The 115,343-nt window shown below is 66.3% G+C and carries 98 protein-coding genes and 1 pseudogene (2 of these 99 only partly in view); 48 read left to right on the forward strand and 51 right to left on the reverse strand.

Features of this window, described 5'->3' with window-relative positions:
- Positions 1-423, forward strand: the 3' portion of a protein-coding gene (gene dnaG, locus BUB09_RS03330; protein WP_072894222.1) for a DNA primase. 1,350 nt of this gene lie to the left of the window's left edge; only the last 423 of its 1,773 coding nucleotides appear in the window; the start codon falls outside the window, past its left edge; it ends in the stop codon at positions 421-423.
- 95 nt (positions 424-518) lie between these two features.
- Complete coding sequence (gene rpoD / locus BUB09_RS03335; RefSeq protein ID WP_072894225.1) at positions 519-2,366, forward strand: RNA polymerase sigma factor RpoD; 1,848 nt, start codon at positions 519-521, stop codon at positions 2,364-2,366.
- Positions 2,367-2,435: 69 nt separating this feature from the next.
- Here the strand turns inward: rpoD and BUB09_RS03340 are convergent, their stop codons facing one another.
- Positions 2,436-3,140, reverse strand: a complete 705-nt coding sequence (locus BUB09_RS03340; RefSeq protein WP_072894228.1) for an outer membrane beta-barrel protein — start codon at positions 3,138-3,140, stop codon at positions 2,436-2,438.
- A gap of 173 nt (positions 3,141-3,313) precedes the next feature.
- Positions 3,314-3,925: an outer membrane protein gene (locus BUB09_RS03345; protein ID WP_072894230.1), complete on the reverse strand. Its 612-nt coding sequence runs from the start codon at positions 3,923-3,925 to the stop codon at positions 3,314-3,316.
- A gap of 134 nt (positions 3,926-4,059) precedes the next feature.
- On the opposite strand from BUB09_RS03345, the pseudogene BUB09_RS17615 reads away from it, so the two are divergent.
- Positions 4,060-4,521: pseudogene (locus tag BUB09_RS17615) on the forward strand (DegV family protein); the annotation flags it as partial.
- Between the two features lie 117 nt (positions 4,522-4,638).
- A complete protein-coding gene (locus BUB09_RS17445) occupies positions 4,639-4,974 on the forward strand; it encodes a hypothetical protein (RefSeq protein WP_245793102.1) in 336 nt (111 codons plus the stop codon).
- A gap of 32 nt (positions 4,975-5,006) precedes the next feature.
- Here BUB09_RS17445 and BUB09_RS03355 read toward each other — a convergent pair whose 3' ends face one another.
- The 5 genes from BUB09_RS03355 to BUB09_RS03375 all read right to left on the reverse strand — a co-directional run bounded on the left by BUB09_RS03355 (position 5,007) and on the right by BUB09_RS03375 (position 11,648).
- Entirely contained in the window at positions 5,007-6,116 is a 1,110-nt protein-coding gene (locus BUB09_RS03355) for a 5-(carboxyamino)imidazole ribonucleotide synthase (RefSeq protein ID WP_072894235.1), read from the reverse strand.
- Complete coding sequence (gene purE / locus BUB09_RS03360; protein WP_072894238.1) at positions 6,113-6,634, reverse strand: 5-(carboxyamino)imidazole ribonucleotide mutase; 522 nt, start codon at positions 6,632-6,634, stop codon at positions 6,113-6,115. Before purE ends, BUB09_RS03355 begins: the two co-directional genes overlap by 4 nt.
- A 96-nt stretch (positions 6,635-6,730) precedes the next feature.
- A complete protein-coding gene (locus tag BUB09_RS03365; RefSeq protein WP_072894241.1) occupies positions 6,731-7,465 on the reverse strand; it encodes an SIMPL domain-containing protein in 735 nt (244 codons plus the stop codon).
- Positions 7,462-8,556: an efflux RND transporter periplasmic adaptor subunit gene (locus tag BUB09_RS03370; protein ID WP_072894243.1), complete on the reverse strand. Its 1,095-nt coding sequence runs from the start codon at positions 8,554-8,556 to the stop codon at positions 7,462-7,464. The genes BUB09_RS03365 and BUB09_RS03370 overlap by 4 nt, the downstream gene beginning before the upstream one ends.
- Positions 8,553-11,648 carry an efflux RND transporter permease subunit gene (locus BUB09_RS03375; protein WP_072894246.1) on the reverse strand — a complete coding sequence of 1,032 codons (3,096 nt, stop codon included), beginning with the start codon at positions 11,646-11,648 and terminating at the stop codon, positions 8,553-8,555. The genes BUB09_RS03370 and BUB09_RS03375 overlap by 4 nt, the downstream gene beginning before the upstream one ends.
- Positions 11,649-11,784: 136 nt before the next feature.
- On the opposite strand from BUB09_RS03375, the gene sufT reads away from it, so the two are divergent.
- Genes sufT through BUB09_RS03395 form a run of 4 tightly spaced genes read left to right on the forward strand, consistent with a single transcriptional unit; the run spans position 11,785 to position 15,910 of the window.
- Positions 11,785-12,345: a putative Fe-S cluster assembly protein SufT gene (gene sufT, locus BUB09_RS03380; protein ID WP_072894249.1), complete on the forward strand. Its 561-nt coding sequence runs from the start codon at positions 11,785-11,787 to the stop codon at positions 12,343-12,345.
- Positions 12,345-12,728, forward strand: coding sequence for a Co2+/Mg2+ efflux facilitator ApaG/CorD (gene apaG, locus BUB09_RS03385; protein WP_072894251.1), 384 nt, complete (start codon positions 12,345-12,347; stop codon positions 12,726-12,728). Before sufT ends, apaG begins: the two co-directional genes overlap by 1 nt.
- A gap of 50 nt (positions 12,729-12,778) precedes the next feature.
- On the forward strand, positions 12,779-15,070 hold the full coding sequence (gene uvrD / locus BUB09_RS03390) for a DNA helicase II (protein WP_072894253.1): 2,292 nt from the start codon (positions 12,779-12,781) through the stop codon (positions 15,068-15,070).
- A 3-nt stretch (positions 15,071-15,073) separates the two neighbouring features.
- Positions 15,074-15,910, forward strand: coding sequence for a M90 family metallopeptidase (locus BUB09_RS03395; RefSeq protein WP_072894254.1), 837 nt, complete (start codon positions 15,074-15,076; stop codon positions 15,908-15,910).
- A gap of 30 nt (positions 15,911-15,940) precedes the next feature.
- Here the strand turns inward: BUB09_RS03395 and BUB09_RS03400 are convergent, their stop codons facing one another.
- From BUB09_RS03400 to argS, 3 genes are all read right to left on the reverse strand, one after another.
- A complete protein-coding gene (locus BUB09_RS03400; RefSeq protein WP_072894256.1) occupies positions 15,941-16,339 on the reverse strand; it encodes a DUF3192 domain-containing protein in 399 nt (132 codons plus the stop codon).
- Between the two features lie 173 nt (positions 16,340-16,512).
- Positions 16,513-17,325, reverse strand: coding sequence for an SPOR domain-containing protein (locus BUB09_RS03405; RefSeq protein WP_072894258.1), 813 nt, complete (start codon positions 17,323-17,325; stop codon positions 16,513-16,515).
- Positions 17,326-19,014 carry an arginine--tRNA ligase gene (gene argS, locus BUB09_RS03410; protein WP_072894261.1) on the reverse strand — a complete coding sequence of 563 codons (1,689 nt, stop codon included), beginning with the start codon at positions 19,012-19,014 and terminating at the stop codon, positions 17,326-17,328.
- 90 nt (positions 19,015-19,104) lie between these two features.
- Between argS and BUB09_RS03415 the strand changes: the two genes are divergently transcribed.
- The 5 genes from BUB09_RS03415 (at position 19,105) to BUB09_RS03435 (ending at position 23,537) form a co-directional block, all read left to right on the forward strand.
- Positions 19,105-19,983 (forward strand): SDR family oxidoreductase, encoded by an 879-nt coding sequence (locus tag BUB09_RS03415; protein WP_072894263.1) that lies wholly within the window; start codon positions 19,105-19,107, stop codon positions 19,981-19,983.
- 63 nt (positions 19,984-20,046) lie between these two features.
- Entirely contained in the window at positions 20,047-20,463 is a 417-nt protein-coding gene (gene mscL, locus BUB09_RS03420; RefSeq protein ID WP_072894266.1) for a large-conductance mechanosensitive channel protein MscL, read from the forward strand.
- A gap of 203 nt (positions 20,464-20,666) precedes the next feature.
- Positions 20,667-21,791 (forward strand): NAD(P) transhydrogenase subunit alpha, encoded by a 1,125-nt coding sequence (locus BUB09_RS03425; RefSeq protein ID WP_072894269.1) that lies wholly within the window; start codon positions 20,667-20,669, stop codon positions 21,789-21,791.
- 15 nt (positions 21,792-21,806) lie between these two features.
- Complete coding sequence (locus tag BUB09_RS03430; RefSeq protein WP_072894270.1) at positions 21,807-22,094, forward strand: NAD(P) transhydrogenase subunit alpha part 2; 288 nt, start codon at positions 21,807-21,809, stop codon at positions 22,092-22,094.
- Between the two features lie 15 nt (positions 22,095-22,109).
- Positions 22,110-23,537 (forward strand): NAD(P)(+) transhydrogenase (Re/Si-specific) subunit beta, encoded by a 1,428-nt coding sequence (locus BUB09_RS03435; RefSeq protein WP_072894271.1) that lies wholly within the window; start codon positions 22,110-22,112, stop codon positions 23,535-23,537.
- A 161-nt stretch (positions 23,538-23,698) separates the two neighbouring features.
- Here BUB09_RS03435 and BUB09_RS03440 read toward each other — a convergent pair whose 3' ends face one another.
- From BUB09_RS03440 to BUB09_RS03455, 4 genes are all read right to left on the reverse strand, one after another.
- A complete protein-coding gene (locus BUB09_RS03440) occupies positions 23,699-24,349 on the reverse strand; it encodes a DUF2799 domain-containing protein (RefSeq protein ID WP_072894272.1) in 651 nt (216 codons plus the stop codon).
- Between the two features lie 93 nt (positions 24,350-24,442).
- Positions 24,443-25,066, reverse strand: coding sequence for a glycoside hydrolase family 19 protein (locus tag BUB09_RS03445; RefSeq protein WP_139250105.1), 624 nt, complete (start codon positions 25,064-25,066; stop codon positions 24,443-24,445).
- Positions 25,063-26,121 carry a hypothetical protein gene (locus tag BUB09_RS03450; protein ID WP_139250106.1) on the reverse strand — a complete coding sequence of 353 codons (1,059 nt, stop codon included), beginning with the start codon at positions 26,119-26,121 and terminating at the stop codon, positions 25,063-25,065. The genes BUB09_RS03445 and BUB09_RS03450 overlap by 4 nt, the downstream gene beginning before the upstream one ends.
- Positions 26,118-27,341: a hypothetical protein gene (locus BUB09_RS03455; protein ID WP_072894278.1), complete on the reverse strand. Its 1,224-nt coding sequence runs from the start codon at positions 27,339-27,341 to the stop codon at positions 26,118-26,120. The genes BUB09_RS03450 and BUB09_RS03455 overlap by 4 nt, the downstream gene beginning before the upstream one ends.
- Before the next feature lie 229 nt (positions 27,342-27,570).
- Here BUB09_RS03455 and BUB09_RS03460 point away from each other — a divergent pair, with 229 nt between their 5' ends.
- Positions 27,571-28,293 carry a queuosine precursor transporter gene (locus tag BUB09_RS03460; protein WP_072894280.1) on the forward strand — a complete coding sequence of 241 codons (723 nt, stop codon included), beginning with the start codon at positions 27,571-27,573 and terminating at the stop codon, positions 28,291-28,293.
- 27 nt (positions 28,294-28,320) lie between these two features.
- Here the strand turns inward: BUB09_RS03460 and pyrF are convergent, their stop codons facing one another.
- The 4 genes from pyrF to hrpA form a co-directional block, all read right to left on the reverse strand.
- The gene (gene pyrF, locus BUB09_RS03465) at positions 28,321-29,034 is read right to left on the reverse strand and encodes an orotidine-5'-phosphate decarboxylase (protein ID WP_072894282.1); all 714 of its coding nucleotides are present in this window, start codon (positions 29,032-29,034) and stop codon (positions 28,321-28,323) included.
- Positions 28,937-30,184 carry a class I SAM-dependent methyltransferase gene (locus BUB09_RS03470; RefSeq protein ID WP_175550101.1) on the reverse strand — a complete coding sequence of 416 codons (1,248 nt, stop codon included), beginning with the start codon at positions 30,182-30,184 and terminating at the stop codon, positions 28,937-28,939. Before BUB09_RS03470 ends, pyrF begins: the two co-directional genes overlap by 98 nt.
- 301 nt (positions 30,185-30,485) lie before the next feature.
- Positions 30,486-32,795, reverse strand: a complete 2,310-nt coding sequence (locus BUB09_RS03475; protein ID WP_072894288.1) for a DEAD/DEAH box helicase — start codon at positions 32,793-32,795, stop codon at positions 30,486-30,488.
- Positions 32,792-37,861, reverse strand: coding sequence for an ATP-dependent RNA helicase HrpA (hrpA, locus tag BUB09_RS17295; protein WP_072894292.1), 5,070 nt, complete (start codon positions 37,859-37,861; stop codon positions 32,792-32,794). Before hrpA ends, BUB09_RS03475 begins: the two co-directional genes overlap by 4 nt.
- 146 nt (positions 37,862-38,007) lie before the next feature.
- On the opposite strand from hrpA, the gene BUB09_RS03485 reads away from it, so the two are divergent.
- Positions 38,008-38,838 carry a DUF6279 family lipoprotein gene (locus BUB09_RS03485; RefSeq protein WP_072894294.1) on the forward strand — a complete coding sequence of 277 codons (831 nt, stop codon included), beginning with the start codon at positions 38,008-38,010 and terminating at the stop codon, positions 38,836-38,838.
- Between the two features lie 19 nt (positions 38,839-38,857).
- Here BUB09_RS03485 and BUB09_RS03490 read toward each other — a convergent pair whose 3' ends face one another.
- On the reverse strand, positions 38,858-39,502 hold the full coding sequence (locus tag BUB09_RS03490; protein ID WP_072894297.1) for a YceH family protein: 645 nt from the start codon (positions 39,500-39,502) through the stop codon (positions 38,858-38,860).
- Positions 39,503-39,628: 126 nt separating this feature from the next.
- Between BUB09_RS03490 and BUB09_RS03495 the strand changes: the two genes are divergently transcribed.
- Genes BUB09_RS03495 through BUB09_RS03515 form a run of 5 tightly spaced genes read left to right on the forward strand, consistent with a single transcriptional unit; the run spans position 39,629 to position 43,852 of the window.
- Entirely contained in the window at positions 39,629-40,084 is a 456-nt protein-coding gene (locus BUB09_RS03495) for a type IV pilin protein (RefSeq protein WP_072894300.1), read from the forward strand.
- A complete protein-coding gene (locus tag BUB09_RS03500) occupies positions 40,078-40,569 on the forward strand; it encodes a pilus assembly FimT family protein (protein WP_072894303.1) in 492 nt (163 codons plus the stop codon). Before BUB09_RS03495 ends, BUB09_RS03500 begins: the two co-directional genes overlap by 7 nt.
- The gene (locus BUB09_RS03505) at positions 40,553-40,975 is read left to right on the forward strand and encodes a PulJ/GspJ family protein (protein ID WP_084083138.1); all 423 of its coding nucleotides are present in this window, start codon (positions 40,553-40,555) and stop codon (positions 40,973-40,975) included. The genes BUB09_RS03500 and BUB09_RS03505 overlap by 17 nt, the downstream gene beginning before the upstream one ends.
- Before the next feature lie 3 nt (positions 40,976-40,978).
- Positions 40,979-41,656, forward strand: coding sequence for a hypothetical protein (locus BUB09_RS03510; RefSeq protein ID WP_072894309.1), 678 nt, complete (start codon positions 40,979-40,981; stop codon positions 41,654-41,656).
- A gap of 3 nt (positions 41,657-41,659) precedes the next feature.
- On the forward strand, positions 41,660-43,852 hold the full coding sequence (locus BUB09_RS03515) for a beta strand repeat-containing protein (protein ID WP_072894312.1): 2,193 nt from the start codon (positions 41,660-41,662) through the stop codon (positions 43,850-43,852).
- Between the two features lie 49 nt (positions 43,853-43,901).
- Here BUB09_RS03515 and BUB09_RS03520 read toward each other — a convergent pair whose 3' ends face one another.
- Both BUB09_RS03520 and gltB read right to left on the reverse strand, forming a co-directional pair.
- Positions 43,902-45,350 (reverse strand): FAD-dependent oxidoreductase, encoded by a 1,449-nt coding sequence (locus tag BUB09_RS03520; RefSeq protein ID WP_072894315.1) that lies wholly within the window; start codon positions 45,348-45,350, stop codon positions 43,902-43,904.
- Between the two features lie 967 nt (positions 45,351-46,317).
- Positions 46,318-50,808, reverse strand: coding sequence for a glutamate synthase large subunit (gene gltB / locus BUB09_RS03525; RefSeq protein ID WP_072894318.1), 4,491 nt, complete (start codon positions 50,806-50,808; stop codon positions 46,318-46,320).
- A 216-nt stretch (positions 50,809-51,024) separates the two neighbouring features.
- On the opposite strand from gltB, the gene BUB09_RS03530 reads away from it, so the two are divergent.
- Positions 51,025-51,279, forward strand: a complete 255-nt coding sequence (locus tag BUB09_RS03530; protein WP_072894321.1) for a type II toxin-antitoxin system Phd/YefM family antitoxin — start codon at positions 51,025-51,027, stop codon at positions 51,277-51,279.
- A 3-nt stretch (positions 51,280-51,282) separates the two neighbouring features.
- Positions 51,283-51,708 (forward strand): PIN domain-containing protein, encoded by a 426-nt coding sequence (locus tag BUB09_RS03535; RefSeq protein WP_072894324.1) that lies wholly within the window; start codon positions 51,283-51,285, stop codon positions 51,706-51,708.
- Positions 51,709-51,727: 19 nt separating this feature from the next.
- Here the strand turns inward: BUB09_RS03535 and BUB09_RS03540 are convergent, their stop codons facing one another.
- The 10 genes from BUB09_RS03540 to BUB09_RS03585 all read right to left on the reverse strand — a co-directional run bounded on the left by BUB09_RS03540 (position 51,728) and on the right by BUB09_RS03585 (position 62,254).
- Positions 51,728-52,039 carry an Mpo1-like protein gene (locus BUB09_RS03540; RefSeq protein WP_072894327.1) on the reverse strand — a complete coding sequence of 104 codons (312 nt, stop codon included), beginning with the start codon at positions 52,037-52,039 and terminating at the stop codon, positions 51,728-51,730.
- Positions 52,040-52,116: 77 nt separating this feature from the next.
- Positions 52,117-53,265, reverse strand: coding sequence for a deoxyguanosinetriphosphate triphosphohydrolase (locus tag BUB09_RS03545; RefSeq protein WP_072894329.1), 1,149 nt, complete (start codon positions 53,263-53,265; stop codon positions 52,117-52,119).
- Positions 53,266-53,319: 54 nt separating this feature from the next.
- On the reverse strand, positions 53,320-54,474 hold the full coding sequence (gene aroB, locus BUB09_RS03550; protein WP_084083139.1) for a 3-dehydroquinate synthase: 1,155 nt from the start codon (positions 54,472-54,474) through the stop codon (positions 53,320-53,322).
- Between the two features lie 25 nt (positions 54,475-54,499).
- The gene (aroK, locus tag BUB09_RS03555; protein ID WP_072894332.1) at positions 54,500-55,033 is read right to left on the reverse strand and encodes a shikimate kinase AroK; all 534 of its coding nucleotides are present in this window, start codon (positions 55,031-55,033) and stop codon (positions 54,500-54,502) included.
- On the reverse strand, positions 55,030-57,030 hold the full coding sequence (locus BUB09_RS03560) for a hypothetical protein (protein ID WP_072894335.1): 2,001 nt from the start codon (positions 57,028-57,030) through the stop codon (positions 55,030-55,032). Before BUB09_RS03560 ends, aroK begins: the two co-directional genes overlap by 4 nt.
- A gap of 128 nt (positions 57,031-57,158) precedes the next feature.
- Positions 57,159-59,435 carry a type IV pilus secretin PilQ gene (locus BUB09_RS03565; RefSeq protein ID WP_245793107.1) on the reverse strand — a complete coding sequence of 759 codons (2,277 nt, stop codon included), beginning with the start codon at positions 59,433-59,435 and terminating at the stop codon, positions 57,159-57,161.
- A 13-nt stretch (positions 59,436-59,448) separates the two neighbouring features.
- Positions 59,449-59,973 carry a pilus assembly protein PilP gene (locus tag BUB09_RS03570; protein WP_072894338.1) on the reverse strand — a complete coding sequence of 175 codons (525 nt, stop codon included), beginning with the start codon at positions 59,971-59,973 and terminating at the stop codon, positions 59,449-59,451.
- Positions 59,970-60,605, reverse strand: a complete 636-nt coding sequence (locus tag BUB09_RS03575; protein WP_072894341.1) for a type IV pilus inner membrane component PilO — start codon at positions 60,603-60,605, stop codon at positions 59,970-59,972. The genes BUB09_RS03570 and BUB09_RS03575 overlap by 4 nt, the downstream gene beginning before the upstream one ends.
- Positions 60,602-61,180 carry a PilN domain-containing protein gene (locus tag BUB09_RS03580; protein ID WP_072894344.1) on the reverse strand — a complete coding sequence of 193 codons (579 nt, stop codon included), beginning with the start codon at positions 61,178-61,180 and terminating at the stop codon, positions 60,602-60,604. Before BUB09_RS03580 ends, BUB09_RS03575 begins: the two co-directional genes overlap by 4 nt.
- Before the next feature lie 6 nt (positions 61,181-61,186).
- Positions 61,187-62,254, reverse strand: coding sequence for a pilus assembly protein PilM (locus tag BUB09_RS03585; protein WP_072895384.1), 1,068 nt, complete (start codon positions 62,252-62,254; stop codon positions 61,187-61,189).
- 255 nt (positions 62,255-62,509) lie between these two features.
- Here BUB09_RS03585 and BUB09_RS03590 point away from each other — a divergent pair, with 255 nt between their 5' ends.
- Both BUB09_RS03590 and BUB09_RS03595 read left to right on the forward strand, forming a co-directional pair.
- On the forward strand, positions 62,510-64,927 hold the full coding sequence (locus BUB09_RS03590) for a penicillin-binding protein 1A (protein WP_245793109.1): 2,418 nt from the start codon (positions 62,510-62,512) through the stop codon (positions 64,925-64,927).
- 115 nt (positions 64,928-65,042) lie between these two features.
- On the forward strand, positions 65,043-65,657 hold the full coding sequence (locus tag BUB09_RS03595) for a hypothetical protein (RefSeq protein ID WP_084083140.1): 615 nt from the start codon (positions 65,043-65,045) through the stop codon (positions 65,655-65,657).
- Between the two features lie 67 nt (positions 65,658-65,724).
- On the opposite strand, the gene BUB09_RS03600 is transcribed toward BUB09_RS03595, so the two are convergent.
- From BUB09_RS03600 to msrP, 8 genes are all read right to left on the reverse strand, one after another.
- On the reverse strand, positions 65,725-67,020 hold the full coding sequence (locus BUB09_RS03600; protein WP_072894350.1) for a citrate synthase: 1,296 nt from the start codon (positions 67,018-67,020) through the stop codon (positions 65,725-65,727).
- Between the two features lie 283 nt (positions 67,021-67,303).
- Positions 67,304-67,543: a type B 50S ribosomal protein L31 gene (locus BUB09_RS03605; RefSeq protein ID WP_072894352.1), complete on the reverse strand. Its 240-nt coding sequence runs from the start codon at positions 67,541-67,543 to the stop codon at positions 67,304-67,306.
- Positions 67,544-67,608: 65 nt separating this feature from the next.
- Positions 67,609-67,794, reverse strand: coding sequence for a CPXCG motif-containing cysteine-rich protein (locus BUB09_RS03610; protein ID WP_072894355.1), 186 nt, complete (start codon positions 67,792-67,794; stop codon positions 67,609-67,611).
- A gap of 23 nt (positions 67,795-67,817) precedes the next feature.
- A complete protein-coding gene (hemW, locus tag BUB09_RS03615) occupies positions 67,818-68,990 on the reverse strand; it encodes a radical SAM family heme chaperone HemW (RefSeq protein ID WP_072894358.1) in 1,173 nt (390 codons plus the stop codon).
- Positions 68,987-69,583 (reverse strand): RdgB/HAM1 family non-canonical purine NTP pyrophosphatase, encoded by a 597-nt coding sequence (gene rdgB, locus BUB09_RS03620; RefSeq protein WP_072894360.1) that lies wholly within the window; start codon positions 69,581-69,583, stop codon positions 68,987-68,989. The genes hemW and rdgB overlap by 4 nt, the downstream gene beginning before the upstream one ends.
- 8 nt (positions 69,584-69,591) lie before the next feature.
- Positions 69,592-70,305, reverse strand: a complete 714-nt coding sequence (gene rph / locus BUB09_RS03625) for a ribonuclease PH (protein WP_072894362.1) — start codon at positions 70,303-70,305, stop codon at positions 69,592-69,594.
- A 31-nt stretch (positions 70,306-70,336) separates the two neighbouring features.
- Complete coding sequence (gene msrQ, locus BUB09_RS03630) at positions 70,337-70,936, reverse strand: protein-methionine-sulfoxide reductase heme-binding subunit MsrQ (protein ID WP_072894365.1); 600 nt, start codon at positions 70,934-70,936, stop codon at positions 70,337-70,339.
- 5 nt (positions 70,937-70,941) lie between these two features.
- On the reverse strand, positions 70,942-71,904 hold the full coding sequence (msrP, locus tag BUB09_RS03635) for a protein-methionine-sulfoxide reductase catalytic subunit MsrP (RefSeq protein WP_072894367.1): 963 nt from the start codon (positions 71,902-71,904) through the stop codon (positions 70,942-70,944).
- 102 nt (positions 71,905-72,006) lie between these two features.
- Between msrP and BUB09_RS03640 the strand changes: the two genes are divergently transcribed.
- The 7 genes from BUB09_RS03640 (at position 72,007) to BUB09_RS03670 (ending at position 79,830) form a co-directional block, all read left to right on the forward strand.
- Positions 72,007-72,459, forward strand: a complete 453-nt coding sequence (locus BUB09_RS03640) for a SufE family protein (RefSeq protein WP_072894369.1) — start codon at positions 72,007-72,009, stop codon at positions 72,457-72,459.
- 48 nt (positions 72,460-72,507) lie between these two features.
- On the forward strand, positions 72,508-73,464 hold the full coding sequence (locus BUB09_RS03645; RefSeq protein ID WP_072894372.1) for an SPFH domain-containing protein: 957 nt from the start codon (positions 72,508-72,510) through the stop codon (positions 73,462-73,464).
- A gap of 11 nt (positions 73,465-73,475) precedes the next feature.
- Complete coding sequence (locus BUB09_RS03650) at positions 73,476-73,913, forward strand: NfeD family protein (protein WP_072895387.1); 438 nt, start codon at positions 73,476-73,478, stop codon at positions 73,911-73,913.
- 147 nt (positions 73,914-74,060) lie between these two features.
- The gene (locus BUB09_RS03655; protein WP_072894374.1) at positions 74,061-76,607 is read left to right on the forward strand and encodes a hypothetical protein; all 2,547 of its coding nucleotides are present in this window, start codon (positions 74,061-74,063) and stop codon (positions 76,605-76,607) included.
- A 233-nt stretch (positions 76,608-76,840) separates the two neighbouring features.
- On the forward strand, positions 76,841-77,458 hold the full coding sequence (gene trhA / locus BUB09_RS03660) for a PAQR family membrane homeostasis protein TrhA (protein ID WP_366486129.1): 618 nt from the start codon (positions 76,841-76,843) through the stop codon (positions 77,456-77,458).
- 20 nt (positions 77,459-77,478) lie between these two features.
- On the forward strand, positions 77,479-78,360 hold the full coding sequence (locus BUB09_RS03665; RefSeq protein ID WP_084083141.1) for a PPK2 family polyphosphate kinase: 882 nt from the start codon (positions 77,479-77,481) through the stop codon (positions 78,358-78,360).
- A 90-nt stretch (positions 78,361-78,450) separates the two neighbouring features.
- Positions 78,451-79,830 (forward strand): S8 family peptidase, encoded by a 1,380-nt coding sequence (locus BUB09_RS03670; protein ID WP_072895391.1) that lies wholly within the window; start codon positions 78,451-78,453, stop codon positions 79,828-79,830.
- A 63-nt stretch (positions 79,831-79,893) separates the two neighbouring features.
- Here BUB09_RS03670 and BUB09_RS03675 read toward each other — a convergent pair whose 3' ends face one another.
- From BUB09_RS03675 to BUB09_RS03700, 6 genes are all read right to left on the reverse strand, one after another.
- Positions 79,894-80,463, reverse strand: a complete 570-nt coding sequence (locus BUB09_RS03675) for a YceI family protein (protein WP_072894379.1) — start codon at positions 80,461-80,463, stop codon at positions 79,894-79,896.
- Between the two features lie 61 nt (positions 80,464-80,524).
- Complete coding sequence (locus BUB09_RS03680) at positions 80,525-81,715, reverse strand: cytochrome b/b6 domain-containing protein (RefSeq protein ID WP_072894381.1); 1,191 nt, start codon at positions 81,713-81,715, stop codon at positions 80,525-80,527.
- Positions 81,716-81,831: 116 nt separating this feature from the next.
- Positions 81,832-83,667 carry a DUF885 domain-containing protein gene (locus BUB09_RS03685; RefSeq protein WP_245793113.1) on the reverse strand — a complete coding sequence of 612 codons (1,836 nt, stop codon included), beginning with the start codon at positions 83,665-83,667 and terminating at the stop codon, positions 81,832-81,834.
- Positions 83,668-83,688: 21 nt separating this feature from the next.
- The gene (locus BUB09_RS03690) at positions 83,689-85,689 is read right to left on the reverse strand and encodes a M2 family metallopeptidase (protein WP_245793114.1); all 2,001 of its coding nucleotides are present in this window, start codon (positions 85,687-85,689) and stop codon (positions 83,689-83,691) included.
- Positions 85,686-87,176, reverse strand: a complete 1,491-nt coding sequence (locus BUB09_RS03695) for a peptide MFS transporter (RefSeq protein ID WP_072895398.1) — start codon at positions 87,174-87,176, stop codon at positions 85,686-85,688. Before BUB09_RS03695 ends, BUB09_RS03690 begins: the two co-directional genes overlap by 4 nt.
- Positions 87,177-87,285: 109 nt before the next feature.
- Positions 87,286-87,822: a DUF4112 domain-containing protein gene (locus BUB09_RS03700; protein WP_072894384.1), complete on the reverse strand. Its 537-nt coding sequence runs from the start codon at positions 87,820-87,822 to the stop codon at positions 87,286-87,288.
- Between the two features lie 77 nt (positions 87,823-87,899).
- On the opposite strand from BUB09_RS03700, the gene plsB reads away from it, so the two are divergent.
- Together plsB and bamJ are read left to right on the forward strand one after the other, a co-directional pair.
- The gene (gene plsB / locus BUB09_RS03705; protein WP_245793115.1) at positions 87,900-90,395 is read left to right on the forward strand and encodes a glycerol-3-phosphate 1-O-acyltransferase PlsB; all 2,496 of its coding nucleotides are present in this window, start codon (positions 87,900-87,902) and stop codon (positions 90,393-90,395) included.
- 85 nt (positions 90,396-90,480) lie between these two features.
- Positions 90,481-91,218: a BamJ family beta-barrel-assembly machinery protein gene (bamJ, locus tag BUB09_RS03710; protein ID WP_072894387.1), complete on the forward strand. Its 738-nt coding sequence runs from the start codon at positions 90,481-90,483 to the stop codon at positions 91,216-91,218.
- Positions 91,219-91,315: 97 nt separating this feature from the next.
- On the opposite strand, the gene BUB09_RS03715 is transcribed toward bamJ, so the two are convergent.
- Together BUB09_RS03715 and BUB09_RS03720 are read right to left on the reverse strand one after the other, a co-directional pair.
- Positions 91,316-91,834 carry a DUF4124 domain-containing protein gene (locus BUB09_RS03715; RefSeq protein WP_072894390.1) on the reverse strand — a complete coding sequence of 173 codons (519 nt, stop codon included), beginning with the start codon at positions 91,832-91,834 and terminating at the stop codon, positions 91,316-91,318.
- Positions 91,819-93,030 (reverse strand): murein hydrolase activator EnvC family protein, encoded by a 1,212-nt coding sequence (locus tag BUB09_RS03720; RefSeq protein ID WP_072894394.1) that lies wholly within the window; start codon positions 93,028-93,030, stop codon positions 91,819-91,821. The genes BUB09_RS03715 and BUB09_RS03720 overlap by 16 nt, the downstream gene beginning before the upstream one ends.
- A gap of 65 nt (positions 93,031-93,095) precedes the next feature.
- Here BUB09_RS03720 and BUB09_RS03725 point away from each other — a divergent pair, with 65 nt between their 5' ends.
- The 4 genes from BUB09_RS03725 (at position 93,096) to BUB09_RS03740 (ending at position 95,459) form a co-directional block, all read left to right on the forward strand.
- A complete protein-coding gene (locus BUB09_RS03725) occupies positions 93,096-93,521 on the forward strand; it encodes a rhodanese-like domain-containing protein (RefSeq protein ID WP_072894397.1) in 426 nt (141 codons plus the stop codon).
- Between the two features lie 25 nt (positions 93,522-93,546).
- Entirely contained in the window at positions 93,547-93,807 is a 261-nt protein-coding gene (gene grxC, locus BUB09_RS03730; RefSeq protein ID WP_072894401.1) for a glutaredoxin 3, read from the forward strand.
- A 103-nt stretch (positions 93,808-93,910) separates the two neighbouring features.
- On the forward strand, positions 93,911-94,441 hold the full coding sequence (gene secB / locus BUB09_RS03735; protein ID WP_072894404.1) for a protein-export chaperone SecB: 531 nt from the start codon (positions 93,911-93,913) through the stop codon (positions 94,439-94,441).
- 19 nt (positions 94,442-94,460) lie between these two features.
- Entirely contained in the window at positions 94,461-95,459 is a 999-nt protein-coding gene (locus BUB09_RS03740; protein ID WP_072894407.1) for an NAD(P)H-dependent glycerol-3-phosphate dehydrogenase, read from the forward strand.
- 73 nt (positions 95,460-95,532) lie between these two features.
- Here the strand turns inward: BUB09_RS03740 and BUB09_RS03745 are convergent, their stop codons facing one another.
- The gene (locus BUB09_RS03745; protein WP_072894410.1) at positions 95,533-96,717 is read right to left on the reverse strand and encodes a lipid-transfer protein; all 1,185 of its coding nucleotides are present in this window, start codon (positions 96,715-96,717) and stop codon (positions 95,533-95,535) included.
- 180 nt (positions 96,718-96,897) lie between these two features.
- Here BUB09_RS03745 and BUB09_RS03750 point away from each other — a divergent pair, with 180 nt between their 5' ends.
- The 7 genes from BUB09_RS03750 (at position 96,898) to BUB09_RS03780 (ending at position 109,588) form a co-directional block, all read left to right on the forward strand.
- Positions 96,898-97,917 carry an NADP-dependent oxidoreductase gene (locus BUB09_RS03750; protein WP_072894413.1) on the forward strand — a complete coding sequence of 340 codons (1,020 nt, stop codon included), beginning with the start codon at positions 96,898-96,900 and terminating at the stop codon, positions 97,915-97,917.
- A 10-nt stretch (positions 97,918-97,927) separates the two neighbouring features.
- The gene (locus BUB09_RS03755; RefSeq protein WP_072894416.1) at positions 97,928-100,669 is read left to right on the forward strand and encodes a winged helix-turn-helix domain-containing protein; all 2,742 of its coding nucleotides are present in this window, start codon (positions 97,928-97,930) and stop codon (positions 100,667-100,669) included.
- Between the two features lie 102 nt (positions 100,670-100,771).
- Positions 100,772-102,718, forward strand: coding sequence for a hydantoinase/oxoprolinase family protein (locus BUB09_RS03760; RefSeq protein WP_072894419.1), 1,947 nt, complete (start codon positions 100,772-100,774; stop codon positions 102,716-102,718).
- A complete protein-coding gene (locus tag BUB09_RS03765) occupies positions 102,715-103,161 on the forward strand; it encodes an acetone carboxylase subunit gamma (protein WP_072894421.1) in 447 nt (148 codons plus the stop codon). The genes BUB09_RS03760 and BUB09_RS03765 overlap by 4 nt, the downstream gene beginning before the upstream one ends.
- Positions 103,158-105,305, forward strand: coding sequence for a hydantoinase/oxoprolinase family protein (locus BUB09_RS03770; RefSeq protein ID WP_072894424.1), 2,148 nt, complete (start codon positions 103,158-103,160; stop codon positions 105,303-105,305). Before BUB09_RS03765 ends, BUB09_RS03770 begins: the two co-directional genes overlap by 4 nt.
- Positions 105,302-107,563, forward strand: a complete 2,262-nt coding sequence (locus BUB09_RS03775; RefSeq protein ID WP_072894426.1) for a hydantoinase B/oxoprolinase family protein — start codon at positions 105,302-105,304, stop codon at positions 107,561-107,563. The genes BUB09_RS03770 and BUB09_RS03775 overlap by 4 nt, the downstream gene beginning before the upstream one ends.
- A gap of 6 nt (positions 107,564-107,569) precedes the next feature.
- Positions 107,570-109,588, forward strand: a complete 2,019-nt coding sequence (locus tag BUB09_RS03780; protein ID WP_072894429.1) for an acetoacetate--CoA ligase — start codon at positions 107,570-107,572, stop codon at positions 109,586-109,588.
- Positions 109,589-109,598: 10 nt separating this feature from the next.
- Here BUB09_RS03780 and BUB09_RS03785 read toward each other — a convergent pair whose 3' ends face one another.
- Positions 109,599-110,060, reverse strand: coding sequence for a tRNA (cytidine(34)-2'-O)-methyltransferase (locus BUB09_RS03785; RefSeq protein ID WP_301331845.1), 462 nt, complete (start codon positions 110,058-110,060; stop codon positions 109,599-109,601).
- The gene (locus BUB09_RS03790) at positions 110,060-110,362 is read right to left on the reverse strand and encodes a putative signal transducing protein (RefSeq protein WP_072894431.1); all 303 of its coding nucleotides are present in this window, start codon (positions 110,360-110,362) and stop codon (positions 110,060-110,062) included. The genes BUB09_RS03785 and BUB09_RS03790 overlap by 1 nt, the downstream gene beginning before the upstream one ends.
- Positions 110,363-110,477: 115 nt before the next feature.
- Here BUB09_RS03790 and BUB09_RS03795 point away from each other — a divergent pair, with 115 nt between their 5' ends.
- The gene (locus tag BUB09_RS03795; protein ID WP_072894433.1) at positions 110,478-110,825 is read left to right on the forward strand and encodes a hypothetical protein; all 348 of its coding nucleotides are present in this window, start codon (positions 110,478-110,480) and stop codon (positions 110,823-110,825) included.
- A 21-nt stretch (positions 110,826-110,846) separates the two neighbouring features.
- Here BUB09_RS03795 and BUB09_RS03800 read toward each other — a convergent pair whose 3' ends face one another.
- The gene (locus tag BUB09_RS03800) at positions 110,847-113,663 is read right to left on the reverse strand and encodes a M16 family metallopeptidase (protein ID WP_072894436.1); all 2,817 of its coding nucleotides are present in this window, start codon (positions 113,661-113,663) and stop codon (positions 110,847-110,849) included.
- A gap of 72 nt (positions 113,664-113,735) precedes the next feature.
- Here BUB09_RS03800 and ampD point away from each other — a divergent pair, with 72 nt between their 5' ends.
- The 3 genes in view from ampD to BUB09_RS03815 are tightly spaced (at most 45 nt apart) and all read left to right on the forward strand, a layout consistent with a single transcriptional unit that may run on beyond the window.
- Positions 113,736-114,299 carry a 1,6-anhydro-N-acetylmuramyl-L-alanine amidase AmpD gene (gene ampD, locus BUB09_RS03805; RefSeq protein ID WP_072895406.1) on the forward strand — a complete coding sequence of 188 codons (564 nt, stop codon included), beginning with the start codon at positions 113,736-113,738 and terminating at the stop codon, positions 114,297-114,299.
- 45 nt (positions 114,300-114,344) lie between these two features.
- A complete protein-coding gene (ampE, locus tag BUB09_RS03810) occupies positions 114,345-115,235 on the forward strand; it encodes a regulatory signaling modulator protein AmpE (RefSeq protein ID WP_072894437.1) in 891 nt (296 codons plus the stop codon).
- A protein-coding gene (locus BUB09_RS03815) for a cobalamin-binding protein (protein ID WP_084083142.1) crosses the window boundary here: on the forward strand, positions 115,235-115,343 show its start. The gene runs 737 nt beyond the window's last position; 109 of the gene's 846 nt are visible here — the first part of the coding sequence; it begins with the start codon at positions 115,235-115,237; the stop codon falls past the right edge of the window. Before ampE ends, BUB09_RS03815 begins: the two co-directional genes overlap by 1 nt.

The following is a 115,343-nucleotide window of genomic DNA, read 5'->3' on the forward strand; positions in this document are numbered from 1 at the left end:
GTCCGCCGTGCGCTGCAACTGCTGCTGGAACGCCCCGACCTCGCCGACCGAGTCGCCAACACCGAGCAGTTGCTGTCGGCCGACGTACACGGCGTTCCCGCGCTGGTCGAGGCGATTGAATTCTTTCAGGAAAACCCAGGTGCCAATGCCGGCCAACTGCTCGAGTACTGGCGCGGCACGGCCAAAGCGACCGGACTGGAGCGGCTGATGCGTCAGGAGCTGGGCATCGCCGAAGAGGGCATCGAGCAGGAGTTCGCCGACGCCATCCGTCTGCTGCAACACAAGGCGCTCGACAGCCGACGCCGGCAACTGCTGGCCGAGTCGCAAACGCGGGCGCTGCAAGCCGGCGAACTGGCGGAACTCAATGCGCTGACGCTTCAACTTTCGGGGCGCCACGTGGTCCAAACGGGACCTGCCAGGTGACGTGGTGCTGGTCTAAAGGCGGCCGGTTTCGGTAGAATGCGCAGTTCTTCGCTTTCAAACTGGGGCAAGTCATCGCTCCCGCAGACGAGTCAAGCATGACCAATAGTGCAGAGAAGCAATCCCAGATCAAGGTTCTGATCGCCCTGGGCAAGGAAAAGGGCTTTCTGACCTACGCTGAAGTGTCAGACCATCTCCCGGAAGTGGTTGATTCCGAACAGATCGACGACGTCATCAGCATGATCCAGACGATGGGCATCCAGGTGCACGATGAAGCACCGGATGAGGAGAGCCAGCTGTTCTCCGAGCCCGCCGTCGTCGCCTCGGCTGAAGAAGAAGAAGACGCCGCCGAAGAAGCGGCCGCCGCGCTCGCGGCCAGCGATGACCAGTTCGGCCGCACGACCGACCCGGTCCGCATGTACATGCGCGAAATGGGCAGCGTCGAACTGCTCGACCGCGAAGGCGAGATTCGCATCGCCAAGCGCATCGAAGAAGGCTTGAACGAAGCGCTGTATGCGATGGCGATCTACCCGGAAACGGTCAAGATCCTGCTCGACGCCTACGACTCCGTCGGTGAAGGCAAGCGCCGCCTCGCCGAAGTCATCACGGGCTTCTTCGATCCAAACGCCGAGCCGGTCAGCGAAGTCCCGCCGGTGGTCGAACTCGCCGAAGAAGAAGACGACGAGGAAGAAGAAGCAGCGGGCGACGAAGAAGAGGAAGCGGTCGATACCGGCCCTGATCCCGAAGAAGCGCGCCTCAAGTTCGAAGAGATGCGCTCGCTGTACGACCAGGCTTGGGCAGCACTGCAGAAGACCGGGTCCGACGACAAGAAGACCCTCGGCAAGCGCGAAGCGGTTGCCGACCTGATCATGACGCTGAAGCTGTCGCCGAAGATCGTCGACGAGATCAACCGCAATCTGCGCGGCAAGATCGAACACATTCGCGAAATCGAGCGCAGCGTGATGCGCATTTGCGTGCTCGACGCCGGCATGGCGCGCGACGAATTCCTGGCCAAGTACAAGGGCACCCGCCCTGATGACGTGGAGTGGCTCGACAAGTCGATTCGCGCCAAGCGCAAGTATTCGGCGACGCTGGCAACGCGTCGCGACGAGATCGTCGAACTGCTGACGCAGCTGTCGAAGATCGAGAAGGATTATCTGATCGCGATCGACGAGATCAAGGACATCAACCGGCGGATGAACGTCGGCGAAGCCAAGGCCCGTCGCGCGAAGAAGGAAATGGTCGAGGCCAACCTGCGTCTGGTTATCTCGATCGCCAAGAAGTACACCAACCGCGGCCTGCAGTTCCTCGACCTGATCCAGGAAGGCAACATCGGCCTGATGAAGGCCGTCGACAAGTTCGAATATCGCCGCGGCTACAAGTTCTCGACCTACGCGACCTGGTGGATCCGCCAGGCGATCACGCGTTCGATCGCCGACCAAGCGCGCACCATTCGTATTCCGGTGCACATGATCGAGACGATCAACAAGCTCAACCGCATCAGCCGGCAGATGCTGCAGGAAATGGGTCGCGAGCCCACGCCCGAAGAGCTGGCGGTCAAGATGGAGATGCCGGAAGACAAGATCCGCAAGGTCCTGAAGATCGCCAAAGAGCCGATCTCGATGGAAACGCCGATCGGTGACGACGAGGATTCGCACCTCGGCGATTTCATCGAAGACACCGCTGCGGTGTCGCCGCTGGAATCGGCCACGTCGTCGTCGCTGGCCGAAGCGACTCACCAGATTCTGGCGAGCCTGACGCCGCGCGAAGCCAAGGTGCTGCGCATGCGCTTCGGCATCGACATGAACACCGACCACACGCTCGAGGAAGTCGGCAAGCAGTTCGACGTGACCCGCGAGCGCATTCGTCAGATAGAGGCCAAGGCGCTGCGCAAGCTGCGTCATCCGAGCCGCGCCAACTACCTGCGCAGCTTCCTCGACGAGTAAGTGATCCGCTGCACGCTGCAATAAAAAAGGCCCCGCATGCGGGGCCTTTTTTATTGCCGGGCCATCGACTCAGAAGCTGATGCGTGCACCCACGCGCGCCTCGCCCAGGCGCACGTCGACATCGCTGTCGTTGTTCGCCGTCAGGCTGGTGTAGCGATAGTCGGCAAACAGACCAACGTGCTTGCTCAGGTTGACGGCAAAGCCGGCCAACGCCTCAAGTCCATCGGCATTACCGACATCGAGATAGCCAACCTCGGCATTGAGCGTCAGATAGTCGTTGAGCACTTTGCCCTTGGCACCAAGGTGGGCACCCCAGCCTTCGCTCTTGTCGGTATCCGACTCACTAGCGGTGGTGCCATTGTCGACGCGTGTCTTGGACTCGATGCCGACGTACTCGCCGAGCACGTAGAACGGCGTCGTCGGCACATTGAAGCCCAGGCCCGCGCGGTACTGCTCGACGCGTTGATCGACATTAAGGAGGGGACCAGGGCCACCGGGAATGATCGGCGTGCCGTTGATCGTGATGTCGTCGTACTCGTTCTTCTCGTATTCACCACTGACGAAGATCGAATCGGTGATGCCGAACTTTCCCTTGGCACCGTAGCCGTCGCCTTCATCGAAATCCAGTTCGTTGCCGCCGGAATCCTTCAGCTTGATTTGCGCATAAGGCGTGTAATACAGATCGAGATCGGCAGCGGCTTGCGCGGCGGTCAGCGGAGCGGCGCAGAGCGCAGCGCACAGCAGTGTCTTACGAAGCTGCTTGACGGTTTGCATCGTGTTGTCTCCTTGGGGTTCGGATCTGCTCACCGGCCTTATCAAGTGCCAGCGTTCGGCGCGAAGGATGGGTTCGGCGCGCTGAACTGATGCTGTACGCACAACAAAAAAGCCCCGGAAAATCCGGGGCTTTTTTGTTGCCGACAAGAAGCCGGCGCGTACAGCGGTACGGCTTAGAACAGCACGCGCACACCGATGCGCAGATCGCTGAGCTGATAGTCGATGTCGCCATCGAGATCGGTGTTGCGATAGTCGATGAAGGCGCCGATGTTCGGCGTCAGATCGACCGATGCGCCGACCAGCAGTTCCAGACCGTCGTAGCTGCTTTCATCGTCGAGCGACAGATAACCGACCTGGCCGAACAGATTGACGCCACGCGACACCGGGAACGTGAGGCGAGCGTGCGCGCCAAAACCATCGGCGTCGAAGTCGACATCATCGATCGTCCAATTGACGTATTCGCCGTACAGCGCGAGCGAACCGGTGGCCAGCGGAATCTGCCAGCCGGCGCCGAGGCGCAGCTGATCGAGATCGACATCGAAGTCATCAAACGACGTCGTCTGATACTCGCCGTTCAAGAAAAAATTGTTCGGACGACCCAGCGGCACAAATCCCTTGATGCCGAAGCCGTCGCCGTCGTCGTCGTCGCTGAATCCGCCACCGAGATCGACATCAAGCGTGCTGCTCGGAATGTAGTACGCATCGACGTGCGCGCCTTCGTTGGCGAAGGCGGCCGTTGGCATGACCAGCGCAGCCAACAGCAACAGCTTGTTCGTTACTTTCATCCTGAACTCTCCTGATTTAGTTATGGGTCCGCCGATAAACGTCAGCCGAAACCCGCGCGAAGTTTGACCTTGCTTCCTTTCATGACGCTTACAGCGCGCGCATCATAGCCCGACCCAAGGTTGCGAGGTCGAGCATGCGGTTGGCGGTACTCACGGATGCAAGCTGCGATCTGCCGGAGTCCAGCTATCAGCAGTACGGCATCAAGCTGTTGCCGAACGCATTGCGTATCGGACGACAGTGGGTCCTCGACGAACGTGACACTCACATCAGTGATCACGTTTACCGCGTCCATCTGCAGCACGACGCCGGCAATACGGAGTGGCAGGTTGCCAGTGCGGGCGCCATTCACCAGCGTATCGTCGAGCGACTGATGCCACGCTACGAGTACGTTCTGTTCATCACGTCCGACAGTCGTCAATCGTCGCTGCATCGCCACGCAACGCAAGCTGCTTTCGGTCTTCTCGACCACGACACGAAGCTGTCGTTGGACCCGCAAGCGAGCGCTCGCTTCGGCATCAGGATTGTTGACTCGCGCCATGTCGGCGCCGGACTCGGCAGGCTGGTGCTCGAAGCCTGCGAACAGTTGACCCGCGGTGCGAGCCCGGCCGATGTCGCAGCGGCAATCGAGCAGTGCCGTCATCGATTGCATTGCCGCTGCGTGCCGGGGCCATCGCAGCGGCCTGCCGCCAGCCCGAACCGATGGTGGGCGCGGTTGCAGCAACGCCTGGGGCGGGTGCCGCTGTTGCAGCGCGACCGACACGGCGCCTACCGGGCGCTGCGCCACCACGCCAGTCGGGCACGGGCCATCGACGCACTTTTGGTGGGCATGGCGGCCACGATCGCGCGCGGCGCGGTGATCGGGCCGATCGTGGTGGCCCACGGCGGCGATCTGGACGCCTTGCTGGCACGCCCTGCCTACCATCGTTTGGAGGCAGCAGCCGCACAGGCGGGCCTGGCGCTGCTATCGACTCGGATCAGCGTAAGCCGGACGCTCGAACTCGGCGTCGGCGCAACGGAGTTGGCCTATCTAGGTCACGACGACGTGTGATTTTTGTTTAGAAAATATTTATTTTCTAATTTTTAATCACATTTCGTCGCATCAACCAGTGCGACCAGCTGTGCCAGGCGCTGCTGCAATTCGGCATCGTTGTTCGCCGTCACGGTGGCGTGGCCGATTTTGCGCAGCGGCTTGGGCGATTTGCCGTACAGATGCACGTGCAGACCCGGTATCGCCGCCAGCGCCGCGGTATCGGGCGCCTGGCCAATGAAGTTGACCATTGCCGACGGGCCGCGCAGCGCGGTCGACCCGAGCGGCAAGCCGGCGACCGCCCGCAGGTGGTTCTCGAACTGCGAGCACTCCGCGCCTTCGATGCTCCAGTGGCCGGAGTTGTGGACCCGCGGTGCGATTTCGTTGGCATACAGCGCACCGCCGGCGACGAAAAACTCGAACGCCAGCACGCCGACATAGTTCAAATGTTCGGCAACCCGGCGCGCATAGTCCTCGGCCTGGGCCTGCAGCGGGTCGGCGGCCTGCGGCGTGGACACGCGCAAGATGCCGTCGCGGTGCACGTTGGCGACCACCGGGTAAAAGCGCATTTCGCCGTCACGAGCGCGCACTGCGAGGCATGACAGCTCCCGCTCGAACGGCACGAAGGCCTCGACCAGGCACGGCGTATGCGGCGCCTCGGCGCCACCAAGACGCTGCCAGGCGGCGTCCAGATCGGCCTCGCTGCGCAGCACGGCTTGGCCTTTTCCGTCGTAGCCCATGCGCCGCGTCTTCATCACGGCGGGCAGGCCGACGTTGCGGGCCGCCAGGTCGAGCGCACCGCGCGCGGCCACCGGCATGTACCGGGGAACCGGGATGCCCAGCGCATCGAACATGCGCTTTTCGTTCAGGCGGTCCTGGCCGACTTCAAGCGCGATCGCCGGCGGGTACAGCGGAACCGCGGCACCGACGACTTCGGCCGTACGGGCCGGCACATTTTCAAATTCGTAGGTGGCCACATCGCAGCCAGCGGCAAAGCGCTGCAGCGCGGCCTCGTCGAGATAGTCGAGCTGAATGTGCTCGCCCAGCGGCGCCGAACAAGGCTGATCAGCCGGGTCGAGGAACACGAACTGCAGATCCAGCGGATAGCCGGCCAACGCGAGCATCCGGCCCAGCTGGCCGGCTCCGAGCACGCCGATCTTCATGGCTGCGGCGGGAGCGTCAATGGCGCGTCGTCGAGCACTTTCGACGTCTGCGCGCTGCGGTACGCCTCAAGCCGCTCGGCCAGCGCCGGGTCGCGGGTGGCGAGCATGCTGGCGGCCAGCAGCGCCGCATTGGTGGCGCCGGCCACGCCAACGGCCAGCGTGCCCACCGGGATACCAGCCGGCATCTGCACGATCGACAGCAACGAATCGAGCCCGTTGAAAGCCTTCGACTGGACCGGCACGCCCAACACCGGCAGGCGCGTCTTGGCCGCGCACATGCCGGGCAAATGCGCAGCGCCGCCGGCACCGGCAATGATGACCTGCAAGCCGCGGCCCACGGCCGCCTCGGCGTAGTCGAACAACAGGTCGGGTGTGCGGTGTGCCGACACGACGCGCGCCTCGTAGGGCACGCCCAACGCTTCGAGCGTGCGCACCGCGTGCGACATCGTGTCCCAGTCAGAACGGGAGCCCATGATCACGCCCACCAGCGGCGCTTCGGTTTTGGAGTTTGCGGTCATGTCCAGCCTGCGTCCCCGGATCGGGGAAAAGAGCCGGATTATGTCACCGGCCCCAAGACGCACCAAGTCGGGCCGCCAAACACGACGGCCCCCGACTCAGGGCAGCATTTCGAACTGGGCGCTGACGCTGGCCTGATAGCGGATCTCGCCGGTCTGCAGCCCCATCTCGGCATTGCCCTCGGGCGCTGCATCAGCGCGCATTGCCATCGCCTTGACCATTGGCAGCGGCGGCGAGCCGCCACCGTCTTCGTTGATCGACAGCACATTGCCGAGCTTGACGCCGAGCGTACCGGCCAACAGCGCTGCCTTGGCCTGGGCATTCTTCGCGGCCAACACCAATGCCTGATTACGCAACTCGTCGGCGCGAGACGACTCCAGCACCGGCGGCTGGGCTTGATTGACGCCAGCGCGCGTACCGGCCAGCAGGTAATCGCCGAGCCGGTCCAGTCGCGTGACGCGCACTTCGATGTCGCGGCTGACGCGATAGCCGGTCAGCTTGTTGTTGCGCCCGGCTTCATCCCAGACATATTCCGGCTGGATGCTGAGCCCCGCCGTGGTGATGTCCTCGTCGCGCGAGCCGAGCTTGCGCGCCTCGGCGACATAAGCCTTGACGACCTTGTTCACGGCGGTTTCGGCCGTCGCCACATCGGCACTCAACTGCGTCACGCCGAGCGTGACGCGCGCGCGATCAGGAACGGTGCTGACGTGCGCCTGCCCGGTGACCGCGACGATCCGCGGCGCTGGTGCGTGTGCGCCATGCGGCTCATGCGTTGCCGAGGCCGAAGCGCTCCACAGCAGCAAAGCGGCTGTCGCCGATGCCGTGCGGATCACGGTTGCGATAGTCCGCGACGTCCCGCCGTTCCGGATTTCCATGTGTCGAGTTCTCCAATGACGTTGACCGGGTCGCCATCATGCAGCGTCTCGGCACCTCGCACCACGACGGCGTCCTGCGCCGCGAGTGCCCCTTGTACCGCAACCCAGTCGCCGTCAGCGGCGCCGGTGGTCACCGGCACGCGCGCGACTTTGCCGTCGCGAACCACATAGACAGCCAAGCCTTCACTGCGGATCACCAATGCATCGCGCGGGACGGCCAACACTCGTTGTGCGGCAGCCAATGGCAGCAGCACTTGCAGCGTACGCCCCACCGCTAGCTCGGCTTCGGCGGGCGGCAGATCGATCAGCGTCTCGAAGCTTTGCGAGCGCGCATCGCCGACCGGCACGATCGCGCGCACCTTGCCGGCGACGTTGCGGCCGTCGTCGAGTTGAACGTGGACCTGCGAGCCGGGCTTGATCGCCCGCACGTGACGCAGCGGCAAGAACAACCGCAACTCCAGGTGCTCGGTGTCTTGCAGCCGCGCCACGGCATCGCCACGCGCCACTTCTTCACCTTCGCGTCGAACGCGCTCAGCGATCACACCAGCAAACGGCGCTCGCACATCGGCACGCGCCAAACGATCGTCGGTCTGACGCAGCGCGGCATGCGCGATATCCAAATCGCTGCGTGCCAGATCACGCGTATTCTCGACCTGATCGAGCTGAAACCGGCTCACCGCATTGCCCGACGCGCGCAAGCGCTCCAGCTCGCGTTCGGCTTGCTTGAGCGCCAGCTCCCCGCGCGTGACGCGAGCCGCTTGTTCGGCGCGCTGCAGGCGAATTTCGCCCGTGTCGATCCGCGCGATCACTTGGTCCTTGACGACACGCGTACCGGGCTCGGCGACAAAGTCGAGCGGGCCGCCAACGCCGGCCGCCATGTCGGCGCCGGATCGCGACTGAACTTGTCCAGTCGCCGATATCGACGGAGACAGTTCACGCAGACTGGCGCGCGCGGTCTGAATCGCTGCAGGTGGGCGCGTCTGCGCAGCAGACTGCGCGACAACCGTCGCCAACAGCGCGGCAATAGCGAACTGGATCGACCGATTCATTTGACGAAAACCTCCGGCGCCGACGGCTTTTCGGCCGCACGCATTCGCGATTCGCCCAAGCGCAGCAGCGCGGGCATCAGATACCACGTGAACAACGTACCGACGATCATGCCGCCGGATACCACGGCGGCCAGACCGCGGTAGATCTTGGCGCCCAAGCCGGGCATCAGGATCAGCGGCACCATGCCGAGTACCGCGGTCAGCGTCGACAGCACGATCGGCCGCGCGCGTGTCTCCAGCGCCTCGCGCACGGCATCGGCGCGCAGCATGCCGGCGTGTTCTCGTGCACGCGTCTGATCAACCAGCAAGATCGCCGCGTTGACGACCAAGCCCAGCAGGATGATGAAGCCGATCATCGTCAGCAGATCGAGTGCCTGGAAGTCGAACCAACCGATCAGCCGCAGCGCACCGATGCCACCCGCGATCGAGATCGGAATCACCAGCATCACCAACAGCGAATCCCAAAGACTTTTGAACAGCGCCGACATCAGCACCATCAACATCACCAGCGCCAGTGCAAAGTTGCTCGCCATCGACTTCAGTGCCTCGGCCAGCTGATTGGCGCTGCCGCCATAGCTGAGCTGCATGTTCTGGCTCATCGCCTCGCGCAGCTTGGGTTCCACTTTGCTCTGCAGAATCGAGATCGCCTCATCCAGACTCATCGTATCGGGCGGCTCGAAATTGACCGATACCGTACGCCGACCGTTGACGCGCGATAACTGCGACGGACCGACCGTCTGGCGGATCTGCGCCAGTTCGCCGACGGTCTGGATGCCGGCGGCAGGCGTTGCGATCGGCAATTCGGCCAGCTCTTCGGGCGAGTGCCACTGCTGACTCTTGACGATGATATCGAGGCGCTCGTTACCGTCGAAATATTCACCGGCCCATAAGCCGCCGGTGAATGAACGCAGCGCATCGGCAACATCACCGCGCGTCGCGCCCGCGCGCGAGATGCGCCACTCATCGGGCTGCAACTGAATCTCGGGCTGATTGAGCTCGAGCGCCGGCTGGCTACGCGGGAACGTGCCCGGTATCGCCAGTGGAATCTCGGTTTCGGCGACGCGCGCGGCCGTCATCAGTGCATTCAAATCGGGGCCCTGCAGATACAGCTCGATGTTACGTGCCGTACCACCGTCGAGATTGAACAGCGAGCCTTGGCTTGCGTACACGCGCACGTCGGGCAAGTCCGCCAGGATCTTGGTGCGCAGCAGGTCGACCACATCGCGGGTTTGCGTCGGGTCGGCTGCATAGGCCACGACCAGCCCGCCACCGCCGCCGCCCCAGGCCGAGAAGTTGTAGTACTTGATCGCCGGCTGCGCACGACCTTCGAGGTACGGCTTGAGCCGCTCGATGACGACCGGGGCCATTTCGCGGCGCACGGTGTCGATGTTGCCGCCCGGCGGCGTGCTGAAGTTGCCCCAGACGTTGTCGGTCTGCGCCACCGGCAGATAGTCGGGCTTGGGCGCGGCCAGGTATGAGAACAACAGCGATCCCGGTACCAGCAAGCCGATCAGCAGCGCACGCCGGGCGGGCGTTGCAGTGGCCCGCATGCCGCTACGCGCCATCGCCTTCCACCAGTGATCGTGCTGATCATCCGGAATGCGCGTCGCCAGCGCCCAGCGGTTGGCGGCGGGAATCACGGTCATCGCCACCAGCAGCGAGGCTGCGTGACTGACGCTCATCGTGATCGCCAGATCCTTGAACAACTGGCCTTCGAGACCCTCCATGAACAGCACCGGCAGGAAGATCGCCACGCTGGTCAGCATCGACGCCAGCAAGGCCGGAATCACCTCTTGCGCGCCGTCGATGGTCGCATCGAGCGCGGTACGACCCTGCTGAATGAAGCGGATGATGTTGCCTTGGACGATCAGCGCGGCGTCAGTGACGATGCCGGTCGAAAACGCGAGTCCGGCCAGCGAAATCGTGTTGAGGCTGCGCCCGAGCAGATGCAGCGTGATGACTGCAAACGCCAGCGACAACGGAATCGTGGCGCCGATCACCAGCAATGCGCGCGGCCCGCGCAGGAAGTACCACAGCCCGCCGACCGCCAGCAGCACGCCGATGATCAGCGACTCCTGCACGAAACCGATCGCGCGGCGTACGTAGACGCTGGCATCCCAGCTCAGATCGGCGACGAGTTGCTCGCGGCCGAGAGGGCCGGCGTTGAGTTCGGCCAGCGCCCGCTTCACGCCGTCGAGTACCTGCACGATGTTGGCGGTGCTGGTGCGCCGTATCGTCAGGTAGTAGCCCGGCACGCCATTGCGGAACGAAAAGGCCTGCTGGTCCTGAAGGCCGACGGCAATGTCGGCGACGTCGCGCAGGTATAGCGGACGGTCATTGCTCCAGCCGACGATCAGCGACCCCAGCTCGGCCACCGGCTCGCGGCCGGTGAACCGCACCGTGAACTGCCGCCTCCCGACATCGACGAAGCCGGCCGAGCTGTCGCGCGCACCAATCACGGTCTGCGCCAGCTGTCGCGGCGTGATGCCCAGCGACGCCAAGCGATGCGTGTCGAAGCGGATCTGTACTTCGCTAGGCCGCCCCCCTTCCAGGTCAACCTGGCTGACGCCCTCGACCCGCGACAGTCGCGGCTCGACCACCTCTTCCATCAACTTCTGGTAGGTCGCCGCCATGTCCTGAGTGTTGTTGCCCGGCAGCGGGCGAACCAGGATCGATGCGGCGTTCTCCCGGGTCCACGGCGCGCCATCGAACACTTGCGGCTCTTCGGCGTCGGGCGGCAGCGGCGGCAAGGTGTTGATCCGCGACACCACGTCGAGCATCACGCGGGTCATGTCGGTGCCGATCTCGAAGGTCAGCGATACGCCACCGCCGCCACGATTGATCTGCGACCGCATCTCCTTCATACCGGACAAGCCGCGCATCGCCTCCTCGATCGGCTCGACCAGCGCTTCCTCGACTTCGCTGGGCGCGGCTTCGCGCCATTGCACGTTGATCCAGATCTGCGGGTCCTTGGTGTCGGGCAGCAACTGGATCGGCAGGCGCAGCAACGCCAGCGCGCCGAACAGCAGCACGATCAGCGCCGCCGCGGCGATTGCCGCAGGGCTCGAAGCGGAATACTGGGTCAAACGCATGTCGCTCCCCGATCAGCGCGCGATGTCGGCCGCTTCGGCCACCGGATCGGTGGCACCCCGCGGTCTTGTGATGCGCCACTGACAGCGGAGGTTTAAACTGGGTTCCGATGTTCTACGGCGCTTTTGCAGTCATCCCATGCTAGACGAACCAGAAACCGTCACGCTGACGCGCGACGTGGTCGCCATCCTGATCCCTGCCGGAACCAAGGTCGAGTTGCCCGAAGGCGCCTCGGCGGTCATCACCCAGGCGCTGGGTGGCAGCTTCACTGTGCAGGTACAGGGCCATCTGTTTCGCATCAACGGGCCCGATGCCGACGCGCTCGGCAAGCAGGTGATCGTCGGCCCCGACGTGGCCGAAGACGCCAGCGACGACGAGCTGGAGAAAGCCGTCTGGGCGCAGCTGCGCACCTGCTACGACCCCGAAATCCCGATCGATATCGTCGAACTGGGCCTGGTCTACGAAAGCCGGCTCGAGCCTGCCGAGGCGGGCAATCCGGCCGGGCCACGTCGCGCCGTGATCCGGATGACGCTGACCGCGCCCGGCTGCGGCATGGGCGATGTACTGGTCAACGACGTCAAGACCAAGGTCATGCAGATTCCCAACATCGCCGAGGCCGACGTGGAGCTGACGTTCGACCCGCCCTGGAGCCGCGACATGATGTCCGAAGCCGCGCAGCTTCAAGTCGGCATGTACTGATGAGCGACACCAAGACTCAGGGCGTTCGCATCATCGTGCGTCCGCAGTACGTGCCTGATCAGTCGGCACCCGAGCGCAACCACTATTTGTTCGCCTACCAGATCACGATCCGCAACGAAGGCACGCGCACCGTGCAGCTAGTCTCCCGCCACTGGATCATTACCGACGGCGAAGGCAAGACCGAAGAAGTGCGCGGCCCCGGCGTGGTCGGCACCCAGCCGGTGCTCAAGCCCGGCGAGGAATTCCAGTACACCAGCGGCTGCCCGCTGACGACGCCGGTCGGCACGATGCACGGCAGCTTCCAGATGGTGCCAGTCGACGGCGAGCCGTTCGATGCGGCGATCGAGCCGTTCCGGCTGGCCGTGCCGCGCGTGCTGAACTAACGCAGAACGGCGGCGCCGAGCCGGTGCCGCTCCACCGTAGAAATCCGCCGATGAACGATCTCGCCGAAGTCGGCCACCTGGTCCGCCAGCTCAACGACGCCCAGAAAGAAGCCGTCACCGCGCCGCCCGACCACCGCTTGGTGCTTGCCGGCGCCGGCTCGGGCAAGACCCGCGTGCTGGTCCACCGGATCGCTTGGCTGATCGGCGTCGAGCGTGTGTCACCGCTGTCGATCTTGGCGGTCACGTTCACCAACAAAGCGGCCAACGAGATGCGCGGGCGCATCGAGCAGCTGCTGGCGATGCCGGTGCGGCAGCTGTGGGTTGGCACCTTCCACGGCATCGCGCATCGCATGCTGCGGCTGCATTGGAAAGAAGCGCGGCTGCGCCAAGATTTTCAAATCCTCGACTCGGACGACCAGCAGCGGCTGGTCAAGCGGATCATCAAGCAGCTCGACCTGCCCGATGACCAGTGGCCGGCAAAGATGGTCACCAACTGGATCAACAGCCAGAAGGAAGAAGGCCGTCGCCCCGGCTCGTTCGACGACATGGGCGACTTCACGCAGCGGGCGCTGGTGCGCGTCTACACCGCGTACCACAGCACCTGCGAGGCGCAGGGTCTGGTCGATTTCGCCGAGTTGCTGCTGCGCGCCTACGAGCTGTGCCGCGACCATGCCGAGGTGCAGGCGCACTACCGGCGCAAGTTCCGCCACGTGCTGGTCGACGAGTTTCAGGACACCAATACGCTGCAGTACCTGTGGCTCAAGCTGCTGGTCGGCGACCAGGGTGTGCTGTTCGCCGTCGGCGACGATGATCAGTCGGTCTACGGCTGGCGCGGCGCCAAAGTCGAAAACATGATCAAGCTGCAGCGCGAGTTCGCTGGGCTGGAGATCGTGCGGCTGGAACAGAATTACCGCTCGACCGGCACGATCCTGAAAGCCGCCAACGGCCTGATCGAGCGCAACACCGGGCGTCTGGGCAAGAATCTGTGGACCGACGGCAGCGACGGCGCGCCGATCCAGCTGTACGCCGCATTCAACGAATACGACGAGGCCGAGTTCGTCGTCCAGCGGATCAAGGACCATCTGAACGGCCCCTGCCGTCACGCTGATCTGGCCGTGCTGTACCGGTCCAACGCGCAGTCGCGCGTGATGGAAGAAATGCTGATCCGCGGCCGCGTGCCGTACCGGATCTACGGCGGTCTGCGCTTCTTCGAGCGCATGGAAGTTAAAGATGCGCTGGCCTGGCTGCGGCTGGTCCACAACCGCGACGACGACGTCAGCTTCGAGCGTGCGCTGGCCACGCCCCCGCAAGGCGTCGGTGCCACCAGCTTGGACAAGCTGCGCGCTGCGGCGCGCGACGGCGGCGGTTCGCTGTGGGCCGCCGCGCGCCGCGACCCGACGCTGCTGGGCCGCACATCCGCCAAGCTGCATCAGTTTCTGGACAAGGTCGACCGGCTGGCCGACCAGGCCCGCGAGCAGCCACTGGCCCAGGTTATGGACCTGGTCATCAACGGCAGCGGTCTGCGCGAGCATTACCAGAAGGGCGCGGCGACCGAAGCGCGCGCGTCGCGCGGCGCCGGCAGCGACCAGGCCGAAGCGCGACTCGAAAACCTCGACGAACTGGTCAGCGCCGCGCGCAGCTTCGAGAAGCCCGATGAGGACGGCGTCGAGCCGGTGTCGGCGTTCCTTGCCCATGCGGCGCTGGAGGCCGGCGAAGGCCAGGCCACGGCCGGTGAAGATTCGGTGCAGCTGATGACGCTGCACTCGGCCAAGGGCCTGGAGTTTCCGGTGGTGTTCATCGTCGGCCTCGAGAACGGCTTGTTTCCGTCGATGCGCGCGGTCGAGGAAGGCAATCTCGAAGAAGAGCGCCGGCTCTGCTACGTCGGCATCACGCGCGCGCGCCAGCAGCTGTATCTGAGCTATGCCGAAGTGCGGCGCATCCACGGCGTCGAGCAGATCGGCATGCCGTCGCCGTTCATCAAGGAGATTCCGTCGGACTGCTTGATGGAAACGCGGCCGCGCGCCGGCCTGCTGCGCCCGAGTAGTTTCGGCGGCGCGGGCAGCGCTGGAGGCGGCAGCAACGCGTCGCGCTACGGCAGCGGCGGAGGCGGCTACGGCGGCGGTACAGGCGGCTATACCGCGCCGCCGCGACGCATTCACGGTGCCAGCACGCCGGACTACGGCGGACTCAAGCTGGGCCAGCGCGTCAGCCACGCCAAGTTCGGCGAAGGCGTGATTCTGAGCTTCGAAGGCGAAGGCGAGCGCGCCCAGGTCGAGATTCGTTTTCGCGACGCCGGCAACAAGCGCCTGCTGCTGGGCTTGGCCAAGCTGCAGCCGCTGTAGCCGATGAGCCCGGCTGCCTGGGCGGCGCTGGCGGTGGTCGTCGCCGTGGCGCTGATCGTCGGCCCGCTGATGACGCTGCAGCGGCTCGCCAATCGACGCGCGACCGCCGCCGACGGCACCGCGACCGACATCGGTGATCTGGCGTCGCGACTGACGGCGCTGCTGCCGCTGCTGGCATCGTTTCCGGCGCCGCTGCGCCAAGTCCATGCCCGACAGGTTGCGCTGTTCTTGCGCAGCAAGCGCTTCGTCGGTTGTGACGGCCTGGAGGTCACCGACGAGATGCGCCTGGCAATCGCCGGCTACGCCTGCCTGCTGGTGCTGCAACCGCAGGCGACGCGCAACGGCCTGTACCCGGCGGTCAAGCAGATCTTGGTGTATCCGGATGCATTTCTGGTCCCGGTGACCGAACCCGACGAGTACGGCTTGGTGCCGGACGAGCCGGTCGAACGGATTGGCGAGTCCTGGCAGGGCGATCGCGTCGTGCTGTCGTGGCGCGACGTGCAAGCGGCGCTGGACGGCGACGAGGTCAACGTTGTCGTCCACGAGTTTGCTCACCAGCTCGATGACGAATCGCTGACCGCCGAAGGCGCGCCCGACCTGCCGGACTACACGCGCTGGTCGAGCGTCATGCAGCAGGAGTATGCGCGGCTGCAACGCCAGCGCCGGCCGCGCGTGCTCGACCCTTACGGCGCCGAGAGCCCGGCCGAGTTCTTCGGCGTGGTCGTGGAAGCGTTCATCCAGCGCGGCGACGAATTGGCCGAACACCATCCAGCGCTGTACGCGCTGCTGCGAGACACCTTTGGCTTCGACACGCGCCAGCTGCCGGTGACGGCGCCGTAAACGCCAGCGCCGTCACCGCGCGGGGCCCATTCAGTCCGCAACGGCCTTGGCGTACGCCGCTTCGCCGATGCCGATCAGCTTGCCGTTGACGAACACCAGCGGCGTGGTTTCGTCGCGCGTGGTGTCGCCGTCCGAATGCAGATGCTGGGTGCGGTAGCGAAGAATCCGGTATTCGCCGCTCTTGCCGCGCAGCGCTTCGACGAAGTCCGGGTTGCCGAGTTGGGTCTGCACTTCGGCGACATCGCTGCCCAGAGGCAGCCGGCCGATCATGCTGCGATTGCGCTCTTCAGTGCGCGTGTGGTCGCTCTTCTTGTTGTGATTGAACTCGTCGCTGTCGGCGCCGATGGCGAACACGCAACCGCTGAGGCTGGTCGCCAGCGCCAAGCACAAGGCCGCGCGCAGCGGGGTCTGCAAACCGGTTTGCTTCATGGAATCTCCTGGTGGAATCCGGCGCGGACTGGCGCACCGTGTCGGCAGGGGAGCATGAGCCATGCCACAGGCTCAGGCCATATGAATCAATGACTTGTGATCTCTTGACGGCAAGCACTTAGCCAATTGAACCAACTGTTGGCGGCAATGCCGACCCGCAATCGCCGTAGCCGTCAGTTGACCTTGACCATGATCGCCTTGATACCGCTCGACTCCAGCTGCGCCAGCGTGCTGCGCGCCTGGTTCTCGTCGCGCAGCGGACCGATGCGGACGCGGTAATAGGTGTCGCGATTGTCGATCGTCACTTTCTCGATCCGCGATTCCAGGCCGGCCAGCGCCAGCGCGGCCTTCTGCTTCTCGGCCTCGGCCTGGCCGCGATAGGAGGCGACCTGGATGATGAACGCGCCGGTCGTGGCGGCACTCGGCGCCGTGGTCGGCGGCGCCGAAGCGGGCACCATCGACGGGTCGGTGCCCGGCGTATTGGCGAAGGCCTTGGCCACTTGCTCGGACGGTGTCGTCGACGCCGGCAACGGCGGCGGCGGCGTGGCCTTGCCGGCCGGCTGGCTGGGCACCAGCACTTCCTGGCTCGGCAGCAACTCATAGAACGTGAAGCGGGATTTTTCCTTCGGCGGCACCTGCACGCGGCCGTCCGCGTCGGCCTGACCCTTGGCGCCAGGCTGCGCGGCGCGCAGCGCCGGCTTGCCGCTGCGCGTGTCTTCGGCGTCGGCAACCTCGGCCGGCTCCGACTCGCCCTTGCGCGCGTTCTTGCCCGCAGCGCGCGGCCGGTCGCTGGCCGCCGACGTGCCGCGCAGCGGCTCCTGCGTCGGCCGCGACACGTAGACGAACACCGTGATCAGCACGCCGATCGACAAGCCCAGCAGCAACATGCCCCAACCCGGGACCAGCGACGACTTCTTCTTCGCCGGCGGCCGGCGACCGCCGGAGCCGCCGCGCGGATTGCGCGCCGCGTAGTCGCGTGTTGCCACCTACATCGTCTCCGGTGCCGACACGCCGATCAGCGCCAAGCCGTTCTGGATCACCTGGCGCGTGGCGACGATCAGCGCCAGCCGCGCGCGGCTCAGCTCGGGGTCGTCGGGCAACAGGAACTTGTGCGCGTTGTAGTAGCTGTGCAGCAGGTCGGCGAGGTCGCGCAAATAGAACGCGACGCTGTGCGGCGCCGACTGCTCGGCGGCGGTGGCGACCATCTCGGGGTACTTGCCCAAGTGCACCAGCAGGTTCTTTTCCTGCGTCTCGACCAGGCGGTGCAGCACGTCGGCGCTGGCGGCCGCGTCAAACGCCAGACCGCGCTCGGCCGCCTGGCGCAGCACCGAGCAGATCCGCGCATGCGCGTACTGGATGTAATAGACCGGGTTTTCATCGCTCTTGGAGCGCGCCAGGTCGACGTCGAACACCAGGTGCGAATCGCTCTTGCGCGCGGTCAGGAAGTAACGCGTCGCATCACAGCCGACTTCATCGATCAGGTCGCGCAGCGTCACGTAACTACCGGCGCGCTTGGAGATCTTCACCTCTTCGCCGCCGCGCATCACGGTGACCATCTGGTGCAGCACGTAGTCGGGCCAGCCCTTGGGGATGCCGACGTTGAGCGCCTGCAGGCCGGCGCGAACGCGCGCGATCGTGCCGTGGTGATCGGAGCCCTGCTCGTTGATCACGCGTGCAAAGCCGCGCTCCCACTTGTGGTGGTGATAGGCGACGTCGGGCACGAAGTAGGTGTAGCCGCCCTCGCGCTTGCGCATCACGCGGTCCTTGTCGTCGCCAAAGTCAGTGGTGCGCAGCCACAACGCGCCGTCCTGCTCGAAGGTATGACCCGAGGCCACCAGCGCTTCCACGGTGCGCTCGACGCGGCCGTCGGTGTACAGCGCCGATTCCAGCGAATACACGTCGAAGCCGACGCCGAAGGCCTTCAGGTCGGCGTCCTGTTCGCGGCGCAGATAGGCCACCGCGAAGTCGCGGATCGCATCCAGATCGTCGGCATCGGCAGCACCGGTGATCGAGCGGTCGTCGGCGACCACGGTTTCGCCGGCCATGTAGGCCCGGGCGACGTCGACGATGTAGTCGCCGCGATAGCCGTTCTCAGGCCAGGCCAGGTCGTCGGTGGAAATACCCTTGATCCGCGCCTGCACCGAGATGCCGAGGTTGCCGATCTGCGCGCCGGCATCGTTGTAGTAGAACTCGCGCGTCACGTCCCAGCCGGCTGCTTCATAAAGCCGCGCCAGGCAGTCGCCGACTGCGGCGCCGCGCCCGTGACCGACATGCAGCGGTCCGGTCGGATTGGCCGACACGAATTCGACCATCAGCTTGCCGCGCTGGCGAGAATCGTCGCGGCCATAGGCCACGCCGCTGGCGAGGATGTCGGCGACGACGGCCTGGAATGCGTCGGCCGCCAGGAAGAAGTTGATGAACCCCGGCCCGGCCAGCTCGACCTTGGCCACGCGACGCGACGGCGGCAACAGCCGCACCAGCGCTTCGGCCACGGCCCGCGGCGGGCGGCCCAGCGGCTTGGCCAGTACCAGCGCCAGATTGCTGGCGAAGTCGCCGTGCTTGGGGTCCTTGGTGGCGTCGATCTGGACCGTCGACGGCACGGCGATATCGGCGCCGGCCTCTTTGATCAGCGCCGCGGCAGCGGCGGTGACCAGCGTCTGCAAATGGGATTTCATCGTCAAAAACCGCGGGAATGCTCGAAAGAGCGTCAGTGTACCGTGGCCACGCCCCCATGCTGATCGCAGCGGCTGCGCTAGCATCGGCCGATGAAACCCGGACTCGACACCTCATCGCCCTGCCTGATCGTCGGCTGCGGCGACATCGGCCTGCGCGTCGGCCAGCGGCTGCTCGCGCGCGGCATCGCGGTACACGGCCAAGTGCGCAGCGCCGACAGCGCGCACGCGCTGACCGCCGCCGGCATCCGGCCGCTGCTGACCGATCTGGACGCGCCCGCCGGCGAGATCAGCGAAGCGCACGAGCTGGTGTTCTGGTTCGCGCCGCCACCACCGAGCGGGGACGGCGATCCGCGGCTGCGCCAATGGCTGGCGCAGCATCGGCCGCGACGTCTGGTCTACATCAGCACCTCGGGCGTTTATGGCGATTGCGACAACCGCTGGATCGACGAGAGCGAACCGCTCAAGCCGCAAACCGCGCGCGGCAAGCGCCGGCTCGATGCCGAGCGCGCGCTGGCCGACCACGCCGACCGTCACGGCACCGAGGTCATCACGCTGCGCGTGCCGGGTATCTACGGCCCCGGCCGGCTGCCAGTGGACCGCTTGCGCGCCGGGCTGCCGGTGATCATCGAAAGCGAATCGCCAACGACCAACCGTATCCACGCCGACGATCTGGCGCGCACGGCGATCGCCGCTGCCGAGTGCGGCCAGCCGGGCGAGGCCTACAACGTCAGTGACGGCTCGCCGACGACGATGACCGACTACTTCTGCCGCTGCGCTGCGCTGCTGGGCTTGCCCGAGCCGCCGCGCGTCAGCCTGGCGCAAGCGCGGCAGACCTTCACGCCGGCGATGCTATCGTTCCTGGAGGAATCCAAGCGCCTGCTGACCTCGCGGATGCGCAACGAACTGGGCGTGATGCCGCGCTACCCGGATCTTGCAACCGGGCTGCCGAGCTGCCTGCCGGCAGACTGAACGCCGGCCCGCGAGCCACACCGGAATTCCAAACACGGACCCACTGCAAAAGGAGTCAAGGCGATGAGTGTGCTAGGCGAATTCAAGAAGTTTGCGATGCGGGGCAACGTCGTCGACCTGGCGGTCGGCGTGGTCATCGGCGCGGCGTTCGGCAAGATCGTCTCGTCGCTGGTGGCCGACGTGGTGATGCCGCCGCTGGGCCTGCTGATCGGCAACGTCAACTTCAGCGACCTGGGCGTCGTGCTCAAGGATGCGGTCGGTGATCAGCCCGCGGTCGTGCTGGCCTACGGCAAGTTCATCCAGACGATCTTCGATTTCACGATCGTGGCGGCTGCGATCTTTGCGCTGGTCAAGGCGATCAACAGCCTCAAGCAGCCGGAACCGCCGGCCGCCGACACGCCGCCGCCGCCCGAAACCCCGGCCGACATCCAGCTGCTGGCCGAGATCCGCGACCTGCTCAAGAGCCCGCCCAAGGGCTGAGCCGCCGTACGGGCACCATCAAGACCGGCCGCGATGCCGGTCGGCGCCCGGAACCAACGCAAACCAACGATGTCGCGCTCCGAACGCTTCGGCTAGACTTGCCGCCGTTTGTCGTTCCGGCGGCGCCGTTGGCCGTGGACGACAGGTCGCCCGCCGTGGCGATCTGCGCTTTTTCTCAAGTCAGCGTCAGGGAGCACAAGTAAATGCCGGTCAAAATTGCCGTGCTGAAGGAGACCCGTCCCAACGAGCGTCGCGTGGCCCTGGTTCCGGCCGTCGCCGACAAGCTCGCCAAGCTGGGCGCGGAACTGCACATGCAGTCGGAAGCAGGTCTGGCGGTGAAGCTGCCGGACACGGCGTTCAAAAACGTCACGTTCGCCGCCAACCCGCAGGGCTTGGTCAGTGATGCCGACATCGTCGTGTCGGTGCAGCCGCCGTCGCTGGACGTCGTCAACGCGATGAAAGAAGGCGCGATCCTGATTTCGTTCATCTACGCGCACAAGGAAGTCGAGCTGACCAAGCTGCTGCGCGACAAGAAGATCACCACGTTCGCGATGGAGCTGGTGCCGCGCATCACGCGCGCCCAGGCGATGGACGCCCTGTCGTCGCAGGCGGCGTTGGCCGGTTATTACGGCGCGCTGCTCGGCGCCACCAGCATCGCCCGCATGATGCCGATGACCACGTTCGCCACCGGCTCGATCCGTCCGGGCACGGTGCTGGTGATGGGCGTGGGCGTGGCCGGCTTGTCGGCGATCGCCACCGCGCGCCGCATCGGCGCCAAGGTCGAAGGCTATGACGTGCGTCCGGAAGTGAAGGAGCAGGTCGAATCGCTGGGCGCCAAGTTCATCGACACCGGCGTCGACGCGCGCGGCGCCGGCGGCTATGCCCGTGAGCTGACGCAGGAAGAAAAAGACAAGATCGCCTCGGTCGTCACCAAGCACATCCAGGCGGCCGACATCATCATCACCACGGCCGCGATTCCCGGCCGGCCGTCACCCAAGCTGATCAACAAGGCGCAGATCGACGGCATGAAGTCGGGCGCGGTGATCATCGACCTTGCGGCGGAAGGCGGTGGCAACACCGAATACACGGTGCCGGGCGAAACCGTCAGCGCCGGTCAGGTGACGATCGTGGCGCCGCTGAACGTGCCATCGCTGCTGGGCGAACATGCCTCGGAGCTGTACGCGAAGAACCAGTACAACCTGATGGAACTGTTCATCAAGGACAAGGCGATCAGCATCGACTGGAACGACGAAGTGCTGGCCAAGTCGGCGCTGACGCATGCCGGCGAGATCAAGAACGAAGCGGCCAAGAAAGCGGTTGAGGCCTAACAGGGGACGCATGACATGCTGACCGGATTCATTGCGCTGTACATCTTCATGCTCGCGGCCTTCACCGGCTACGAGATCATCGGCCGCGTGCCGTCCATCCTGCATACCCCGCTGATGTCGGGCAGCAACTTCGTGCACGGCATCGTCGTCGTCGGCGCGCTGTTCGCGTTGCTCAATGCCACCAGCGTCACCGAGCAGGTCATCGGCTTTGCCGGCGTGCTGCTGGGTGCGGGCAATGCCGCCGGCGGTTACGTGGTGACCGAGCGGATGCTGCAGATGTTCAAGTCCTCGGACAAGAAGTAAGGCGCCAGACCGACCATGAACCCGACTCTCATCATCGACGCCAGCTTTTTGGCTGCTGCGTTCCTGTTCATCTACGGCCTCAAGCGCATGAGCTCGCCGGTCACGGCGGCCTCGGGCATCCGCGTCGCGGGCCTTGGCATGCTGATCGCCGTCGTCGCCAGCTTTCTGTACGTCTTCAGCGTCAACGAAGCGGCCAAGCCGCACTTGATGGTCAACGCCGGCCTTGGCGCCGTGGCGCTGATCATCGGCCTGGGCTGGGCTTGGACCAGCGGCAAGAAGGTCGAAATGACCGCGATGCCGCAAATGGTGGCGCTGTACAACGGCATGGGCGGCGGCGCCGCCGCGGCCATCGGCGCGGTCGAGCTGTTCCGCACCTCGGCCGAGCACGCGCTGGTGCCGCTGGTGGTCACCATCGTCGGCTCGCTGATCGGCGCGATCTCGCTGTCCGGCTCGCTGATCGCGTGGGCCAAGCTCGACGGCCGCGTCAATGGCGTCTGGCGCTTCAGCGGCCTGCAGGTCATGAACGGCACGTTCTTCTTCGCCACGCTGGCGCTGGGCCTGTACATCGCGCTGGTTGCCCACGGTCATGCGCCGATCTGGATGACGGCCGCGTTCTTCATCCTGGCCCTGGTATTCGGCGTGCTGATGACGATGCCGATCGGCGGCGCCGACATGCCGGTGGTGATCTCGCTGTACAACGCGTTCACTGGCTTGGCGGTCGGCTTCGAAGGCTTCGTGCTGCAGAACCCGGCACTGATGATCGCCGGCATGGTGGTCGGCTCGGCCGGCACGCTGCTGACGCTGCTGATGGCCAAGGCGATGAACCGCTCGGTCGCCAACGTGATCTTCTCCAACTTCGGCGCCAGCGGCGGCGAAGAGCAGGGCGAGATCAAGGGCAGCATGAAGCCGGTCGACGCCGGCGACGCGGGCATCAACATGCGTTACGCCAGCAAGGTCATCATCGCGCCGGGCTACGGCCTGGCCGTGGCCCAGGCGCAGCACAAGCTGTTCGAGTTCGTGAAGCTGATCGCCGACCAGGGCGTGGAAGTGAAGTTCGCGATCCATCCGGTCGCGGGCCGCATGCCCGGCCACATGAACGTGCTGCTCGCCGAAGCCGGCGTGCCGTACGACATCATCTACGACATGGAAGACATCAATAACGAGTTCAAGGAAGCCGACGTCGCTATCGTCATCGGCGCCAACGACACCGTGAACCCGGCGGCGCGCACCAACAAGAGCAGCCCGATCTACGGCATGCCGATCCTCAACGTCGACCAGGCCAAGCAGGTCTACGTCGTCAAGCGCGGCCAGGGCAAGGGCTACTCGGGCGTCGAAAACGAGCTGTTCTTCGCCGACAACACCAGCATGGTCTACGGCGACGCGCAGAAGGTGATGGTGCAGATGATCCAGGCCGTGAAGTCGCTCGACGGCGGCGGCCACTAACGGTCAGTACAGCTGATGCTGCACGCAAGAAGCCGCCGCAAGGCGGCTTCTTGCGTTGAGGCCTGTAGAACGCCGGTGCGCCGCATCAACGCATCCGGAACCAAGACCATCGGTCGAGCCGCCGCGTCAGCGGCGACGGTCCCGTGACAGGCCCAGCCGACCTAGCGATCGGCGTCGTAGGCCATCACCGGCACCGCATAGCGCGCGCTCAGCTCGCTGTCGCGCCGCTCGAAATCCTCACGAATCGCAGCGAACTCACGCGACAGCTGACGCAATACGTTTTCCAGTTCGCGGCGCTCGCGCTTGTCCAGCAACTGCGGCGGCTCGGGCGGCGGCTTGCGCCCTTCGCGGATCTGCTCGACGTAGTCACGCGCGCGGCGGTCGTCCTCGGCCAGCCGCTGCGCGATATCGTTGCGCTGCGTGCGGCGCTGGTCGAGTGCGCTGACGATCGCCGCGATCTGGCGGCCGTCCTCGTAGGCCGGGCGAAACTGCGCATCGAGGTCCGGCGGGCAGACGTCACCGTAGGACTCGCCGCGTCGGCCGATGTCGTAGCCGTGCTCCGGCCGGCAGTACAAGCCCAGCCCCTGCGCATAGCCGAGCTTCCAGCCCGTCGCATCGGCGCCCAAGCCATGCTCGGCACAAGCGCGGCGTTCTTCTTCAAAGCGCGCCGCGTCGCGGCCTTTCAAGCCGTTCTGATAGCCGATCTGCTGCCAATTGGCGGCTTGGCACTGGTCCTTGCTCAGCGGTGCACAGGCAATGACGCCGCTCAGTGCCAGCAACGTCGACGTGGCGACGGCCACGAGCGGTTTCATGTCGATTGAGGTCCGTGTCGAGGGTCGCCCATGGTGCGCGAAACACCGGCCGACGCGCGACAGGTCTGCCTCAGTCGGACGCTGGCCCCACGCTTACACCAGCACCTGCTGCGCCTTGGCGTAGAAGCGCTTGCGCTCGTCCATGCCGTTGTAGCCGCCGTTGACGCTCAAGCTGATGAACTCCACCGGCGACACGTCGATGACCGCGCCGCGGTATTTCTTCTTCAAGCGATCTTGGTCGGCGTGATTGGCGATGTCGTTGAGATGTCGCGTTGCCCAGTATTCGCAGGCGCTCCAGACCGCGTACTCGGCCTGCTCCAGCAGCTCGGGGTTGTTGACGAACAGATCGCGGCGGCCCTTCTTGATGCCCAGCTGCAGATAGTTGGCGCGTCCGGTGGTCTGGAAGATGCCCCGGCCCTTGAAGCGCACGCCGTCGCCTGCTTGCGTGTTGCCGAGGTCAGCACGGCCCTCGTAGGCGCGCCCCGACGCATATTCGCGCAGCACGTTGAAGTGGTCGGTCTCGTGGCAGGCCTGCGCCAGAAAATGCGCATATTCCTGCGGCGTATCGATGCCATAGCCACCGCAGGTGGTGTTGAGCCACGGTGCCAGCCGCTCCATCAGCGGGGTGACTTTTTTGCCGGCGATGGCAGCGAGGTGCGCAGCAGTGACGACGTAGGCCATGGCGAGGATCTCGGGCGACGGATTGAAGGGGATCAAATCTTCGGCGTGTCGGCTTCTGCGGCAGCGGGCTCTTTGGGCGGCGGCTTCAGGCTGGTGCGCAGCTTCACCAATTGGTTGAGCAGCTCAAACCAGAACGAGGCGCCCGACGACAGCGCCAGCGCCGTCAGCAGCAGGCCTACGAGTTTCTTCAACGTCACGCCGATCGAAGCCTCGCGGCCGAAACAGCGCTGGAACTCGCTGGCCTGCCAACCAAGCGGCAGCCCCAGCGATTCGGCGATCTGCCGGTTGCCGCGAATCAGCTCCAGCTGAGCGGCGATGTCGCCGCTGCGAAGGTCGTGCTCCGGTGGCGCCGTCGGTGCAGGATCAGCAGCGTCGGCGGCCGAGGCGTCTAGCTGAGTCCCGGTGGTGGACGCTGCCGCGTCGGCAGCGGGCGCGTCAGCGTCGGCGGCCACCTGATCCGATCGCTGCTCGATGTACTGCGCAGCACTGTCGGCGATGCGATCGGCCAGCAGCGGGTCCATCGACAGATTGCTGACGATCTGGATCGAATCGACATTGGCCACGACGGCCAGCAGCAGGCCGATTCCAAGCAGCACCGCGCGCGCATAGCGGCCGAACCAGCCGCCGACGCGATCCATCGAGGCATTGAAATGCGCCACGATCGCCGCTTCCAGCGCTTGCACCTGGCTCTCGCCTTCGGCCACCGGACGCTGGCCGACCAGCCGCTGCGCAAACGCACGCAGCTGGACGAACGGATCGGTCGTCGCGGCCTCGGGGTCGGCGTCTTCGGCCAGCATCAGCACCGCGCGCGCGAAATGCTCGGGCGGAATGTATGAAGGCAGCGCATGCGCGCGCTCGGAGAACTCACCTTCGTACAGGCTGTTGATCAGCGGATGTTCGTAGAAGCGACGCAGGTCGGCGGCCACATCCGGCGACCGGTGCCGGAGGATCTCCTTGATGCCGCGTGCGAGCAGTTTGCCGCGCTGACGGATCAGCCCCTCCAGCAGCTCGAATAGCGCCGATGCGATCGTGCTGAAAATCAGATAGATCAGCGTCAGGCCGATCAACACATTGAGCAGCTGCAGGATCATCGCGGGCTCCGGGCAGCGAGCGTCGGTGCCGGCCACCAGACTTCGATCACGCCGGTGTCGACACGGCCTTGAAAGCGCGGCTGATACGCCAGCCGAACATCGGCTGCCGCGCTGCCGCCACCGCAGCGCCCCGATACGAGCGCCTGCTGCATCAACTCGGCTGCCGGCAGATCGGCCGGGTAGGTGTAGCGAATCTCCAGACGTCGCGGCGAGCGCGACGCGCCCACCGTCTCGATGCCGGGCGACTTGAACGGCGGCTGCGCATTCAGCGCAGCGCGCAGCACTTCGGCGTCGGCGATGTCGTCGGCCTGAGGCACTTGAATGAACACCCGGATGCGCGGCGTGCCCTGCGCAGGACGGCCGATCGTGCAGGCCGGTGGCGCCGAGGCCGGCGCGGATGCGGGCATAGCCGGTGGTGGCGCGGTAGGTGCTGCGGGTACTGCGGCGACCGGCGCAGGACCGGATGCCGGCACGCCGTCTCGCGGCTTTGGCGCCGCACTGGGACCGCGAGGCGCCGCTGCCGCGACCTCCGGCAACTCGGCGCTCACACGCCGACGCAGCGCATCGAGATCGGTTTGCGCCTTGGCTAGCTGCGCGCGCAGCTGCGCAAGATCAGCAGGCGAGGCGCCGGCGCCCGGCGTCGCGGCCGCCGTTTTGCATTCGTCTCTTGCATAGCGAACGGCGGCCGAAAGCCGCTTGGGCGCTGGCTCCTGTTGCGAGGGCATCATCTGCTCCAGCTCACCGAACCAGTCGTCGATGCGCGCCGGTGACGAGCACTGGCACACGCGCAGCTGCTCGTCGTCGCTGCGACGCAAGCGCATCGCCGCATACAGGATCGCGCGCGTCCGATCCGTCACCGACTGATTGACCAGTTGCGAGGCGGCGAACATCAAGCGCGTGCAGAACTCGTGCTCGGTCACCACGCGCTGGCTCCCGACCCATCGCTCCTGCGGCTGGGCGACAACCAGCGCCTTCTGCAGCGCCGCTGCCGTGGACTCGTCGGCCTGGACGCTGAGCGCGCGCTGGCGTTCGGACGCTTCTTTGTCGCGCGCCGCGCGACTTTCCTTCAGCGCCTGCTGCTCGGCATGGCGCTGCTCGTCACGCTGCCGCTCCTGCTGGCTTTGCTGGTAGATGCCGGCGACCACCGGGGCCATAGCCGCCAGCACGGCCACGATGCGCGTGTTGCTGCCGAAGCGGCTGGCACCGGCGCGGTCCGACATGTCAGCAGCGGACGCCGCAATAGCCAAACAAATCGCGCTCGAACCCTATCGAGCCGCCGCCGCGGGCTGCAATATTGCAAAGCCCCGAACCCTGGCGCTTCATGCCCCGCTCCCTGTCTTGTCGACCGGTCGAGGCTGCGCGCCGCCAAACCGCCGCACAACCGCATAAACGCGGAAAATGTGGCCCCGTTCACAGTTTGCTCAAAGACCCGCCCGGAGCGCCGTCCCCATGCAGAGCTTTCGCTACTACGACTTCTTCGTCGGCGGCGTCGTCGCCGTGTTGCTGTGTTCCAACCTGATCGGCCCGGGCAAAGTCTGCGAATTCGACTTTCCGCTGATCGGCACGATGGCGTTTTCGGCCGGCAACCTGTTCTTTCCGATCGGCTACATCTTTGGCGACGTGCTGACCGAGGTCTACGGCTTTGCACGTGCACGGCGCGCGATCTGGGCCGGCTTTGCCGCGATGATCTTCGCCACGGTGATGACCTATGTCGTGCTGGCGATGCCGGTGGCCGACGACCCCTACAACCGCGTGCTGCAGCCGGCGCTGGAGACGGTGTTCGGCAACACCTGGCGCATCGTCGCCGGCAGCATCGTCGCATACTGGGTCGGCGACTTTCTGAACTCGATCGTGATGGCCAAGATGAAGGTCTGGACCCAGGGCAAGCACCTGTGGTCGCGAACGATCGGCTCGACGATGGTGGGCCAATTCGCCGACTCGGCGTTGTTCTACCCGATCAGCTTTCTCGGCATTTGGACCACCAAGGCTCTGGTCAGCGCGATCCTGTTCAACTTCGTGTTCAAGGTGCTGGTCGAGATCGTGTTCACGCCGGTCACCTACGCCGTCGTCAATCGCTTGAAGCGCGTCGAGGGCGTCGACACCTTCGACGTCGACACCAGCTTCAACCCGTTCTCGCTGAAGGACGAGGGCGAGCGCCGCAGCGCCGCCTGAGCCGGCACGCGACCGCGCGCCGCGCCGCTACAGCGCGGCCGCGATCTCGGCCTGCACGGCCAGCGCCATCGCACGTGGATCGGCCGCATCGCGGATCGGGCGCCCGACGACCAGATAATCGGCGCCGGCCTTGATCGCGGCGGCCGGCGTCATCACCCGCTTCTGATCGGCGACGACGCGGTTTTCGACCGGGCGGATGCCGGGCGTCACGCAGATCAGCTCACGTGGCGCTTCGAGCCGCAGCCGCTCGACTTCGAGCCCCGACGACACCACGCCGTCGCAACCGGCCTGCAATGCGCGTCGCGCACGCGACAGCACCAGTGTGGGGATGTCGCAGGCAAAGCCCAGATCGTCGAGATCGCCTTGATCGAGGCTGGTCAGCGCCGTCACCGCCAGCACCTTGGTATCGCCGGTCTTGGCCGCCGCCGCCGCCTGCATGATCGACTGGTTGCCGTGGATCGTGCAGAAGTCGGCGCCACGCTCGGCCAGATTGCGCACCGCGCGCGCCACCGTTTCCGGAATGTCGAAGAACTTCAGATCGACGAACACCTTTTTGCGCTGCGACTGCTTGAGCCAGTCGAGCAGCTCGAAGAAGCCCGGCGCCATGCACAGCTCCATGCCGATCTTGTAGAAGCTGACCGCCTCACCCAACTGCCCGACCATCGCCCGCGCCGCATCGGCATCGGGAACGTCGAGCGCGACGATCAGGCGGTCTTGGGCGGGAATCTGGGCGCGGGTCATGAGATCGGGGCATCGGCGGCGGAATCGGGGCGCCTATGTTCGCACGGCACCTCAGGGCGTCGCTCGTGTTCGGCGGAGCCGTGCACCCGAGTTTCGCGCCGCAACCGCTACTGCTTCTGCAGGACGACGACGTCCTGATGGTTGCCGACGACGCCCGGCACGATCGCCATGACGTTGAAGTACCGGCTCCAGTTTTGTTGATGTACTTTTCGGTGTGGAACACGTTGCGGTAGTAGTCGGCGCTGTTTTTGATCTGATGGGCGAGATCGTGGTTGCCGCCACCGTCCATGAAGCCGGACTGGACCCAGGTGGCGAACGCCGCTTCCGACTGACCCGACCGGCAAATCGTGAACGCACCGTGCGTGGTCATCAGCAAGATCGCGCTCGGCTTTGCAATGCGGGCCAGTTCCCGGAGCCATAAGTTCTGGTCGGCCTCGCTCAGATGGGTGAATACCGATACGCCGATCATCAGATCGAAGGAGGCATCGGCAAGCGGAGTCGGCGGCATCAGATCGATGTGGTGAAAGCGGCCGAACGGGATGTTCGCTGCACACCAGGCCACGTTGTCGGCATCGATGTCGATGCCGGTGACGGTTTGCATTGGATCCGGCTTGAAATGACGAAGTACGCGCGAACACCCGCAGCCCCAGTCGAGGATGGCCGGGAAATCGGTGTAGCGACGCCCGAACTGCTGCTGCAGGATCGCTTCGAACTTCTTGTAGGTCGACAAACCTTCAAGCCGAAACGCGCCCTCGTCGCTGCCACCGTGGACTCGCGCACGGCGAAACGGCTCGGGGAGCGGAAAGCGGTCCGGCGCGGTCGTGTGGTAGTAGGCATGCAAGTCGTAGAACGGCTTGCCCGTCTGCAGGTCGAGATAGTCGAACCGGTATTCGTCGCGGTCCGACTCCAGAATGCGGCTGCGGCACAGGAAGCCCGATAGCCGGGCATCGTCAGCGAACCAGAACAGGTCGCCGATATCGGGGCGCCCGATCGGATAAGTCGTGCTATCGAACGGCCGGCCATTGATTGAGAACGACGTGGGCCCGGAGCGCCGACCTGCGGGAATCGCCCATCCGCGGATTCCGATCGTGCCGCGATCGATGCTGACGAAGTCGACGCACCACGGCGGGAAGCGCATCAAGTCGCTCAAGGATTGACGATGCGATATCGACGGTGGGGTCGCCGGCCGCTCGCCGAACAGTGCACGGACTCGCTGAGCGAACGTCATTGAGGTAGACCACCGATCGTGTGAAATCAAACGGGACAAACGTAGACCGTCGCCGGCCGCCGTGACGGCAACAAGTCCGCTGCCGGCTGCCGCAGAACGGCAGCCTTCTTCGACGGTGCTTGCACCGACCTGCCGGCAGTCTCGTTTGGATCGACCGAATATTCGCGGACCCAGCGCACAAACACGCTGCCGACGTGCCCGGGCTGGACGGCAGAGCGCCTGGTTACAGCGGCGAAAACAGCGCCTCGAGATCGGCTTCGTCGAAGCGCAGTTCGGTGGTGGCGCCGCCTTCGAATACCGCGCGCGCGAGTTCGGCTTTGCGCGCTTGCAGGGCCTGGATTTTTTCTTCGACGGTGCCGGCACAGATCAGCCGGTACACGAACACCGGCTTGTGCTGGCCGATGCGGTGGGCGCGGTCGGTGGCTTGTGATTCGACGGCCGGGTTCCACCACGGGTCGTAGTGGATCACCGTGTCGGCCATCGTCAGGTTCAGTCCGACGCCACCGGCTTTCAGGCTGATCAGGAACACCGGCACTTCGCCGTCCTGGAAGCGCTGCACCAGTTCTTCGCGATGACGCGAGGCACCGGTCAGCATCAGATAGCCGATCTTGGCGGCGTCGAGCGCTTGGGCGATCAGTTCCAGCATTTCGGTGAACTGCGAGAACACCAGCACGTGGCGGCGCTCGTCGGCGAGGCCGCGCAGCATCGTCAGCAGCAGATCGAGCTTGGCCGACTGCGGCACGCGCCGCGCACCGTCGAGCTTGACCAGGCGCGGGTCGCAGCAGACTTGGCGCAGCTTGAGCAGCGCGTCGAGCACGACGATGTTGCTGCCGCCGCTGCCGACCACTTCGCGGACGCGTTCGTGCTGTGCCAGCCGCAAGGTTTCGTACAGCTCGCGCTGACGGCCTTCCAACTCGACGCTGCGCAGGATTTCGATTTTGGGCGGCAGGTCGCCGAGCACGTCTTCCTTGCGACGGCGCAGCATCAGCGGTGCGATGCGCGCATTGAGCCGGTCGCGTACTTCGGCGTCGCCGTGCTTTTCGATCGGCGTGCGGAAGTGACGCACGAAACGCTTTTCGTCTCCGAGCAGTCCGGGCTCGACCGCGTCGAACTGAGCCCATAGTTCGCCGAGATGATTCTCCAGCGGCGTGCCGGTCATCCCGATGCGGCGCCGCACGCGCAGCGCGCGCACGGCGCGTGCGGCTTGCGTGCGCGCGTTCTTGATCGCCTGTGCCTCGTCGAGCACCAGCAGCGCGAAGTAGATGCTGCGCAGCGCTTCGGTATCGCGGCCCAGCAGCGGATACGTGGTGATGACGATGTCGACGTCGAGCATCGCGGCAAAGTGCTTGCGCCGATCATTGCCGTGCAGCACCAGCACGCGCAGCGCGGGAGCGAAGCGCTGCGCTTCGGCGCGCCAGTTGCCGACCAGGCTGGTCGGGCACACGACCAGCGCCGGACCGGCGTCGTCGCCGAGCCGGCCGCGCTGCTTCTCGACCAGCAGATGCGCCAGCACCTGCACGGTTTTGCCCAGGCCCATGTCGTCGGCGAGGATGCCGCCCAGGCCGGCGTCCGCCAGGAAGTTGAGCCAGCCCAGGCCTTCGCGCTGATACGGCCGCAGTTGGGCATTGAAGCCGGTCGGTGCGTCGGCCGGTGCTCTCGCTTGCCGCAACTGCTCGATGCTGTCACGCAGCGCCTCGCCACCCTGGCGCAGCACGCCGCTGCGCTCGATCTCGTCGAGCACGCGCCCTTGCAGCCGGCTCAGCCGCAGGGACTCGCCATGCTCGACGCGGCCGTCGGCGTGGTCGAGCCATTCCAGCAGCGGTTCGAGCAGCGCGCGCAAGCGCGCCAGCCGCAGCGGAATGCGGCGACGCTCGTCGATGGCGACGATCCACACCGCGTCTTCGGGCTCGTGCCGCACCGGCTTGCGCGGGAAGGTCGGATCGACGATCAGCTTGCGCAGGATCGGCAGCAGGTCGACGCGCTCGCCGCCGACGTCGATGCCCAGGCTCAGGTCGAACCACTGGTTGCCGCCGTCGACGACGTCGGCGCGCCAGGCATCGGGCTCGGCGGTCATCGAATACGGAAAGCGCGGATCGAATTCGAGCCGGAAGCCGGCAGCAGTCAAGCGCGGCAGCAGGATCAGCCAGTGATCGGCATCGGCCAGCTCGTCACGGCCGCGTTCGAACACGTAGTCGCCGACCGCAAATCCCGGCGGGCGCGGCCGGATGCGCGTCGAGATCAGCTGCGCATTGGTCAGACGCAGCGCTTCGAGCCGTTCGCGCGCGTCGTTCTCGATCGACCGGCGCCGGACGATCTCGTAGACGCGCCCGCCGTCATCGCCGCGCTCGTGCGCCGGGCCTTCGGCCGGCAAGCGCCAGCCGGCGTAGTCGAATGTCAGCCGCGCACACGCACAGTGCGAGCGCACGACGGCCTGGCGCACGCTGCGCTGCACTTCCTGCATGCGCAGCCGCAGCACCGGCGTCGGGTCGGCTTCGATCAGCGTCGGCTCGTTATCGCTGACGGCGCTGCTCATGCCGGCTCCCGCAAGCGCTGCACGACGCGATCCGGCGTCGGCGATCCGATCGCCTTCAGTTCTTGAGCAAACTGCGCCACGCGCCATTCTTCGACGATCCAGCGCGCCGGGTGGAACGGATGCGGCAGTTGCGCGACCAGCGCGCGAATCGGCGCGGTCAGCTCGATGTCGCGCTGCGGCTTGTTCGGCAGCCGCTGCAGCCGGATCGCGATCGCCTTGAGCCAGACGGCGACACGCGGCCATTGCTCGTCGGGCAGCGCGTCGATCAGGCCCGGTGCCAGCAGGCTGTCGAGCTGCTGGCGGATGTCAGCGGCCGCCTCGGGCCAGCGCGAGCCACCGTCGCGCAGCGCCTTGCGCAGATCGGCGGCCGCCATTAGCCAGCCGCAGGCCTCGTCGAGCAGCTTGACCGCAACGCGGCCGAAGTCGCCGCGATGCTGCACGGCCTCCTTGAACGCCGCTTCGCTGCGCAGCGACGCCAAGTCCCAGGTCTGGGCCGCGGCGCGTTCGGCCACGGCCTGCGCCAAGGCTTCCGGCGTGATGATCGGGTTGACCGCCGCCAGCCCAAGCCGCGAGCGCGCGGTCTTGACCAAATCGCGGACGCGATCGGCGAGCTTGGCCAGCAACAGCGCGCGCACACCGGCGATATGCGCCAGCCGCGCTGCGTCGGGTGATTCGAACAGCGCCAGCGACACGCTGCCTGCGGCGGCGGTCACCGACGCGCTCGCGGGCGCGGACGATGCCGACGCGGGCCGCGTCGCGGCGGGAGCGGCTGCCACTGTGGGCGGCGGCGGCGGTGGTGGAGGTGACGACGGCGCCGCCGGCAAGGAGCCGCGCAGCTGCGCCAAGCCCTGCAGTGATTCGATCACGGCCGGCTTGCTCGGCTTTCCGGGCGATGACGGCGGCGCTGCCGGCGCAGCGCGCAGCGCGGGTGGCGGGGGTGGGGGCTTGCGTGGCGGTGCTGGCGTCGGCGCTGGCGGCGTTACGGCCGGCAGCGATCCAGTACGCCGCGATGGCGTAGCAGCCGCCGCCGCGGCGGCCGTCGTCAGCGCTGGCCAGGCACGGCCGCCACCGCTCAAGTCGACATGCTCGGGCAGGTCGCCGAAATCCCAGTCGCGGATATCGCTGCGCACCCAGCGACGTGCCGCGTCTTCGCGCTGCGCACTGGCGGCGATGGCGACGCGCGCCGGCTGCTGGTGGTCGCGCTTGAGCGCGGCCAACGAGTCGGCGCGGGCAATCACCTGGCCTTGCGCGTCTTCCAGCACCAGCGTCGGCCGCAGATGCGCCGGCAGCTTGCCGGGATCAAAGTCGTCGGGCTTGAGCTTGACGCCGGTCATCGCGTCGAAATGCCGCACCACGCTCTGCAAAAAGTCACCGTCGCCGACGCTGATCCGCGTCGCCAGCGCGTTGGCGTATTCGGCAGCCGGCGTACAAAGGCGGCGCAGGTTCATCGGCAGGCTGCGGATCAGCGCTTCGATCCGCGGCGCAAGCAGGCCGGGCACCAGATAGTCGAACGGCGCGTCGGGCAACTGGTACAGCAGCGTCAGCGGGATGTGGAAGCTGACGCCATCCTCGTCCTCGCCCGGCTCGTGCTGGTAGCTCAGCGCCAGCGTGTGGCCGCCGATGTCGATGAAGTCCGGAAAGCGCGCCTCGACGTCGGCGTCGGCGCCGGGGCGGAGCACGTCGGTTTCCTGCATCCGCAACAGCCGGCCCGGATCGCCCTTGTCGGCGCTGGCGGTGCGCAGCCAGGCCTTGAGCGTGTTCGCGGTGCAGATCTGCGGTGGAATGCGCTCGTCGTAGAACGCGTAGCGCTGCGACTCGTCGGCCAGCAGGTCGGGCCGGCGCATCCGCGCCTCCTTGTCCAGCACGTCGTCGACGAGCTTGAGGTTGTCGGTCAGGAATCGCGGCTTGGCGGTCCACTGGCCACGGACCAGGCCTTCGAGGATGAAGATGCGGCGCGCGTCGACCGGGTCGATCGAGCCGTAATGACAGGTGCGCTTAAGCAACTGCAGCCCGAACAGCGTGTGGTATTCGGTGCACTGCACTTCGCCGCGCTCCGGGTTCCACACCGGGTGCGTGACGGTCTTCTTGACCAGATGCGCGCCAACGTCAGACAGCCACTGCGGCTGCACTTCGGCATTGGTCCGCGCAAACAACTGGCTGGTCTGCGACAGCTGCGCGCTGAGCAGCCACGGCGGCGGCTTCTTGGCCAGCGTCGAGCCCGGAAACACCCGGTACTTGCGGCCGCGCGGCCCCTGGAATTCCGGCCGCTCGTTCTTCTCGGCCGGCAGCCGCAGACCGATGTGATCGATCAATCCGGCCGCCAGCGCCTTGTGAATCTGCGGATACAGTTCTTCGAGCTTGTCGACGCTCAGATCCGCCAGCGTCTTGCGCTCTCCCGTCGGGACAGGGTGACCCACGGGGACGGGTGAGGGGCTTTCAGTGTCGCGCTCTGGCCAGGCGCTTCCTGCGCCGCGCGGTCTCCCGACGCCCTCACCCGGCGCTGACGCGCCGACCTCTCCCGGGGGGAGAGGCAAGCCGTAGCCGCCGTTGGGGCTTCTGCCCTCTCCCACCGGGAGAGGGTGGCCCGAAGGGCCGGGTGAGGGCGCGCGGGACACCGCCACCGTCTGACCCTCGCGCCGCGTTGCCTTCCCTTCTGGGCGGCCCGACCGGCCGGGTGAGGGGCTTTCAGTGTCGCGCTCTGGCCAGGCGCTTCCTGCGCCGCGCGGTCTCCCGACGCCCTCACCCGGCGCTGACGCGCCGACCTCTCCCGGGGGGAGAGGCAAGCCATCGCCGCCGTTGGGGCTTCTGCCCTCTCCCGCCGGGAGAGGGTGGCCCGAAGGGCCGGGTGAGGGCGTCTGGGTCGCAGCCAGAATGGCTTCCAGCACCGCTTCCGGCTGATTCAGGAATTCGTCGTTCCAGAATCGCAACACGCGAATCCCGCGACCGGACAAAAACGCGGTGCGCTCGGCGTCGCGTGTTTGCGACCCCGCCTCGCCGTGCTGCCCGCCATCGAGTTCCACCGCGAGCCGGTACTGCTCGCAGTAGAAGTCGAGCGTGTAGTCGCCGACCGGATGTTGGCGGCGGAACTTGAGTCCGTTCAAGCGGCGGTCGCGCAGCAGATACCAGAGCTTGGATTCGGCGTCGGTGGACTGGGTGCGCAGCTCGCGGGCGAAGGCGAGACTTTGCGCATTCAGTTTGGCTTTCGGCGTGACGGAGAGGCCCTCACCGCTGCCGGCTGCGCGCCCCTCGCTTCGCTCTGCCCGCACCGACGGCGGTTGAGTGCGCGGCCGCGTCATATCCACGATCTGCTTGTAGACCGACTCCCATTCCTCCATCCGCAGGTACGACACGTACTGCTCGCGGCAGATCTTGCGCAGCGCGCGGTTGGACGCGCCTTCGCTCCATTTCTGCCATTCGCGCCACAGGTTCAGCAGCGTGTAGAAGTCCGAGCGCGGGTGGCGCCAGACCGCGTGCTTCTGCCGCGCCTGGGTCTGCTGGTCGGGCGGGACTTCGTGCGGGTCTTGTACCGACAGCGCCGCGGCCAGCACACAGACCGCGTCCTGCTCCTGGCCCTTGCCGGCCGCGACGATGCGCGCGATGCGCGGGTCCAGCGGCAGCCGCGCCAGTTCGCGGCCGAGCGGTGTCAGACGGCGCTCGTCGTCGAGTGCGCCGAGCACCTGCAGCAGCCGATAGCCTTCGGAGATGTGGCGATTCTCGGGTGCGTCGACCCAAGGGAAGTCGTCGACATCGCCCAGGCCCAGCGCCGCCATCTGCAGGATCACGCCGGCCAGGTTGGCGCGCAGCACCTCCGGGTCGGTGAACAGATCGCGGCTCTGGAAATCCGCCTCGGTATACAAGCGCAGGCAGGTGCCGGGACCGACACGGCCGCAACGGCCGGCGCGCTGGTTCGCCGCCGCCTGACTGATGCCCTCGATCTGCAGCTGCTGCACGCCGAGCCGCGTCGAGTAGCGGTTGATGCGCGCGGTACCGGTGTCGACGACGTAGCGGATGCCCGGCACCGTGACCGAGGTTTCGGCGACGTTGGTGGCCAGCACGATGCGCGGCGCGCTGCCGCGGCCGAACACGCGGTCCTGCTGTTCGGCCGGCAGCCGCGAATACAGCGGCAGCACTTCGGCCTTCGGAAAGCGGCCCGGCAAGGAGCGCACGAGGTCGCGGATTTCGCGCTCGCCGGGCAGAAACACCAGCACGTCACCGGGCCGGCCACCGCCGGCCCACAGCTCGTCGATCCCGTTGGCGACCTGGCCTTCCAGATCCAGATCCGAATCGGGCTCGCGATAGCGCATCGTCACGGGGAACGTACGGCCTTCGACCTTGAGGATCGGCGCCGGGCCGCTCGCACTTTCGAAGTGTTTGGCCAAGCGCTCCGGGTCGAGCGTCGCCGACGTCACGATCAGCTTCAGGTCCGGCCGGCGCGGCAGCAGCCGCTTGAGCCAGCCGAGCAGGAAGTCGATGTTGAGGCTGCGCTCGTGCGCCTCGTCGATGATGATCGTGTCGTAGGCGGTCAGCTCGCGGTCGCGCTGCAGCTCGGCCAGCAGAATGCCGTCGGTCATCAGCTTGATCAGGCTGGCATCGCCGACGCGGCGGTCGAAGCGAGTCTCGTAGCCGACCAGCTGACCCAGCGGGCTGCCCAGCTCCTGCGCGATGCGCGTGGCGACGCTGCGCGCGGCCAAGCGGCGTGGCTGCGTGTGGCCGATCAGCCCGCGCGTGCCGCGCCCCAGCTCCAGACACAGTTTGGGCAGCTGCGTGGTCTTGCCCGACCCGGTCTCGCCGCATAGGACGATCACCTGGTTTTGCAGAATCGCGCGACCGATCTCCTCGCGCGCCTGGCTCACCGGTAACTCGTCGGGGAAGTGGATCAGCGCCGGCTTCAGGCGCAGCCGGTTCTCGGCCTTGAGCAACGCGGCGTCGAGGTCGCGCACCAGCCGCTCGCGATCGACCGGCTGCCCGCCGTCGGCGCGGCGCAGCAGGCTGCCGAGCCGGCGTTCGTCGGCGATCAGCAGATGCTCGCGTTGCTGCTCGAAGCGCTGGATCAGCTCGGGCGGCAAGGCGGCAACTCGGGGGGCGGGACGGCGGTCCAAAGCAGGTATCGTTCAGGCTGAAAAAGGCAGGCTGCAAACGCCTAGCCGGCCATTGTCCACCGTCAACGCTGCCAGATGCCAGCGATCCCACCCCGACCCGAGCCCCATCCGCCGTGAACCGCTGCCTCAAAATTGCCGTCTGCCTGAGCCTGGTGCTGATCAGCGCCGGCTGCGGCCGGGTCGGCCTGGTCTACAACCGGCTCGACACGCTGGCGCGGCTGCAGCTGGGACGCTATATCGACCTCGACGCCGCGCAGAAAGCCCAGTTCGACCAGCAGTTCGACGCGCTGTGGCGCTGGCACCGCAGCGAGCAGCTGCCGCGCTACGCGGCCGAGCTGCGGCAGCTACAGACGCTGGCGCTGACGCCGATCAGCCCGGCGACGCTGCAGCCACTCGGCGACCAGCTGCGCCGACACGCGCGGACGCTGACCGCCGAAACCCTGGCGGCGCTGGCGCCGACGCTGGCCAGCTTGCGCGACGATCAGGTCCGCGCGCTGCTGGCCAAGCTGGCTGACGACCGAGAGCGCCAAGCGCGCAAGCAAGCCCGGCTCAGCGATGCGAAATGGCGCGAGCAACGCGCCGATACCGCGATCGACCGGCTCGACGACTGGGCGGGCTCGGTGACGCCCGCGCAGCGCCAGCGGATCGAGGCCTGGGCAGCACAGCTACAGCGCGACGACGATCAGGACGATGCCCGTGACCAGGTCGGGCGCCAACAGTTCGAGGCGCTGCTGCGGCAGCGCCGGGAGCCGGGCTTCAGCGACCGGCTCGTGGGTTTTGCATTGGCGCCGTTCGACGAGCCGGAGCCGGACGCCACCCGCGATCGGACGCGGCAACTGCTGGCCGACCTCAGTGCGCTGGCCACACCGCGTCAACGCGAGCATCTGGCGCGGCGGCTGGGCGAGCTGGCCGACGAACTGGACGCGCTGGCGACGTCGCGCTGAGCGCCAACGTCGCCGCGACTCAGGACAGCTGACGCTCCAGCTCGGCGACGCGGGCTTCGAGCGCCTCTATGCGCTCGACCAGCTGCGCCACCAGCGTCGCATTGCCGCCGCCGCTGCTCGCTGACGACGCGCCGGCCGGTGCATCGGCCACGGAAGGGATCGCCGACTCGCCGCACAGCAAGTGCGCAAACCGCACCGCCGCCTGGCCCGGCGCCCGAGGCAGTTGCTTGACCAGCGGACGCGCGCGATCGGCCAGATCATCGAGCGCGGCCTGAACTCCATCCGCTTCGGCCGGGCCGCCGAGTGCCGAGGCGTTGCTGCGGATTTCGGCAATCGTCTGCGGGCCCCGCAGCATCAGCGTCGCCAGCACGGCGGCGATGCCCGGCTTGAGCAGCAACTGATGCGGAAACTGCTGGCGCCATTTGACGGCGCGGCCGCTGGTTTCGTCGCGCTTGACCAGGCGCTGCTGTTCCAGCGTGTTCAGCGCCGCACCGACGTCGCCTTCGGTCAGGCTCATCACGGGATAGCGCGAGTTCTTCTGGTTGGCGGCCAGCATCACGCCGTTCTGCGTCATCGGGTAGTACTGCGGCGTGGTGATCGATTTTTCGAACAAGCAGGCCAGCACGCGGGCTTCGTTCAAGGACAGCAGCAGATCGGTCGACATGGAGGAGCGCACGGATAAGGGATCGGCGCGGATGCTACTCCGTCGGGTCGCTAAAGTTTCAAACGCCAGCGCCGATAGCCGACTACATCCCACTATCTCCGGTGTATGCCGGACGGGTCATGCAGCATGAAGGGCGTAATCGAAGCAGACGACCGAGCGCATCGGCGAGCGGCATCGGCGACGCGCGGCTTCACGCTGGTGGAGCTGATGGTGGTGGTCGTGATCATCGCGCTGCTCGCCGCGCTGGCGATGCCGGTCTACAACCGCTACGTCGTCAACACGCGGCTGCGCAGCGCCCAGAACGACCTGGTCGCGATGGCACTGACGATGGAAAACTTCTACCAGCAGCAGCTGACGTATCCGGCGGCAACGACGACCACCGCGGCGACCCAGTCCGCACTCAGCGGCTGGGCGCCGTCGCAGGCCGCCAGCTTCACCTATCAAATCCAGGCCTCGACCTCGACCAGCTACACGCTGCGCGCGGTCGGCAGTGCCAATGGCATGAGCAGTTACACGATCACCCTCGACAACGCCAATACACGGCAACTGACCAGCCCCGGCGGCGCGGTGACGGCATGGTGATGCGCGGCCACGGCTACTCGCTGATCGAGCTGATGATCACGCTGGCGATCTTCGGTTCGCTGCTGGTCAGCGCCGGCAATCTGACGACCAACTGGATCGCGTCGTCACGTGTGCAGGACAGCGTCGGTGTGCTGACCCAAGGCGTGTCGCGAGCCAAGGCCATGGCACTGCGCAATCCCGGTGGCGTCGCCGGCGCCAGCGCGGCGTCGATTCTGTGTATCGACGGCACGACGGTGCGCTTGTTTGCGGCCAACGGCAGCCCGCCGACCGCAGCCAACTGCCAATCCGCCAGCGCGGCGTGGACCGCACAACTGCACGCCAGCAGCGCCGTGAACGTGGCCGGCGGCGCGTTGAGCTGCCTGGCCTTCAGCAACCGCGGGCTGCCGGTGAATCCGGCATCGGGCAGCGGCACCGACAACTGCGCGCTGTCCAGCAGCATCGTCGTCAGCTCGGGCAGCACCAGTGCCAGTGTCGTCCTCAACTAGCCGCCAGCGCGGCGACGCGCTGCTTGAAGCGCTGGTCGGCGTCGTGCTGGTGGCGATCATCGGCATGGGCAGTGCGTACACCGCCTCGCGCATCGCCGTCAGCCACAAGTTCGCGCGCACGCAGGCGATGGCGGTCAGCCAGCTGCGGCAGATGCTGCAAAGCCCCAGCGACGTCGCAGCCTGGTGCAGCGGCACGGCGCCGCCAGCGGTGCGGATTCGGCCGGCGGATACCGCGATCGCGCCGACCGACCTGAGCGTGACGGTCACTTGCAGCGCCGCCGGCACGCTGACGATCGGCGGCCGCACGATCGCCACGCCGCCGCAGCGGGTGACGCTGACGGTCAGCTCGTCGGCCTTGTTCGGCGGCAACGGCACGATCGCCGTCGGCAACGTCGGCGGGAGCTAGCCGGTGACGACCCGCATTCCGTTTCGCCCGCGTCGCAGGCAACACGGCCTGGGCTTGATCAGCTTGATGGCCGGGATGCTGCTGTCGGTACTCGGCGTGCTGTCGTTGCTGATGCTGTACCGAACGCTGGTCGGCCAGACCGTTCAGAGCCGCGCGCGCGCGGCCGAAGATGGCAGCTATGCCACGGCCACGCTGTCCGCCCAGATGGAATTGCACAACGCGGGTTATGGCATCGGCAGCAACAGCACGCGCGCGGCCGTCAATACCGATCTGATTCTGGTCAGCGGCGCGGCGCTGGACGCCAATGGGCGTCTCAGCGGCACAGCGCAGACCGTCGGCGCCAGCGGCGTCAGCACCGGCAATGCGGTGATCTGGGGCGCACAGCCTGGGGTCGCTTACGAATGTTCGGCGCTGCTAATGCAGAGCGCCACGCTAATGCTGCTGCGTGCCAGCGGCAGCTGCAGCAGCGCCACGCAATGGGGCACGGCGACCTGGACTCGCAGCGCCGATCTGATCCCGGCCGGCACGATGACGCTGGCCAGCAACAACGTGTTCCGGGTCGACAGAGCGACCTGCTGGCCTTACGGGCTTGGCGCGGCGACAGCGCTGCGAGTGACGATCTGGGGCGACGATTCGGTATGGAAGACCAGCGCCTGCCTGACCAACTTCAGCGGGGCCTGACCGATGCGCATCCCTGTCCATCCACGGCGTGACGGCCAACGAGGCCTGGCGACGATCCTGCTGGTGCTGATGGTCGGGGCCGCGCTGACCGCGACCGTGCTCGGCGTCAGCTATTCGGTCCGCGGCGCCCAGGACAAGACGCTGTCGATGCACGCCCAGACCACGGCACAAGCGCGGGCCTGGGCCGGTGTCGAACTGGTGAGGCAGTACTTGCTGCAGGAGTCACTGACCACGCCACCATGGCCGTCGCTGCCGTGGTCACCGGCGATCACCGGCACCAGCGCCAGCCAACTGGGCGTCAGCATCGTGTCGATGACCGGGCCGGATGCCGGCGGCTTTTATGCGGTGACGGCCGACATCACCGGTGCCGGAGCCGGCGCGACCGCCCATCTGCGCGCGGTCTACAACGTGCGGCCCGGCACAGCGGCCGTGGCGGCGACCTCGGTCAACGCCAATCTCGACGCGGCCAATTTCTACTACGACCTGCAGATGACCGGCGGCATCGTCGTCGTCGGCAGCAGCAATGCCAACGTCAATGTCGACGGCGACGTGACGCTCGACAATGCCTCGATCACCGGCGTCAACGCCGTGCGTTCCACCGGCAACGTGTCGATCGGCAGCGGCATCGCCGTCAACCAGATCTACAGCAACGGCGACGTGACGCTGAGTGGTTCGTCGGCGGTGGCGTCGGTATCGGCACTGGGCAGCGTCTACGTCAACAGCTCGGGTATGCAGGGCGCGATCAACTGTAACGGGGCGGTGATCATCACCAATGGCAGCACGGGCACGATCAACGCACGCGGCGCGGTCACCGCCAGCAGCGGCGGCACGCACGGCACGATCAACACCAATGGCAGCGTGCTGGTCACCAACGGCACGATCACCACCGTCAACTCGGTCGGCAGCCTGACGCTGACATCCGGGCTGGTGCGTAACACCAACACGATGAACGCCGTCACCTGGACTTCGACTGGCAGCGGCGCCACGACGATCCGCGCCAATGGCGCCGTCACCTACGCTGCCAGCGGCGGCACGATCACGGCCGTCGGCGACGTGGTGCTGACCGGCGGCGGCGCGAGCACCGTGGTCAGCAACGGCAATGTGTTCGTGCGCAGCTATGGCGGCATCAACACGCTGCAATGTGCCGGTGGCTTGCAGGTCGATCAGTACGCATCGGTCAGCGGCACGATCGGCGGATTGCTACTGAAACTGCAGCAGTACAACAGCAACGTGAAGGTCACCGTGGTGCCCGGCTATTCGCCGAGCATCACGCCGGTGGCGCTGACCCCGGTGGCCCAAGTGCAGCCCTACACGCTGAACCGACCCACGGTCGACGCCTACGCGCTGAAGTCGGCAGCGAACTATGTGTTCGAGTACGTGCTGGCGGGCTATACCCGCGTCACCGTCAGCAACATCGCCGGCATCGCCGATGGCCAGTACGCGCTGGCCAGCGATGGCACGCGCAAGGACTTCCTCTGTCCGCTGGCGTCGTACAACACGGTCACCAAGCTCTGTTCCTTAACCGGCTCGACGCAAAAGACGATCTGTCAGGGCTATTCGACGTCCAATACCTGCTTCACCTACGCGCTCGGCAAATGGACCATTGCCGGCACCAGTCTGGCACCCGGTGCAATGTGGTTCGACGGCAATCTGGAAGTCAGCACCGGCGTGTACTTCAACACGTTCCTGGCCACCGGCAACATCCTCACCAGCGGCGGGCATGTCAGCAAAGCGGTCAACACGGCTGGCTATGGGCCGATCTGCAACAACACGCCCAGCAATGGCGTGGCGCAAACCGCGTTCTTTGCCGGGCTATATCCGAAGAACTTCTGCAACACCAGCACGTCGGCCCTGACCGGCGACCCGCTCGGCAACATCGCCTACCTCGCGGGCGGCTATCTGAGCGGCCTGTTCGTCGGCGGCAACATTACGCTCGGCGCGAGCACCAAGACATCGGGCACGGTGCTGGCCGGCAATCTGTTCAACAGCGGCGGCAGCACAACCGTCTACGGCTACATCGCGGCGGCCGGACAGGGCACCCTGGGGCTGACCAATGTGCTCAGCGGCAGTACGACGGTGGACGTGACCACGCTGCCGTCGAGCTATTCGGCGTCGATCCTGCCGTGCATGAGCAACTGCACGACCAGCGCCGCGGTCGCGGCCTCAGCCAACGTGTTGTGGGCGCGTTATCGCTGATACCGAGCACCGCGCAGCGCAACGCAGCGCCGCGCGGTGAACGGCCGTATCAGACGCCCAGATAGTCGAGGATGCCTTCGGCGGCCTGACGGCCTTCGAACACGGCGGTGACCACTAGGTCGGAGCCACGCACCATGTCGCCACCGGCAAACACCTTGTCGTTGGCGGTCTGGAACTTGTGGCGTGTTGCGCCGGCACCGGGCTTGGTCTTGCCCAAGCCACCGTGGACGATCACGCGGCCGTCGGCATGCGTCTTGATCGTGTGCGCGTCGAACCACGGTGACGGGCTCGGACGGAAGCCGAAGGCGACGATCACGCGGTCGGCCGGGATGATTTCCTCGGAGCCGGGGATCACTTCCGGCTTGCGGCGGCCCTTGGCATCGGGTGCGCCGAGCGTGGTGGTGACCAGCTTGACGCCTTCCACCTTGCCGTTGCCGACGATCTCGACCGGCTGACGGTTCCACAGGAACTCCACGCCTTCTTCCTTGGCGTTGGCCACTTCGCGGCGCGAGCCGGGCATGTTGGCCTCGTCGCGACGATAGGCGCAGGTCACGCTTTCGGCGCCCTGGCGGATCGATGTGCGGTTGCAGTCCATCGCCGTGTCACCACCACCGAGCACGACCACGCGCTGGCCCTTCATGTCGTAGGCCATGTCGGCCGGACTGATCTCATTGGGCTTGAGCACGCGGTTGATGTTGGCGATCAGGAACGGCAGCGCTTCGAACGCACCCGGCAGGTCTTCACCGGGGAAGCCGCCCTTCATGAAGTTGTAGGTGCCCATGCCGAGAAACACCGCGTCGTAGTCGCGCAGCAGATCTTCGAACGCGATGTCCTTGCCGATCTCGGTGTTGAGCTTGAACTCGATGCCCATGCCTTCGAACACTTCGCGGCGCGTCTGGACGACGTCCTTTTCAAGCTTGAACGGCGGGATGCCGTAGGTCAGCAGGCCGCCGATCTGGTTGTACTTGTCGAACACCACCGGCTTGACGCCGTTGCGCACCAGAATGTCCGCGCAGCCGAGACCTGCCGGGCCGGCGCCGACGATCGCGACCTTCTTCTTGGTCCACTTGACCTTGGACATGTCCGGACGCCAGCCCTTCTTGAAGGCTTCGTCGGTGATGTACTTTTCGATCGATCCGATCGTCACCGCGCCGAAGCCGTCATTGAGCGTGCAGGCGCCTTCGCACAAGCGGTCCTGCGGGCACACGCGGCCGCACATTTCCGGCAGCGAGTTGGTCGCGTGCGACAACTCGGCGGCCTGGAACAGGTTGCCCTCTTCCAGCAGCTTGAGCCAGTTGGGAATGTAGTTGTGCACCGGGCACTTCCACTCGCAGTACGGATTGCCGCAGCCGAGGCAGCGGCCAGACTGCGACTTGGCCTGCTCGACCGGAAACTGACCGTAGATCTCGCGGAAGTCGTGCACGCGGACTTCGACCGGCGCCTTCTTCGGATCCTGGCGCGGCACGTCGAGAAACTGGTTGGCGTTCTTGTAACCCATGTACTGCTCCCTGCTTCGTTTGTTTCCCCGCTCCCACCGGGAGAGGGGCCAGGGGTGAGGGCCTCTGAGACTCAAGCCAGGCTTGATCCTCAAACTCCCTCACCCGGCGCTGCGCGCCGACCTCTCCCGGGGGAGAGGCAAGCGGGCCGCTGATCCGTACTGCCGCCGGAAACCACACCAGCGGTGCCGCTTTACTTCCCCTCTCCCACCGGGAGAGGGGCTAGGGGTGAGGGCCTCTGAGATTCAAGCCTGACTTGAGTCTCAAACTCCCTCACCCGGCGCTGCCTCGGGCCCCAACGAAGTGCTCGCACTTCGTTGGGTGAGTCAAGCCGACCTCTCCCGGGGGGAGAGGCAAGCGGGCCGCTTGTCCGTACTGCCGCCGGAAACCACACCGGCGGTGCCGCTTTGCTTCCCCTCTCCCACCGGGAGAGGGGCCAGGGGTGAGGGCCTCTGAGACTCAAGCCAGGCTTGAATCTCAAACTCCCTCACCCGGCGCTACCTCGGGCCCCAACGAAGTGCTCGCACTTCGTTGGGTGAGTCAAGCCGACCTCTCCCGGGGGGAGAGGCAAGCGGGCCGCTGATCTCTACTGACGCCGGAAATCGCACCGGCGGTACCGCTTTACTTCCCCTCTCCCACCGGGAGAGGGGCTAGGGGTGAGGGCCTCTGAGACTCAAGCCAGGCTTGATCCTCGAACCCCCTCACCCGGCGCTGCGCGCCGGCCTCTCCCGGGGGGAGAGGCAAGCGGGCCGCTTGTCCGTACTGCCGCCGGAAACCACACCGGCGGTGCCGCTTTACTTCCCCTCTCCCACCGGGAGAGGGGCCAGGGGTGAGGGCCTCTGAGACTCAAGCGAGGCTTGAATCTCGAACTCCCTCACCCAGCGCTACCTCGGGCCCCAACGAAGTGCTCGCACTTCGTTGGGAGAGTCAAGCCGGCCTCTCCCGCGGGGAGAGGCAAGCAACCGGTTTTTAGGCGGCGGCTCGTACCGAGTCGATCAACGATCCGATCTCCGCGGCCTTGGGCTTGACCAGCCAGAACTTGCCGACGTAGTCGGCCCAGTCGCTGATGATCTGCTGCGCCCAACGGCTGCCGGTGACCTTGGCGTAATCGGCGACGACCTTGCGCAAGTAGTTCTCGTGCGCCTCCATGTGCTCGGACACGACGCGATGGATGTCGATCAGCTCGTGGTTGTAGCGGTCGACGAAGTTGCGCTTTTCGTCGAGCACGTACGCGAACCCGCCCGTCATGCCGGCACCGAAGTTGACGCCGGTGTGGCCGAGCACGACGACAACGCCGCCGGTCATGTATTCGCAGCCGTGGTCGCCGCAGCCTTCGACGATCGCGTGGGCGCCGGAGTTGCGCACCGCAAAGCGTTCGCCGGCCATACCGGCTGCGTACAGTGTGCCGCCGGTGGCGCCGTACAGGCAGGTGTTGCCGATGATCGCCGCTTCACGCGATTCGTAGCGCGCGGTCTTCGGCGGCTTGACGACGATGCGGCCACCGGCCATGCCCTTGCCGACGTAGTCGTTGGCATCGCCTTCGACTTCGAGGTTCAAGCCGCCGGCATTCCACACGCCCAGGCTCTGGCCCGCTGCGCCCTTGAGCTTGATCGTGATCGGGCGATCGGCCATGCCGAGGTTGCCCCAGCGACGCGCGATCTCGCCCGACAGGCGCGCACCGATCGAGCGGTGCCGATTGCTGACCGTGTAATGGAAGATGCCGCCGGTCTTGTGTTCGATCGCCGGCAGGCAGTCGGCCAGCATCGCCTCGGCCAGTTCGCCCTTGTCGAACGGCTCGTTGTTGAACATGCAGTACTGCGCGCTCGGCAGCGTCATGCCGGCCGATTCGAGAATCGGCGACAGGTCGAGGTTCTTGGCCTTGTTGGTCGCGCCTTCGGCGATTTCGAGCAGGTCGGTGCGGCCGATCAGCTCCTTGATCGTGCGCACACCGAGGCTGGCCATCAGTTCGCGCGTTTCCTGGGCGACGAACTTAAAGTAGTTCATCACCATCTCGGGCAGGCCGATGAAGTAGTTCTGGCGCAGCACGTTGTTCTGCGTCGCCACACCGGTGGCGCAGTTGTTCAAATGGCAGATGCGCAGGTACTTGCAGCCCAGCGCCACCATCGGCGCGGTGCCGAAGCCGAACGATTCGGCGCCGAGAATCGCCGCCTTGATCACGTCCAGGCCGGTCTTCAAGCCGCCGTCGGTCTGCACCCGCACCTTGTCGCGCAGATTGTTCATGCGCAGCGTCTGGTGGGTTTCCGACAAGCCGAGTTCCCACGGCGTGCCGGCGTACTTGACGCTGGTCAGCGGCGAGGCGCCGGTGCCGCCGTCATAGCCGGAGATCGTGATCAGGTCGGCGTAGGCCTTGGCCACGCCGGCCGCGATCGTGCCGACGCCGGGGCCCGACACCAGCTTGACCGACACCAGCGCCTGCGGATTGACCTGCTTGAGGTCGAAAATCAGCTGCGCCAGGTCTTCGATCGAATAGATATCGTGATGCGGCGGCGGCGAGATCAGCGCCACGCCAGGCCGCGCGTAGCGCAGCTTGGCGATCTGGTCGTTGACCTTGTCGCCGGGCAGCTGGCCGCCTTCGCCGGGCTTGGCGCCCTGCGCGACCTTGATCTGCAGCACTTCGGCGTTGACCAGGTATTCCGGCGTGACGCCGAAGCGGCCCGATGCCACCTGCTTGATCTTCGACGACTTCTCGGTGCCGTAGCGCGCCGGGTCTTCGCCGCCTTCGCCGGAATTGCTGCGGCCGCCGAGGCGGTTCATCGCAATCGCCAGCGCTTCATGCGCTTCCGGCGACAGCGCGCCGAGCGACATGCCGGCGGAGTCGAAGCGCTTGAGGATGCTGTCGATCGGCTCGACCTCGTCGACCGAAATCGGCGTGGCGCTCTTGAACTGGAACAGGTCGCGGATCATCGACACCGGGCGCGTGTTCACGACCTCGGCGTAGGTCTGGTAGTCCTCGTAGCTGCCGGACTTGACCGCCTTCTGCAGCATCGCGACCACGTCCGGGTTGTAGGCGTGGTACTCACCGCCGTGCACGTACTTGTACAAGCCGCCCTGTTCGATCGGCTTGCGCGCGCTCCACGCCGCTTCGGCGATCTCGATCTGCTCTTCCTGAAGGTCTTCGAACTTGGCGCCCTGGATCCGCGACACGGTGGCGTTGAAGCAGGTGTCGATCACTTCGTCGTGCAGACCCACAGCTTCGAACAGCTGCGCGCCGCGATACGACGAGATGGTGCTGATGCCCATCTTCGAGATGATCTTGTACAGACCCTTGTTGATGCCCTTGCGATAGCTCTGCGCCATCGTCTCGGGTGCCTTGTTCTTGACCTGCCCGCTGCGCGCCATCTCGTAGAGCGAGGCGTAGGCGAGATACGGATAGATCACGCTGGCGCCGTAGCCGATCAGGCACGCGAAGTGATGCGGGTCACGCGCGGTGGCGGTCTCGACGACGATGTTGCAATCGCAGCGCAGGCCGGCGGTGACCAGCGCGGCGTTGACGGCACCGGTGGCCAGCAGCGCGTGCACCGGCAGCTTGCCGCGCTCGATCGCGCGGTCGGACAACACCAGCACGACCTTGCCGGCGCGAACCGCGGCGATGGCTTCTTCGCAGACATGGTCGATGGCCGACTTCAGGCCGATCGACGGGTCGTAGTTCAGGTCGATGATCTGGTGCGCGTAATTCGGGTCATCGTTGCCGATCGCCAGCAGTGCCTTGAACTTGGCTTCGCTGAGCACCGGCGAGTCGATCAGCAGGCGCGCGGCGCGCTCCGGCGTTTCTTCGAACATGCCCTTTTCGGAGCCGAGCTGGCATTCCAGCGACATCACGATCTGCTCGCGCAGCGGATCGATCGGCGGATTGGTGACCTGCGCGAACATCTGCCGGAAGTAGTCGTACAGCGAGCGTGCCTGCTGGCTGAGCACCGCGAACGGCGTGTCGTCGCCCATCGAGCCGACCGCTTCCTGGCCGGCTTCGGCGAGCACGCGCAGCACCTGGTCGCGCTCTTCGAACGTCAGCTGGAACATCTTGTGATAGATCGCCACCGTGTCTGGCGGCATCACGTCGAGCGAGTTCGGGTCGTCGCTGAGGCTGGCTTCGAGCCGCTTCATGTTCGACTTGAGCCACTGCTTGTACGGCTTGCGCGAGGCCAGCATGCGGTCGATGTCTTCCGGACGCAGCAGCGAGCCGGTCTCGGTGTCGACGGCCAGGATTTCGCCCGGACGCAGGCGGCCCTTCTCGACGACGTCCTGGGCGCGGAAGTCGTTCACGCCGATTTCCGACGCCAGCACGATGTGGCGGTCGCTGGTGATCACATAGCGCGCCGGACGCAGACCGTTGCGGTCGAGGCAGCAGGCGGCATAGCGGCCGTCCATGATGACCACGCCGGCCGGGCCGTCCCAGGGCTCCATGTTGACCGAGTTGTATTCGTAGAACGCACGCACGTCCGGGTCGAGGTCTTCGACGTTCTGCCAGGCCGGCGGGATCAGCGCGCGCATCGCCTGGAACACGTCCATGCCGCCGGCCAGCAGCAGTTCGAGCATGTTGTCCATGCTCTGGCTGTCGGAGCCCTTCATCGTTACCAGCGGCATCAGTTCTTCGATGTCGGGCAGGTCGGCGCACTGGAACTTCTTGGCGCGCGCCTGCGCCCACATGCGGTTGCCGCTGATCGTGTTGATCTCGCCGTTGTGCGCCAGATAGCGGAACGGGTGGCACAAGCGCCAGCGCGGCAGCGTGTTGGTCGAGAAGCGCTGGTGGAACACGCACATCGACGATTCGAGCAGTTCGTCAGCCAGGTCCGGATAGAACTGCGGCAGGAACTCCGGCATCACCAGTCCCTTGTAGACGATGACGCGGCACGACAGGCTGGTGACGTAGAAATCGGCGTCGCCTTCGGCTTCGAGCACCTTCTCGACGCGGCGGCGCAGCTTGAACAGCTTCAGCTCGAAGGCGAACTTGTGCATGTCGCGCGGCGCGGTGATGAACACCTGCTCGACCACCGGCACCGCGCGCAGCGCTTCTTCACCGAGCGCCGCCGGGTCGGTCGGCACCGGACGGAAGCCCAGCAGCTTGACGCCATGGTGGTCGCAGGCTTCCTTGAACGCCTGCTTGGCGCGGTCGCGCCGCGCCGGGTCCTGGCTCAGGAACACGTTGCCGGCGCAGTAGTTGTCGCCCAGCGCGAAGCCGAGCTTGTCCGCCTCGCGACGCAGGAACGCGTCGGGCTTCTTCATCAGCAGGCCGCAGCCGTCGCCGGTCTTGCCGTCGGCCGCCACCGCACCACGATGGGTCATCCGGTGCAGCGCCGTAATCGCCGTCTGGACCAGTTTGTGGCTGGGTTGATCGTCCATGTGGGCGATCAGGCCGAAGCCGCAAGAATCCTTTTCGAAGTCCGGACGGTACAAGCCGTGCGCGGCGTAGCCCTCGAAGGGCGTGACGGGGGGCTGGGACATGGCAAAACTCCTGGCTAAAAAGGCCGCATCGAGCGGCCTTGAACGCACGCTCGCCGGGGAGCGCGGGTCACGAAACTAATTTTCATTACCGGCACAAGCAAATTCCGGGCAGAAAGCTGAACGGCCCCGGGGCGAGAACACCGTTGAATCAAGCAATTAGGCCGGCCTAAGATAGCCATCTAGATAGCCATCTTGCGCAACGAGGCTTGCCGGACGATGAAATCCGTTTCCATAGCGCAGGCTCGCGACAGCCTGACGGAGCTGTTGTACGAGGCCGAGGGCGGCCGACCGGTCCAGGTGACGCGGCGCGGCAAAGCCGTGGCCGTGCTGCTGTCCGAGGCGGAGTACGAGCGGCTGCGCGGCAGCGCCCGGCCCGATTTCGCCGGGTGGTGCCAGGCCTGGCGGGCGCGCCAGGGTGCGGGCTTTGAAGGCGTGACTGCCGACGAGCTCGACCGCTGGGCCGAGTTCTAGCCGGTGGCCCGCCCTAGTTGGCTGCTCGACCTGGCGGTGATCGCCGAGCTGACCCGCCCCGACGGCAACCGTCGCGTGTTCAACCTGTTTGCCCAGCGTCAGGCGGCGTGCGCGATCGCGGCGCCGGCGCTGACCGCCTGGCTGCGCGGCCTCGACGCGCTGCCCGAAGGCCCGCGCCGCCAGCAGCTGGCGGCGTTTACGGCCGAACTGCTGCACAGCGGCCCCGAGGTGGTCGGCCTGGACCGCGACGCGGCGATCTGGCTAGCACGCAGCGCCGTGCGCTGGGAACGCAGCGGCCGGCGCTGGCGCCGGCTCGACGGAGAGCAGGCGGCGATCGCCGCAACCCGCGATATGAGCCTGGTCGCCCGCAGTCCCCATCCGCTGGCCGGCACCGACGGCTTGAAGCTCGACGACTGGTTCCGGCCCTGAAGGCCGGCGGCTCGCGGACTCAGAACGGAATGCGGCCCGTCAGCATCTGCCACCACATGCGCCAGTCGCCAAGAAAGCTCAGCAGCGGATAGCGGAACGTGGCCGGCCGGTTGTGCTCGAAGAAGAAGTGACCGACCCAGGCAAACGCATAGCCCTGCACCAGCGCCGCCAGCAGCCACCAGGGGTTGAGCGTCATCAAGGCCACGCCGACCCAGCCGAGCACCAGGCTGCTGCCGACGAAGTGCAGGCGCCGCGAGGTGCGGTTGGAATGCTCGCTCAAGTAGAACGGATAGAACTCGTCGAGCGTGGTGTAGCGCGGGGGCTGGCTCATATCGATGCTCGCAGCAGGACGAGTGACGATGCTAACGGATCGGGCCGTGGCGCAGCGGCTGCCGCGCGTCAGCGGACTCAGCGCAAGCGACGCGGGTCGAACAGGCGTTCGTGCTCGTCGAGGGCGTAGCGGTCGGTCATGCCGGCGATGTAGTCGGCGACGGCCAGCGCGCGGCCGTCGAGACCCCGCGCGGCTTCCAGCGTGCGCGCGGCGTCGCAGAATTCCGGCGGCATCAGCCGCACGTCGTCGATCAGCGCGGCGAACAGGTCGCGGATCACGCGCTTGGCCTTGGCCATCACGCGGTAGACCTGATGGTGCTGATACAGCTGCTGCCGCAGGAAGCGCTTGAGTTCGTGGTTGGCCGCGTTGAGTGCGTCGCTGTAGGCGATCAGCGGCTGCGCTTGCGCGCGCACCTGATCGATATGCGTGACGCCGGCCGCGGCGATGCGCGCGCTGCTGGTCGTGGTCAGGTCTTCGACGAAGGTGCTCATCACGCGGCGCAGCGTTTCGTGGCGCTCTTGCTTGCCGCGCAGCGGACCGTAGGTGTCGAGCACGACGTCGTGATGGCGGCGGAACAGCGGCACGCTGCGTAGCTGCTCGATGGTCAGCAGACCGGCGCGCAGGCCGTCGTCGATGTCGTGGCTGTTGTACGCGATCTCGTCGGCAAGATTGGCCAGCTGGGCTTCGAGGCTGGGCTGGCCGCGCTCGATGAAGCGTCGGCCGACGTCGCCCAGTTCGCGCGCCCGCGCCAGGCTGCAATGCTTGAGGATGCCTTCGCGCGTCTCGAAGCTCAGGTTCAGACCGCGAAAGCTGGCGTACTTGTCTTCCAGCTCGTCGACGACGCGCAGCGACTGCGCGTTGTGCTCGAAACCGCCGTGGTCGCGCATGCATTCGTTGAGCGCGTCCTGACCGGCGTGGCCGAACGGCGTGTGGCCCAGGTCGTGTGCCAGCGAAATCGCCTCGCACAGATCTTCGTGCAAGCGCAGCGAGCGCGCCATCGTCCGCGCCAGCTGCGCCACTTCCAGGCTGTGCGTCAGCCGGGTGCGGAACAGATCGCCTTCGTGATTGACGAAGACCTGGGTCTTGTATTCGAGCCGGCGGAACGCGGCCGAATGGATGATGCGATCGCGGTCGCGCATGTAGGCGCTGCGATTGCTCGGGCCGGGTTCATCGTAGCGACGACCGCGGGAATGGCATTCGAGCGCAGCATACGGGGCGAGATCCATGCGCCATTCTACGACGCAGGCCGGCGCGCAGCGGCGGCCTGCGTGCGACCGGGGCTAGCCGGCCGCGCTACAAGCGTCGTGCAGCACGCTGTCGAGCAAGCTGGCGTCGAAGTCGCTGCTGATGATCGCGTCGCCCAAGCCGCGCATCAGGATCAGCCGCAGCTTGCCGTTCTGCACCTTCTTGTCGAGCCCCATCAGGTCGCGGAAGTCGGCGGCGGTCATGCCCGGGGGCGGCTGCGTCGGCAAGCCAGCGCGTTGAATCAGCGTGATGCAGCGTGCGGCCACCGCTTCGGTGATCCAGCCGTGACGCGCCGACAGGTCGGCCGCCAGGCACAGGCCCGCAGCGACCGCTTCACCGTGCAGCCATTGCGTATAGCCGGTATGGGTTTCGATCGCATGGCCGAACGTGTGGCCGAGGTTGAGCAGCGCGCGCGGGCCGCTGCCGGTCTCGCGCTCGTCGAGGCCGACAATGCGCGCCTTGATCGCGCAGCAGCGCTCGATGATCTCGGCCAGCGCATTGGATTCCAGCGCCAGGATGCGGTCGAGATTCGCTTCCAGCCATTCGAACAGCAGGCTGTCGGCGAGCATGCCGTACTTGATCACTTCGGCCAGGCCCGCCAGCAGTTCGCGGCGCGGCAGCGTGCTCAAGCTGCTGGTGTCGGCGATCACCGACAGCGGCTGATGAAACGCGCCGATCAGGTTCTTGCCGCGCGCGTGATTGACGCCGGTCTTGCCGCCGACCGATGAGTCGACCTGCGCCAGCAGCGTCGTCGGCACCTGGATGAAGTCGATGCCGCGCTGGTAGATCGCGGCGCAGAATCCGGCCAGATCGCCGACGACACCGCCGCCGAGCGCGATCAGGCAGCCGTCGCGCGACAGCCGCGACGCCAGCAGCCAGTCGAGCACCTGCCCGGCCGAGTCCCAGGTTTTCTGCGTCTCGCCGGCCGGCAGCACGAACACCTGGTCGTCGCCGATATGCAGTGCGGCCAGCAGCGGCGCCAGATACACCGGCGCGACGTTGCTGTCGGTGATCACGCGCAGCGCGCGGCCCTGAGCTTCGGGGAACGCAGCCTCGTTGGCGGCCAGGCCCTTGCCGATGCGGATCGGATAGCTGCGTGCGCCCAGCTCGACCTTGAGCACGCGGGCATTGTTCAGACGACTCGGCGGCGCGGCCGGTTGCGGCGGAATATGGGGTGTCACGAGTTCCATCGTTTGCAGTTCGATCGGGATGCCGTCAGAGCGCAGTGGCCGGGCGGTCGATATGGTCTTCGATCTCGCGCGCCAGCACCCGCGCGTTGCGGCCGTCGGTCTGGATCACCAGGTCGGCGATCTCGCGATACAGCGGGTCGCGCATTTCAAACAGGCGCTGCAGCGTGGCGCGACGGTCGGGCACGTTCTGCAGCAACGGGCGGTGATCGGTGCGCGCCGTACGCTGCAATTGCTGGTCGACGCTCGCGTGCAGGTAGACCACCAAGCCGCGTGCCGCCAGCCACTGGCGGTTGTCCGGGTCGAGCACAGCACCGCCGCCAGTGGCCAGCACGACGTGGCTGCGCTGCGCCAGCTCGGCGATGACCAGCTTTTCGCGTTTGCGAAACCCGTCTTCGCCTTCTTTCTCGAAGATCAGTGGAATGTCGACGCCGGTGCGGATCTCGATCTCGCTGTCGCTGTCGATGAATTCCATGCCGCGGGTTTCGGCCAGCCGCTTGCCGACCGTGGTCTTGCCGGCGCCCATCGGGCCGACCAGAAAAATATTCGTCTTGCTCATCATTCAGCCGGTGGTCCGACGATCTCGATGCGCCGGGTGCTGCAGACCTGCGAGGCCGCGTCGGAACTGGTGGCGTTGCGGCGCACGCAGGCGCGCACATCGACGGTACGCAGATCGGCGTCGGTCAGCGCCGGCGAGAACGTCGGCACGTAGTACAGCGACGACGCCACGCCGCTGGCGTTGGTCGTCCCGCCGCCCGGGAACACACGCTCGTTGGGGTCGTTCGGTGCGGCCGGCGACACCACGGAGAACAGCACTTGCGCGCCGTCGACCGGCGCGAATGCGCTGTTGAGCACCGAGAACGTCAGCGCAACGCTGCGCTGCGCACCACTGGCATCGGGCGAGCTGAGCGTGCGCAGCGGCGCGGTCAGGTCGACGCAGTTGCGCCCGTCGGACGTGGTTTCGCAAATCTCGTCGACGAACTGCACGCCGGTGCTGGCCGTCAGCGTGCCGCTGGTGCCGCTGGCCGCGCAGCTGCGATTTTCAGTGGCACTGACCTGCACGAAGCCCGACCGATCGGAATAGACGCGTACCGGCACCTGGAACTGCCCGTTGCTGCCCAACTGCACGACGCGGCTCTGCGCGGCCGGCACCGGGTCGCCATTGATTTCGAGCAGGAAGGTGCTGGTACCACTGCCCTGGAACGTGGCACTCAGATTGACGCAGCCGGCCACGCCAGCGCCGCTGGCGGTGGCCCACTGGAACGCCAGCGGTACGGCATTGGGCTGCCCGACCGTGCCGGCGCTGCCGAACACGGGCGCCGTGAACTGGAACGCGTCGGGCTGCACGGCCACCGACTGGGTGCCGGTGCAGACGCTGCCGGTCAACGCGCACGAGCTCGCCAGCACGGCGTCGCCGGTGGTGACCGCCGCCGCGCTGATCGTCAGGCTGGAATTGCTTGCCGTCGAGGTCTTCGGCGTGATCGCAAACTTCACCTGGCCGAAGCGGTCGGTGACGCCGACCAGGCCGTTGGCGTCGGGCGTCAGCGTGACGCTGCCGCCGTCGGACAGCGTGATCGACAGCTGGGTGTTTTCGCGGGCGACGCGCGTGCCGTCGGCGGCAACCGACGTAACGGTGGCCGTGTAGCCGGTCTGCTGACGGCCCGCCGAGCCACTGCTGGGTCCGCTGACGGTGACCAGCGTCTTGGCCGGATCCGGCGGCGGCGCGACTGCGAGGCTGAACGTTGCGGGATTGCTGGTGACGCCATTGAGGCTGGCCGTCACGCTGAGCACTTCGGCAGTGCGCTCTTCGACCGTCGGCGCGACGTAGTCAAAGGCGGCCGTGCCGTCGATCAGCGACGCATCGTCGACCAGCCGCACAGCGGCGTCGGCCAGCGTCGGCGTGACGCTGATTGTCGCGCCGCTGATCGGACCCGGCGTGCCGCAGCCGCTGGCCGGGCGCGTCACGGTAATCAGGAAGTCGGGCAGCAGCTCGCCGGATGCGGCCGTGACCGTGCCGCTGGCCTGACGCGCGCCCGATGCGTTTTTCGGCCCTTGCAGACGCACGGTGGGGACCGTCGTCGGCTGCAGCTCGATCGGATACTCCTCGGAGCCGCGCGCAACGCCGTCGACCTGCACGGTGCCGGTGATCGTCACGGCCAGCGAGTTGCGGATCGCATCGCTGGGCGGGGTGTAGCTAAACGGCAGCACGCCAGCCGCATTGGTGTCGCCGCCGTTGAGTCGCGTCTTGCCGTCGGCCAGCGTCGCCCGGATCGTGCCGCTGGCGGTGCCGTTGATCGTGGCGCTGAGCGCGACGAACACCTCCGGCGCAACGGCGCCGCTGGGGCGGGTCACCGTGGCCGTGTAGCCGGTGGCGGTGACGCCGGGCTCGACGCAGTCGGGGCCGGCGATCTCGATCAGGTAGCGGCTGCTGGACCCGCCGCCGCTGCTGCTGCCGTCATCGTCGAGCAAACCGCTAGCGTCGTCGCCGCTGCTGCCGCAGGCAGCCAGCAGCAACGTGGCAATCAGACTGCAGCCGCGAAGGGCTTGACCAAGGTTCATAGGGAGCGCGGCGGAAGGCTGACGCGCAGTATAGCCAAGCGCCCGCTCCGACCGGCCCGCCACCGCAGCGGCGCCGGGTGGCGCCGGTATGTCTTGTCTACCCGGGAGCCGGTCACGTCGGCATCGGATCAGTGATCCTGCAGACCCTCGCGCAGGATCTTGGGCGTGACGAAGATCAGCAGCTCATCCTTGTTGTTGACCGTCGTCCGGTTGCGGAATGCTGCACCCAGGATCGGAATGTCGCCCAGCAGCGGAATCTTCGACACGCTGTTGCGGTTCTCTTGCTGGTAGATGCCGCCCAGCACCACGGTCTGCCCGTTCTGCACCAGCACTTGCGTGGTGACCTTGCGCGTGTCGATCGACGGAATCGAGCCGGTGGCCGTCGCATAGCTTTGGCCGACGCTGTCGTTGTTGACCGCCAGATCCATGATGATGCGATCGTCCGGCGTGACTTGCGGCGTGACGCTCAGCGACAGCACGGCTTTCTTGAACGACACCGCCGTGGCGCCGCTGCTGGCCGCTTCCTGGTACGGGATTTCGACGCCCTGTTCGATCGACGCCTGCTTGGCGTTGGACGTGATCACGCGCGGCGTCGATACCACTTCGCCTCGACCTTCGGCCTGCAAGGCCGACAGTTCCAGATCGACCAGGTAATCCGAGCCCAGCACCGCCAGCGCGATGCGGCCCGCGTTGCCGCCGGCCGGCAGGCTGACGTTGAAGCGGTCTTCGAGATTGCCGACCGACGCGCGGCCGTTGCCGTTGCTGATGAAGCTGTTGACCGTGGTGTCGTTGGCTTCGGCGCTGCCCGAGGTGCTGATCAGCCCGTTGCGACCGTTGCGTGCGACGGCGCTGACGCCGAAGCGCGTACCCAGTTCGCGCGAATAATCGTTGTTGGCAATCACGATGCGCGACTCGATCAGCACTTGCTTGACCGGAATGTCGAGCCTGGCGACCAGCGTGCGGATTTCCGCGAGCTTTTCGCGCGTTTCGAGGATCAGCAGCGTGTTGGTACGTTCGTCGACCGAAACCCGGCCGCGCTCGCTGAGCACGCTGTTGTCGCCTTCCTTCAGCAGCGCGGCGATATCGGCGGCCTTGGCGTAGTTGACCTGCACCAGCTCGCTGCGCAGCGGCGCCAGATCGACTTTCTGCTTTTCGGCTTCGGCTTCGATCTTGTCGCGCTCGGCCAGTTCGGCCACCGGCGCCACCAGCATCACGTTGCCCTGCTGGCGCATGCCCAAGCCCTTGGTGCGCAGGATGATGTCCAGCGCCTGATCCCAGGGCACGTTCTGCAGCCGCATCGCGATCTCGCCCGTGACGCTGTCGGATACCACCATGTTGGTACCGGCGACGTCGGCGATGATCTGCAGCAGGCTGCGGATGTCGATGTTCTGGAACGAAAGCGAGATACGCTCGCCGGTGTACTGCGGCTCGTTGCGCTTGCGCTCTTCCTTCTGCGTCGTCGTCAGCGGCTGCAGCTCGATGGTGTACTGCGACCCGTTCTGATACGCCACTTGCTCGTAGTCGGCACCCGCGACCGGCGTGATGATGATCTCGGCATCCATGCCGCTGCGCTGCGTGTCGATGAACTTCACCGGCGTGGCGAAGTCGAGCACGTCGAGCCGGCGCATCAGCGCGCCGGTCAGCGTCGCATTGCGGAAGCGTGCACGCACCTTGCCGCCTTCGTCGCTGACGTCGACGCTGGCTTGCGGGTTGTTCAGCGCAACGACGATGCGGCCCTCGCCTTTCTCGCCCCGGCGAAAATCAATTGCCGTGATCGTCAGTGCAGAGGCCGGGGCCGGCCTGGACGCCGGCGTCGCAGGCTCGGCCACCAGCGCCGCGGCCGGAGCGGGCGATGCCGGCGTAGCCGTGCCCTCAGGCTGAGGCCGGGTCATGCCGGCGATCACCGAAGGACTCTCGTCAGCACCGGCGATCTGCAGGAACACCTTGTTGCCATCGACACGCAAGGTATACGGCGCCAGCTCGCTCAACTCGATGACGACGCGACTGCGATCCGCCGCATCGGCCGCGATCGTGTTGCGCACGCGCCCGAGATTGACCTTGCGCACGCGCTCGGCCAATGCGATGCGGGTCGCAGGCAAATCCACCGACAGTCGGGCCGGCCGGTCGGTCGCAAACACCACCGGCTCCGGCGCAGCCGAGGACAGCGTCAACGTGACCAGCACACGGCCGTTGGCGAGCGGGCTGGCATCGATCGACTGCAGCGCACGCGACGGCACCGCCGGGTCGGCCGAGGTCTGCGCTTGCGCCAGGGGCGCGGCCAACACCAGCACCAACACCATGATGATGGTCAGTCGCAACGGCCACGTCAGCGGCGCAGAGGCGAGCCGCGTTACCGAGCGGCGCGGGCTACGGTGACCGGTCGGCGATTCAGATTGCGACGTCATTGCTGCGACTCCCTCATTGCGTCAGCGCCAGCACGGCAGCGCGCTGTAGCCAGCCGCCGAAGCCGTCGGCGACGAGCTCCGACAGCGCGATTTCTTGGTCGGTGATCGATTTGATCTGGCCGAAGTTTTGACCCATGTGCGCGCCGATGCCGACGCGATGGATGACACCGTCGGGCGCCTTCACCAACGCGTACACCGCATTGCTGGTGCGGATCGTGCCCTGCATCCGCAATGCGTCGAGCGGGTACTCTTCAAGGGCCTCCTTCGGACGCTTGAAATCCGGCTGCGGCCCGGTGCCTGCGACCGTGGTCGCGGTCCGCTGCGGCTCGACGGCGATAAACGGATCGCGCCGACCGGCAATGTCGTAGACGAAAGCCTCGTAAGGCTTGATCTGCGGAATCGGCGCGATCGAGGTGGACCGCCGCGACTTGACCTCGGCTACCCACTGCTCCAGCTCGTCCATGCTGCGACCGCAGCCGCCAAGCAGCGGCAGCGTCAACAGAAGCACGCTCCAGCGCACCCGAACGCGGCGGCTCATTTGCCACCTTCCTTCGGAGCCGGCGTCATCTCGCTTTCTTCCAGATACCGGTAGGTCTTGGCCAACGCCGTCATCCGCAACTCGCCGCGCGGCGCGGTTCCACCGGCGGGTTTGAGTTCGACCTCGTCGATGGTGACGATGCGCGGCAGCGCCGCGACCGCGCTGACGAAGGCGCCCATCTCGTGATAGCTGCCGGTGACGACGATCCGGTTCGGAATTTCGGCGTAGAAATCGCGCGGAATTTCGGCTTGAGGCTGGAACAGCTCTTCTTCCAGTGCGCTGGCGACGCGCGTCTGCGAAATATCGGCCAGCAGATTGGCGACTTCGGTGCGGCTCGGCAGCTGTCGCAGCATCGCGCCGAAGCTGCGCTCCATTTCCTTGAGCTGTTCCTTGTACGCATCGAGCGCGGCGACTTTCTTCTGCTTGCGTTCGAACTCGCCGCGCAGATCGACTTCCTGCGCTTCGGCCGCGGCCAGTTCGTCGCGCAGCGGTTGCACCGCGAACCACAGGCCGGCAGCCAGAATCATGATGCCCAGCAGCACTGATGCGGCGACGCGAACCCACGACGGCCAGCCGCCCGGATTCTGCGCGTCGAGCGTCTGCAGGTCGGCCATCACCTGTCGGAGCTTCATTCGAGCGTCTCGTCGGGGGTATCGCTGGGCGGCTTGGTCAGATTGCGAACCTGCAATGTGAATTCGCTCTGACGCTGGCTGTTCTTTTCGGTGGTCTTGATCACGACCAGCTTGGGGTCGTCGAACCAGGTCGATGCATCGAGGTTCTTCATGTAGGCCGACACACGCGCATTGGATTCGGCGACGCCTTCGATGACGACGCCGGCACCGGTCTGCTTGACCGTGGTCAGGCTCACGCCTTCGGGCAGCGTGTTGACCAGCTCGTCGAAGAAATGAACGGTGGCGCTGCGCGAGGCCTGCAGCTGTTCGATCACGCGCATCCGCGACAACAAGTTGCGCTTGACCTTCTCCAGCTCCTGGATCTCCTTGATCTTGAGGTCGACCTCGGCGATCTGCTGACGCAGGTAGTCATTACGCAGGTTCTGGCGGTCGACGGCGCCGCTGGCCAGCAGATAGCTGAGCAGTACCAGACCGGCCGATATCGTGAACGCGACGGCCAGCATCGCGTTGAACTGGCGCTTGCGGGTTTCACGCCGCTGCGCACGCCAATCCAGCAGATTGATGCGGATGATCATGCGCGATCAGTTCGGGTCAAACGCGCGAAACGCCAGCCCGCAGGCAATCAGCAGCGACGCCGAATCTCGCGCCAACTGCGAGGGCTTGGCCTTGGGGCTGATGCTCATGTGCGCAAACGGCTTGGCGACGACGGTGGGAATCTTCAGCTGCTCCTGTATCGACCGATCGACACCAGCGATCTCGGCACATCCGCCGGCCAGAATGATCTGGTCGATCTGTGTGTGTTGTGACGACGAAGCGAAGAAAAACTGCAGTGAGCGATCGATCTGCTGCCCCATGTCGGCGACGAACGGCGTCAGCACGTTGAACACGTAGTCGTCTGGCAGGCTGTTGAAGCGCTTGGCCTTGGCGGCTTCCTCGACCGTGATGCCGTAATAGCGGCTGATGTCGTCGGTGAGCTGGCGGCCGCCGAAGCTTTGCTCGCGGGTATAGACCGATTGCAGGTCATGCAGCACCAGCACGGAGGTGGTGGTGGCGCCCATGTCGATCAGCGCGATGGTTTTACCGTGCCCGGCGTCGGGCATCTGGTGCTGCAGGAACAGGCTGGAGTTCTGCAGCGCATGGTTTTCGATGTCGACGACACGCGGCGTCAGCCCGGCGATCTCCAACGCGGCGCAGCGCTGTTCGACCTGCTCCTTGCGGCACGCAGCGAGCAGCACGTCGACGTTGGCCGCATCGCTGTCGCCGAGGACCTGAAAGTCGAGCGCCACTTCGTCGATCGCATACGGAATGTACTGATCGGCCTCGACCTTGATCTGCTCCTCCATGTCGAGTTCGGACAACGAGGCCTGCATCTGGATCACCTTGGTGATCACCGATGCACCGGACACAGCCAGCGCCGCGTGCGTGGTTCGCGTGCCAGCGCGGTTGACCGCGCGCGCGATGCATTCACCCACGACCTTCGGATCGACGATCTGCTTGTCGGCCACGGCGTCGGGCGGCAGCGGCTCGATGGCGTAGGTTTCGACGCGGTAGCTGTCGCCGCGACGCGACAACTCCAGCAGCTTGACCGCACTGGAACTGATATCCAGACCGATCAAGCCTTGCTGGCCCCCACCAAGCAGCGATTGCATGAGCGACATTGCGTCCTAGCCCCCGTTTGACCCATGCGGCTGCCGCTCGGGCGACAAGACCTGCCGGGTGTGACGCAACCGGCTCCCAGCCGTAATATAGCCGACGAATTTAGTGAAGCAACAATAGCTTGCGCTGTGTCGTCCATCTGCATGGTTGGGGGCGGCACTACGCATTTCAGGGTCGATCGTCAAAATGTGTCGGTCGGGTTCAGAGGTTCTGGGATAGCGGTCAGTGGTTCTTCGAAGGAGCGTTTCTTGAGACTGCCGAGCCGCATGCTGTTGATACTCGCGGGGCTGATCCTTGTGGGTTTTGGGCTGCTGACCGGCGCGTTCTTCGCTGCCCAGTGGCACTACGGGCGTCAGCTGCCGCCAGTGTCCGCGATCCGCGAGATCCAGTTGCAGGTGCCGCTGCGCGTCTACACCCGCGACGGCAAGCTGATCGGCGAGTTCGGCGCCGAGCGCCGCGCACCACTGCGATACGACCAGATGCCACAGCGCATCGTCGATGCCTTCCTGGCGGCCGAAGACGATCGCTTCTTCGATCACCCCGGCGTCGACTGGAAAGGCCTGCTGCGCGCTGGCTTCGTGCTGGCCACCACCGGCCAAAAGAGCCAGGGCGGCAGCACGATCACGATGCAGCTGGCGCGCAATGTGTTCCTGTCGCCGGAACGCAGCTACGTGCGCAAGTTCAAGGAGATCCTGCTGGCCATGCGCATGGAGCATGAGCTGACCAAGCAGGAGATCCTCGAAACCTATTTGAACAAGATCTTCCTCGGTCAGCGTGCTTATGGCGTCGGCGCTGCGGCGCAGGTCTATTTCGGCGTCGAGCCGGCCGAGCTGAGCTGGTCGCAGGCGGCGCTGCTGGCGGGCCTGCCGAAGGCACCATCGCGCGACAATCCAGTGTCGGCGCCCGAGCGCGCCAAGGAGCGGCGCAACTATGTGCTGCGCCGGCTGCGCTCGCTGGAAAAGATATCCGAGCTCGACTATCAAGCCGCGTTGGCCGAGCCGGTCACGCTCAGGGCCGCGCTGCCGATGGTCGACGTCGACGCGCACTACGTTGCCGAGATGGTCCGCGCCGAGATGGTGTCGCGCTACGGCGAAGGTGCCTACACCGGCGGTTACCGGGTGACCGCGACGATCGACTCGACGCGGCAGGCTGCCGCCAATCGCGCGGTGCGCGCTGCGCTGATCGCCTACGAGGAACGCCACGGCTGGCGCGGCCCCGAAACGGTATTGCCCGAATCGCTGCTGGCCGAGACGCAAACCGGCCGCGCCAGTGCCGATGGTCTGGGCGGCTTCCTCGACGCATTGCCGACGGCCGCCGGGTTGGTGCCAGCGGCCGTGGTGTCGTTCGACGCCGGCAGCTTGCGCTTGCTGACGCGCAGCAGCGGTCTGGTCGAACTGGCGCCCGAGGACTACAAGTGGGCCGGCCTGTCGGCGAAGAAGACGCTCAAGCGCGGCGACGTCGTACGCGTGCGCCGTGACGGCGAACGCTGGCGTCTGGCCAAGCTGCCGCAAGCGCAAGGCTCGCTGGTCGCGCTCGACCCCCATGACGGCGCGCTGGTGGCGCTGGTCGGCGGCTACGACTTTCTGTTGAACAAGTACAACCGCGTGCTGCAGGCGCACCGCCAGGTCGGCTCCGGCTTCAAGCCGTTCCTGTACACCTCGGCGTTCCAGTTCGGCTTCACACCCGCGTCGATCGTGCTCGATGCGCCGGTGGTGTTCGACGATGCCAATCTGGAAGGCGCGTGGCGCCCCGAGAATTACGGCGGCGACTTCAAGGGGCCGATGCGCTTGCGCGAGGCGCTGGTGCAGTCGCGCAACCTGGTGTCCGTGCGGCTGCTGCAAGCGGTCGGCGTCGACTTCGCGCGTGACTTCATCAGCCGCTTCGGCCTGCCCAAGGACCGGATGCCACGCGACTTGTCGATGGCGCTCGGCAGCGCCACGTTCACCCCAATGGAGATGGCGCGCGCCTACAGCGTGCTGGCCAACGGCGGCTTTCTGGTCGAGCCGTATTTCATCGACGAAATCCTCGATTCGCGCGGCCAGAGCCTGTTCAAGGCCAAACCGCTGGTCGCCTGCGCCGAATGCGCGCAGCAGATCGTCGACAGCAGCAGCCAGACCGCAGCAGCAGCGCCCGGCAAGCCCGCCGCCGCGCTGCCGCCGACGCCGTCGGCCGACGGCTTGGCGCCGCAGGTGGTCGATCCTGGACTGGTCTGGATGGTCGACGACGTGCTGCGCGAAGTGGTCACGCGCGGCACTGCCACGCAGGCGCGAGCGCTGGGCCGCGCTGACATCCGCGGCAAGACCGGCACAACCAACGACGAGACCGACGCCTGGTTCAACGGCTTCAACACGCAACTGGTCGCGATCACCTGGGTCGGCTTCGACCAGCCGCAACCGCTGGGGCGAGGCGAAGTCGGCGGTCGCGCTGCATTGCCGATCTGGATCGACTTCATGCGCACCGCACTCAAGGGCCGGCCCGAGTCGGTGCTGCCGACGCCGTCGACGCTGGTGCCGGTGGCCGTCGACAGCCGCAGCGGCCGGCCGGTGGCCACCGAGACGCCCGGCGCGATCACCGAATACATGCCGGCCGAGCGTCTGCAGCAGGTGCAGCAGGACGCCGAGCGCGCGCCGCCCGAGAAAACCGTCAGCGAAGACGAGTTGTTCTAGCCCCGGCCACGCGGCCGGCGCGCGACCATTTTCGCGCGCCGGCATTCCGTGTTATCCATGTCGTCAGCGCGGCTCGACGCCGCTCGACACTTCGCAATCCAAGCCGGAAACGACCATGGGCAAGCGCGCGATAGGCTTTCAACGCGAAATCGTCGCCGAGGCTGCACGCCTCATCTGCGAGGAACGGCTGACCGACTACCGGTTGGCCAAGCAAAAGGCCGCCGAGCGGCTCGGGCTGTCGGCGCGCTCGCAGATGCCCGAGAACGCGCTGATCCACGAAGCAGTGATCGAATACCAGCGGCTGTTCGGCGGCGCCGAATACGCCGAGCACCTGCAGGCGCTCCGCCGGACCGCGGTGCGTGCGATGAAGCTGTTGGCCGAGTTCACGCCGCGACTGGTCGGGGCCACGGTCACCGGCGCCACGACCGACGCGCATCTGGTGCGGCTGCACGGCTTTGCCGACAAGCCCGAAATGCTCGACATGTTCCTGCAGAACCGCAACATTCCCTACGAGACCAGCGACCGGCGCTACCGCTATCCGGACGGTCGCATCGACGACGTGCCGACCTGCGAATTCCTGGCCGGCGAGATCGGCGTCGAAATCGCGATGTTTCCGGTCGAAGACCTGCGCCGCGCGCCGCTGTCACCGCACGACGGCCTGCCGATGAAGCGGCTGACGCTGGAACAAGCCGAGCGCCTGGCCGAAGAACCGATCGACATCGCGTCCTGATCGCTGCCGTCCTCGCCAACAAAAAAAGCCGGCTTTCGCCGGCTTTTTTGTGTCGCTTGCGAACCGATCAGCGCTGGTCGCAGGGGACGTAGTTACGCACCGGCGCGCCGGTGTAGACCTGACGCGGACGCGCGATGCGCGTGCTGCTGTCGGCGGTCATTTCCATCCAGTGCGCGCACCAGCCCACGGTGCGGGCCACGGCGAACATCGGCGTGAACATGTTGACCGGGATGCCGAGCGCTTCGTAGATGATGCCGGAGTAGAAGTCGACGTTCGGGTAGAGCTTGCGCTGCTTGAAGTAGTCGTCCGACAGCGCGATTTCTTCGAGCTTGAGGGCCAGCTCCATCTTCGGATCGTTTTCCTTGCCCAGATGCTTGAGCACCTTGTGGCACTGCTCGCGGATGATCTTGGCGCGCGGGTCGAAGTTCTTGTACACGCGGTGACCAAAGCCCATCAGGCGGACGCCTTCGACCTTGTTCTTGACCTTGTTCATGAACTCGGGGACGTGCTTGGCGTCGCCGATTTCGTCGAGCATGTTCAGCACCGCTTCGTTGGCGCCGCCGTGCAGCGGGCCCCACAGCGCCGCGATGCCCGAGCTGATGGCCGCATACGGGTTGCAGCCGGTGGAGCCGGCCATGCGCACCGTCGAGGTCGATGCGTTCTGCTCGTGGTCGGCATGCAGGATGAACAGCACGTCCAGCGCGCGAGCGGCGACCGGGTCGACGTGGTAGGGCTCGGCCGGCACCGCGAACATCATCTGCAGCAGGTTGCTGCAATAGTCGAGATTGTTCTGCGGGTGCATGAACGGCTGGCCGTAGAACTTCTTGTAGGCCGCTGCGGCGATCGTCGGGATCTTGGCGATCATCCGGTGAGCAAAGATCTCGCGGTGCTTCGGATCTTTGTTGTTGGTCGTGTCGTGATAGAACGCCGACAGCGCGCCGACGACGCCGGTCAGCATCGCCATCGGATGCGCGTCGTAGTAGAAGCCGTCGAAGAAGCGCTTGACGCCTTCGTTGATCATCGTGTGACGGCGGATCGAGCCTTCGAAGGCTTCGAGCTGGTCTTTCTTCGGCAGCTCGCCGTGCAGCACCAGGTAGCAGACTTCGATGAAGCTGCTGTGCTCGGCCAGCTGGTCGACCGGATAGCCGCGATACAGCAGCACGCCTTCGTCGCCGTCGATGTAGGTGATCGCGCTCTTGGTCGAGCAGGTCGACGTGAAGCCAGGGTCGTAGGTGAAGATGCCGAGCTTGTCGTAAACCTTGCCGACATCGGCTCCCGGCGTGCCGATCGTGCCGGTGACCAGCGGAAGTTCGGTCTTCTCGCCGGTCTGGTTGTTGAGAAGGCTGTATGTCGCTTGGGTCATCCGTTCACTCCAAACCTGCGTGGGCTGGACCACTCCGCTGGCGGGTCAGTGACAGGCGCGCCGCTCCTCACGGGAGAAACGCCGCTGAATCAGACCGTCGGGGAGTCGGACCAAAATCGGGGGTGCATTGCTGCGCTGCGATTATCGCTCGCAGTCCACTCGGCTTACAACGCAGTCAGACGACCGCCGCCTACCGCTGCGCCTGTCATGGCGACCGAACAGGCGCCACAACGCAAACGGCCGCCTCGAGGGCGGCCGTCGCGTGCAGCGGGACGACAGAGCGTTAAGCGGCGTAGCGCTTGCGGAACTTGTCGACGCGGCCGCCGACGTCGAGCACTTTCTGCTTGCCCGTGTAGAACGGGTGGCTGACGCTGGAGATATCGAGGTTCACGAGCGGGTATTCGACGCCGTCGATCGTGGTCTTGTCACGGGTCTGGACCGTCGAACGGATGATGAACACCTGGTCGGCGCCGATATCTTTGAAGGCGACCGCACGATACGTAGGGTGGATACCGTCTTTCATCTCGAAACCAGTGGAAACACAAAAGGGCGCGCAGTCTACTCAAGCGGCCGGCGCAGCGCAACGCCTCACTCGTCTTCGGTACGGCCGTCGACCTCAAAGCCACCTTCGTCGTCGACCCGCAAGCTGACGACGATCGGCCGGCAACAGACCGAGCAATCCTCGATGTAGGTCTGCGACCCGACCGACAGGTCCAGCTCCAGCGGGATCGATTCCCAGCAGTAGGGGCAGGTGATCGTGGCGTCTTCGAGCATGGCGTGGGTCCGGTGGCGGGGATCTACAGCAGCGTGGTCAACAGCGTGTTCAAGTGTTGCAGGCCCAGCGGCGTCGGTCGCAGGCCGGTGTCGTCGGCCACGACCATCGCCTGTGCGGCCGGGCCGGCCAGCGCGGCGCGCAGCACCGACGATGGCAGGCCGGTGCGCTGCTCGAACTCATCCCAACCGAAGCCGGCGTCGAGCCGCAGCGCGTTCATGCAGAACTCGAATACGAGCTCGCCGGCCGAAACGATGCGGTCTTCCTGAATCATTTCGGCGCTGCCGGCCGTGTCGAGATAGGCCTTGGGGTGCTTGTGGCGCGCGCGGCGGCGCACGCCGGCACTGCCACTGAGCTTGGCGTGGGCACCAGCGCCGAGCCCCAGGTAATCGCCAAAGCGCCAGTAGTTCAGGTTGTGACGGGCTTGCCGCCCGCTGCGGGCGTAGGCGCTGACTTCGTAGCGGGCGAAGCCGGCGGCGGCCAGGCGCTGCAAGCCCTGCTGCTGCATCGTCCACGCCTCGTCGTCGGCCGGCAGCGGCGGCGGCCGCGCGGCGAACTCGGTGTTGGGCTCCAGCGTCAACTGGTAATACGACAGATGCTCGGGCTCCAGCGCCAGCGCGGCGGCCAGGTCGGCGTCGGCCTGCTCCGGCGTCTGCTCGGGCAAGGCGAACATCAGGTCGAGATTGAGGTTGTCGAAGCCGGCGCGGCGCGCGACAGCGACCGCCGATCGCACCGCGTCGGGGTCGTGGATGCGGCCGAGCCGCTTGAGCTGGGCCGCGTCCATCGACTGCACGCCGATCGAAAGCCGGTTGATGCCGGCCATGCGGTAATCAGCAAAATGCGCCTCGTCGATCGTGCCGGGGTTGGCTTCGAGCGTGATCTCGATGTCGTCGGCAAACGACAGCCGCTGCGACAGCGCCGCCAGCAATCCGCCGAGCGCGCGGCCCGAGAACAAGCTCGGCGTACCACCGCCCATGAAGATGCTGCGGATCGGGCGCTGCGGCAGATCCGGATGCTGGTCGAGGTCGAACGCTAAGTCGCGCAGCAGCGCGTCGATGTAGGCGGACTCGGGCACGTCGCCGCGCAGCGCGTGGCTATTGAAGTCGCAGTACGGGCATTTGCGCACGCACCACGGAAAGTGCAGATACAACGACAGCGGTATGCACGCCGCTTCCAGCGGCGGCGGTGCTGGGTTCACCCGCCCGCCTGCTGCAGCGCGGCCAGCAGCACCGTGATCGCCTGCGCCCGGTGGCTGACCTGATTCTTCAGCGCCGCACTCATTTCAGCGGCGCCGAGCTGGTGCTGCACGTCGAAAAACAGCGGGTCGTAGCCGAAGCCGCCGGTGCCGCGCGGGGCCTCAAGAATGCGGCCGGACCAGCAGCCTTGTGCGATCACCGGCACCGGGTCGCCGGCATGGCGCAGGAAGGCCAGCAGGCTGACAAAGCGGGCGCTCCGCTGTTCCGGCGGCAGCCCGGCCAGTGCGTCGAGCAGCTTGGCGTTGTTGTCGGCATCACCGGCGCGCGGGCCGGCATAACGGGCCGACCAGACGCCCGGCGCACCGTTGAGTGCGGCGACTTCCAGCCCGGAATCGTCGGCCAGCGCCGGCAAGCCGGACGCGCGCGCCGCATGACGCGCCTTGATCAGCGCGTTTTCGACGAAGGTGCCGGCCGTTTCGTCGGGGACCTCGTCGGTGAATTCGCTAACCAGATGCAGCGTCCAGTGCAGCGGCGCAAGCAGCGCCTGCATTTCGACGAGCTTGCCGGCATTGCGGCTGGCGAGGACGACGTCCATCGCCCGGCCTAGCCGGCCAGCGCCTCGCGCTGCGCCGCCAGCAACTCGCCGATGCCCTTGGCGGCATAGTCGAGCAGCTGATTGAGCTCGTCGCGGCGGAACGCGTGACCCTCGGCCGTGCCCTGCACTTCAATGAAGTGGCCGGCCTCGTTCATCACCACGTTCATGTCGCATTCGCAGCCGGAATCCTCGGCGTAGTCGAGGTCGAGCACCGGCGAGCCGGCGTGGATGCCGACCGATACGGCCGCGACCTGGCCGTGGATCGGGTTCGTTTTGATCTGGTTTTTGCGGCGCATCGCGGCCACCGCGTCGACCAGCGCGACATAGGCGCCGGTGATTGAGGCGGTGCGCGTGCCGCCGTCGGCCTGCAGCACGTCGCAGTCGACCGTGATCGTGTAGCCGGCCAGTGCCGACAGGTCGACGACCGCGCGCAGCGACCGGCCGATCAAGCGCTGGATTTCCTGCGTGCGGCCGGACTGCTTACCCTGCGCGGCTTCGCGGCGGCCGCGCGTATGCGTGGCGCGCGGCAGCATGCCGTACTCGGCCGTGACCCAGCCGCCGTCCTTCTTCCAGGCCGGGCCGCGCTCTTCGACGCTGGCGGTGCACAGCACCTGGGTATCGCCGTAGGCGATTAGCACCGAGCCTTCGGCGTGGCGCGTGAACGAGCGGGTAATGCGGATCGGACGAAGCTGGTCGGCAGCGCGACCGGAATGACGGGGCACGGTTGGCGCCTCCGGTAATGATGGGCGCGGATTATAGCGCCGGCCTCGCCGGCCGCTGGATGCGCGCCAGCATCAGGCCCAGCCAGATCGCCAGATACAGCAGCGGCTCGCGGATGTCGCTCTTGACCAGCCAGAAGAAGTGAATGCCGCCGAGCAGCACGGCTGGATAGACCAGCTTGTGCAGCTGTACCCAGCGCCGTTTCAGGCGCCGCTGCCAACCGCGGGTCGACGTCAGCGCCAGCGGCAGCAGCAGCAGCCAGCCGGCAAAGCCCAGCGTGATGTAGGTGCGCTTGACCAAGTCGTCCATCAGCTCCGACGGCGACCACTGCAGGTCGAACGTCAGATAGATGACCAGATGGACGCTGACCCAGAACCAGCCCCACAAACCGATCAGGCGTCGCACCTGGATCGGCTCGGCGCGGCGCGTCAGCCGGCGCAGCGGCGTCATCGCCAAACCCAGCAGCAGCAAGCGCAGCGCCCACAGTCCAGTGTCGTGCTCCAGCGTCTCGACCGGATTCGGACCCAGATCGCCGCTGACGATGTCGCGCGCCAGCAGCACCGCCGGCAGCAGGCCGAGCAGCCATGCGACGGCGCGCCACGCGGTCAGCGGGCGGACGATCGCCGCGCGCATCGTGGTCAGGAGAATTGGCGCAGGTCCATGCCCGCGTACAGCGGCGCCACTTCCGGATAGCCGTTGAACATCAGCGTCGGCCGCTTGAACAGCTCACCCAGACGGCGCTCGCTGCGCTGGCTCCAGCGCGGGTGCTGCACGTCGGGATTGACGTTGGAATAGAAGCCGTACTCGCTGGGCTGCAGCTTGTTCCAAGTCGTCGGCGGCATCTGCTCGACGAAGCGAATGCGAACGATCGACTTGATGCTCTTGTAGCCGTACTTCCACGGAATCGTCAGCCGCAGCGGCGCACCGTTCTGGTTGGGCAAAGTCTTGCCGTACATGCCGACCGACAGGAACGCCAGCGGATGCATCGCCTCGTCGATGCGCAGGCCCTCGACATAGGGCAGCTCGATGCCGGCCCAGCGCGCTTCGGGCATCTGCGCCTTGTCGTACAGCGTCTCGAAGGCGACGAACTTGGCCTTCGAGGTCGGCTTGAAGCGCTTGAGCACATCGGCCAGCGGCACGCCGTCCCAGGGCACGACAATGCTCCAGGCCTCGACGCAGCGATGGCGGTAAATGCGCTCTTCGATCGCGTGCGGCTTGAGCAGCGCGTCGAGGTCGATCGTGCCAGGGGCCTCGCATTCACCGCTGATCGCCACGGTCCACGGCCGCGTCTTCAGCGTGCCGGCATTGCGCGCCGGATCATCCTTTCCGGTGCCGAACTCGTAGTAGTTGTTGTAGGTGCTGACCGTTTCGATCGGCGTCACCGTTTCGCCGCCGGCGCGCTCGCTGCGCTTGCCCACGGTGATCGCCGCGCCCGCGATGGCCGGTGCCGGTGCGTCCTTGGCTTCGCTGCAGCCGGCGGCCAGCAAGCCGACCGCGCCCAGGCCCATATCCGCCAGGAAGCGACGGCGGTTGCGGTAGGTGCTCTCGGGCGTGATCTCGCTGGAGCGGACGGCAGACGGCGCGGGAATTCGGATCAGCATGGTGACTCCAGGGGACTGCGACTATCGACTGCAGCATGCGGCAGAGGTTCTGCCGTTACCATAAGACTTGAACGTTTAGATACGAAACGCGGACGGATAGCGATGCAAGGCGACACGGCAGCACACGATGACCGGATCGAGGCTTTGGCCGAGACCTTCGAAATGCTCGGCGACTGGGAGGAACGCTATCGCTACCTGATCGAACTGGGGCGCAAACTGCCGCCGCTGCCCGACGACGAACATAACGACGCCAACAAGGTCAACGGCTGCATGAGCCAGGTCTGGCTGCAGAGCGAGGCGCTGCCGGGCCCGCCGCAGACGCTGCGATTCCTAGGCGATTCAGACGCCCACATCGTCAAGGGTCTGATCGCGCTGCTGTTCGAGATCGTGTCGGGCCGCACGCCGCAGCAGATTCTCGACACCGACGTCAGCGCGGTGTTCACCCGACTCGGGCTGGAGAATCACATCACGATGAACCGTCGCAACGGCTTTTATTCGATGGTGGAGCGCATCCGCCGGCTGGCGGCCAGCGCCGCCCAGGCGGACGCCCGCTAGCGAGCCACTGCACTACACTGGTCCCTCATGCCTGCCGGGACCCGTGCCATGGACATCTTCGCCGTCGTCGTACTCGCGTTTTTCCTGGTGACGTTGTGGAAGGGCGTCGTGATCGTGCCGCAGGGCAAGGAATTCACGATCGAGCGCTTCGGCAAGTACCGCGCGACGTTCGAGCCCGGCCTGCACTGGATGATTCCGTACGTCGACAGCATCGGCCGCAAGCTGTCGATGATGGAGCAGGTGCTCGACGTGCCCAGCCAGGAAGTCATCACCAAGGACAACGCGATGGTCGGCGTCGACGGCGTGGTGTTCTTCCAGGTGCTCGACGCCGCCAAGGCCGCGTATGAAGTCCAGCAGCTCGAATTCGCGGTGATGCAGCTGACGATGACCAATCTGCGCACCGTGATGGGCGCGATGGATCTGGACGAGCTGCTGAGCCAGCGTGACCACATCAACGCCAAGCTGCTCAGCGTGATCGACGGCGCGACCACGCCTTGGGGCTTGAAGGTCACGCGCGTCGAAATCAAGGACATCCGGCCGCCAGCCGATCTGGTGGCCTCGATGGCGCGGCAGATGAAGGCCGAGCGCGAGAAGCGCGCCAACATTCTCGACGCTGAGGGCTTCCGTCAGGCGGCGATCCTGAAAGCCGAAGGCGAGCGCAACGCCGAAATCCTCGGCGCCGAAGCGAACAAGGCCGCTGCGGTGCTGGAAGCCGAAGGCCGCAAGGAAGCCGCGTTTCGCGACGCCGAAGCGCGCGAGCGCACTGCACAAGCTGAAGCCGAGGCGACGCGCATGGTCAGCCAGGCGATCGCGGCCGGCGACGTGCAGGCGCTGAACTACTTCATCGCGCAGAAGTACGTCGAGGCGCTCGGCAAGATCGCCACCAGCCCGAACGAGAAGCTGGTGCTGATGCCGCTGGAAGCGGCCAGCGTGATCGGCGCGATCGGCGGCATCGCCGAGTTGGCCAAGAAGGTGTCGTCCGGCAGCGCCTCGGCACCGCGCTGATGGACCTGCCGATGAACCTGCCTACGATCGAGTTCTGGCATTGGTGGATCGCCGCGTTGCTGCTGCTGGTGATCGAAGCGCTGCTGCCCGGCGCGGTCTTTCTGTGGATGGGCATATCGGCCGCGATCGTCGGTGCCTTGCTCGGGCTGTTCGGCATCGGCTGGCAAGCGCAGCTGATGCTGTTCGGCCTGCTGTCGCTGGTCAGCTTCATGGCCTACCGTCGCTGGGCACGCGCCCAGCCGGCCGCGCCGAAGTCGACGCTGAACCGTCGCGGTGATTCCTACGTCGGTCGTGACTTCACGCTGACCGACCCGATCGTCAACGGCATCGGCAAGCTCAGCGTCGACGACTCTCAGTGGCGCATCACGGGCCACGACGCACCGGCCGGCAGCCGGGTTCGCGTCACCCGCGCCGATGGCGTCACACTGCATGTGGAGCGCCTGAGTTGATCTCCGCACGGCCGACGCGCTTGTGCCCGGGGATTTGCCGACTTCTATAATCTGGTTATGTGACGGAACTCTCGTTTCGTCTCGTCTGGCCACGGGGACGGCCGACCATCATTCGATCTATGGACGGACGCCGCTCTCGGGGGAGTCATGGCTCGCAGGTCCGTGGTCGTTTCGCTGGCTGCATTGCTGGTCGCTGTTCCGTTACCCGCATTTGCGGCCCGCACGGTCATCAACGAGTTGCAAGCCGGCCAGATCATCGACGGCCAGCTCGATGAAACCGACGCCAGCTCGCTGCTCGGCGTGCCCTACGACGTCTATCACCTGGTCGGCACACCGCCGGATATGGTGCTGACGGTCGCCGCTGACTCCGCCGATGTCGACCTGAGCGTTTCGGTGAAATTCGTGAACGCCGGCTGGACCGCGGGCGATCTGCTGTCGCTCGGCGAAATAGGCGGTGGCAACGGGGCCAGCGGCGGGATTGAGTTGGTGGGCCCAGCGGATCTGCTGATCGAAGTGCGCTCGGCCAACGGCAAGAAGTTCGGCGCGTACTCACTGCGTGTCGAGGCCGTTGACCGGACTGATTTTTACCGCGTGCGCGCCGCGCGCCAAGCACTCAGCGGCGATGCCGGCGACATCGCGACGATCAAGCGGCCGAAGAACATGCCAGAGCCGGCCGTGGTCGTCGATGCGCCGGCCGCTGTTGCCTATCCGCCATTCCCGGCGCTGGCGCCGGTCCCGGGCTTCCCACAGTTCGAGCAGGCGCGCGCGCTCTACAACGAGCTGACCGCGCCGGACTGGAAGCCGGCCATCCAGACGGTAGGCCTTGGCACGGTCATCGACGCGACCGGCATACCGGTCTCGCGCATCAACGGATTGGCGTTCTGCGAGGGACGCAAAGGGCCGGTGGAAGTGCGCTATCTGCCCGTCGCCGGCACGCAGCGCCAGCTCACGTCGTTCCGAGCACGCGAGGCGGATTGTGGCGGCGGCGCCAGCGGCAGTGTCGACGGCCTTTACACGTTCTCCGATGGCAGCACCTTGATCGGCAAGGTATGGCTACGCCGTAATGACCTGCGCGTGCGCGCGATCGGCCCAGTCGTCGTGTGGACCCGCGACGGCCTGATCGCCGGCACCGCTGCGGCCGACATGACGGTGACGCCGCTCGCGGTGTGGAACCCGGCCAGCGGCATCGTGCTCGCTGCGCTCGACGGTGGCACCACGGCCAGCAAGACCGCGATACCGGGGCGGCTGATCTACCCAGGCCTCGGCGCGATCGACGGCCAAGTCCAGGCCGGGCGCTTCCTGCCGCCGAGCGAGGCGCACTTCGTCGCCGAAGACGGCACGTACCAAACCAGCGGTCTGATCGTCGAAAGCAAGGGCGCGCCGCAGGACGCAGTGCGGCGCAACCCGATCGACGGGGTTGCCGCTGACGCAATCACCTGGCTGCTGACCGGGCTGACGCGCATCGAGACCACGACGACTACCGTGCTCGGCCCGGCTGGAGCCTACCTGTACCACGGTACGCTCGAGGCGGGCGCGCTACCGGCCGAAGCGAGGCCGGAGCCGGCGACACTGGCTCGGCATGCGCTATCAGCGGCCGATTGCACGATCAGGCCGAACCTGCCGATTGGCTGGCTGCCATGGGGGCCGAATTGCGCCACCACGCCCGATCGTCTCGACGCCTGGTCGATCGACGGCCGCTACCGGCTGCGCTACGTCGCCGACTTGCCGGTGCGGCTGCAGGAGATCGCAGCAGATCGGCCCGGACACGTGACGAGCGAATGGCGAGCGGCCGAATTCTCCGCCGACCGCATACCGACGGTAGTCGGCAGCGGCGAGCTGTGGCGCAACGATCAGCTGGTGTATCGCGGCGTATTCGAAGGCCTGCTGCCCAACGGTGAAGGCGAATGCAGCGGCGAGATGCCCGATACGACTGAGCCCTGCACGTTTCTGAGCGGCGAGCGTATCGACGCGATCCATCTGGCGCGGATGGAGCAGAAGAAGCTCGACGACGGCCGCAGCGCCGCCACCGCCGCACGGATCAAGGCCGAGGCGGACGAAAAGGCGCGGCTGCAACGTATCGCGCAGCAAGAGGCGCAGCGTCAGGCTGAAGCCAAGGCTGCGGCGCAACGCGCCGCCGCCCAGCGTGCGGCGGAACTCGAAGCGCAGCGCCGCGCCCAGCAACAGGCCGAAGCCGAGAACGGATTCCAGTGGGGCAAGCTCGCTGCGATCGCCACCGGCGCCGTGCTCGGCGGCGCTGGCAGCCTGGACTCCGGCACGCAGGCGCAGTTGTTGATGGGCGCGGTGCAGGACAGCATGGGCGGCGTCGACGGCATGTCCAGCACCAGCGCCGCGATCGGCTCGGCTGGCGGCGGATCCGGCATCGGTTCGGCGTTGAGTCCGTCAGCTGCTGGCGGTGGTGGTGGCGGCTTCGCGACGCGATCGAACACGTTGATCGGCAGCACCGCTTGTGCCGGTTACAGCAATGACAATTACAAGGAATTCTTCGCATCCAACAGCGACGGCCCGGATGTACAGCTGCACACGATGTGCGCCGCTGCATTCAATTACTACGCGATGTATCTGAACGCGATCAAGCAGGGTTATAGCGAAGCGCAGTGCAACCAGACCTATGGCGCGTTCCAGCAGGCGGCTTCGGTGGCGACGAACTTCTACGAATCCACGCGCACTCGCTGAGGCAAAGCAGCCGTCCGGTTGGCTGCCATCCCCCGTTCGCGCGACGGGTCGGGTGGGCGCTGACACGCCCGCTACCGTTTTGCGGTTATCGTTAACGATAACCCCAACAGCGGAGCGATCGCATCAAGCCTTCACCTGAGAGCGACCTCGACGCGGCGCTGCATGCCGCGCGCGACGGCATCCACAACGCGCTGACCGCGACGCGCGAGACGCTGTACACGATCGGCGAGGAGATCGCCCACGCGATCACGCACGGCTTGGGCGCGGTGCTGGCCATCGTCGGGCTGTGCGTGCTGGTCGCGCGCTCGGCGGTCTATGGCGATATCTGGCACCTCGTCAGCAGCAGCGTGTTCGGCGCCACGCTGGTGATGATGTATGCCGCGTCGACGCTGTATCACAGCATTCCGCTGCCCCGCGCCAAGCATGTACTGCGGATCATCGACCACTCGACGATCTACCTGCTGATCGCCGGCACTTACACGCCGTTCACGCTGGTGACGCTGCACGGTGTCTGGGGCTGGAGCCTGTTTGCGTTCACGTGGGGGCTGGCGATCGTCGGCGTGCTGTTCAAGCTGGTCGCCACCGGACGTTACGAAAAGCTGTCGGTCAGCGTGTATCTGCTGATGGGCTGGTGCGTGCTGGCCGCGATCAAGCCGCTGTATCACGCGCTGCCCACGGGCGGGCTGTTGCTGTTGCTCGCTGGCGGCTTGAGCTACAGCGGTGGCGTGGCGTTCTACACCTGGCAGTCGCTGCGCTACCACCATGCGATATGGCACGTGTTCGTGCTCGCCGGCAGCATGCTGCATTTCTTTGCTGTGCTGTTTTACGTGATTCCGAGCGCGCGGTCCTAGCGCGACAGCAGGCTCCTACGATGGCGATCCCGGAATATGCAGCGGCGGCCGACAGTCCTTATCGTGCCTCGTTCGACGGCCGCTGGTTGATCGCGCGCTCACCGACGCACGTCAACAATCCGGCCAGCAAGGTCGAACGCGAAGCCTTGCTCGCCAAGCGCGTCACCGAGCTGTCGGAACTGCAGCAAGTGCTGCGCGCCGATCGTCGCCATGCCTTGCTGCTGGTGTTTCAAGCAATGGATGCCGCGGGCAAGGATTCGACGATCCGAGCAGTGCTCACCGGTATCGACCCCGCAGGCTGTTCGGTGCAGGCATTCAAGCGCCCGTCGGCCGAGGAACTGGACCATGACTTCTTATGGCGCAGCACCGGCCGGCTGCCGGCGCGCGGCCAAATCGGCGTGTTCAACCGCAGCTACTACGAGGAAGTGCTGGTGACCCGCGTCGATCCGTCGCTGTTGCAGGCGCAGAACCTGCCGTATCGCCCACCGGGCCGCACGCTTTGGAAACAGCGCTATCGCTCGATCCGCGATCATGAGCGGCACCTGGCCGCCAACGGCACGATGGTGCTGAAGTTCTTCCTGCACGTGTCGCGCGAAGAGCAGCGACAGCGCTTGCTGGCGCGGCTCGATCAGCCAGAGAAAAACTGGAAGTTCGAAGCCGGTGACCTCGGCGCCCGCGATCGCTGGGACGACTACCAGCAGGCGTATCAGGACGCGATCAACGCCACGTCGCGACCCTGGGCGCCGTGGTACGCGATACCGGCCGACAGTAAATCGACGATGCGCTTGATCGTCGCCGACATCGTGGTGCGCAGCTTGCGTGGGCTGGATCTGCGCTACCCGCAACTGGACGAGCCTGCTCTGAATCAACTGTCGGCTTTGCGACATCGGCTTGCCGACTGAGTAATTGCCCCCTTGCGGTGACGGGCGCTTTGCTGCGTAGCATTGATTACCGGCGAACCTCTCGCCGCACATCAGTCAGGGGTGGATGCGATGAGTAACAAGGGAATGCTTCAAATCGCCGGTGGGCTGCTGCTGGCAGCCGTGTCGTTGACGGCCACCACCGCAGTCGCGGGCGGGCGGCCCGATCTGGTTCAGCTGGGCCTGCAGCAACAGCGACCCTACGCCAGCGGTGAGCTGCTCGTGCAGTTCATGCCGGGCACGCGTGCGCAGCAGAAGCTGGCCGCGCTCAAGTCGATCGGCGGCAGCCGCGCCGAACTCGTCGCCGCCAGCAGCCGGCGTGCGGATCGCAAGGGCGATCTGGAGCTGGTGCGGATTCCGAGCGGCGTGGCAATGGGCACCGCGCTGGCGGCGCTGGCGCGCAGCAGCGTCGTCGAATTCGCCGAGCCGAACTGGATCTACCAGCACACCGCCACGTCGAACGACGCGTTCTACGTCAGCAACCAGCTGTTCGGCATGTACAGCGCCACGTCGACGCCGGCCAATGTCTACGGCAGCCACGCGGCCGATGCCTGGGCGGCCGGGCATACCTGCAACGCCAACACGTACATCGGCGTGATCGACGAAGGCATGATGCGCACGCACGAAGACCTCGGCGCCAACACCTGGGTCAATCCGTACGAGACCGCCGACGGCATCGACAACGACGGCAATGGCTATGTGGACGACTTCTACGGCTGGGACTTTGCGGGTGGCGACAACAGCACGTTTGATGGCGTCGGCGATGACCACGGCACGCACGTGTCCGGCACGATCGCTGGCGTTGGCGGCAACGGCATCGGTGTTGTCGGCGTTTGCTGGACGGCCAAGCTGATCTCCGGCAAGTTCCTCGGCAACCGCGGCGGCACCACGGCCAACGCGATCAAGGCGGTCAACTACTTCACCGACCTGAAGACCCGCCATGGTCTGAATATCGTCGCCACGAACAATTCCTGGGGCGGCGGCGGGTTTTCGCAGGGGCTTGAAGATGCGATCGTCGCTGGTGGCAACGCCAACATCCTGTTCGTCGCATCCGCCGGCAACAGCACCGTCGACACCGACGTCAGCCCGCAGTACCCGGCCGGCTACGACAGCGATGTGATCGTGTCGGTCGCGTCGATCACGTCGACCGGCGCGCTGTCGAGCTTTTCGAACTACGGCCTGACGACGGTCGATATCGGCGCGCCGGGCTCGAGCATCAACTCGACGGTGCCCAAGCGCACGCGCGGCGGTGTCGGCTCCGGCTATGCCGCCTACAGCGGCACGTCGATGGCGGCGCCGCACGTCACCGGTGCCGCTGCGCTGTATGCGTCGACGCATCCGGGCGCCACTGCGCTGCAGATCAAGCAAGCCATTCTGGCGTCGGCCACGCCGACCACCTCGCTGGCCGGCAAGACGGTCACCGGCGGTCGACTGAACGTCGGCGGCTTCTAGCGCACAGCAAAAAGGCCGGTTCGCGCGAGCGGGCCGGCCTTTTTGTTGCTCGCAGCGCGGCGATCAGTTCTTCAGGGCTTCGACCTGGATGCGCAGCTTGACCTTGCCGGCATCGCCGTCGGCGTACTTGGTCATGCCGAAATCGGCACGGTTGAAATCACCTTCGGCATCGGCGCCGCAGACTTCCTTCTTCAGCATCGGGTGCGTGATGCACTTGAAGCTGTTGATCTTCAGCTTCAGCGGCTTGGTCACGCCCAGCAGCGTCATCTCGCCATCGACCGCCGACGGCGTGGCGCCGGTGTAGACCAGCTTGCCCTTGTAGGCGACCGTCGGGTACTTGGCGACGTTGAAGAAGTCGTCGCCCTTGGCATGCTCGTTCATCTTGTCGTGGCCGAAGTCGACACTGGTGGCGTCGATCGTGATGTCGACCGAGCCAGTCTTGGCGGCTTCATCGAGTTCGACGCTGCCCGACGTCTTGTTGAACTTGCCGCGCCAGAACGAGATGCCCATGTGCGGCGCCTCGAAGCTGGGATACGTGTGGCTGGATTCGATCGTGTACGCCGTCGGCGCGGCCACGCTGGCGCCACTCCACAGCAGAGCAGCAGCGGCGGCAGCGGTAAAGGTCTTGATCATCGAAAAACTCCTGTCGGTGTGGTGTGAAATCGCGGCCTCGCAGCGCGCCAGCGGTGGCTGACTACGGTGCGGGGACCGTGAGCTTGAATCGGACAAGGACCGCGTCGTCGAGCACGTCGTTCCATTCGGCGTCGCCGATCTGGAACGCTGCGCGCGACAGCGTCGCCTCACCGCTGTAGACGGTGCGGCCGGCGTCATCGCCGACGCTGAAGACAACCGTCGTCGGCTGCGCGATGTTCTTGATCGTCAGCGTGCCGTCGGCCTGATAGCGGCCATCGGCCAGACGCTGCACGCGGTCCGACACGAAGCGCGCTTCGGGCGCAGTGGCCGTGTCGAACCATTCCTTCTTGCGGACCTCGGCGTTGTAGTCTTCGTCGCCCAGATCGAAGCTCGCCGTGTCAACCCGGATGTCGGCTCGCGACTGTTCGGGCGCGTCGGCGTCGAAGACCAACGTGGTCGCGCTGAATCGCGTGAAGCGGCCTTCGACCGGCACGTTCATCTGCCGGAACACCGCGGTCAGATCGCCGGCCAGCACCGCAGCGCCAGCCGTTGCCTCAGGCAACGTCGCGACATCGGCCGTGGCCGTCGCCGACTCCCCTTCGTCTTCCGCGACAAACACGGCGGCGACGCCGGCAAATGCGACGGCCGTGAACGCGGTCGCCAGCAGCGGCATCGCGGCACCACCGGAGCCCGGCAACATGCGGCGCAACACCTCGTCGCGACGCAGCCAGTGATGCTGCAGTGCCGCGCCCGCATGCAGCAGCAGCACGCCGAGCATCAGAAAATTCAGCACCTCATGGATTTCGCCGAGCAGCTCGGACAAGACCTTGTCCTTGCCGATCAGATCGGGAATCGGCAGCACGCCGAAATACACCGTCTGGTAGCCCGCTGCCGAGCTGTGCAGCCAGCCGCTGAGCGGAATCGCCAGCATCAGCAGATACAGCGCCACGTGCGCGCCATGCGCGGCGACGTGTTCCCAGCGGGCGCCGGCAACCAGCGGCGGTGCCGGATGCGTCATCCGCCAGCCAGCACGCAGCAGGGCCAGCAGGAACACGGTGACGCCAGCCCACTTGTGCCAGCTGTAGTACTGCAGCTTTTCGGCCGATGCCGGCAGTTCGTGCATGAACACGCCCAGGCAGAAGCCGCCAAAGATCAAAATCGCGATCAGCCAGTGCAGCGACATCGCCACCGCGTGATAGCGGCCCGGCGTTTTGACGGCGTCGTTGGCGTGGTGCGGCGTGGTCGATGTCACGGTCAGGCTCCCGATGCTGCGGTGGACTATAGAGCCGGGTCGGCGGGCATCCAAGCGGAAGCATTTGAAGCCGACCGACAAAAAATCTGATGACAGCGGCGGCGCCGCACTCGCTGTTAGCGCGGCGCGCGACCGGCTTCGATCCAGCGGTCGATCCGGGCTTCGAGCACACCCAGCGGCAACGCGCCGGCGTTGAGGACCTGGTCGTGGAAGGCTTTCAGGTCGAAGCGATCCCCGAGTATGGACTCGGCTCGTCGGCGCAACTCCAGAATCTTCAGCATGCCGGTCTTGTATGCCAGCGCCTGACCGGGGTCGATCAAATAGCGCTCCACTTCAGCGACCACGTCGCCGTCGCTCATGCCGGTCTTGTCGATCATGTAGGCGATCGCCTGCTCACGGGTCCAGCGGCGATGATGCAAGCCGGTGTCGACGACCAGGCGCACCGCACGAAACTGCTCGTCGCGCAGCCGGCCGAGATTGTCGAACGGATCCGACTCCAGGCCGATCTGCTGCGCCAGTTGTTCGGCGTACAGCGCCCAGCCTTCGACGTAGGCGGTGAATGGCAGCACGCGCTGCACGGTCGACACATCGTCGAGCTCGCGCGCGATCGCGATCTGGAAGTGATGGCCCGGCACCGCTTCGTGGTAGGCGAGCGTGCGCATCGCAAAGCGCTTGATCTGCCGCATATCGCGCAGGTTGACCCAGAACGTCCCCGGTCGCGAGCCGTCCAGCGGCGCTGGATCGTAGTACGCGCCCGGACTGCTGGCCTGCTTGAACTCCGGCACGCGGCGCACTTCGACACGGCTCGCCGGCACGCGGTTGAACGCCAGCGGCGCGGCGGCGATTGCCTCGTTGATGATCTTTTGGAAGTCCGCCAGTACCGCGGCCCGGCCGGCTTCAGTGTCGTCGTACAAGAAGCGCGGCTCGGTGCCGAGCGCCGCCATCCGCGCACCGACGCTGCCGTCGACATAGCCTTGCTGGCGCAGGATCGCGTCCATCTCGGACTCGATCCGCGCGACTTCGGCGACGCCGAGCTGATGCAGCTCCTCGGGCGTCAGGTCCGTGGTCGTATTGCGCCGCACCTGGTAGGCGTAATACGCATCGCCATCCGGCAGCGCCCAGACGCCATCGTTGCGCTGGGCCTTGAGCTGCAGCCGTTCGAAGTACGCGATCAAGCGGTCGTAAGCCGGGTAGACATCGCTTTCGATGCGTTCTTCGGCGCGCATCAGCACGCGGCTGCGCTGCTCGTCGTCGAAGCGGCCCGACGCCGCGAGTTTGTCGGCCAGCGCAACGTACAGCAGGTTCTGCTGCGCCGGCGTGGCGCTGAAGGCGCGCATCTGCTGCAGCGATTTCTGCACGACGAACGCCGGCGGGATGATGCCGCGCTCCTCGCGCAAGCGCAGGCCTTGCAGCAGTTGCTGGAATTTGTCGCCGTAGGCTTCCAGGCGTTGCAGATACTGCTCGGCTTCATGCGGCGTCTCGACCTGCTGCTGCGTGGCCATCAACGTCGGCAGCTCGGACTGGACGCCGGCCAGCGGATTGACCGGATAGTCGTGAAACATCCACGGCCGGCCTTGCACCATGCCGCCAACGAAATCGTCCATCACGTCGTAGGCCAGTTGCTCGGCCGCGCTCAGCGCGTTGCGGTCATAAGCGTGCAGCGTGTCGAGGTCGCGCTGCCAATGCACCGCCATCTGCTCGGCATGCTCGACCGACAAGTCGGTGAGCCGGCCGTTGTGCCCGTCGATACCGAGCGGCTCGAGCAGCCGCAGCGAGGTCAGCAACTCGGGATCATCGAGCGTGTGCTGCAACAGCACGCGGTCGAGAAACCAGCTGAAACGCAGCGGCTTTGCAAACCAGGTGTGCGCGGCGAGCCCAGCGCCGACCCATAGCAGCAGCACAAACACGGCAGCCGCCCATTTGACCGGCGCCGGCATGCGCCAGCGCCTCATGCCGCCACCGCAATGCGGCCGTTAGGCACCCGGATTCCATCCACAGGTTTTGCCCTTGTTCTGCTCCTCGAGATACTTCATCAGCGGGCTGAAGTATTCGATGATCGCCGAGGCATCCATCTGCCGCGTACCGGTCAGCTTTTCGAGCGTGTCCTGCCAGGGCTGCGACTGACCTTGCGCCAGCATCGCCATGAACCGCTGGCCGGCTTCGGCGTTGCCGTAGATGTCGCACTGATGCAACGGTCCTTCGAAGCCGGCGGCATCGCACAGCGCTTTCTGGAACTGGAACTGCAGGATGAACGCCAGGAAGTAGCGCGTGTACGGCGTGTTAGCCGGGATGTGGTACTTGGCGCCGGCATCGAAATCGTCCTCGCTGCGAGCCAGCGGCGGCGCCAGGCCCTGATACGCGGCCCGCAGTTTCCACCAGCCGGCGTTGTACTGGTCGGGCGCGATCTGCCCGTCGAACACGCGCCAGCGCCACTGGTCGACCAGCTTGCCCCAAGGCAGGAACGTGATCTTGTCCAGCGCCAGCTTCATCTGCTCGTTGATCACCGCGCGCTCGTCCTGCTTGACGTCGCTGACCAGGCCGATCGTCTGCAGATGCTTGGGCGTCAGCGACAGCGTCACGGTGTCGCCGATCGCCTCGTGAAAGCCGTCGTGCGCGCCGCTCTGGAACATCGGCGGCTGATCCTTGTAGTTCAGGTAGTAGTAGATGTGGCCAAGCTCGTGATGGATCGTCGTCAGGTTTTCCTCGTCGGGCTCGATGCACATCTTGATCCGCACGTCGTCGTGCTGGAGATCGAAGTCCCAGGCGCTGGCGTGGCAGACCACATCACGATCGCGCGGCTGCACCAGCTGCGACTTGGTCCAGAACGAGTCCGGCAGCTTGGGCATGCCCAGCGAGGTGTAGAAGTCTTCGGCGATGCGCGTCATCCGCGTCGCCATCGCCAGATCAGCCTGATGCTCCATGTCGGCCAGCTGCACGACGCTGGGCTTGCCCTTGAACGCGGCCTTGATCTTCGACAGTTCGTCGTCGCGCATCTTCTTCAGTGATGCGCTGACATCGAGACTGCTGACGCCCTGGTACGGCTCCATCAGCGGGTACAGATTGCCCCAGCTCTGCGCCCACATATTGCCGAGCAGCTGCGCCGGGATCAGTCCGTCCTTGGGCACGACGGCGTCACCGTACTTTTCGTTGAGCTTGCTGCGCACGCTGCAATGCAGCGCCTCGTACAGCGGCTTGACCTGGCCCCACAGGCGCTCGACTTCTCCGTCGAATTCGGCGGCGCTCATGTCGTAGCCGCCGCGCCACAGCTCGCCGGTATTGGCAAAGCCGATTTCCTTGGCGCCGACGTTCATCAGCTCGGCAAAACGCTGGTAATCCTTGCGGATCGGTTTGGCGGTGGCGTGCCAGCCGGCCCAGGCTTCGGCCATCTGCGCCGGCGTGTTCTTCAGCTCGACGTTGTTGATGATCGCTTCGATTTCCTGCAAACGCAGGCACTCGTTCTGTCCGGCCGCATTGGTGTGACACCACTTGCCGGCACCGTAATTGGCTTCCAGCTTGGCGGCGAGTTTGGCCAGCTCTTCGCGCTGCGCCGGGTCGCTGGGTGCTGGCAGTGTGCTGCCGAGCTTCACCAGATCGATGGCACGCTGCGTTGGCTTGCTGATGCCGTCGACGCCGGCGAAACGACGCGACTCGCCGACTTTCTTCGTGACGTATTCGAGCATCTCCTCGGTGGCCTTGGCCGACAGCAACTGCGAGTCGTCGTTGATGTAGGTCGATGCCAGCCAGAACGCCGCGGACAAGCGCGGCAAGTTCGCTTCGCGCCACTGGTTGATATCGGCGACGAACTGGTCGGCATCGGCAGCCGCAACGGCTTGCTTGACCTCGGGCACCGCGCTGGCAGCGGGGTCCGCCGGGCGCGTGCAGGCCGCAAGCAATCCCAGTGCAGCGGCAGCAACGGCGCGCAGCGAAAGCGTCGAAGATATCGGCGTCAGCGAGGTCATCGTGTGTTCCTTCATTGAATGTTGCCCATCAGCCTTTGTAGGGGCCGGGCGATCAACAGCATCAGCAGTCCGGCGCCCGAGGTGGTTACGAACACCAGCCAGTAGCGATCGGGCAGGCCGGCGATATCGTCGGTGCTGGCCAGATGACCGGCCAGCAGTCCGGCGATGATATGGCCCAGCGATGCGGCCATGAACCAGGTGCCCATCATTTGTCCGACGTAGCGGCGCGGCGCCAGCTTGGTGACCGCGGCCAGACCTACCGGTGACAGGCACAGCTCACCAGTGGTGTGGAATAGATAGGTCAGCATCAACCAGGCCGGCGCGACCTTGTCGCCCGAGGCGGCCAGCCGAGCGGCGAAGAACATCACCAGAAATCCCAGCGACATCTGGATCAGGCCCAGCGCAAACTTCAGCGGCACCGACGGCGTCAGATTTCGCCGTGCCAGATTCACCCACAGCGCCGCGAAGAACGGCGACAGGATGATGATGAACAGCGGGTTGACCGCCTGCAGCCACGACGCCGGCAACTGCCAGCCGCCGATATCGCGATCGGTATGATCCAGCGCGAACAGGTTCAGCGATGAGCCCGCCTGCTCGAAGCCGCTGAAGAACACGGCCGCGCCGATGAACAACACGACGATCACACCGACGCGCTGACGCTCGCTGCGATCGAGTCCGCCGAAGATCAGCACGTAGCCGAAGTACAGCGCTGCCGTGGCGACGATCACCACCGCGGTCTGCTTGGAGACGCGGATCGGGTCGATCGGCAAGTACCCGCCGAGCGCCGCGATCATCACCAATGCGATCAGCGCGATCGCAGCAGCCACCGCGAATGCGCCGCGGCGGCGCGCGTGCGCGTCGCGCTGCGCATCGCCGGTGCTGGCCGGCAGCAGGCCGATCGTGCCCAGATGGCGGGAGTTGAGCCGGTACTGGACCAGGCCCGCGATCATGAAGATGCCGGCCGCACCAAAGCCGATGTGCCAGCCGTAGTGCTCGCCCAGATAGCCGCACAGCAGCTTGCCGGCGAACGCGCCGACATTGATGCCCATGTAGAAGATCGAGAAGCCGGCATCGCGGCGCGCGCCGCCCTCGGGATACAGCTCGCCGACCATCGCTGAAATGTTCGGCTTGAGCAGGCCGGTGCCGAGCGCGATCAGCGTCAGGCCGATGAAGAACGTCGGGGTACTCGGAAACGCCATCGTGAAATGGCCGGTGGCGATGATGCAGCCGCCGACGAAGACCGCGTTGCGCATGCCGATCAGCCGGTCGGCGATCCAGCCGCCCGGCAGCGACGCCAGATACACGGCCGTCGTGTACAGCCCGTACGCGGCCGACGCCATCTCACGCGACAGGCCCAGCCCCGGATGCTCGGCGTCGACGGCGGCGACCATCGCCAGCACCAGGATCGCGCGCATGCCGTAGTAGGAGAATCGCTCCCACATTTCGGTGAAAAACAACGTGGCAAGGCCGCGCGGATGCGGCGTCGCGACCGTGGACGTCATGGCATGCAAACTCGTTGGCGCAGCGGCGGTATCATCGACCATGCCCGCATTGCGCAGCGGGCGTCAATCCGGAACGTCCTGCGCGCCGCGATGGCCGGTGGCGTGCGACTTAGCGATACAGATGCTGGAACACGGCGACCATGCCGTAGATCGCCAGCGACAGCACCACCAGCGGCACGAGCAACACCAACAGCAGCAGCGGACCGCGTCGCACCGGCGCGGCCGGCGCTTGCGCTTGCCGCTCTTGGCCGTCGAGGTGATCGAGCAACAAGCGCGCATTGCGCGCATTGGACCGGAACGCAAAGTCGAACAGATCGCCGAGCAGCGGCACGGCGCCGACCAGGCCGTCGAGCAGCGTGTTGCTCAGCATGCGCACGACGACATGGTTGGGCGCACCGGCACGAAGGCCTTCGACCAGAATCACGCCGCCGAGCAGCATGCCGGCCACGTCACCGACGCCGGGAATCAGGCCGATCAGGCTGTCGATGCCGAAGCGCAGGCGCGTACCGGGGATCGCGATCAACCCGTCGAGCCATTGCGCGAGACGGGCGACGCGCTGGCGCGCTGCCGCGCGACGGCGCGCGTGTTCGGGGTCGTGCGGCGTCGAGGCGCCGGCGGCAGGGGAAGGGCGTCGTGATGTGTTCATATCGACATTATTGGGCAGATGCCCGCCTCGGGGCTGTCGTCCAGACCGGGTAAACTGCCGGCTTCCTGGTTTCTCCGGTGTCGCAACACGTGTTCACAGCGGCCTTTTATTGGATTGCCTGGTGGTTCTTTCAGCCGCTGAACCGGCTGATCCGCTATCGCACTCCGCACGCGGACCTCGCGGCCAAGCTCGCGCTGGACCCGTCCAAGCCGGTGGTCTACGTGCTGGCGACGCGGTCCTGGGGCGATCTATTCCTGCTCGACCGCATCTGTCGCGACAACCGCCTGCCGCGACCCGGCCGCACCGGCAAGCTGCTGCCGTCGGTGACCCAGGCCGGCGCGCTGTACTTGCCAGCGCTGCTGGAAACCCGGATTCGCGATACCGAGCTGACCAGCGTCGTCAACGGCGCGGCGGCCGACCCGACGTTTGACTGCCAAGTGGTGCCGGTATCGGCGTTCTGGGGCCGCGATCCGGGCCAGGAAACCTCGCTGTGGAAGCTGATCTTCGCCGACAGTGTGCAGGCCGGCATGGTCCGCAAGCTGATCATCATGCTGGTCAACGGCCGCAACGTGTACGCGCATTTCGGCCTGCCGCTGTCGTTCCGCGATTTCGTCGCCAAGGAAAAAACGCCCGAGTTCGCGGTGCGCAAGCTCGGCCGTCTGCTGCACATCTACTTTCTGCATGCGCGCACGGCCGCGCTGGGCCCGACGCTGCAGAACCGCGAAGTCGTGATCCGACAGTTGCTGAACACGCCGCGCGTCAAGGACGAGATCGCCAACGAAGCGCGGCGCGGCAAGCTGACGGCCGAACAGACCGCCGCCAAGGCGCGGCGCTATGCCGAAGAGATCGCGGCCAACTATTCGTCCACGACGGTGCGGCTGCTCGAGCGCGTGCTCGAGTTCATCTGGAACCGGATCTTCCGCGGCGTGAAGGTGTTTGGCTTGGAGCGGTTGCGCGAATGGGCGCAGGGCCACGAGATCATCTATCTGCCGTCACACCGCAGCCATGCCGACTACCTGCTGCTCAGCTACGTGCTGTACCAGGCTGGCCTCGTGCCGCCGCATATCGCGGCCGGCGTGAACCTGAACTTCTGGCCGGCGGGCCCGATCCTGCGTCGCGGCGGTGCGTTCTACATGCGTCGCAGCTTCGGCAGCGACCGGCTGTATACCTCGGTGTTCCGCGCTTACGTCGATTCGCTGATTGGCCGCGGCTACTCGATCTCGTTCTATCCCGAAGGCGGCCGCAGCCGTACCGGCCGCTTGTTGTCGCCCAAGGCCGGCTTGCTCGGCATGGTCGTCGAATCCGCGCTGCGCCAGAGTGCGCGCAAGGTCGCGATCGTTCCGGTCTACGTCGGCTACGACAAGGTCTGGGAACTGTCGAGCTACTTCAAGGAACTGCGCGGCGCGCAGAAGCAGAAGGAATCCGCGTCGGATCTGCTCAAGGGCGCCAAGCTGCTGACCAAGAGCTACGGCCGCGTGCACTTGAACTTCGGCGAGCCGATTCCGCTGCAGGAATACGCCGAAAAGCATCTGCCGGGTTGGCGTGACAGCCTGCGCGGCGGCGGCGAAACGCCGGCCGGCTGGCGCGATTTCGTCGGCCGTCTGGCGCTGGCCAGCCACCGCCGCGTCAATGCGGCGGCGGTCGCAAGCCCAGTGAGCCTGTCAGCCGTGGCGATGCTCGCCAGTCCGCAGCGCGCGGTATCGCGCACCGAATTCCTCGAACAGCTGACGCATCTGGTACGGCTGCTCGAAGCCTGCCCTTACAGCGCCAGCCTGGAGATTCCGGAGCGCTCGCCGGTCGAAGCGCTGGAATGGGCCGCGCCGATCGCGCGCATCGCCACCGTGCCGCATCCCTGGGGCGATCTGCTCGACGTCGCCGATCGCGATGCGGTGCTGCTGACCTACGCGCGCAACAACATCCAGCATCTGTTTGCGGTGCCGAGCCTGATCGCGAACCTGTTCCGCACCCGCGCCACGCTGTCGGAGGACGCGGTGGTGACCGGCTGTCGTGCGCTGTATCCGTTCCTGCGCACCGAGTTCTATCTGCGCTGGGAGCCGGCAGAAGCCGAGCAAGTGGCGCGCGAAATGGTCGAGGCCATGGTCAAGCAGGGATTGCTGACCCGCAGCGACGAAGGGCGGCTGTCGCGGCCCGGCGTGTCGACGCCGGAATTCTCGACGCTGGCGATGCTCGGCCGCGTGATGGGCGAAACGCTGGAACGCTACTGCATGACCACGTTGTTGCTGGCCGATGAGAACCGCATGAACCAGGGCGTGCTGCGCGAGCGCTTTGAGGAGGATTGCCGCCGGCTGGCCGAACGCATGGGCGTGCTGACCGGCCGCGATTCCCCCGAATTTTTCGACAAAGCCCTGTTCCGCGGCTATCTGGACACGCTGATCGACCTGGGCCTGGTCGTCGAAGGCGACGATCGGCGGCTGGCAGTCGATCCGCGCATCGAGCGTATTGCCGAGCGCTCGCTGGAGCTGTTGTCGGACGAGACCCGCCAAACGCTGCTCCAATTGCTGACACGTCGCCCCCAACCGGCAGCGGTAGAACTGGGCCCGGCCACGCTGTAATCTGCGCGCGAGCGATGTTTCGCCGTATTGCCCTCACCGGCGGCACGCCGGATCCCTTCCTTGTTTCCTTGCTGATCGAGACCCCATGCACTCTACTTTCCGCCTGCTCGCCGTTGCCGCCTGCGCCAGCCTGCTGTTCGCCTGCGCCAAGAAGGCTGACGACACGACCGCCGCCAGCGCCGGCGAGCTGACCACCGACGCCCAGAAGTTCGGCTACTCCATCGGCGTCGACTTGGGCAATTCGCTCAAGCCCGTCAAGCAGCACGTCGATGTCGCCGCGCTCGAAGCCGGCTTGAACGACGTCACCAACGGCGTGACCCCGAAGCTCGACGACGCCGCTCGCGAGGAGATCAAGAACACCGTCTCCAAGAAGATGCAGGAAGAGCAGGTCAAGGCTCGTGAAGAGCAGGCCACCACTGCCAAGGACGAGGGCGCCAAGTTCCTCGCCGAAAACGGCAAGAAGGAAGGCGTCAAGACCACCGCTTCGGGCCTGCAGTACGAAGTGCTGACCGAAGGCAAGGGCGATTCGCCGACGGCCGCCGACAAGGTCACCGTGCACTACAAGGGCACGCTGCTCAACGGCGAAGAGTTCGACAGCAGCTACTCGCGTGGCCAGCCGGTCACCTTCCCGCTCGCCAACGTGATCCCGGGCTGGACCGAGGGCGTGCAGCTGATGAAGCCGGGCGCCAAGTACAAGTTCTACATTCCGTCCGACCTCGCCTACGGCGAACGTGGCGCCGGCGTGAAGATCGGCCCGAACCAGACGCTGATCTTCGAAGTCGAGCTGCTCGAAGTGGCCAAGGACGACGCGCCGAAGCAGTAAACGGCGCCTCAAACAAAAGGGCGGCAGACGCGAGTCTGCCGCCCTTTTTTATGCCGGCGGATCGAGTCGGATCGGCGCCGCGCCGATGCCCGCACGCTCAGCGCGAGCAGTGCTCGGCGATCCGCTGCGCAGCCGTCTGGCGCTGCGCCTCCCATTCCTTGGCGTCGAGCCGGCGCAGGTTGCCGTCGGCCTCGCGCACGCGCAGCCGGTTGGGCGGGTTGGCGTCGAGAAATGCCTGCCGTTGCCGGGCTTGCTCACAGTCGGCCTGGTGCGCGGCCTGGTCGATGACCGTCTGCCGGCGTGCTTGGTCGCGGCGCTGCTGCTCATCGGCGGCCCGCTTCAGAAACGCCTTTGCAGCGTCGTCGGCCGGTGCGGCACCCGGGGCAGCAGGCACGGCCGGACTCGACGCGGTCGGCGGCCGCAGCGGTGCCGGTTCGACCAGCTCGAAGCGCCGGCCGTTGGGCGGCGGCACCTGGTCGTAATGGACACCGCCCTGGGCATCGGTCCAGCGATAGACCCGGGTCGCGGCCGCATCGGCGGCATTCATCGCAGCCGACGCCAGCAGCGCCAGCAGCAGTGCCGACGGCAACGCGGCGAGGGCTACTTGCCGAGCCATTGCCGGGGATCGAGCGCGGTGGAGCCCTTGCGGATCTCCAGATAGACACCGCTGCGTTCGTGGCCGCCGGTGTCGCCGGCCGTCGCGATCACCTGGCCGGGGTCGACCCACTGACCGACGCTCGGCACCGAGCTGGCGCAGTGACCGTACAGCGTGAAGTAGCCGCCGCTGTGTTCGAGAATCACGATCAAGCCGTAGCGCTGCAGCCAGCCGACATAGGCAACGCGGCCGCGGGCAATCGCGCGCACTGGCGTGCCGCTGCTGGCGGCGATCCAGCGCCCGCTCCAGCTGAGCCGGCCGTCGGCCTTGGGTGAGCCGTAATCGGCCAGGATCGGGCCGCGCAGCGGCCACGGCAGCTTGCCGCGCAGCTGTGCAAACGGCCCGGTGCCGCCAAAGTCACTGGGGATATCGGCCAGCGCCTTTTTCAGCGTTTCCAGCAGCTTGCGGACCTGCGCCTCGTCGGCCTGGGCCTGCTTGAGTTCAGTCTGCGCGCTGGCGATGCGCTGGTCGATTGCCTGCAGCGTGGACTTGCGCTGGCTGCGCGCCTGTTCGAGCTGGCGTAGCGTCTCGGCTTGTTTCAGCTCCAAGGCCTCCAGCTGGCTGCGCTGCTGCTCAAGCTCGACCTGCAACTGCGCGATCCGGTCGATTTCGGCCTGGACCTGCGCCACCTGGTCGGCGCGGGCGCGGTTGACGTAGTCGTACTCGGTCAGCACGCGACCGATCCGGGCCGTGTCGTCCTGGCTCAACCACAGCTGGGTACGCGCGCGGTTGCCCATCATGTAGGCGGCGCGGATCTGCCGGGCCAGCGCCTCACGCTGCTGCCCGAGCCGGTATTCGGCTTCGACCTGCTGCGCTTGATTGGCGCGGATGCGCTCGTTTTGCTCGGCGACCTCGCGGTGCAGGCGGCGCAACTCGGCTTGGGCCTGGTTGAGCCGCTGCTCGGCCGCTTGGAGCGCCTCGCTCAGCTCGTCTTTCTGGCCCCGCTCGCGTTCCAGCTTGCTGCGCAGCGCGTCGATCTTGCCCTTGACCCGCGCCAGCTCCTGCTCGCTTTTCTTGATGTCGCCGGTCACCGGATCGGCGGCCGGCGACGGCGAGGCGACCAGGCTCAGGGCCAGCCACAGGCCTGCGGCGGCTGCCAGCGGGCGGCAGCGCGGCGCCGGGTGGGCTCGCTTTCGGTCGGGGGTGTTGGATGCCATAATTCCGGCCGCATCATAGACGTCTCCCACACTTTTTGGCGCTCGTCGCCAACTGCCGGACCCTCATGCAGCAGTACCTGGATTTCGTTCTCGCACACCCCTTCCTGTTCGCCGCGCTGGCCGTGGTGGTGCTGCTGATCATCGCCAACGAGGTCCACGGCAATCTGACCGGTGGCAAGCGCCTGTCGATTCCCGATGCGGTGCGGCTGATCAACGACCGCGAACCGCTGATCCTCGACATCCGCCCGGCCGCCGACTTCAAGCGGTCGCACTTGCTGAACGCGATCAACATCCCGGCGGCCAAGATCGCCGACCGCGCCAACGAACTGGGCCGCGACAAGGCCCGTCCGATCCTGATCTATGACGCCCTTGGCGGCAGCGCCGGCGAAGCGGCCAACCAGCTCAAGAAGCTGGGTTATGCCGAGGCTTATCCCCTGCGCGGCGGCATCAACAGCTGGCTCGGCGCAAGCCTGCCAGTGACGGCCAAGTAACCCGCGCCCCAGACGGACACACGCCATGGCCACCGTTCGCGTTTACTCGACTGCGTTTTGCCCCTACTGCGTGATGGCCAAGCGGCTGCTCGATGGCAAGGGCGTGGCTTACGAGGAGATTCGTGTCGATCAGGATCTCGAGCGCCGTGACGAGATGATGCAGCTGTCCGGGCGGCGCACGGTGCCGCAGATTTTCGTCGGCCAGACCCACGTCGGCGGCTTCGACGACCTGTCGGCGCTGGACCGCGCCGGCGGGCTCGACCCTTTGCTCGCGGCCAACGCCTGACCCGAGCCGCGTCGCCGGCCCTCGTCGCACTGGCCTGTCTTTTGTTCCCACCCGATCGGCGCCCGAAGCGCCGTCCCTGATCCGTACCCGGAGTTTTGCTGTCATGGCTGCCGATACCCCCGTTGCGACCCAGAATGCCCTGCCGCCGCTGACCGGCAGCTCCCGCCAGGTGCTGCTGCAGAAGTTCTACCTGCGTGATGCCTCGGTCGAAGCGCCGCTGGCGCCGCAGATTTTTTCGCGTCCCTGGCAGCCGCAGGTCGACGTCAACGTCGCCACCAACGTCCAGGCGCTGGGCGAAGACCAGTTCCACCTGACGCTGACGGTCACGGTGACCGCCAAGCTCGGCAACGATGTGGCGTTCCTGATCGAAGTGCAGCAGGCCGGCGTGTTCATCGTCCGCGACTTCCCCGAGGAAGCCGAGCGCGCCGCCGTGCTGGCCGGCTACTGCCCGAGCCTGCTGTTCCCGTTCGCACGCGAGGCGATCTCCGACTTCGTGCAGAAGGCCGGCTTCCCGCAGCTGCTGCTGCAGCCGATCAACTTCGAAGCGCTGTATCTGGAACACCTGAACCGCGCGCGCAGCGCCGCCGCCGCCGGTGAAGCGGCCGGCCCGGCCGCCACCGACGCCACGCACTGACACGCGTCCTGGCACGACGATGAAGGGCATCGCGGTCATCGGCGCCGGCTCCTACGGCACCGCGCTGGCGATCCAGCTGGCGCGCCGCGGCACCCCGGTCTGGCTGTGGGGCCGCGATCGTGATGCGCTCGCGGCGATGCAGGACAAGCGGCTCAACGAGCGCTACCTGCCGGAAGCGCACTTCCCGGTTGGCCTGACCGCGACCGCCGACCTGCAGCTGGCCGTCGGCGCCGCCGAAGAGCTGCTGATCGCCGTGCCCAGCCACGCGCTGCGCGAGACGCTGCGGCGCATCGAACCGCTGCTGCGCCCCGAGCAGGGCATCGCCTGCGCGATGAAGGGCCTGGAGGCGGGTACCGGCAAGCTGGTGCACGAAGTGGTCGCCGACGAACTCGGCGACGCGCGCGACCTGGCCGTGATTTCCGGCCCGACGTTCGCCAAGGAACTCGGCCTGGGCCTGCCGACCGCGGTCACCGTGGCCTCGGCCAACCTGGCGTATGCCGAGCGCATCGCCCATGCGCTGCATGGCGACGGCTTTCGCGCCTACACCGCCGACGACATCGTCGGCGTCGAGGTCGGCGGCTCGGTCAAGAACGTGCTGGCGATTGCGGTCGGCATCGCCGATGGCCTGGGCTTGGGCGCCAATACGCGCGCGGCGCTGATCACGCGCGGGCTGGCCGAGATCATGCGGCTCGGCGAGAGCCTGGGCGCGCAGCCCGAAACGCTGATGGGCTTGTCGGGCTTGGGCGATCTGGTGCTGACCTGCACCGACAACCAGTCGCGCAACCGCCGCATGGGCCTGCTGCTGGCTCAGGGCAAGAGCGTGGACGAGGCGACCGCCGAAATTCGCCAGGTCGTCGAAGGCGTCAAGGTCGCGCCCGAAGTGCGCCGGCTGGCCCAGCGCCAGCAGGTCAGCATGCCGATCACGGAAACCGTATGCCGCGTGCTGACCGGCGAGTTGTCGGCCGTCGAAGCGGTGCGCGCACTGGCCACGCGCCCGGCCAAGCACGAGAGCGACTAAAACCACGCGGCGATGCGGCGTCACCGCATCGCGATCCGCGATCACACGGCCGCCACGCGGCCGCCGCACCCGCTCAATCGACGCGCTGGTAGGCCGTGACCACGCAAGCCCCGCCCAAGCCCAGGTTGTGCTGCAAGGCCAGCCGCGCGCCGTCGACCTGACGCGGGCCCGCCGCGCCGCGCAGTTGCTGGACCAGCTCGGTGCACTGCGCCAAGCCGGTGGCGCCGAGCGGATGGCCTTTCGACAGCAAGCCGCCGGATGGATTGGTGACGACGCGGCCGCCATAGGTGTTGTCGCCATCGACGACGAACTGCTCGGCGCCGCCGACCGGGCACAAACCCAGCGCCTCGTAGCTGAGCAGCTCGTTCTGCGCGAAGCAGTCGTGCAGTTCGACGACGTCGACATCGTCGGGGCCGAAGCCACCGGCCTCGTAGACCTGGCGCGCTGCATCGCGCGCCATGCTGAAACCGACGACCTCGCGCATGTCGCGGCCACTGAAGGTCACGTCGGTGTCGGTGGTCATCGCTTGGGCGACGATCCTCACGTCAGCGCGCAGACCGTGGCGCCGCGCGAATTCGTCCGAGCACAGCACCGCCGCGGCGGCGCCGCAGGTCGGCGGACAGGCCATCAAGCGTGTCAGCACGCCGGGCCACAGCATCGGCGAGGCCATCACCTCGTCGGCGCTGACGACCTTGCGGAACAGCGCCATCGGATTGTGTTCGGCGTGGCGGCTGGCTTTGGCGCGAATCTGGGCGAAGGTTTCCAGCCGCGTGCCGTACTGCTGCATGTGCGCCAAGCCGGCGCCACCGAAGTAGCGCAGGGCCAGCGGCAACTGCGGCTGGCCGACGAGGTCTTCGGCCAATTCGTCGAAATGGCCGAACGGGCTCGGACGATCGGTGAAATGGCTGCCGATCGCACCGGGCTGCATCTGCTCGAAACCCAGCGCCAGCACGCAGTCGACCATGCCGCTGGCAACCGCCTGCCGCGCCAAAAACAAGGCCGACGAACCGGTCGAACAATTGTTGTTGACGTTGACGATCGGCAGGCCGCTCATGCCGACTTCGTACAGCGCGCGTTGACCGCAGGTGGAATCACCGTAGACGTAGCCGACGTAGGCCTGCTGCATCTGCGCGTAGCCGAGGCCCGCGTCGGCCAGCGCCAACTGCGTCGCTTGCGCGCCCATGCGGTCATAAGGCTCGGATGCGCCCGGTTTGACGAACGGGATCATCCCGACCCCGGCAACGACGACGTGGCGCATCGGCAACTCCTGATCAACGAAACGATGCCGGCCAGCGTACGCAGCAGGCTGCGACAAAGCCCCGCCCTTTCCGGTAGGGATGCGCTCGCTTCGGCGACGGCGCGGCAGGACTATCCTTTCGGGTAGGGGCGTGGCGGGCGCCGCGGCCGACACTCGGCCGTCACCTGCACGTGAACCGCCATGACCCACACCCGCCGCTGGTACTTCAACAAGCGTCCGACCCGCTCGATCGAGGACGACACCTTCGAGCTGCGCGAGCAGACGCTGCCGCCGCTGGCCGAAGGCGAGTTGCTGTTGCGCTCGATCTATCTGTCGATGGATGCGACCAACCGGCTGTGGCTCGGCGACTGGGACCTGTACATGGACCCGGTGCTGCCCGGTGAGCCGATGAAGGGCTTCACGCTGTGCGAAGTCGTCGCGTCGCGTAATTCGGCGTTTGCGGTCGGCTCGCTGGCCGCGGGCCTTGCACCGTGGTCGGATTATTCGATCAGCGACGGCAGCGGCTTGATGCCGGTGCCGCGCATTCCCGGCCTCGCGCTGGCCGATGCGTTCGGCGTGCTCGCCGTAGCCGGGCCGACCGCGCTGGTCGGCTTGATGGAGATCGGACGGCCGCAGCCCGGCGCCACCGTCGTCGTCACCGCAGCGGCCGGCGCGGTCGGCATGCTGGTCGGACAGATCGCCAAGATTCACGGCTGCAAGACGATCGGCATCGCTGGCGGGCCGGACAAATGCGCGGCGCTGGTCGAACGCTTCGGCTACGACCACGCGATCGACTACAAGCGCGAAGACGTCGTCGCAAGGTTGCGCGCGTTGGCGCCGGACGGCGTCGACGTGCACTTTGAAAACGTCGGCGGCGAGATGCTCGACGCCGGCCTGACCGTGATGAAGAACTTCGGCTCGGTGGTGATCTGCGGCTTGATCTCGACCTACAACTCGACCGCCGGCGACCGCATTCCGGGGCCGTACATGTTCCGCAATGTGATCATGCGCCGGCTGCGCGTCGAAGGCTTTGTGATCCTCGACTACCTCGACCGCTATCCGCAGTACCAGGCCCAGCTCGCCGGCTGGATGCTCGAAGGCAAGCTGCGCTACCGGCTCGATGTCACCGATGGTCTCGACAACGCGGTGGGCGCGCTGAAGATGCTCTACACCGGCGCCAACAACGGCAAAGTGCTGGTGCAGATCGGCAGCGAGCACTGACGGCCAACCGGTGAACGCCCGCGACGACCGCGCTCCACCGCGTCAGCGCGCGACCGCGTCGCGCAAGGCCATCGTCGCCGCCGCATCCACGGCACCGGAAGTACCCGCGGGGGCGATCGTCCGTCGCCGTTTGCTCGAAGCGCTGTCGACCACGCCGCCGCCGCGCTTGATCGTCGTGCAAGGCCCGGCCGGCTTCGGCAAGACCTCGCTGCTGCGCCAGCATTGCCAGCGACGTGCCGCTGCCGGCGACCGCGTGGCGTGGGTTCGAATGGACACCTCGTCGGGTGACGCGGCGTATTTTCTGCGGCTGCTGTGTGATGCAGTCGAGCGCTTGCCGGGCGACAGCCTGCGTGCGCCGCCGCGGATCGACGGGCCCGGCACGCTGCGCGACGTGTTGCACGCGATCGCACGCATCGGCCGCCCGCTGGTGCTGGTCGTCGACAACTTCGAAAGCGCGGCCAGCCCGCATTTCGACGCGATGTTCGCGCAACTGGTGCGCAGCCTGCCCGAGTCGGTGCAGCTGTGCGTCGGCACGCGCGTGCTGCCGACCGCGCGTCTGGCGCGGCTACAGATTCGCGAAGGCACGGTTGTCATCAGCAACGAAGAGCTGTGTTTTCGTCCGTCGGAATCCTTCGAGTTTTTCCGCGAATTCGGCACGCTCAGCGCCGCCGAGATCACCGCGATCCACGAGTTGACCGACGGCTGGCCGGCGGCGCTGCAGGCCTACCGTCTGTGCCTGAAGCGCGGCGGCCGCATCCGCGCGGAGCTCGCGGTCGGCAAGGGCATCACGCGCGAGCTGATGGACTTCCTCGCCGCCGAAATCTTCGATCACCTGGCGCCCGAGCTCGGCGCGCTGCTGCTGGAGCTGGCGATCCCCGAAAAGCTCAGCCCGGCGCTGGTCGAGCACATCACCGGCACCGCCGACGGCGCGCAGCGCCTGGCCGAAATCGAGCGCGCCGGCTTGTTCCTAGCGCAGATGGATCTGGGAGGAACCTGGTTTCGCTTCCACAACTTGTTCCGGCAGTTTCTGCTGGCGCGCGCCGCGCGCCAGTTCGCTGCCGATGCGCTGCGCGATCGCCATCGCACGATCGCGCAGTGGTATGCAGCGCATGACTACCGCGAAGAAGTGATCCATCACTGGCTCGAAGCCGGCGACGCGGTGCGCGCTGCCGCCAGGCTCGCTGAATTCGTCGACGAGCTACTGGCCCAAGAGCGGCTCGGCTTGATCGAGCGCTATGCCGACCGCCTCGCCGCCGATGCGATGCTGGCGCACGACAATCTGGTGCACGCCGCGATCATCGCCTATGGTTTCCGGCGCGCGTTCGACAAGGCCGACCGGCTGCTGGCGCAACACCGCGCGCGGCTGCAACACGACGGCGCCGACCGCGCATTGCTGGCCTCGCACAAGGTATCGCATCTGTTCGTACTGGCGGCACAAGACCGTATCGAAGATCTCGACGCGGCCGGTCGCGATGCCGCCGAGCACTTGCTCGACCGCAGCGGCTGGCAGTACGGCGTCACGCTCAATTCGCGTGCGATATACGAATACGGCCGTGGCGACTTCGACGAAGCGCGGCGGCTGATGCAATGCGCGCGACCGCTGCATGACCGCGACCAGCATGCGTTCGGTCAGGCCTATCAGGACGCAATCACCAGCATGGCGCTGACCTCGCAAGGACGCGTCGACGATGCGGTGCGCGGCCTGGCCGCCGGCTTGCGCCGCACCGAGGAACGCGCATCGGGCACCGTGTCGGCCGGCGCCGTGATTGCCGCGTACCTGGCCAGCGGCTTGTACGAGCAAGGCCATCTCGAAGACGCGACGCGGCTGGTCAACGAATACGGCCAGCTGGTCGAGCAGCAGGCGATCGTCGACGCCGTGGCGACGATGGCGCTGACGCAAGCCAGGATCGCGCATCGCGCCGGTCGCCGGGGCGATGCGGAAGAAGGCATCGAGCGCGTGCTGTTTCTCGGCTATCGCCATTCACTGGCGCGACTGGTGATCTACGCGCACGCCGAGCTGGCGCGACTGGCAACGCTCGACGGCGATCTGGCGCAAGCCGAACGCTGGCTGCGCGAGCTGCCGGCCGAGTATCGCGAGCCGCAGGACGACCGCCTGCTGATGTTTCATGCCGGCGAAACCGAGGCCTGCACGGTAACGCAGGCGCGCTGGCTGATCGCATCGGGCCGACACGCCGAAGCGCGGCTGCTGCTGGCGGGCGAGATTCGTCGCGCATCGCATGCACGTCGCCGCCATCGCGAGCTGAAACTGAAGCTGATGATGGCGATCGCCTGCCAGGCCGCCGGCAAAACCAACCTCGCCGGACGCACCCTGCTCGAAGCGCTGGAGATCGGCGCTGCAGGCGGCTTCGTGCGCTCGTTCATCGACGAAGGCGCACCGGCGCTGGCGCTGCTCAAGCAATTGCAGAGCCACCGCGAAGGCCTGCCCAAGGGCCTGAAGCCGGACGCGGTGCTGTGTCACGTCGAACGCCTGCTGCATCTGGCCGGCGACGCAGCCGACGATGGCCGCGCCGCAGCGGCGCATGGCGTGCCGCTGATCGCCAGCCTGACCGAGCGCGAACGCAAGCTGATGCGCTTTGTCGCCGAAGGCTTGTCGAACCACGACTTGGCCGACCGGCTGTCGGTGTCGACCAATACGGTCAAGTGGCATCTGCGCAACATCTTTCAGAAGTTGCAGATCAGCAACCGCGTGCAAGCGATCGCGTTGATGCGAGGTCAGGGCTTGGGCGACTGATTTTTGTAGCGACCCCGCCCCTTGGGGTGGGTGCAGTGCCACCCGCCACCGCGACGATGTCGCACCCGCCGTCCAGAGCGGGGCCATCCAGCGGAGGCGACAGTGGGCAAGCTGATCAACATCGACAACGGCGGCACGTTGACCGACATCTGCATCACCGAAGGCGCATCGGTGTGGCGGACCAAGACGCTGACCACCCCGTTCGATCTGTCCAAGTGTTTCATCGACGGCCTGACCAAGGCGTCGAAGCTGATCTACGGCAAGGACGACCTGATGGCGCTGCTGTCGAGCACCGACCATCTGCGCTACTCGACCACGCAGGGCACCAATGCGCTGGTCGAGCGCAAAGGTCCGCGCCTCGGCCTGCTGCTCAGCGGCGATGGTGACGATGCGGCCTTGCACCGCGACGCGCACGCCACCGGGCTGTTCGCCGCGCTGGTCGGCGAGCGCCACGCAACGATCGACGTATCACTTGATGACGAGGCACTGGCCACCGCCGCGGTGCGCGCGGTCAACGCACTGACCTCAGCCGGCGCCAATCGCATCGTCGTCGCTCACTTCGGTGCCGGGCGCGCAGCGGCTGAAGCGCGCTTGAAGCATCTGCTGCTGCGCAAGTTCCCGCAGCACCTGCTCGGCGCGATACCGGTGCTGTATTCCAGCGAGCTGGTGGAAGACGCCGACGACGTGCGTCGCTGCTGGACGGCCTTGTTCAACGCGTTCCTGCATCCGGCGATGGAACGCTTCCTGTACAACGCCGAGCACAAGCTGCGCGACAACAAGGCGCGCAATCCGCTGCTGATCTTCCGCAACGACGGCCATTCGGCCCGCGTCGCCAAAACCATCGCGCTGAAGACCTACAGCTCCGGGCCGCGCGGCGGCATGGAAGGCGCGCGCGCCTTGGCCGGTCACTACGGCTTTCGCCATCTGCTGTCGATCGACATCGGCGGCACGACGACCGACATCGGCGAAGTGCGCGACGGCGTCGTCGCCGCGGATCGGCGCGGTCGCGTCGAAGGGGTCGAAGTGTCGTTCCCGTTGTGCAAGGTCACCAGCGTCGGCGTCGGCGGCAGCTCGATCATCAAGCCGGGTAGTGACGGCCGGCTCAAGGTCGGTCCCGAAAGTGTCGGCAGCGCGCCGGGCCCGGCCTGCTTCGGACTCGGCGGCAGCGAGGCCACGATCACCGATGCGTTCCTGCTCGGTGGCCTGCTCGACCCGGCCTCGTTCTTCGGCGGCCAGCTGCGCATCGACCTGGAGCGCGCGCGGCGCGCGATCACCGAGCGCATCGCCACGCCGCTGGGCCTGGATCCGATGCAGGCCCTCGATGAGATGGAGCAGGCCTGGGTGGACAAGGTGGTGCGTGGCATCCGCGATTTCACCGACGTCACCGCCGATACGACGCTCGCCGCATTCGGTGGCGCCGGCCCGTTCGTCGTCTGCCGGATCGCCGATGCGGCCGGCATCGACCGCGTTCTGATTCCCGGATTGGCGGCGGTGTTCTCGGCATTCGGGCTCGGCTTTTCCGATATCGCACACGAATACGAAATGCCGCTGGCGACGCGCGACGACGCCGGCATCAAGGCCGCCGTCGAGCAACTGACGCAGCGCGCCCGGCGCGGCTTGTACGCCGAAGGCTTCGCACTGGAGCAATGCCGCGTCGAACACCACTGGCAGGTCAGCGACGGGCAGCAGGATCGGCGCTTGGCATTCGATGGCCGTCTGCCATCGGTACGCGATGACGAAGTGCTGACACTGAGCCTGACCGCGACCAAGCCGATCGATCAGCCGACGCTGCAAGGCCGCTTCGGCGGCGCGACACACGCGGCGACCAGCGAAGGCACGCGCCGCGTCACCATCGGTGGCGACGCGGCCGACTTGCCGCTGTACGCGGCGCAGCAGCAGCGCGCGGGCGCGATCGCCCAAGGCCCGGCCGTGCTCGAAGAAGCGTTTTTCACGTGCCGGATCGATGCCGGCTGGCAGTTCGAATTCAACGACGGCGGCGACATCCTGCTGAGCCGTCGCCCCGCCACCTCATCACGGAGCGCCGCATGAAAGTGCTGATCACCGAAAACCTCAGGATCGACCTCGAGCGCGAGCGCTGGGAATGCCGCGCCTGCAGCGGCGACTTGATCGGCGCACGCGACAACTACAAGCGGGGCCTGCTGGTCTACAACCGTGACCCGCGCGAGATCCACAAGCCGCTGCTCGACCCGCAGAAGTACGCGATCACGTATGCGCCCAATCCGGACTGGTGCCGCATTCTCGAATACTACTGTCCGCACTGCGGCACGATGATCGAGACCGAATACCTGCCGCCTGGCCATCCGCCGGTGCACGACATCGAGCTGGACATCGATGCGCTGAGGCTGCAGTGGCAAGGCCGCGAAGAAGTGCGCGAGCCGACGATGCTCCGCGAACCACCACGGCCGCATGTGCACGGTCCGGGCGTCGCGCATCTGGAACCGATCCGCGGCCTGCCGGGAGCCCGTCCATGAGGCGCGTCTCGGTTGATATCGGCGGCACCTTCACCGACTGCTTCGTCGCCTGGGACGAGCACTGCATCGAATCCAAGGCGCTGACGACGCACCAGAACCTGGCGCTGGGCTTCAACGAAGCCTTGAGCAATGCCTGCAAGACGCTGGAACTGAGCGAGCGCGAGCTGCTGTCGCAAGTCGACTCGGTGCGTTATGCCACCACGCTGGGCACCAACGCGCTGATCGAGCGCAAAGGACCTCGCTTGGGCTTGCTGACCACGGCCGGCTACAAGTCGTCGGTGCCGCTGTCGCGTGCCAAGGGCTATGGCGTCGGGCTGCCGCACCAACAGCAGATGGACGTGCCCAACGCACAGCGCCCCGATCCGATCGTACCGATCCCGATGATCATGGAAGTGCGCGAACGCATCGACTACGCCGGTGATGTCGTCATGCAGCTCGACGAAGACGATCTGCGCGACAAGATTCGCCAGCTGGTCGACAAGGGCGCCGAGGCGATCGTCGTCGTCCTAGCGAACTCGGTGGTCAATCCGGTACATGAGTTGCGGATACGCGAAGTGTTTCTCGACGAGTATCCGGGCCACATGCTCGGTGCGATTCCAATGCTGTTGTCGCACCAGGTCGCCGGACGCAAAGGCGAGTACGTGCGCGCGATGTCGACGATCATGGACGGCTTCCTGCACCAGGCGATGTATCACGGCCTCGGCACGCTGGAATTGAATCTGCGCCACGCCGGCTACACCAAGCCGATGCTGTGCAATCACAACTCCGGCGGCATGGCGCAGCTCAACTCCACGGATGCGCTGCAGACGGTGCACAGCGGCCCGGTGTCGGGCATCGCGGCCAGCGAGCATCTGGCGCTGCAAGCGGAGCTGGGCAACATCGTCGCCACCGACATGGGCGGCACCAGCTTCGACATCGGCATCGTCGTCGACGGCGGGGTCAAGCATTACGACTTCAATCCCGTAATCGAACGCTGGATGGTCAGCGTGCCGATGGTGCATCTGGTGACGCTCGGCGCTGGCGGCGGATCAATCTGCCGCTACGACCGCATGTTCCAGACGGTGCAAGTCGGGCCCGAATCCGCAGGCTCCGATCCGGGTCCGGCTTGCTATGACCGTGGCGGCATGAAGCCGACCGTGACCGACGCCGATCTGGTGCTCGGCTATCTGGACCCCGCCAATTACGCCGGCGGCCACATTAAGCTCAATCCGCGCCGCTCGCGTCAGGCCATCGACGATCACCTGGGCGAGGAACTCGATCTGGACACGATCGCCTGCGCCAAGCTGATCCGCGCCACCGTCGATGCCAACATGGCCAATGGCATCGCGCGCGAACTGCGTACGCGCGGCTACGAGCCCGAAAACTTCACGACGCTCGCCTACGGTGGCAACGGTCCCTTGCACGCCTGCGGCATTGCCCGCGCGCTCGGTGTGCGACGGATTCTGGCGCCGCCGTTCGCATCGGTATTCTCGGCCGTCGGCGCCGGCAACATGAGCCAGCTGCACATCCACGAGATGAGCGCTTGGACGCCGTTGTTCGACGCCAATCAGCGCCGCTTCTTCGATGACTACCCGCGTTTCAATGGCATCGTCGAAGAACTGGAACGTCGCGGCCGCGAAGACCTGGTACGACAGGGCTTCGAGCCCGCGCAGATCCGGTATCAGCTGGAGCTGGACATGCGCTATGGCAACCAGCGCGTGGAGACGGCCGTGGTCACCGAACTCAACCGTATCCGCCAGCCTCAGGACGTGCTGATGCTGATCGAGCAGTTCCATCAGCGCTACGGCGAGCGCTTCGGCAGCGGCAGCCAGACGCCGGAAGCCGGTGTGCGAATCAACACGATCCGTGTGCGCGCCTACGTCGAAAACCCCGGCATCTCGTTCAAGGACATCAAGCCGTCCGCGATACGACTGGCGCCACCGCCGCCGCGCGGCGAACGCATCTGTCACTTCGTCGGCCATGACGGCCCGCTGACGACGGCGATCTACGACAACGCCGCGCTGATGCCCGGCACTGCCATCGACGGCCCGGCGATCGTCGTCACGCGAGCGACGACCTACTTGGTCGAGCCCGGCTGGCGCTTCCAGGCGGCAGGACAGAACGCGGTCTGGTTCACGATGATCGAGGCAGGAGACAAGGCATGAACGATATGAGCGTAGCGGCCGAACAGCAGGCACTGCTCGACCAGTTCCTGGTGCAGAACAAGCTGTTCTTCGCGCCCGACCCCGAGATCATGGAGAACCATCGGATCGAGGCGCGCAGCGCCGTCGAAGAGCAGTTGCTGAGCCAGCCGGTGGACCCGCACAAAGTCAACGAAGTGCGCGGCTTGATCATCGCGGCGCTCGACGAAAGCAATACGATGATCGAGCAGATGGGCGCCGCGCCCGGCGCCAAGTGGGGCGACATGACCACGGCGATCTTCACCGCGGCTGGCGATCTGTCGATGATCGCGCCGCATGGCGTGGGCGGCTTTGCAGCGGCGGTGTTCTACCCGATCAAGTTCATCAACAAGTACTGGGCGCATGAGCCGACCGTCGGGGTTCGCGACGGCGACGGCTTCATCCACAACGATGCGCGCTACGGCGGCATCCATAACACCGACCAGTCAATGATGATGCCGGTGTTCTGGAAGGGCCGGCTGGTCTGCTGGCTGTCGGCGACGATCCACGAAGGCGAGAACGGCAGCTGCGAGCCCGGCGGCATGCCGGCGGCGGCCGAAAGCAAGTTCGACGAAGGCCTGAAAATGCCACCGTTCCGTATCGTCGAGAACTTCGAGCTGAAGCGCGATCTGGTGACGTTCCTGCAGAACTCGGTGCGCGATCCCAAGCTGCAGCTGGAAGACATGAAGGTGCGGCTGCACTCGGTGCTGCGGTTGCGCCAGCGCATCATCAAGGTGCTGGAAGAGCACGGCGAAGAAGCGCTGATCATCACGCTGCGCAAGCACATCGAAGACGTCGTCGTCGAAGTGCGCCGCCGCATCCGCGAGCTGCCGGACGGCACGATGCGGACGATCTCGTTCGCCGATTCGACGCTACGCGAGAACGTGCTGCTGAAGTTGAACATGGCGATCACCGTCAAAGGCGAGCGCATGATCGTCGACATGCGCGGTACCTCGCCAGAGCTGTTGAACCGGTCGATCAATGCCGCGCAAGCCTCGTTCAAAACGATGCTGTTTACCGGCTACATGCAGAACATCTGGCCGGATCTGCCGTTCACGATGGCCGTGTTCACGCCGTTCGAGTTCATCTTCGACAACAACTCGCTGATCAACGGCTCGTTCGAAACGCCGCAGGCGATGAGCTTGATCCCGCTGTTCAAGACGATGACGATCGCCTGCATCCCGATGGCGAAGTTCAACTTCAGCCTGCCGCAGCGCTACACCGCGATCGTCGCGCCGCAGTACGACCAGCCGGCGACGCTGATCTACGGCGGCCTGACCCAGCACGGCGAGTACGTCGGCAACTTCTGCGCCGACATCAACGGCATGGGCCAGGGCGGGCGCGGCCATCGCGATGGCGAGCATTCGGTTTCGCCCCCGTTTGCCGCGCACTGCGACTTGGGCGAGATCGAGCTGATGGAAGAGGACCTGCCGATGGTGCGCCTCGGCGCCTTCACGCTGGCACGCGACCGCGTCGGCTTCGGCAAGATGCGTAGCGGTCTGGGCTACGAGCAGATCCACACGTTCCGCCGCTCGGGTTTGTGGGGCTTCATGACCGGCTGCTCGGGTTCGCTGTTTTCATCGGCGATGCCGCTGTTCGGCGGCTATGCGTCGCCGACGTATCCGCTGTGCAAGATCAAGGGCATCAACATCTTCGATGAGCTGAAGAACAACCCGGAGAAGTTCAAGTTCGACGTGATCGAGCTGATGAACACCCAGCCGTTCGAGAACGCGCAGTACTCGACGCACAACATGGGCATGACGTTTGAGCTGGCGCAACCCGGCGAGTTGTACATGATGTGCCAGGGCGCCGGCGGCGGTTACGGCGACGTGTTGCAGCGCGAGCCTGCACAGGTGATGCAGGACATCGAGGAAGACCTGATCTCGCCGGATACCGCGCGCGATATCTACAAAGTCGTATTCGACGAACGCAGCCGCATCGTCGACGTCGACGCCACGCAGCAACTCCGCGACGACGAGCGCCGCGCCCGCATGGCGCGCGGCGTGCCGTTCGACGAGTTCGTCAAGACCTGGACCACGCCCGAGCCGCCGGCCAGCCTGCCATTCATGGGCGCTTGGAGCGATCCGTCCACGGTCTACGGCATCCAGGCCGGCACGCGCGTGACGATGCCAGGCTCGGCCTTGCAGAGTCAGTTCATGCTCAACCCCAAGGATGTGCTGATCGCCACGCTGCAGGCCGAGAACGAGGCGCTGAAGGCGCGTCTCGGCGCCTCGGCAGGCTGACGCGCGATGAGCGTCGTCGAAGGACAGCGACTGTGGACACCGAGCGGCTCGTTCGCTGCGCGCTCGAACATCAGCGCCTATATGGGCTGGCTACGCCGCGAGCGCGGGCTCGACCACACCGACTACGACGCGCTGTGGCGATGGTCGGTCGATGATCTGGAGGGCTTCTGGTCGTCACTGTGGGCGTACTTCGATGTGATTGCCGACGGCTCGATGCAGCGTCTGCTGCAGCGGCCGTCGATGGAGCGGGCACGCTGGTTCGAAGGCGTGCGCGTCAACTACGCCGAGCATCTGCTGCGTTACGAGGCGCGGGCACAGCCCGGCGAGACGGCGATCCATCATCTAACGGAGTCGCAGCCGCTGGCACAGCTCAGCTGGCAGCAGTTGGGCGCACAGGTTCGACTCGTGGCGACGCAGTTCCGCGCGCTGGGCCTGCAGCCCGGCGATCGCGTCGTGTCGTATCTGCCGAACGTGCCTGAGACCACGGTGGCCATGCTGGCGACGCTGGCGATCGGCGCTGTGTGGTCGGCCGCCGCACCGGAGTTCGGCACGCGCACGGTGATCGAACGCTTCGCGCAGATCGAGCCGACGCTGATGCTGGCCTGCGACGGGTATCGCTTCGGTGGCAAGGACTACGACCGCCGCGACGAAGTCGCCCAGATCGTGGCCGGCTTGCCGACCTTGCAGCATCTGGTGTGGTTGCCGACGCTGCAGCACGGCGATGGCGCGCCGCCATGGCGCGGCGCGCGGCACTGGCGCGAACTGCTCGATGGCGATGCCGTACCGCGCGAGGCGTTCCGCTACGAACGCGTCGACGGCGATCATCCGCTGTGGATCATGTTTTCGTCCGGCACGACCGGGCTGCCGAAAGCGATCGTCCACAACCACACCGGTCAGCTGATCGAGCACCTGAAGCTGATGAGCTTCCACTTCAATCTGCGGCCCGGCAGTGTAATGTTTTTTTACAGCACGACCGGCTGGACGATGTACAACCTGCTGGTCGCCGCATTGCTGACCGGCGCGGCGATCGTGCAGTACGACGGCAGCCCGATGTACCCGAGTGTCGATCGGCTGTGGTCACTGGCCGAGGCCACACGCACAACCAACTTCGGCGCCAGCCCGACGTTCGTGCAGATCATGGAAAAAGCCGGCTTGGAGCCGGGGCGGCAGTTCGATCTGTCGGCGCTCGAAGCGGTGCTGGTGGCCGGCGCACCGTGCACGCCGGAGACGTTCCAATGGTTCTACGACTGCGTGCGCGCCGATCTATGGGTGACCTCGCAGTCTGGCGGCACCGAAGTGGGCAGTGCCTTCGTCGGTGCCAGCCCGACGTTGCCGGTCTACGCGGGCGAGATTCAAGCGCGCTGCTTGGGCATGGCGATACAAGCCTGGAGCGATGACGGTCAGCCGCTGATCGACGCGGTCGGCGAGCTGGTGTGCACGCAGCCGTTTCCGTCGGCACCGCTGCGCTTCTGGAACGACCCCGATGGCCAGCGTTATCACGACGCTTACTACGCGGTATATCCCGACGTCTGGCGCCATGGCGATTTCATCAAGATCAATGCGCGCGGCGGCTGCTACATCTACGGCCGCAGCGACTCGACGCTGAACCGCTACGGCGTGCGCATCGGCACGGCCGAAATCTATCGCGCGGTCGAGCAGGTCGAGGCCGTAGCCGACAGCTTGGTGGTCTGCTGCGAACTCGATGGCGGCGGATTCTTCATGCCGCTGTTCGTGCGACTCAAGCCCGGCCAGGTGCTCGATGGGGCAACCGTCGAGCAGATCAACCAGCGGCTCAAGCGCGACTGCAGCCCGCGCCACGTGCCCGATCGCATCTATGCGGTCGATCAGGTGCCGTACACGCTGACCGGCAAGAAGATGGAAGTGCCAGTGCGCAAGATTCTGATGGGATGGCCGCTGGCCCAGGCCGCCAGCCGCGACGCGATGATGAACCCGACGGCGATCGACTACTTCGTCGAGTTTGCCGCTGCTCAAGCCGACTATCGGCGGCCGACGCGGCCGGTTTGAGCGCGGTGCGTCAGCGACCGCCGATGAAGCCGCTCTGGCGCCAGGCTTCGTAGACGACGACGGCCACGGCATTGGACAGGTTCAAGCTGCGCGAGCCGGCCTGCATCGGCAAGCGCAGGCAGTGTTCGCTGCCGAGTTCGTCCAGCACGTCGGCCGGCAAGCCGCGCGATTCGGGGCCGAACAGCAGGATGTCGTCGTCGCGATAGGCCAGCTCGTCGTAGCGGCGCTGCGCGCGCGTGCTCAGCGCCAGCAACCGCGCGCCGGCCGTCGCGACGCGAAACGCGGCGTAGTCGTCGTGGACGCGGATCGTCGCGATCTCGCGGTAGTCCATGCCGGCGCGGCGCAGCTGAGCATCGTCGATCGAAAAGCCGAGCGGCTTGATCAAGTGCAGCACCGAACCGGTGTTGGCACACAGCCGCATCACATTGCCGGTATTCGGCGGAATCTCGGGTTGGTAGAGCGCGACTTGCATCAGCTCGGGCGGTCGGTTTGGCAGTTCCAGCATTGTTCGAAATGCAGCGGCACGGTTTCGCCGCACACGCAGCGCCAGATCGACGGGTTGTTCGCGCGGCGCTCGTACTCGGCCAGCAGTGCGCGCGCCTGCGGCTCGTCGGCGGCGTCGAGCAAGTACAGGCGCGGATACTCCATCGGCAGCTCGCCGCGCGCGCTCCACAAGTGCTCGCCATCGATGCGCACCGCGATGCCGTTGTCACGCAGATAGTCGCGCAGGATCTGCGCTTCGATCGGGTCGGCGGCAAGGTAGAGGGCGCTCATCGGGCGTGCAGAATCGGCAGCGCGGGCACGGGCGTCAAGCTGGCGGCTTGCGTTGACAGCCCGAAACGGCGGCGCCTAGTCTGGATCGTCTCTCCCTGCTGACGATGCCGATCCGATGACCCCTTTTGCCGACCGTCCTACCGCCTTGCTGCGTCCCTTGCTGCTCGCTGCCGGCATGGTGCTGCTGACGTCGACCAGCGCCTGGGCGCAGTCCGCAACGCCGGCGACCCCAGTCGTCGAAGAGCCGGCACCCGACGCCTCGCCGGCAGCAGCGGCGATGGCCTTCGACCTGATCGTCGTCCGCCCGTTGAGTCTGGTGGCGACCGTGATCGGCTCGGGCCTGTTCCTGCTGCAGCTGCCGCTGGCGCTGATCCAAGCCGAGCCGCCGACTGCGGCGGCCGAGAAGCTGGTCGTCGAGCCGGCGCGCTACACGTTCGACCGGCCGCTGGGCGTCATGGACTAGACGCGGCGCCACGCTGCGCCATCAGCGCAGCGGCTTGCCGTCGACGTCGAGCACCTGCACCTCGCCGAGCTTGAGCTTGCGCACCGGCGCTTCGATCTTGCTCAAGTCGCCGACGATGACCCAGGTCAGCGCGTCGGGCTGCAGGTAACGCTTCAGCGCCGCTGTCGCCTGGTCCGGCGTCAGCGCTTCGATCGCCGGCACCAGATCGTTGTAGTAGCTGTCGGGCAGGCCGAACTGCAGGATGTTCAAGTACGAGCCGGCCACTTCGCCGGCCGTTTCGTTGTCACCCGGCAGGCCGACGACGATGTTGCTCGCGGCCAGCTTCAGCTCCTCGGCGGTGATCGGCTTGCGGCCGGTGATCGCGCGCAGTTCGCGGTCAATTTCGCGGATTGATTCGGCGGTCTTGTCGGTCTGCACCGGCGCATACGCCAGGAACGGACGCTGGCCGCGCGCGCTGCCCAGCTGCGAGCTGGCGCCGTAGCTCCAGTGCTTGTCCTCGCGCAGGTTCATGTTCAAGCGCGACAGGAACAAGCCGCCGAGCGTGTTGTTGGCGACCATGACCGCGACGTCGTCGGCGTCGGACTTCGGCGGTGCCAGCAGCAACGCCGACACCAGCGTCTGCGCAGCGCCGGTCTTGTTGACCAGAAACACGCGCGGCTTGGATGGCAGCGCCACCGTGTCGAGGTTCTTGGTTGGCTTGGCGTCGGCCGGCGCGCGCCAGCCGGCGAGTCGCGCTTCGAGCAGCGGCTTGATCTCGGCCAGCGTGGTGTCGCCGACGACCAGCAACTGCGCGTTGTCAGGCCGCACCCAGCGAGCGTAGAAGCGCTGCAGCTCGTCCCGCGTCAGGGCGCTGACCGAGGCTTCGGTGCCGTTACCGGAACGCGGGTTCGAATACGCATGGCCGCTGCCGTAGAGCAGCTGCGGATACAGCCGCGTCAGGATGCCGACCGGCTGCGACTTTTCCTGCTGGATCGCCGCCAGGCGCTGCTGCTTGAGCCGCGCCAGTTCGGCCTCCGGGAAACTCGGGTGCAGCAACACGTCGGCGAACAGATCGAGCGACGGCGCCAGGCGGCTCTTCAGCGCGTTGATGCCGATCAGGGCCGCATCGGCATTGGCGGTGCTCAGCAGCGTGGCGCTGAGATCTTCAGCGCGGCCGGCGATTGCCAGTGCATCCATCGTCGCCGTGCCTTCGTCGAGCATGTCCAGCGTCATCTTCGCCGTGCCCGGCGCCACGCCGGCATCGGCCGAGTAACCGGCATCGACCAGCAGCGTGGCCTGCACCACTGGCACTTCGTGACGCTCGGCCAGCAGCACGGTCAGGCCGTTGGACAGCGTCGTGCGCTGCAGCGGCGGCAGCTTCAGCGCCGGCGCTTCCGACACCGCCGGCAGCTTGCTGCGGTCGGCGCCGGTGGCCGCTGGTGCCAGATCGGGGAACGGTTGCACGTCGAGCGTGAAGCGGCCGTCGGACAACCACTGCCGCGCAACGTCGCGCACTTGTGCCGGCGTGCTGTCGAACACCCAGCGCATCTCGGTCTTGTAGTGGTCGGGCGTACCGCAGTACACCTGGTACTGCGCCAGCGTCGACGACTTGCCGGTGAAGCCGTCGATGCGTTCCAGGCTGCGCACGAACGCGCCTTCCTGCTGCACCTTGATCCGCTCCAGTTCGGCATCGGTGGGGCCGTCGGTCAGAAAGCGCTGCAGTTCCTGTTCGATCGCCGCTTCGACTTTGGCCACGTCGACACCCGCGGCGACCATCGTGTCGATCTGGAACTGGCTGCCGATCTCGAACGGTCCGACGTCGGCGCTGACCGAGGTCGCCAGCCGCTCGTTGTAGACCAGCCGCTGGAACAAGCGGCTGTTCTTGCCGCCGGCCAGCACTTCACCGGCGATCTGCAACAGATTGGTATCGCGCTCGCAGAAGCCCGGGATGTTCCAGACCTGCACCAGGCGCGCTTGCGGCACGCGGTCCTGGATCGAGCTGCGCTTGCTGCCGCTCATCTTGGCTACCCACTGCGAGCGACGCGCCAGCGTCGGCCCCGGCTCGATGTCGCCGAAGTACCGCTCGACTTTCTTGATGACCTCGTCGGTGTCGACGTCGCCGGCAATCACCAGCGTGGCATTGGCTGCACCGTAGTGGTCCTGGAACCATTGCTTGACGTCGGCCAGCGACGCGGCCTTCAGGTCTTTTTCAGAGCCGATCGACGTCCACGAATATGGATGGCCGGCCGGGTAGGTTTCGCGCGCAATCAAGTCGTCGACCAGGCCGTAGGGCTGGTTTTCGCGCTGGCGCTTTTCGTTGAGTACGACCTCGCGTTGCTCGTCGAGCCACGCCTGGTCCACGGCGCCGAGCAGATGCCCCATGCGGTCCGATTCGAGCCACAGCGTCATGTCCAGCGCCGAGGTCGGCACGTTTTCGAAGTAGTTGGTGCGGTCGAACCAGGTCGTGCCGTTCATTTTCGATGCGCCGACCGCTTCCAGCGGCCGGAAGAACTCGTCGTTGTAGTGCTCCGAGCCGTTGAACATCAGATGCTCGAACAGATGGGCAAAGCCGTGCAGGCCGTCAGGCTCGTCCTTGCTGCCGACGTGATACCAGACGTTGACGGCGACGATCGGCGCCTTGTGGTCTTCGTGGACGATCAGCGTCAGCCCATTGGCCAAGATATGCTGGCGATACGGAATGTCGAAGCCGGCTGCGCGTGCGGCACCATTAGCCGGTGGCGGCGTTGCGGCAGTGGCCGACGGCGCAGCAGGGGTGGGATTGGCATAGCTGGCGCAACCGGCCAGCAGCGAGCCCAGCAGTGCGAGGGAAGCACGACGAGCCAGACGATCGATCGACATAGAGTTCCTGGTCAACGACAGATGACAATGCGCCATTGTGCACAAGCTGCGATGCACCGCGCTGAGACCCCCATGCCCGTTTTTGAACGTCCCTGGCAGATCGACTCGACCCATCGGCTGACCGGCGCGCGCTGGCATGCCTCGCCCAATCACGACGAGCGGCCCGACGGCTGCACGATCGACCTGCTGGTGATCCACGCGATCTCGTTGCCACCGGAGCAGTTCGGCGGGCCGTGGATCGACGCACTGTTCACCAACACACTGGATGCCGGCGCGCATCCTTACTTCGCCGGCATCGCCACGCTGACCGTGTCGGCCCATTGCTGCATCCGCCGCGATGGCTCGGTGACGCAGTACGTGCCGTTCGACCGTCGCGCCTGGCATGCCGGGGCCTCGCAGTGGCGCGGGCGTAATCGGGCCAACGACTTCTCGGTCGGCATCGAGCTGGAAGGCAGCGACACCCAACCGTTCGAGCCGGCGCAGTACGAGACGCTGGCGGCGCTGACCCACGCGCTGTGGGCACGCTATCCGACGCTGGCGCCAGACGCGATCGCCGGCCACAGTGAGATCGCGCCGGGCCGCAAGACCGACCCGGGCCCGCACTTCGACTGGGCCGGGTACCGCGCGCGGCTGTGAGCGCCCACGTTCTCTTGGACCGGTGCCCACTGTCATGATGACGCCATGCTGCTGATCGCCACGCTCTTCGCGCTGTTGCTGGAACGCCTGCTCGGCCAGCTCGACTGGTGGGGCCGCCCCGTGTTGCTGCACAGCACCGTGCGCGGCGCGCGCGGCTTGCTGCGCTGGCCCTGGCTGTGGGCCAGCCCGGCGATCGTGCCGGTGCTGCTGCTGCCACCGATCGCGCTGGTGGCGAGCATCGAGCAGCAGATCGAAAGTCCGTTCGTCGCGCTGGGCTTCTCGGCGCTGGTGCTGCTGCTGTGCCTGGGTCCGCGCGACCTGGCCGACGACATCAGCGAACTACTGCGCGCCCGAGCGGCCGGCGACGTGGATACCGCGCGGCATCTGGCGCGAGCGCTGCAGCGCGGCCCCAAGCCCGATCCGAGTCATCGCTCGCTGATCGGCGCGATGTTCATCCAGTCGCACGAGCGGCTGTTCGGCGTGCTGATCTGGTTCTTCGTGTTCGGCCCGCTGGGCGCCGTCGCGTACCGGACCGCCAGCCGCCTGCCGCGGATGCTGCATGCCGACGGCGAATCGCAGGCAGCGGACTTCGCCGACACGCTGCACGGCTTGATGGCCTGGATTCCGGCACGCGTCACCGCGCTGCTGTTCGGGCTGGCCGGCAGTCTCGACGACGCGCTGCGCGCCTGGAGCCAGCTGGAGTTCGATCCCTTGTCCGGCGACGTCGCCGGCTGGCGCCGCAAGACCTGGGCGGTGCTCGCCGAAGCCGCCAGCGGCGGCCTGGAAACCGACGGCGAAGACGGAGGTGGCCCGGCGATGCCGCCGAACTTCGACGCAATGCTGCACGAGGTGGTCAGCCTGCAGAATCGTGCGCTGCTGATCCTGCTGGCGTTCTTCGCGTTCTTCGCCACCGGCGCCTGGGTCAGCGGCTTCTGATGCCGCGCTGCGCCTCGCGTGCGCTGCTGACCGTGGCGCTGCTGCTGGCGGTCGTCGCGCCACCACCGGCCCAAGCGGCGCGCGTCATCGCGCTGGCGCCCCATCTGG

This window comes from Hydrocarboniphaga daqingensis, from assembly GCF_900129825.1.
GTDB lineage: Bacteria > Pseudomonadota > Gammaproteobacteria > Nevskiales > Nevskiaceae > Hydrocarboniphaga > Hydrocarboniphaga daqingensis.

Coding starts and splice junctions, on each gene's coding strand:
- aroK (WP_072894332.1), bottom strand. CDS start 55,033: ATGATGAGCAAGACGAATATTTTTCTGGTCGGCCCGATGGGCGCCGGC.
- BUB09_RS03545 (WP_072894329.1), bottom strand. CDS start 53,265: ATGGATCTCGCCCCGTATGCTGCGCTCGAATGCCATTCCCGCGGTCGT.
- BUB09_RS03725 (WP_072894397.1), top strand. CDS start 93,096: ATGCAGCAGTACCTGGATTTCGTTCTCGCACACCCCTTCCTGTTCGCC.
- BUB09_RS03745 (WP_072894410.1), bottom strand. CDS start 96,717: ATGCGCCACGTCGTCGTTGCCGGGGTCGGGATGATCCCGTTCGTCAAA.
- BUB09_RS03345 (WP_072894230.1), bottom strand. CDS start 3,925: ATGAAAGTAACGAACAAGCTGTTGCTGTTGGCTGCGCTGGTCATGCCA.
- BUB09_RS03790 (WP_072894431.1), bottom strand. CDS start 110,362: ATGAGCGCCCTCTACCTTGCCGCCGACCCGATCGAAGCGCAGATCCTG.
- BUB09_RS03720 (WP_072894394.1), bottom strand. CDS start 93,030: ATGGCATCCAACACCCCCGACCGAAAGCGAGCCCACCCGGCGCCGCGC.
- BUB09_RS03750 (WP_072894413.1), top strand. CDS start 96,898: ATGACCCACACCCGCCGCTGGTACTTCAACAAGCGTCCGACCCGCTCG.
- BUB09_RS03375 (WP_072894246.1), bottom strand. CDS start 11,648: ATGCGTTTGACCCAGTATTCCGCTTCGAGCCCTGCGGCAATCGCCGCG.
- BUB09_RS03715 (WP_072894390.1), bottom strand. CDS start 91,834: ATGGCTCGGCAAGTAGCCCTCGCCGCGTTGCCGTCGGCACTGCTGCTG.
- purE (WP_072894238.1), bottom strand. CDS start 6,634: ATGACCGCAAACTCCAAAACCGAAGCGCCGCTGGTGGGCGTGATCATG.
- BUB09_RS03770 (WP_072894424.1), top strand. CDS start 103,158: ATGAGGCGCGTCTCGGTTGATATCGGCGGCACCTTCACCGACTGCTTC.
- BUB09_RS03490 (WP_072894297.1), bottom strand. CDS start 39,502: ATGTCGACCGATCTGCTGCTGTCCTTGAACGAAGCCCGCGTGCTGGCC.
- BUB09_RS03530 (WP_072894321.1), top strand. CDS start 51,025: ATGAAATCCGTTTCCATAGCGCAGGCTCGCGACAGCCTGACGGAGCTG.
- BUB09_RS03540 (WP_072894327.1), bottom strand. CDS start 52,039: ATGAGCCAGCCCCCGCGCTACACCACGCTCGACGAGTTCTATCCGTTC.
- bamJ (WP_072894387.1), top strand. CDS start 90,481: ATGCACTCTACTTTCCGCCTGCTCGCCGTTGCCGCCTGCGCCAGCCTG.
- BUB09_RS03570 (WP_072894338.1), bottom strand. CDS start 59,973: ATGAGCCGCCGCGTTCGGGTGCGCTGGAGCGTGCTTCTGTTGACGCTG.
- apaG (WP_072894251.1), top strand. CDS start 12,345: ATGAGCGACACCAAGACTCAGGGCGTTCGCATCATCGTGCGTCCGCAG.
- BUB09_RS03685 (WP_245793113.1), bottom strand. CDS start 83,667: ATGAGGCGCTGGCGCATGCCGGCGCCGGTCAAATGGGCGGCTGCCGTG.
- BUB09_RS03340 (WP_072894228.1), bottom strand. CDS start 3,140: ATGCAAACCGTCAAGCAGCTTCGTAAGACACTGCTGTGCGCTGCGCTC.
- BUB09_RS03595 (WP_084083140.1), top strand. CDS start 65,043: ATGGGCAAGCGCGCGATAGGCTTTCAACGCGAAATCGTCGCCGAGGCT.
- BUB09_RS03575 (WP_072894341.1), bottom strand. CDS start 60,605: ATGAAGCTCCGACAGGTGATGGCCGACCTGCAGACGCTCGACGCGCAG.
- BUB09_RS03780 (WP_072894429.1), top strand. CDS start 107,570: ATGAGCGTCGTCGAAGGACAGCGACTGTGGACACCGAGCGGCTCGTTC.
- BUB09_RS03740 (WP_072894407.1), top strand. CDS start 94,461: ATGAAGGGCATCGCGGTCATCGGCGCCGGCTCCTACGGCACCGCGCTG.
- BUB09_RS03650 (WP_072895387.1), top strand. CDS start 73,476: ATGAACCTGCCTACGATCGAGTTCTGGCATTGGTGGATCGCCGCGTTG.
- BUB09_RS03520 (WP_072894315.1), bottom strand. CDS start 45,350: ATGGGTTACAAGAACGCCAACCAGTTTCTCGACGTGCCGCGCCAGGAT.
- BUB09_RS03795 (WP_072894433.1), top strand. CDS start 110,478: ATGACCCCTTTTGCCGACCGTCCTACCGCCTTGCTGCGTCCCTTGCTG.
- BUB09_RS03475 (WP_072894288.1), bottom strand. CDS start 32,795: ATGAGCAGCGCCGTCAGCGATAACGAGCCGACGCTGATCGAAGCCGAC.
- sufT (WP_072894249.1), top strand. CDS start 11,785: ATGCTAGACGAACCAGAAACCGTCACGCTGACGCGCGACGTGGTCGCC.
- rpoD (WP_072894225.1), top strand. CDS start 519: ATGACCAATAGTGCAGAGAAGCAATCCCAGATCAAGGTTCTGATCGCC.
- BUB09_RS03605 (WP_072894352.1), bottom strand. CDS start 67,543: ATGAAAGACGGTATCCACCCTACGTATCGTGCGGTCGCCTTCAAAGAT.
- pyrF (WP_072894282.1), bottom strand. CDS start 29,034: ATGACCCGCGCCCAGATTCCCGCCCAAGACCGCCTGATCGTCGCGCTC.
- BUB09_RS03435 (WP_072894271.1), top strand. CDS start 22,110: ATGAACCCGACTCTCATCATCGACGCCAGCTTTTTGGCTGCTGCGTTC.
- BUB09_RS03450 (WP_139250106.1), bottom strand. CDS start 26,121: ATGATCCTGCAGCTGCTCAATGTGTTGATCGGCCTGACGCTGATCTAT.
- BUB09_RS03440 (WP_072894272.1), bottom strand. CDS start 24,349: ATGAAACCGCTCGTGGCCGTCGCCACGTCGACGTTGCTGGCACTGAGC.
- BUB09_RS03400 (WP_072894256.1), bottom strand. CDS start 16,339: ATGAAGCAAACCGGTTTGCAGACCCCGCTGCGCGCGGCCTTGTGCTTG.
- BUB09_RS03460 (WP_072894280.1), top strand. CDS start 27,571: ATGCAGAGCTTTCGCTACTACGACTTCTTCGTCGGCGGCGTCGTCGCC.
- BUB09_RS03415 (WP_072894263.1), top strand. CDS start 19,105: ATGAAACCCGGACTCGACACCTCATCGCCCTGCCTGATCGTCGGCTGC.
- rdgB (WP_072894360.1), bottom strand. CDS start 69,583: ATGGACGTCGTCCTCGCCAGCCGCAATGCCGGCAAGCTCGTCGAAATG.
- BUB09_RS03585 (WP_072895384.1), bottom strand. CDS start 62,254: ATGCAATCGCTGCTTGGTGGGGGCCAGCAAGGCTTGATCGGTCTGGAT.
- BUB09_RS03785 (WP_301331845.1), bottom strand. CDS start 110,060: ATGCAAGTCGCGCTCTACCAACCCGAGATTCCGCCGAATACCGGCAAT.
- BUB09_RS03455 (WP_072894278.1), bottom strand. CDS start 27,341: ATGTCGGACCGCGCCGGTGCCAGCCGCTTCGGCAGCAACACGCGCATC.
- gltB (WP_072894318.1), bottom strand. CDS start 50,808: ATGTCCCAGCCCCCCGTCACGCCCTTCGAGGGCTACGCCGCGCACGGC.
- BUB09_RS03430 (WP_072894270.1), top strand. CDS start 21,807: ATGCTGACCGGATTCATTGCGCTGTACATCTTCATGCTCGCGGCCTTC.
- BUB09_RS03800 (WP_072894436.1), bottom strand. CDS start 113,663: ATGTCGATCGATCGTCTGGCTCGTCGTGCTTCCCTCGCACTGCTGGGC.
- ampE (WP_072894437.1), top strand. CDS start 114,345: ATGCTGCTGATCGCCACGCTCTTCGCGCTGTTGCTGGAACGCCTGCTC.
- BUB09_RS03675 (WP_072894379.1), bottom strand. CDS start 80,463: ATGATCAAGACCTTTACCGCTGCCGCCGCTGCTGCTCTGCTGTGGAGT.
- BUB09_RS03640 (WP_072894369.1), top strand. CDS start 72,007: ATGCAAGGCGACACGGCAGCACACGATGACCGGATCGAGGCTTTGGCC.
- uvrD (WP_072894253.1), top strand. CDS start 12,779: ATGAACGATCTCGCCGAAGTCGGCCACCTGGTCCGCCAGCTCAACGAC.
- msrP (WP_072894367.1), bottom strand. CDS start 71,904: ATGCTGATCCGAATTCCCGCGCCGTCTGCCGTCCGCTCCAGCGAGATC.
- msrQ (WP_072894365.1), bottom strand. CDS start 70,936: ATGCGCGCGGCGATCGTCCGCCCGCTGACCGCGTGGCGCGCCGTCGCA.
- argS (WP_072894261.1), bottom strand. CDS start 19,014: ATGAAATCCCATTTGCAGACGCTGGTCACCGCCGCTGCCGCGGCGCTG.
- BUB09_RS03690 (WP_245793114.1), bottom strand. CDS start 85,689: ATGAAGGAACACACGATGACCTCGCTGACGCCGATATCTTCGACGCTT.
- BUB09_RS03600 (WP_072894350.1), bottom strand. CDS start 67,020: ATGACCCAAGCGACATACAGCCTTCTCAACAACCAGACCGGCGAGAAG.
- BUB09_RS03765 (WP_072894421.1), top strand. CDS start 102,715: ATGAAAGTGCTGATCACCGAAAACCTCAGGATCGACCTCGAGCGCGAG.
- secB (WP_072894404.1), top strand. CDS start 93,911: ATGGCTGCCGATACCCCCGTTGCGACCCAGAATGCCCTGCCGCCGCTG.
- BUB09_RS03665 (WP_084083141.1), top strand. CDS start 77,479: ATGGCGATCCCGGAATATGCAGCGGCGGCCGACAGTCCTTATCGTGCC.
- BUB09_RS03355 (WP_072894235.1), bottom strand. CDS start 6,116: ATGAAGATCGGCGTGCTCGGAGCCGGCCAGCTGGGCCGGATGCTCGCG.
- BUB09_RS03500 (WP_072894303.1), top strand. CDS start 40,078: ATGGTGATGCGCGGCCACGGCTACTCGCTGATCGAGCTGATGATCACG.
- BUB09_RS03700 (WP_072894384.1), bottom strand. CDS start 87,822: ATGAACACATCACGACGCCCTTCCCCTGCCGCCGGCGCCTCGACGCCG.
- mscL (WP_072894266.1), top strand. CDS start 20,047: ATGAGTGTGCTAGGCGAATTCAAGAAGTTTGCGATGCGGGGCAACGTC.
- BUB09_RS03695 (WP_072895398.1), bottom strand. CDS start 87,176: ATGACGTCCACGGTCGCGACGCCGCATCCGCGCGGCCTTGCCACGTTG.
- BUB09_RS03395 (WP_072894254.1), top strand. CDS start 15,074: ATGAGCCCGGCTGCCTGGGCGGCGCTGGCGGTGGTCGTCGCCGTGGCG.
- BUB09_RS03655 (WP_072894374.1), top strand. CDS start 74,061: ATGGCTCGCAGGTCCGTGGTCGTTTCGCTGGCTGCATTGCTGGTCGCT.
- aroB (WP_084083139.1), bottom strand. CDS start 54,474: ATGGAACTCGTGACACCCCATATTCCGCCGCAACCGGCCGCGCCGCCG.
- BUB09_RS03425 (WP_072894269.1), top strand. CDS start 20,667: ATGCCGGTCAAAATTGCCGTGCTGAAGGAGACCCGTCCCAACGAGCGT.
- BUB09_RS03645 (WP_072894372.1), top strand. CDS start 72,508: ATGGACATCTTCGCCGTCGTCGTACTCGCGTTTTTCCTGGTGACGTTG.
- BUB09_RS03610 (WP_072894355.1), bottom strand. CDS start 67,794: ATGCTCGAAGACGCCACGATCACCTGCCCCTACTGCTGGGAATCGATC.
- BUB09_RS03515 (WP_072894312.1), top strand. CDS start 41,660: ATGCGCATCCCTGTCCATCCACGGCGTGACGGCCAACGAGGCCTGGCG.
- ampD (WP_072895406.1), top strand. CDS start 113,736: ATGCCCGTTTTTGAACGTCCCTGGCAGATCGACTCGACCCATCGGCTG.
- BUB09_RS03495 (WP_072894300.1), top strand. CDS start 39,629: ATGAAGGGCGTAATCGAAGCAGACGACCGAGCGCATCGGCGAGCGGCA.
- BUB09_RS03580 (WP_072894344.1), bottom strand. CDS start 61,180: ATGATCATCCGCATCAATCTGCTGGATTGGCGTGCGCAGCGGCGTGAA.
- BUB09_RS03565 (WP_245793107.1), bottom strand. CDS start 59,435: ATGACGTCGCAATCTGAATCGCCGACCGGTCACCGTAGCCCGCGCCGC.
- BUB09_RS03370 (WP_072894243.1), bottom strand. CDS start 8,556: ATGAATCGGTCGATCCAGTTCGCTATTGCCGCGCTGTTGGCGACGGTT.
- grxC (WP_072894401.1), top strand. CDS start 93,547: ATGGCCACCGTTCGCGTTTACTCGACTGCGTTTTGCCCCTACTGCGTG.
- BUB09_RS03560 (WP_072894335.1), bottom strand. CDS start 57,030: ATGAACCTTGGTCAAGCCCTTCGCGGCTGCAGTCTGATTGCCACGTTG.
- BUB09_RS03670 (WP_072895391.1), top strand. CDS start 78,451: ATGAGTAACAAGGGAATGCTTCAAATCGCCGGTGGGCTGCTGCTGGCA.
- BUB09_RS03775 (WP_072894426.1), top strand. CDS start 105,302: ATGAACGATATGAGCGTAGCGGCCGAACAGCAGGCACTGCTCGACCAG.